This is a genomic window from Mesorhizobium sp. B2-4-6 (assembly GCF_006442775.1).
Lineage (GTDB): Bacteria > Pseudomonadota > Alphaproteobacteria > Rhizobiales > Rhizobiaceae > Mesorhizobium.
Genome location: NZ_VFVI01000008.1, coordinates 1 through 111913, shown reverse-complemented (window position 1 = coordinate 111913; position 111913 = coordinate 1). Strand labels below are relative to the sequence as shown.

At 64.4% G+C, this 111913-nt stretch carries 109 protein-coding genes, 1 tRNA gene and 1 pseudogene (1 of these 111 cut by a window edge); 43 read left to right on the top strand and 68 right to left on the bottom strand.

Annotated elements, in window-relative coordinates; translation table 11 throughout:
• The 6 genes from FJ957_RS20235 to FJ957_RS20210 form a co-directional block, all read right to left on the bottom strand.
• Window positions 1-424, bottom strand: the 5' portion of a protein-coding gene (locus FJ957_RS20235) for a 2-dehydropantoate 2-reductase N-terminal domain-containing protein (protein WP_140834453.1). The gene continues 542 nt to the left of window position 1, outside the view; only the first 424 of its 966 coding nucleotides appear in the window; its start codon is at window positions 422-424; the stop codon falls past the left edge of the window.
• 100 nt (window positions 425-524) lie between these two features.
• On the bottom strand, window positions 525-2180 hold the full coding sequence (locus FJ957_RS20230; RefSeq protein WP_140834451.1) for an FAD-binding dehydrogenase: 1656 nt from the start codon (window positions 2178-2180) through the stop codon (window positions 525-527).
• A 78-nt stretch (window positions 2181-2258) separates the two neighbouring features.
• Complete coding sequence (locus FJ957_RS20225; RefSeq protein ID WP_140834449.1) at window positions 2259-3245, bottom strand: Gfo/Idh/MocA family oxidoreductase; 987 nt, start codon at window positions 3243-3245, stop codon at window positions 2259-2261.
• Between the two features lie 269 nt (window positions 3246-3514).
• Complete coding sequence (locus FJ957_RS20220; RefSeq protein WP_140834447.1) at window positions 3515-4090, bottom strand: YceI family protein; 576 nt, start codon at window positions 4088-4090, stop codon at window positions 3515-3517.
• A 66-nt stretch (window positions 4091-4156) separates the two neighbouring features.
• Window positions 4157-4726, bottom strand: coding sequence for a cytochrome b (locus FJ957_RS20215; protein WP_140834446.1), 570 nt, complete (start codon window positions 4724-4726; stop codon window positions 4157-4159).
• 61 nt (window positions 4727-4787) lie between these two features.
• Window positions 4788-5678, bottom strand: a complete 891-nt coding sequence (locus FJ957_RS20210; protein WP_140834444.1) for a LysR family transcriptional regulator — start codon at window positions 5676-5678, stop codon at window positions 4788-4790.
• A gap of 96 nt (window positions 5679-5774) precedes the next feature.
• Here FJ957_RS20210 and FJ957_RS20205 point away from each other — a divergent pair, with 96 nt between their 5' ends.
• Window positions 5775-6770: an aldo/keto reductase gene (locus tag FJ957_RS20205; protein WP_140834442.1), complete on the top strand. Its 996-nt coding sequence runs from the start codon at window positions 5775-5777 to the stop codon at window positions 6768-6770.
• 278 nt (window positions 6771-7048) lie between these two features.
• Here the strand turns inward: FJ957_RS20205 and FJ957_RS20195 are convergent, their stop codons facing one another.
• From FJ957_RS20195 to FJ957_RS20165, 7 genes are all read right to left on the bottom strand, one after another.
• Window positions 7049-7651 carry a nucleotidyltransferase family protein gene (locus FJ957_RS20195; RefSeq protein ID WP_140834440.1) on the bottom strand — a complete coding sequence of 201 codons (603 nt, stop codon included), beginning with the start codon at window positions 7649-7651 and terminating at the stop codon, window positions 7049-7051.
• A 47-nt stretch (window positions 7652-7698) separates the two neighbouring features.
• Entirely contained in the window at window positions 7699-10107 is a 2409-nt protein-coding gene (gene pheT, locus FJ957_RS20190) for a phenylalanine--tRNA ligase subunit beta (protein ID WP_140834439.1), read from the bottom strand.
• The gene (locus FJ957_RS20185) at window positions 10104-10556 is read right to left on the bottom strand and encodes a GFA family protein (protein WP_140834435.1); all 453 of its coding nucleotides are present in this window, start codon (window positions 10554-10556) and stop codon (window positions 10104-10106) included. The genes pheT and FJ957_RS20185 overlap by 4 nt, the downstream gene beginning before the upstream one ends.
• Window positions 10553-11605, bottom strand: a complete 1053-nt coding sequence (gene pheS, locus FJ957_RS20180) for a phenylalanine--tRNA ligase subunit alpha (RefSeq protein WP_246685899.1) — start codon at window positions 11603-11605, stop codon at window positions 10553-10555. The genes FJ957_RS20185 and pheS overlap by 4 nt, the downstream gene beginning before the upstream one ends.
• Window positions 11606-11792: 187 nt before the next feature.
• Window positions 11793-12194 carry a 50S ribosomal protein L20 gene (gene rplT / locus FJ957_RS20175; RefSeq protein WP_042637600.1) on the bottom strand — a complete coding sequence of 134 codons (402 nt, stop codon included), beginning with the start codon at window positions 12192-12194 and terminating at the stop codon, window positions 11793-11795.
• A gap of 37 nt (window positions 12195-12231) precedes the next feature.
• On the bottom strand, window positions 12232-12435 hold the full coding sequence (gene rpmI, locus FJ957_RS20170; protein WP_027166935.1) for a 50S ribosomal protein L35: 204 nt from the start codon (window positions 12433-12435) through the stop codon (window positions 12232-12234).
• Between the two features lie 197 nt (window positions 12436-12632).
• Complete coding sequence (locus FJ957_RS20165) at window positions 12633-13280, bottom strand: isoprenylcysteine carboxylmethyltransferase family protein (protein ID WP_140834430.1); 648 nt, start codon at window positions 13278-13280, stop codon at window positions 12633-12635.
• Between FJ957_RS20165 and FJ957_RS31860 the strand changes: the two genes are divergently transcribed.
• Complete coding sequence (locus FJ957_RS31860; RefSeq protein ID WP_181180639.1) at window positions 13279-13437, top strand: hypothetical protein; 159 nt, start codon at window positions 13279-13281, stop codon at window positions 13435-13437. The genes FJ957_RS20165 and FJ957_RS31860 overlap by 2 nt on opposite strands.
• Window positions 13438-13511: 74 nt before the next feature.
• On the opposite strand, the gene infC is transcribed toward FJ957_RS31860, so the two are convergent.
• Entirely contained in the window at window positions 13512-14048 is a 537-nt protein-coding gene (gene infC, locus FJ957_RS20160; protein WP_095767981.1) for a translation initiation factor IF-3, read from the bottom strand.
• A 214-nt stretch (window positions 14049-14262) separates the two neighbouring features.
• Here infC and FJ957_RS20155 point away from each other — a divergent pair, with 214 nt between their 5' ends.
• The 4 genes from FJ957_RS20155 to FJ957_RS20140 all read left to right on the top strand — a co-directional run bounded on the left by FJ957_RS20155 (window position 14263) and on the right by FJ957_RS20140 (window position 17652).
• Complete coding sequence (locus FJ957_RS20155; RefSeq protein WP_140834428.1) at window positions 14263-15036, top strand: alpha/beta hydrolase; 774 nt, start codon at window positions 14263-14265, stop codon at window positions 15034-15036.
• Window positions 15036-16178 carry a benzoate/H(+) symporter BenE family transporter gene (locus FJ957_RS20150; protein WP_140834426.1) on the top strand — a complete coding sequence of 381 codons (1143 nt, stop codon included), beginning with the start codon at window positions 15036-15038 and terminating at the stop codon, window positions 16176-16178. Before FJ957_RS20155 ends, FJ957_RS20150 begins: the two co-directional genes overlap by 1 nt.
• Window positions 16179-16293: 115 nt before the next feature.
• Window positions 16294-16773 (top strand): DUF2852 domain-containing protein, encoded by a 480-nt coding sequence (locus FJ957_RS20145; protein WP_140834424.1) that lies wholly within the window; start codon window positions 16294-16296, stop codon window positions 16771-16773.
• A gap of 120 nt (window positions 16774-16893) precedes the next feature.
• Window positions 16894-17652, top strand: a complete 759-nt coding sequence (locus FJ957_RS20140; protein WP_140834422.1) for a M48 family metallopeptidase — start codon at window positions 16894-16896, stop codon at window positions 17650-17652.
• A gap of 259 nt (window positions 17653-17911) precedes the next feature.
• Here FJ957_RS20140 and FJ957_RS20135 read toward each other — a convergent pair whose 3' ends face one another.
• Window positions 17912-18127, bottom strand: a complete 216-nt coding sequence (locus FJ957_RS20135) for a hypothetical protein (RefSeq protein WP_140641788.1) — start codon at window positions 18125-18127, stop codon at window positions 17912-17914.
• Between the two features lie 110 nt (window positions 18128-18237).
• On the opposite strand from FJ957_RS20135, the gene FJ957_RS20130 reads away from it, so the two are divergent.
• The 5 genes from FJ957_RS20130 (at window position 18238) to FJ957_RS20110 (ending at window position 23470) form a co-directional block, all read left to right on the top strand.
• Window positions 18238-18897: a phosphoribosylanthranilate isomerase gene (locus tag FJ957_RS20130; protein WP_140834812.1), complete on the top strand. Its 660-nt coding sequence runs from the start codon at window positions 18238-18240 to the stop codon at window positions 18895-18897.
• Window positions 18898-18924: 27 nt separating this feature from the next.
• Window positions 18925-20145, top strand: a complete 1221-nt coding sequence (gene trpB, locus FJ957_RS20125) for a tryptophan synthase subunit beta (protein WP_140641786.1) — start codon at window positions 18925-18927, stop codon at window positions 20143-20145.
• 2 nt (window positions 20146-20147) lie between these two features.
• On the top strand, window positions 20148-20987 hold the full coding sequence (gene trpA, locus FJ957_RS20120) for a tryptophan synthase subunit alpha (RefSeq protein WP_140834420.1): 840 nt from the start codon (window positions 20148-20150) through the stop codon (window positions 20985-20987).
• Between the two features lie 94 nt (window positions 20988-21081).
• Window positions 21082-22008: an acetyl-CoA carboxylase, carboxyltransferase subunit beta gene (gene accD, locus FJ957_RS20115; RefSeq protein WP_140834418.1), complete on the top strand. Its 927-nt coding sequence runs from the start codon at window positions 21082-21084 to the stop codon at window positions 22006-22008.
• Between the two features lie 136 nt (window positions 22009-22144).
• The gene (locus tag FJ957_RS20110) at window positions 22145-23470 is read left to right on the top strand and encodes a folylpolyglutamate synthase/dihydrofolate synthase family protein (protein ID WP_140834416.1); all 1326 of its coding nucleotides are present in this window, start codon (window positions 22145-22147) and stop codon (window positions 23468-23470) included.
• A gap of 22 nt (window positions 23471-23492) precedes the next feature.
• Here FJ957_RS20110 and FJ957_RS20105 read toward each other — a convergent pair whose 3' ends face one another.
• The 3 genes from FJ957_RS20105 to FJ957_RS20095 form a co-directional block, all read right to left on the bottom strand.
• Window positions 23493-23906: a type II toxin-antitoxin system VapC family toxin gene (locus FJ957_RS20105; RefSeq protein ID WP_140834413.1), complete on the bottom strand. Its 414-nt coding sequence runs from the start codon at window positions 23904-23906 to the stop codon at window positions 23493-23495.
• Entirely contained in the window at window positions 23903-24151 is a 249-nt protein-coding gene (locus FJ957_RS20100) for a type II toxin-antitoxin system VapB family antitoxin (protein ID WP_140834411.1), read from the bottom strand. The genes FJ957_RS20105 and FJ957_RS20100 overlap by 4 nt, the downstream gene beginning before the upstream one ends.
• A gap of 135 nt (window positions 24152-24286) precedes the next feature.
• Window positions 24287-24952 carry a GntR family transcriptional regulator gene (locus tag FJ957_RS20095; protein ID WP_140834409.1) on the bottom strand — a complete coding sequence of 222 codons (666 nt, stop codon included), beginning with the start codon at window positions 24950-24952 and terminating at the stop codon, window positions 24287-24289.
• 319 nt (window positions 24953-25271) lie between these two features.
• On the opposite strand from FJ957_RS20095, the gene FJ957_RS20090 reads away from it, so the two are divergent.
• The 4 genes from FJ957_RS20090 to FJ957_RS20075 all read left to right on the top strand — a co-directional run bounded on the left by FJ957_RS20090 (window position 25272) and on the right by FJ957_RS20075 (window position 29437).
• Window positions 25272-26546: an aspartate aminotransferase family protein gene (locus tag FJ957_RS20090; RefSeq protein ID WP_181180638.1), complete on the top strand. Its 1275-nt coding sequence runs from the start codon at window positions 25272-25274 to the stop codon at window positions 26544-26546.
• Window positions 26547-26618: 72 nt separating this feature from the next.
• Window positions 26619-27578, top strand: a complete 960-nt coding sequence (locus FJ957_RS20085) for a TRAP transporter substrate-binding protein (RefSeq protein ID WP_140834405.1) — start codon at window positions 26619-26621, stop codon at window positions 27576-27578.
• 51 nt (window positions 27579-27629) lie between these two features.
• Window positions 27630-28160, top strand: a complete 531-nt coding sequence (locus FJ957_RS20080; protein ID WP_140834403.1) for a TRAP transporter small permease — start codon at window positions 27630-27632, stop codon at window positions 28158-28160.
• A complete protein-coding gene (locus tag FJ957_RS20075) occupies window positions 28157-29437 on the top strand; it encodes a TRAP transporter large permease (RefSeq protein ID WP_140834401.1) in 1281 nt (426 codons plus the stop codon). Before FJ957_RS20080 ends, FJ957_RS20075 begins: the two co-directional genes overlap by 4 nt.
• Window positions 29438-29476: 39 nt before the next feature.
• Here FJ957_RS20075 and FJ957_RS20070 read toward each other — a convergent pair whose 3' ends face one another.
• The 13 genes from FJ957_RS20070 to FJ957_RS20005 form a co-directional block, all read right to left on the bottom strand.
• A complete protein-coding gene (locus FJ957_RS20070; protein ID WP_140834399.1) occupies window positions 29477-29758 on the bottom strand; it encodes a cupin domain-containing protein in 282 nt (93 codons plus the stop codon).
• 233 nt (window positions 29759-29991) lie between these two features.
• Window positions 29992-30315, bottom strand: a complete 324-nt coding sequence (trxA, locus tag FJ957_RS20065; protein WP_140834397.1) for a thioredoxin — start codon at window positions 30313-30315, stop codon at window positions 29992-29994.
• A gap of 74 nt (window positions 30316-30389) precedes the next feature.
• Window positions 30390-33902 (bottom strand): double-strand break repair helicase AddA, encoded by a 3513-nt coding sequence (gene addA, locus FJ957_RS20060; RefSeq protein ID WP_140834383.1) that lies wholly within the window; start codon window positions 33900-33902, stop codon window positions 30390-30392.
• The gene (addB, locus tag FJ957_RS20055; protein WP_140834381.1) at window positions 33899-37018 is read right to left on the bottom strand and encodes a double-strand break repair protein AddB; all 3120 of its coding nucleotides are present in this window, start codon (window positions 37016-37018) and stop codon (window positions 33899-33901) included. The genes addA and addB overlap by 4 nt, the downstream gene beginning before the upstream one ends.
• Window positions 37019-37078: 60 nt before the next feature.
• Window positions 37079-37837: a nucleotidyltransferase family protein gene (locus tag FJ957_RS20050; protein WP_140834378.1), complete on the bottom strand. Its 759-nt coding sequence runs from the start codon at window positions 37835-37837 to the stop codon at window positions 37079-37081.
• Window positions 37834-39345 carry a tRNA (adenosine(37)-N6)-threonylcarbamoyltransferase complex ATPase subunit type 1 TsaE gene (gene tsaE / locus FJ957_RS20045; protein ID WP_140834376.1) on the bottom strand — a complete coding sequence of 504 codons (1512 nt, stop codon included), beginning with the start codon at window positions 39343-39345 and terminating at the stop codon, window positions 37834-37836. The genes FJ957_RS20050 and tsaE overlap by 4 nt, the downstream gene beginning before the upstream one ends.
• Before the next feature lie 9 nt (window positions 39346-39354).
• The gene (locus tag FJ957_RS20040) at window positions 39355-41934 is read right to left on the bottom strand and encodes a PAS domain-containing sensor histidine kinase (protein WP_140834374.1); all 2580 of its coding nucleotides are present in this window, start codon (window positions 41932-41934) and stop codon (window positions 39355-39357) included.
• A 189-nt stretch (window positions 41935-42123) separates the two neighbouring features.
• Window positions 42124-43524 carry an adenosylhomocysteinase gene (gene ahcY, locus FJ957_RS20035; RefSeq protein ID WP_140834372.1) on the bottom strand — a complete coding sequence of 467 codons (1401 nt, stop codon included), beginning with the start codon at window positions 43522-43524 and terminating at the stop codon, window positions 42124-42126.
• A 267-nt stretch (window positions 43525-43791) separates the two neighbouring features.
• A complete protein-coding gene (locus FJ957_RS20030) occupies window positions 43792-44088 on the bottom strand; it encodes an HPr family phosphocarrier protein (RefSeq protein WP_140783044.1) in 297 nt (98 codons plus the stop codon).
• The gene (locus FJ957_RS20025) at window positions 44085-44486 is read right to left on the bottom strand and encodes a PTS sugar transporter subunit IIA (RefSeq protein WP_140674263.1); all 402 of its coding nucleotides are present in this window, start codon (window positions 44484-44486) and stop codon (window positions 44085-44087) included. The genes FJ957_RS20030 and FJ957_RS20025 overlap by 4 nt, the downstream gene beginning before the upstream one ends.
• Window positions 44487-44650: 164 nt before the next feature.
• On the bottom strand, window positions 44651-45112 hold the full coding sequence (locus FJ957_RS20015; RefSeq protein ID WP_140834370.1) for an HPr kinase/phosphorylase: 462 nt from the start codon (window positions 45110-45112) through the stop codon (window positions 44651-44653).
• A 14-nt stretch (window positions 45113-45126) separates the two neighbouring features.
• Window positions 45127-46911: a sensor histidine kinase gene (locus FJ957_RS20010; protein WP_140834368.1), complete on the bottom strand. Its 1785-nt coding sequence runs from the start codon at window positions 46909-46911 to the stop codon at window positions 45127-45129.
• A gap of 147 nt (window positions 46912-47058) precedes the next feature.
• A complete protein-coding gene (locus FJ957_RS20005; RefSeq protein ID WP_006201274.1) occupies window positions 47059-47760 on the bottom strand; it encodes a response regulator transcription factor in 702 nt (233 codons plus the stop codon).
• Between the two features lie 340 nt (window positions 47761-48100).
• On the opposite strand from FJ957_RS20005, the gene FJ957_RS20000 reads away from it, so the two are divergent.
• From FJ957_RS20000 to FJ957_RS19980, 5 genes are all read left to right on the top strand, one after another.
• The gene (locus FJ957_RS20000) at window positions 48101-49711 is read left to right on the top strand and encodes a phosphoenolpyruvate carboxykinase (protein ID WP_140834366.1); all 1611 of its coding nucleotides are present in this window, start codon (window positions 48101-48103) and stop codon (window positions 49709-49711) included.
• 83 nt (window positions 49712-49794) lie between these two features.
• On the top strand, window positions 49795-50232 hold the full coding sequence (gene arfB / locus FJ957_RS19995) for an alternative ribosome rescue aminoacyl-tRNA hydrolase ArfB (protein ID WP_140834364.1): 438 nt from the start codon (window positions 49795-49797) through the stop codon (window positions 50230-50232).
• A gap of 78 nt (window positions 50233-50310) precedes the next feature.
• Window positions 50311-50787 (top strand): peptidoglycan-binding protein LysM, encoded by a 477-nt coding sequence (gene lysM / locus FJ957_RS19990; RefSeq protein WP_140658730.1) that lies wholly within the window; start codon window positions 50311-50313, stop codon window positions 50785-50787.
• Window positions 50788-50994: 207 nt separating this feature from the next.
• Window positions 50995-51612, top strand: a complete 618-nt coding sequence (locus tag FJ957_RS19985; RefSeq protein ID WP_140834362.1) for an alpha-ketoglutarate-dependent dioxygenase AlkB — start codon at window positions 50995-50997, stop codon at window positions 51610-51612.
• A gap of 74 nt (window positions 51613-51686) precedes the next feature.
• Complete coding sequence (locus FJ957_RS19980) at window positions 51687-52901, top strand: glycosyltransferase family 87 protein (protein WP_140834360.1); 1215 nt, start codon at window positions 51687-51689, stop codon at window positions 52899-52901.
• A gap of 113 nt (window positions 52902-53014) precedes the next feature.
• Here FJ957_RS19980 and FJ957_RS19975 read toward each other — a convergent pair whose 3' ends face one another.
• The 12 genes from FJ957_RS19975 to hisB form a co-directional block, all read right to left on the bottom strand.
• Window positions 53015-54613, bottom strand: a complete 1599-nt coding sequence (locus tag FJ957_RS19975) for a hypothetical protein (protein WP_140834357.1) — start codon at window positions 54611-54613, stop codon at window positions 53015-53017.
• 337 nt (window positions 54614-54950) lie between these two features.
• Window positions 54951-56636 carry a hypothetical protein gene (locus tag FJ957_RS19965; RefSeq protein WP_246685898.1) on the bottom strand — a complete coding sequence of 562 codons (1686 nt, stop codon included), beginning with the start codon at window positions 56634-56636 and terminating at the stop codon, window positions 54951-54953.
• 112 nt (window positions 56637-56748) lie between these two features.
• Entirely contained in the window at window positions 56749-56922 is a 174-nt protein-coding gene (locus FJ957_RS31855) for a hypothetical protein (RefSeq protein WP_181180636.1), read from the bottom strand.
• Between the two features lie 73 nt (window positions 56923-56995).
• On the bottom strand, window positions 56996-57955 hold the full coding sequence (gene coaA / locus FJ957_RS19955; protein ID WP_140834350.1) for a type I pantothenate kinase: 960 nt from the start codon (window positions 57953-57955) through the stop codon (window positions 56996-56998).
• A 37-nt stretch (window positions 57956-57992) separates the two neighbouring features.
• Complete coding sequence (locus tag FJ957_RS19950; protein ID WP_140834348.1) at window positions 57993-58316, bottom strand: phosphoribosyl-ATP diphosphatase; 324 nt, start codon at window positions 58314-58316, stop codon at window positions 57993-57995.
• A 9-nt stretch (window positions 58317-58325) separates the two neighbouring features.
• Window positions 58326-59120, bottom strand: coding sequence for an imidazole glycerol phosphate synthase subunit HisF (gene hisF, locus FJ957_RS19945; protein WP_181180635.1), 795 nt, complete (start codon window positions 59118-59120; stop codon window positions 58326-58328).
• Entirely contained in the window at window positions 59117-59956 is an 840-nt protein-coding gene (locus FJ957_RS19940) for an arginase family protein (RefSeq protein ID WP_140708471.1), read from the bottom strand. The genes hisF and FJ957_RS19940 overlap by 4 nt, the downstream gene beginning before the upstream one ends.
• Window positions 59953-60699 (bottom strand): 1-(5-phosphoribosyl)-5-[(5-phosphoribosylamino)methylideneamino]imidazole-4-carboxamide isomerase, encoded by a 747-nt coding sequence (gene hisA, locus FJ957_RS19935; RefSeq protein WP_140834343.1) that lies wholly within the window; start codon window positions 60697-60699, stop codon window positions 59953-59955. Before hisA ends, FJ957_RS19940 begins: the two co-directional genes overlap by 4 nt.
• Window positions 60700-60702: 3 nt before the next feature.
• On the bottom strand, window positions 60703-60993 hold the full coding sequence (locus tag FJ957_RS19930; protein WP_140641712.1) for a DUF1330 domain-containing protein: 291 nt from the start codon (window positions 60991-60993) through the stop codon (window positions 60703-60705).
• Between the two features lie 2 nt (window positions 60994-60995).
• Window positions 60996-61646, bottom strand: coding sequence for an imidazole glycerol phosphate synthase subunit HisH (hisH, locus tag FJ957_RS19925; protein ID WP_140834341.1), 651 nt, complete (start codon window positions 61644-61646; stop codon window positions 60996-60998).
• Window position 61647: 1 nt separating this feature from the next.
• Window positions 61648-62124, bottom strand: a complete 477-nt coding sequence (locus FJ957_RS19920) for a DUF2628 domain-containing protein (RefSeq protein ID WP_140834339.1) — start codon at window positions 62122-62124, stop codon at window positions 61648-61650.
• A gap of 4 nt (window positions 62125-62128) precedes the next feature.
• On the bottom strand, window positions 62129-62725 hold the full coding sequence (hisB, locus tag FJ957_RS19915; RefSeq protein WP_140834337.1) for an imidazoleglycerol-phosphate dehydratase HisB: 597 nt from the start codon (window positions 62723-62725) through the stop codon (window positions 62129-62131).
• A 219-nt stretch (window positions 62726-62944) separates the two neighbouring features.
• Here hisB and hslV point away from each other — a divergent pair, with 219 nt between their 5' ends.
• The 5 genes from hslV (at window position 62945) to FJ957_RS19890 (ending at window position 67207) form a co-directional block, all read left to right on the top strand.
• Complete coding sequence (gene hslV / locus FJ957_RS19910) at window positions 62945-63496, top strand: ATP-dependent protease subunit HslV (protein WP_140834335.1); 552 nt, start codon at window positions 62945-62947, stop codon at window positions 63494-63496.
• A gap of 44 nt (window positions 63497-63540) precedes the next feature.
• Window positions 63541-64068, top strand: a complete 528-nt coding sequence (locus tag FJ957_RS19905; protein ID WP_140834333.1) for a GNAT family N-acetyltransferase — start codon at window positions 63541-63543, stop codon at window positions 64066-64068.
• 4 nt (window positions 64069-64072) lie between these two features.
• Complete coding sequence (locus tag FJ957_RS19900) at window positions 64073-64672, top strand: DUF2585 domain-containing protein (protein ID WP_140834329.1); 600 nt, start codon at window positions 64073-64075, stop codon at window positions 64670-64672.
• Window positions 64673-64677: 5 nt separating this feature from the next.
• Window positions 64678-65988 carry an ATP-dependent protease ATPase subunit HslU gene (gene hslU, locus FJ957_RS19895; RefSeq protein WP_140658744.1) on the top strand — a complete coding sequence of 437 codons (1311 nt, stop codon included), beginning with the start codon at window positions 64678-64680 and terminating at the stop codon, window positions 65986-65988.
• Between the two features lie 259 nt (window positions 65989-66247).
• The gene (locus FJ957_RS19890; RefSeq protein WP_140834327.1) at window positions 66248-67207 is read left to right on the top strand and encodes a DUF1402 family protein; all 960 of its coding nucleotides are present in this window, start codon (window positions 66248-66250) and stop codon (window positions 67205-67207) included.
• Window positions 67208-67213: 6 nt separating this feature from the next.
• On the opposite strand, the gene FJ957_RS19885 is transcribed toward FJ957_RS19890, so the two are convergent.
• From FJ957_RS19885 to FJ957_RS19875, 3 genes are read right to left on the bottom strand one after another with little or no spacing between them, the layout of a single operon-like run.
• Complete coding sequence (locus tag FJ957_RS19885) at window positions 67214-68452, bottom strand: FAD-dependent oxidoreductase (RefSeq protein ID WP_181180634.1); 1239 nt, start codon at window positions 68450-68452, stop codon at window positions 67214-67216.
• Entirely contained in the window at window positions 68449-68763 is a 315-nt protein-coding gene (locus FJ957_RS19880; RefSeq protein ID WP_140834325.1) for a MocE family 2Fe-2S type ferredoxin, read from the bottom strand. The genes FJ957_RS19885 and FJ957_RS19880 overlap by 4 nt, the downstream gene beginning before the upstream one ends.
• A gap of 38 nt (window positions 68764-68801) precedes the next feature.
• Complete coding sequence (locus FJ957_RS19875) at window positions 68802-69908, bottom strand: fatty acid desaturase family protein (RefSeq protein ID WP_140834323.1); 1107 nt, start codon at window positions 69906-69908, stop codon at window positions 68802-68804.
• Window positions 69909-70081: 173 nt separating this feature from the next.
• Here FJ957_RS19875 and FJ957_RS19870 point away from each other — a divergent pair, with 173 nt between their 5' ends.
• The 8 genes and pseudogenes from FJ957_RS19870 to FJ957_RS19835 all read left to right on the top strand — a co-directional run.
• The gene (locus FJ957_RS19870) at window positions 70082-71113 is read left to right on the top strand and encodes a LacI family DNA-binding transcriptional regulator (protein ID WP_140834321.1); all 1032 of its coding nucleotides are present in this window, start codon (window positions 70082-70084) and stop codon (window positions 71111-71113) included.
• A 343-nt stretch (window positions 71114-71456) separates the two neighbouring features.
• On the top strand, window positions 71457-72398 hold the full coding sequence (locus FJ957_RS19865) for a sugar ABC transporter substrate-binding protein (protein ID WP_140834319.1): 942 nt from the start codon (window positions 71457-71459) through the stop codon (window positions 72396-72398).
• 109 nt (window positions 72399-72507) lie between these two features.
• Complete coding sequence (locus FJ957_RS19860; protein ID WP_140834317.1) at window positions 72508-73584, top strand: ABC transporter permease; 1077 nt, start codon at window positions 72508-72510, stop codon at window positions 73582-73584.
• A gap of 2 nt (window positions 73585-73586) precedes the next feature.
• On the top strand, window positions 73587-74357 hold the full coding sequence (locus FJ957_RS19855; RefSeq protein ID WP_140834315.1) for an ATP-binding cassette domain-containing protein: 771 nt from the start codon (window positions 73587-73589) through the stop codon (window positions 74355-74357).
• Window positions 74358-74439: 82 nt separating this feature from the next.
• On the top strand, window positions 74440-75432 hold the full coding sequence (iolG, locus tag FJ957_RS19850; RefSeq protein WP_140834313.1) for an inositol 2-dehydrogenase: 993 nt from the start codon (window positions 74440-74442) through the stop codon (window positions 75430-75432).
• Window positions 75433-75462: 30 nt separating this feature from the next.
• Window positions 75463-76257: an SDR family oxidoreductase gene (locus tag FJ957_RS19845; protein ID WP_140834311.1), complete on the top strand. Its 795-nt coding sequence runs from the start codon at window positions 75463-75465 to the stop codon at window positions 76255-76257.
• A 457-nt stretch (window positions 76258-76714) separates the two neighbouring features.
• Entirely contained in the window at window positions 76715-77806 is a 1092-nt protein-coding gene (locus FJ957_RS19840; protein WP_140834309.1) for a 3-deoxy-7-phosphoheptulonate synthase, read from the top strand.
• 39 nt (window positions 77807-77845) lie between these two features.
• Window positions 77846-78280, top strand: a pseudogene (locus tag FJ957_RS19835) (WYL domain-containing protein); the annotation flags it as partial.
• A 30-nt stretch (window positions 78281-78310) separates the two neighbouring features.
• On the opposite strand, the gene FJ957_RS19830 reads toward FJ957_RS19835, so the two are convergent.
• The 4 genes from FJ957_RS19830 to FJ957_RS19815 all read right to left on the bottom strand — a co-directional run bounded on the left by FJ957_RS19830 (window position 78311) and on the right by FJ957_RS19815 (window position 81292).
• Window positions 78311-79111: a class I SAM-dependent methyltransferase gene (locus FJ957_RS19830; protein WP_140834307.1), complete on the bottom strand. Its 801-nt coding sequence runs from the start codon at window positions 79109-79111 to the stop codon at window positions 78311-78313.
• Window positions 79112-79255: 144 nt separating this feature from the next.
• Window positions 79256-79792 carry a GNAT family N-acetyltransferase gene (locus FJ957_RS19825; RefSeq protein WP_140834305.1) on the bottom strand — a complete coding sequence of 179 codons (537 nt, stop codon included), beginning with the start codon at window positions 79790-79792 and terminating at the stop codon, window positions 79256-79258.
• Window positions 79792-80097 carry a DUF1778 domain-containing protein gene (locus FJ957_RS19820; protein ID WP_140834303.1) on the bottom strand — a complete coding sequence of 102 codons (306 nt, stop codon included), beginning with the start codon at window positions 80095-80097 and terminating at the stop codon, window positions 79792-79794. Before FJ957_RS19820 ends, FJ957_RS19825 begins: the two co-directional genes overlap by 1 nt.
• Before the next feature lie 88 nt (window positions 80098-80185).
• A complete protein-coding gene (locus tag FJ957_RS19815; RefSeq protein WP_181180633.1) occupies window positions 80186-81292 on the bottom strand; it encodes a LacI family DNA-binding transcriptional regulator in 1107 nt (368 codons plus the stop codon).
• 628 nt (window positions 81293-81920) lie between these two features.
• Here FJ957_RS19815 and FJ957_RS19810 point away from each other — a divergent pair.
• The 7 genes from FJ957_RS19810 (at window position 81921) to FJ957_RS19780 (ending at window position 89071) form a co-directional block, all read left to right on the top strand.
• Window positions 81921-82883 carry a sugar-binding protein gene (locus FJ957_RS19810; protein ID WP_140834301.1) on the top strand — a complete coding sequence of 321 codons (963 nt, stop codon included), beginning with the start codon at window positions 81921-81923 and terminating at the stop codon, window positions 82881-82883.
• Between the two features lie 122 nt (window positions 82884-83005).
• The gene (locus FJ957_RS19805) at window positions 83006-84571 is read left to right on the top strand and encodes a sugar ABC transporter ATP-binding protein (protein WP_140834300.1); all 1566 of its coding nucleotides are present in this window, start codon (window positions 83006-83008) and stop codon (window positions 84569-84571) included.
• Complete coding sequence (locus FJ957_RS19800) at window positions 84568-85563, top strand: ABC transporter permease (RefSeq protein WP_140834298.1); 996 nt, start codon at window positions 84568-84570, stop codon at window positions 85561-85563. Before FJ957_RS19805 ends, FJ957_RS19800 begins: the two co-directional genes overlap by 4 nt.
• A 187-nt stretch (window positions 85564-85750) precedes the next feature.
• Window positions 85751-86593 (top strand): transporter substrate-binding domain-containing protein, encoded by an 843-nt coding sequence (locus FJ957_RS19795; protein ID WP_246685897.1) that lies wholly within the window; start codon window positions 85751-85753, stop codon window positions 86591-86593.
• 175 nt (window positions 86594-86768) lie between these two features.
• On the top strand, window positions 86769-87515 hold the full coding sequence (locus FJ957_RS19790; protein ID WP_246685896.1) for an ABC transporter permease subunit: 747 nt from the start codon (window positions 86769-86771) through the stop codon (window positions 87513-87515).
• 9 nt (window positions 87516-87524) lie between these two features.
• Window positions 87525-88256: an ABC transporter permease gene (locus FJ957_RS19785; RefSeq protein WP_246674295.1), complete on the top strand. Its 732-nt coding sequence runs from the start codon at window positions 87525-87527 to the stop codon at window positions 88254-88256.
• Entirely contained in the window at window positions 88256-89071 is an 816-nt protein-coding gene (locus FJ957_RS19780; RefSeq protein WP_140834294.1) for an ATP-binding cassette domain-containing protein, read from the top strand. Before FJ957_RS19785 ends, FJ957_RS19780 begins: the two co-directional genes overlap by 1 nt.
• 162 nt (window positions 89072-89233) lie before the next feature.
• On the opposite strand, the gene phnN is transcribed toward FJ957_RS19780, so the two are convergent.
• The 9 genes from phnN to FJ957_RS19730 form a co-directional block, all read right to left on the bottom strand.
• Window positions 89234-89860, bottom strand: a complete 627-nt coding sequence (phnN, locus tag FJ957_RS19775) for a phosphonate metabolism protein/1,5-bisphosphokinase (PRPP-forming) PhnN (protein WP_181180632.1) — start codon at window positions 89858-89860, stop codon at window positions 89234-89236.
• Complete coding sequence (locus tag FJ957_RS19770; RefSeq protein WP_140834293.1) at window positions 89857-90996, bottom strand: alpha-D-ribose 1-methylphosphonate 5-triphosphate diphosphatase; 1140 nt, start codon at window positions 90994-90996, stop codon at window positions 89857-89859. The genes phnN and FJ957_RS19770 overlap by 4 nt, the downstream gene beginning before the upstream one ends.
• Window positions 90997-91177: 181 nt before the next feature.
• A complete protein-coding gene (locus FJ957_RS19760; protein ID WP_140834289.1) occupies window positions 91178-91885 on the bottom strand; it encodes a DUF1045 domain-containing protein in 708 nt (235 codons plus the stop codon).
• 248 nt (window positions 91886-92133) lie between these two features.
• The gene (iolB, locus tag FJ957_RS19755) at window positions 92134-92946 is read right to left on the bottom strand and encodes a 5-deoxy-glucuronate isomerase (protein WP_140834287.1); all 813 of its coding nucleotides are present in this window, start codon (window positions 92944-92946) and stop codon (window positions 92134-92136) included.
• Window positions 92947-93326: 380 nt separating this feature from the next.
• A complete protein-coding gene (locus FJ957_RS19750; protein ID WP_140834285.1) occupies window positions 93327-93539 on the bottom strand; it encodes a DUF3329 domain-containing protein in 213 nt (70 codons plus the stop codon).
• A gap of 82 nt (window positions 93540-93621) precedes the next feature.
• Window positions 93622-94536 carry a myo-inosose-2 dehydratase gene (iolE, locus tag FJ957_RS19745; RefSeq protein ID WP_140834283.1) on the bottom strand — a complete coding sequence of 305 codons (915 nt, stop codon included), beginning with the start codon at window positions 94534-94536 and terminating at the stop codon, window positions 93622-93624.
• 42 nt (window positions 94537-94578) lie between these two features.
• Window positions 94579-96423 (bottom strand): 3D-(3,5/4)-trihydroxycyclohexane-1,2-dione acylhydrolase (decyclizing), encoded by a 1845-nt coding sequence (gene iolD / locus FJ957_RS19740; RefSeq protein ID WP_140834281.1) that lies wholly within the window; start codon window positions 96421-96423, stop codon window positions 94579-94581.
• 32 nt (window positions 96424-96455) lie between these two features.
• Window positions 96456-98390: a 5-dehydro-2-deoxygluconokinase gene (iolC, locus tag FJ957_RS19735; protein ID WP_140834279.1), complete on the bottom strand. Its 1935-nt coding sequence runs from the start codon at window positions 98388-98390 to the stop codon at window positions 96456-96458.
• 154 nt (window positions 98391-98544) lie between these two features.
• The gene (locus tag FJ957_RS19730; RefSeq protein ID WP_181180631.1) at window positions 98545-99390 is read right to left on the bottom strand and encodes a MurR/RpiR family transcriptional regulator; all 846 of its coding nucleotides are present in this window, start codon (window positions 99388-99390) and stop codon (window positions 98545-98547) included.
• A gap of 248 nt (window positions 99391-99638) precedes the next feature.
• On the opposite strand from FJ957_RS19730, the gene FJ957_RS19725 reads away from it, so the two are divergent.
• Window positions 99639-100748 (top strand): Gfo/Idh/MocA family oxidoreductase, encoded by a 1110-nt coding sequence (locus FJ957_RS19725; RefSeq protein WP_140834275.1) that lies wholly within the window; start codon window positions 99639-99641, stop codon window positions 100746-100748.
• Window positions 100749-100768: 20 nt separating this feature from the next.
• Here the strand turns inward: FJ957_RS19725 and iolG (FJ957_RS19720) are convergent, their stop codons facing one another.
• The 6 genes from iolG (FJ957_RS19720) to iolE (FJ957_RS19695) form a co-directional block, all read right to left on the bottom strand.
• On the bottom strand, window positions 100769-101761 hold the full coding sequence (gene iolG, locus FJ957_RS19720; RefSeq protein WP_140834273.1) for an inositol 2-dehydrogenase: 993 nt from the start codon (window positions 101759-101761) through the stop codon (window positions 100769-100771).
• 21 nt (window positions 101762-101782) lie between these two features.
• Window positions 101783-102601, bottom strand: coding sequence for an ATP-binding cassette domain-containing protein (locus tag FJ957_RS19715; RefSeq protein WP_140834270.1), 819 nt, complete (start codon window positions 102599-102601; stop codon window positions 101783-101785).
• Window positions 102601-103710: an ABC transporter permease gene (locus FJ957_RS19710; protein ID WP_246685895.1), complete on the bottom strand. Its 1110-nt coding sequence runs from the start codon at window positions 103708-103710 to the stop codon at window positions 102601-102603. Before FJ957_RS19710 ends, FJ957_RS19715 begins: the two co-directional genes overlap by 1 nt.
• 195 nt (window positions 103711-103905) lie before the next feature.
• Complete coding sequence (locus FJ957_RS19705; protein WP_140834266.1) at window positions 103906-104886, bottom strand: sugar ABC transporter substrate-binding protein; 981 nt, start codon at window positions 104884-104886, stop codon at window positions 103906-103908.
• Between the two features lie 102 nt (window positions 104887-104988).
• The gene (locus FJ957_RS19700; protein ID WP_140834264.1) at window positions 104989-105831 is read right to left on the bottom strand and encodes a polysaccharide deacetylase family protein; all 843 of its coding nucleotides are present in this window, start codon (window positions 105829-105831) and stop codon (window positions 104989-104991) included.
• Window positions 105821-106750: a myo-inosose-2 dehydratase gene (gene iolE / locus FJ957_RS19695; protein WP_140834262.1), complete on the bottom strand. Its 930-nt coding sequence runs from the start codon at window positions 106748-106750 to the stop codon at window positions 105821-105823. Before iolE (FJ957_RS19695) ends, FJ957_RS19700 begins: the two co-directional genes overlap by 11 nt.
• Window positions 106751-107305: 555 nt before the next feature.
• Here iolE (FJ957_RS19695) and FJ957_RS19685 point away from each other — a divergent pair.
• Complete coding sequence (locus FJ957_RS19685; RefSeq protein ID WP_246685894.1) at window positions 107306-108778, top strand: PLP-dependent aminotransferase family protein; 1473 nt, start codon at window positions 107306-107308, stop codon at window positions 108776-108778.
• 2 nt (window positions 108779-108780) lie between these two features.
• Here the strand turns inward: FJ957_RS19685 and FJ957_RS19680 are convergent.
• The 3 genes from FJ957_RS19680 to FJ957_RS19670 all read right to left on the bottom strand — a co-directional run bounded on the left by FJ957_RS19680 (window position 108781) and on the right by FJ957_RS19670 (window position 110946).
• A tRNA-Arg gene (locus FJ957_RS19680) sits at window positions 108781-108857 on the bottom strand.
• 116 nt (window positions 108858-108973) lie between these two features.
• Window positions 108974-109255: an HNH endonuclease gene (locus FJ957_RS32315; protein ID WP_246685893.1), complete on the bottom strand. Its 282-nt coding sequence runs from the start codon at window positions 109253-109255 to the stop codon at window positions 108974-108976.
• Window positions 109256-110022: 767 nt separating this feature from the next.
• The gene (locus tag FJ957_RS19670) at window positions 110023-110946 is read right to left on the bottom strand and encodes a DUF1003 domain-containing protein (RefSeq protein WP_140834258.1); all 924 of its coding nucleotides are present in this window, start codon (window positions 110944-110946) and stop codon (window positions 110023-110025) included.
• A gap of 375 nt (window positions 110947-111321) precedes the next feature.
• Between FJ957_RS19670 and FJ957_RS19665 the strand changes: the two genes are divergently transcribed.
• Complete coding sequence (locus FJ957_RS19665) at window positions 111322-111771, top strand: universal stress protein (RefSeq protein ID WP_140834256.1); 450 nt, start codon at window positions 111322-111324, stop codon at window positions 111769-111771.
• Window positions 111772-111913: the final 142 nt, after the last annotated feature.

Genomic DNA, 111913 nt, shown 5'->3' with positions numbered 1-111913 from the left:
GCGCGAAGTAGGCCGCGACCTGGCCGGGCGTGTCGTAATCGGCCGGCAGCATGACTGTTGCGCCATAGACATTGGCGAAGAAACGCAACGCCAGCGGCTCGTTGGCAACGCCGTTCTGGAAACAGAACACGGGTTGCGCCGTTACGCCGGCGGCGTTGAGCCGCTGCAGCGCGCCGAGCGTGTCGGGGGTCTTCATCGTCAGGAAGACGACATCGTCCGGCCTGAAGGAAATCTCCGTCGGATCGGCATGGACAGGAAAGCGCGCGGTCCTGGTGCCTTGCGGGGTGGAAAGCGACAGCCCCGAAGCGCGGATGGCGTCGAGCTGCCTGCCGCGGGCGATGCCGAGGACCGCATGCCCCGAAAAGCTCAGCTGGGCCGCGATGGCGCCGCCGACCGCGCCGATGCCATAGACGATGATGCGCATGCTGTTCCCGTTGTGGTTGGAGTTGGGCCTTCGGTTGACAACGATTGAGCGAAAAAGCCTACAGCGTCGTCGCTGGACCGGCGATCACCCGCGCCTCCGTTCACGCAATCGTGGCTGCCGTCGCCCGCCCCGCGCTGCGCCCCGAAAAAATGCAGCCGCCGAGGAAGGTGCCTTCCAGCGCCGCGTAGCCGTGCACGCCGCCGCCGCCGAAGCCGGCCACTTCGCCCACCGCATAGAGACCCGGCACCGGCTCGCCGGCCGCATCAAGAACGCGGCTGTCGAGATCGGTCTGCAGCCCGCCCAGCGTCTTGCGGGTCAGGATGTTGAGGCGCACGGCAATCAGTGGGCCGTTCGCCGGATCGAGCATCTTGTGCGGCCTGACGGTGCGGATCAGCTTGTCGCCCAGATAGGCGCGCGCGCCGCGCAGCGCGGTGATCTGGGCATCCTTGGAGAATGGATTGTCGAGTTGCATGTCGCGGGCGCGGATCTCGCGCTCGACCTGGGCGACCTCCAGCAGCGGCGCGCCGCCGGCCAGCGCGTTCATGCGCGCCACCAGCTTTGCAAGGTCAGCCTCGACGATGAAGTCCTCGCCCTTTTCCATGAACGCCTTCACCGGGCCGGGAATGCCGCTTGTTGCGCGCCCCAGCACCTGCCGCCAGCTTTTCCCCGTGAGGTCGGGGTTTTGTTCGGAACCCGACAGCGCGAACTCTTTCTGGATGATTTTTTTGGTCAGGATGAACCAGGAATAGTCGAAGCCGGTGCCCATGATGTGGCTGAGCGTGGCCAGAGTGTCGAAGCCCGGATAGAGCGGCACCGGCAGGCGCTTGCCGCGCGCGTCGAGCCAGATCGAGGAGGGACCGGGAAGGATGCGGATCGCGTGATCCGTCCAGATCGGCGCCCAGTTCTTGATGCCCTCGACATAGTGCCACATGCGGTCGCGGTTGATGATCGAGCCGCCGGCAGCCTCGGTGATCGCCAGCATGCGCCCGTCGACATGGTCGGGCACGCCGGTGATCATGCGCTTTGGCGGCGCGCCGAGGCGCTCAGGCCAGTTCCTGCGCACCAGCTCGTGGTTGCCGCCGATGCCGCCGGAAGCCACGATCACCGCTTGCGCGCCAAGCTCGAACTCGCCGGCCACGTTGCGTGAGCTCTTGTGGCCGCGTTCGACGCTGCTCGGCTCCAGCACCTCGCCGCGCACGCCGGTGACGGTATCGCCGGAGCGGACGAACTCGTTGACCCGATGGCGGAACCTGAACTCCACCAGCCCGCGCTTTTGCGCCTCGCGCACGCGCAGCACGAAAGGTTCGAGCACGCCGGGCCCGGTGCCCCAGGTGATGTGGAAGCGCGGCACCGAATTGCCGTGGCCGGCCGCATTGCCGCCGCCGCGCTCGGCCCAGCCGACGACGGGGAAGAATTTCAGGCCGCGCTCGATCAACCACGAGCGCTTCTCCCCGGCGGCGAAGCCGACATAGGCCTCAGCCCATTTGCGCGGCCAGAAATCCTCCCGACGGTCGAAGGCGGCCGTGCCCATCCAATCCTCGAGCGCGAGGTCGTGGGAATCGCGGATGCGCATGCGCCGCTGCTCGGGCGAATCGACCAGGAACAAGCCGCCGAACGACCAGAAGGCCTGGCCGCCCAGTGACTGCTCCGGCTCCTGGTCGACGATGATGATCTTCTTGCCGGCGTCGGCCAACTCGGCCGCGGCGACGAGGCCCGCCAGCCCCGCGCCGACAATGATCACGTCCGCGTCAGCCATTTTTCCTCCGTGGCCGGCAAAGCAATTCCAGGAAAAGTGCGAAGCGGTTTCCGTCCGGAATTGCGTCTAACAAAAGATCTAGACGTTCTCCCAGCCGTCCTTTTCTCCGGCCCGGAAGATGGCGTCGATGACTTTCTGGTTGAGCACGGATTCCTCCAGCGTGAAGACGCGGTCCTTGCCACCCTGCGCGGTACGCACGAAGGCCTCGCATTCCAGCCGGTACTGCTGCGTGCCCGGGAAGCGGAACACCTGGGCCTCGGTGTGGTTCTGGTTGTGCAGCTCGATGCGGTGATGCTCGTAGAGCCCGGCATTGAACGGGCCAAAAACCTCGATGAAGCCCTTCTCGCCGTGGAACACCATTACCTGGCGGGCCGCCATCTGCGTCGACAGATAGAAAGACAGCTCGAAATCGCCGAAGTCGGCTCGGATCGAGGAATAGATGTCCGTGCCGAAGGTCTTGTCGCGCTCGATCGTCGCCTGCACGCGGATCGGCTCCTTGCCGGTCGAAAAGCGCGTCGACACCGTCGGATAGACGCCGATGTCGGGCAGCGCGCCGCCGCCGAGATCGAGCTGGTTGCGCATGTTCTTGGGGTCGACATTGTAATAGGAGAACGCACCCTGCACATGGCGCAGCCGTCCGATCGCGCCGCCGGCGATGAGGTCGCGCACCTTGATCCATTGCGGGTGGTAGACGACCATGAAGGCCTCGCAGACTAGCACCTTCTTTTCGTCGCGCAGCTTGATCAGCGGCGGGATCTCCTTGGCGTCGAGCGCCAGAGGTTTCTCGACCAGCACATGCTTGCCCGCCTCGATCGCCTTCGCCGTCCATTCGACATGCTGCGAGGTCGGCAGCGGGATATAGACGCCGTCGACGTCCTTGGAGGCAAGCAGTTCCTCATAGGAGCCGAAAGCGTGGCGGGCGCCGAAACGCTCGCCAAGAGCCTTGGCTTTCGACAGGTCGCGGCTGGCGATCGCCGACAGGACGCCGTTCTCCGACTCCACGATTGCCGGCAAAAGCTGCTCGCGGCCGATCTTTGCCGTCGACAGAACACCCCATCGGAACATTGTGCTTCTCCATGTCGGTTTACAGGTAACGAGGTTTGCCCGAAATCGACGGAAAAGCCAATCGCAGACGCGGGCCACAAAACGCCTTCGTCATCCTCGGGCTTGACCCGAGGATCCATTCCGTAACCCTTGACGTAAAGTGCAGCGGCGCAGAATTCTGTAACCATTGCAACGCTTTAGCGTCACGGAATGGATGCTAGGGTCTGCGCGGGTCGCTTCGCTCCTTGCTTCGCCCCGGGATGACGGACGCGAGGACGCGGGGCTTGGAACTACCCCCTTCTCCCCATCAGCGTCATGTCGAAGTCGACGATGTTGGAATAGAGCGGCGTGCCGACATCCATGCCGTAGCGCGACCTCAGCACCTTGCCGGTGACGTGGAACTTGATCGTCCCGCCCTTCAATCCACCGAGTTCGGCGGTGAATTTTTCCGGAAACGTCTTGCCGCGCGCCGTCAGCCGGCCGGTGACAAGCGCCGTCGTGTCGCCGGTGCGGGTGACGCTGGTCGAGCGAAACTGGATTTCGGGATTGTTGGCCGCGTCGAACACCGCGTCGGAGCGCAAGAAGGCGTCGATGCGGCCCTGCCCGGTGCCGACGCTTTCGGGATAGATGGTGAGGTCGACCTTGGAGCGGCCGACATCGCCATTGTCGATGCGGATCGTGCCCTTGAAGCGGCCGAAGGCGCCGTCGAAACCGCCGCCGCCGGCCTTGCCGATGGTGAAGCGGACCGAGGAGCCCGACGGGCTGATTGTGTAGCTGCCGGCGGCGTCGCTGAGCGCCACCGCGGCAACGGCAGGCACGGCAAGGCAAGCGGCAAAAGCCGCCAATCCGAGGATGCGCGCGTTCATGGGTTTCTTCCTTCCGCAGATACGTTTTTCTGCGTTCTCGCCCCACCAACGAATGATGGAGCGGTTCTATTCCCTACCTGACGAAGGTGTGATCATGCGCGTCAGCACCGTGTCGCGCAGCAGGAAATGATGGCGCAGCGCCGCCGCCACATGCAGCGCCACCAGCGCGATGCCGGCATAGGCGAGATACCAATGGGCGGATGCCCAAAAGCTCTCCGAAGCGTCGGATTCGGCCAGCGGCAGATTGGGCATGACGAACAGGTCGAACGGCATGGTCGGGATCTCCAGCGTCGACACCGAGACCAGCGCCCAGCCGGACAGCGGCAGCGCGATCTGGAAGGCATAGAGCGCGAAATGCGCCAGCGGCGCGGCCTTGCGTTCCAGCGTTCCGACCGGGGCCGGCAAGGCCGGCACCGCATTGCCGAGCCGCCAGGCGATGCGCAGGATGATCAGGCCGAGCAGCAGGAAGCCGAAGGACTTGTGCAACTGGATCAGCTCGAAGGACGTCCGCTGGCTTGTCGTGCGCACCATGACGAAGCCGAGCACGAACTGGCCGATGAAAATGATGCCGATCAGCCAGTGGAGGACGATCGTCGCCCAGCCATAGCGGGTCGCGGTGTTGGTGAGGGCGTGCATGCGAGGCGAACGAAGCTGAGCCGCGCTTTCTTCCGTCCTTCCCACTTTGGGGAGGGGCGGCTCACCCGCTCACCTTGAAGAAATCCACGAACGCCCTCAGCGCCGGCCGCATCTGCCTGCGGCTCGGATAGTAGACGAAAAAGCCCTCGAAGGTCGGGCACCAATCCTCCAGCACGCGGATCAACCTGCCGTCGGCGAGCGGCGCTCGCACATAGGGTTCGAAGACGAAGGCAAGCCCGGCGCCGTCGACCGCCGCCTGGGCGATCAGATGATCTTCGTCCAGGATCAGCGGCCCTTCGACCGCGATCTCGATTTCCTCGCCATCCTTCTCGAATTCCCAGCGGTAGAGGATGCCGCTGGAGAAACGGAAGCGGATGCAGCGGTGACCGGCCAGCTCGCGCGGATGGCGCGGCTTCGGCGTGGCCGCGAAATAGGACGGCGCGGCGATCACCGCGCTGCGGATATTCGGCCCGATGCGCACCGCGATCATGTCGCGCTGCAGGCTTTCGCCGAGCCGCACGCCGGCGTCGAAGCCGCCTTCGACCACATCGGTGAAGCGATCCTCGATGACGATCTCCAGCACGATGTCGGGATAGGCGGTGGCAAACGCGCCGAGCCGCGGCGTCAGCACCAGATGCGCGGCGGTGCGCGGCACACTGAGCCGCAGATTCCCGGCCGGCCGGTCGCGCGCCTCGACCGCCGTCTCCAGCGCCAGATCGATCTCCGACAACGCCGGCCGCAGCCGTTCGAGCAACTGTGCGCCTTCCTCGGTCGGCGCGACGCTGCGCGTGCTGCGGGCCAGAAGCCGCACGCCGAGCCGGGCTTCCAGGCTCGACACGGCATGACTGACCGCCGACGGCGCGATGCCGAGTTCGCGCGCCGCACGGCGGAAGCTGGCGCATTGGGCAACCGTGGCGAGCACCGCGAGCTGGGAGAGGTTGGTTCGGTTCATTGTTCTATTTTATAGAGCAAGCCGTGCGAAAGAGAACCGATTATCGAACGTGGAGCAAGGCGCTATCTCCTTCCCATCGCAACAAGGAGACGCGTGATGAAAACCCGCAAACTCGGAACCGAACTCGAAGTCTTCCCCGTCGGCCTCGGCTGCATGGGCATGAGCTTCGGCTATGGCGGCCAGCCGGAGGCGGAAGCCATCGCCACGCTGCGCCGCGCCGTCGAGATCGGCGTGACCTTCTTCGACACCGCCGAAGTCTATGGTCCCTTCGAGAACGAAATCCTGCTCGGCAAGGCGCTGCAGCCGGTGCGCGACAAGGTCACCATCGCCACCAAATTCGGCTTCAAGATTTCCGAGCACGGCTCGGGCATGGACCGCATGATCGGCGTCGACAGTCGCCCCGAGCACGTCAAGGCGGTGGCGGAAGCCTCGCTCAAGCGGCTCAACACCGACGTGATCGACCTCTATTACCAGCACCGCGTCGATCCCAACGTGCCGATCGAGGACACGGTCGGCGCCATGGCCGAGCTGGTGCGCGAGGGCAAGGTGCGGGCGCTCGGCCTGTCGGAAGTGAGCGGCGCCACGCTGCGCCGGGCGCATGCCGTGCACCCTATCGCCGCCGTGCAGAGCGAGTACTCGCTGTGGAGCCGCGATCCCGAGGACGAGGTGTTCGACGTCTGCCGCGAGCTCGGCATCGGTTTTGTCCCCTATAGCCCACTCGGCCGCGGCCTGCTCACCGGCACGATCGGCAAGCCGGATGCGCTCGGCGCCGGCGACTGGCGCCGCACCCTGCCGCGCTTCCAGGCCGAAGCGATGGCAGCCAACAATGCGGTCATCGCGGTGCTGGAAAAGCTGGCGGCTGAAAAGGGTGTGACATCCGCGCAGCTGGCGCTTGCCTGGGTGCTGCACCAAGGCGATTTCATCGTGCCGATCCCCGGCGCAAGGAAGATACGCCATCTGGAGCAAAACACGGCGGCGGCCGGCATCGAGCTGAGCGCCGCCGAGGCTGCGTCGATCGGTGATGCGCTGTCACCCGACAAGGTGGTCGGCAAGCGCTACACCGAGGAACTGCTGGCGCTGGTGAATGGGTGAGTGCGAGGCGTGTTGAGATAATGGAGGGGCGCTTCGGCGCCGCTTCTACTTGGGACGCTGGCGCGAGGCGCCCCCTCTAGCCTGCCGGACATCTCCCCCACTTTGGGGGAGATTGGCTGTCACCGCCGCTTTCGCCAATTACCGAGGTTGAAGGAAGAGGCACAGCGCCGAAGCTGCTGATCTCCCCCCTTGTGGGGGAGATGGCCGGCAGGCCAGAGGGGGCGCTGTCCCGCCGACAGAGGGCTCTTTGTCCAATTGAGCGCGTCGGGGGACTGCCCCTACCACGGCACCACACTGATCTCCGGCCAGAACTCCTGCGCCCTTCTCCCTTTCATCTCATGCGTCCGCTGATTGTCCAGCACCCTGTTCGGCGTAATCCGAAACGAAAAAATGTCGTCGAGCCCGAACGGCGCCACCAATTCGAGCTCGCCATTGCCATCGAACCGCACCCCGACCGCATGCGTCTTCGAGGCAAAATAGCTCACCGACTCGCTCGCGCTCGTATAACGCGGACACTCCTGCCCGAATTTCTGCGGATACCACAGATGCACCCGCGCCTGGTTGCGCACCTCGACCGGCAGCGACAGTCCCTCGAAATGCTTCGCCGCCCGGCGGATCACCGCATCCTCTGCCTCGTAGGACAAATCGGCGTCGTCGAAATAGAACAGGTCGACATCCTTGATGCCGTAGCCAGGCGGCTTGCCGGTCAGATGGTTCCAGACGCTGTTGTAGAGCACGCCGGAAACCACCAGCCAATCCGGCAGCGCGAGTTGGCGCACCCGCGCCAGCGTCTCGCTGAGCAGCGGGTCGGCCGCAACGATCCTCAGGAACGCCGCGCGCTGTTCTTCAAAAGGCAGGCCGGAATAGCGGAGATGGTGCATCGCCCTTTGGAGGGCGATTCGCCGTGCTCGGGCAATCCCAGAAAGCGTTAAGCCCTCAGCACGCCGCCCGTCTGCTTGTTGACGTTGTCGACGATGCGCTTGGCCAGTGCCTCGAAATCCTCGTCGGTCAGCGTCTTTTCGACCGGCTGGATCGACACTTCGATGGCGATCGACTTCTTGGCCGCCCCCAGCGAGGCGCCTTCGAACACGTCGAACACCGAAACGCCGGTGACCAGCTTCTTGTCGGCGGCTAAAGCTGCCCGGACCAGCGTGCCGGCCTCGACCGTCCGGTCGACGACGAAGGCGAAATCGCGCTTCACCGCCTGGAAGGGCGAAAGCTCCAGCTTCGGCTTGGTGCGCGTCGGCTTGGCCTTCGGCTCCGGCACGGCGTCGACGAAAACCTCGAAGCCGCAGAGCGGGCCGGACACGTCCAGCCCGTCCAGCGTCTTCGGATGGAATTCGCCGAAGGTGCCGAGCACGGTCTTGGGGCCGAGCTTGATCGTGCCCGAGCGCCCGGGATGATACCAGGCGGGACCGCCCGGCTCGATCTGCAGCCGGTCGACCGGCGCGCCGCAGGCCTCGAGCGCCGCGATCGCGTCCGCCTTGGCGTCGAACACGCCGACCGGTCCGGCATTGCCGGCCCAACTGCGGCCCGAGCCATCGAGCTTGGCGGTGCCGCGCCTGACACCAGCGGCGACGCGGCGCTGCTGGTCGGCGCCATCACCCTCATAGGTGCCCGAGACCTCGAACAGCGCCACATCGCCAATGCCCTTGTCGGCATTGCGCTGCGCGGCCGCAATCAGCCCTGGCAGCAGCGACGGCCGCATGTCGGACATGTCTGCGGCGATCGGGTTGGCGAGCTTGAGCGCTGTCTGGCCGCCGCCGAACAGCTCGGCGTGTTTTGCCGGGATGAACGACCAGGTCACGGCCTCCATCATGCCGCGCACGGCCAGCGCGCGCTTGGCGGCGCGGGTGCGCACCTGCAGCGTGGTCAGGATCTTGCCGTTGACCGCGTCATGCGAGGCCAGCGGCTGCGGTGCGATGTTGTCGACGCCGTGGATGCGCATCACCTCTTCGACGAGATCGGCCTTGCCGTCGACATCGGGCCGCCAGGAGGGGACCTTCACCTTGACGACGTCGCCCGAGCCCTGCGGCTCGAAGCCCAGGCGGGTCAGGATGTCGAGGGCTTCTTCCCTCGGCACCTCGATGCCGGTCAACCGCTTCACTTCCGAAAGCGGGAAGGTGACGACCTTCGCCTTATGGCCGGCATAGCCGGCAACCTCAATTTCAGATGGCGTGCCGCCACAGAAATCGAGCACCAGCTTGGTCGCGAGCTCCACGCCCGGCACCATGAATTCGGGATCGACGCCGCGCTCGAAGCGGTAGCGCGCATCGGTGATGATGCCGAGCGCGCGGCCGGTCCGCGCGGTGGTGATCGGATCCCAGAGCGCCGATTCGATCAGCACGTCGGTGGTGTTCTCGTCGCAGCCCGAATGCTCGCCGCCCATGATGCCGGCGATCGATTCCACGCCATTGTCATCGGCGATCACGCACATCTCCGGCGTCAGCGTGTATTCGCGCCCGTCGAGCGCCAGCACCTTCTCGCCGTCCTTCGCCCGGCGCACCACGAGGTTGCCGGCGACCTTGCTCGCATCGAACACATGCAGCGGCCGGCCGCGGTCGAAGGTGACGTAGTTGGTGATGTCGACCAGAGCGCTGATCGGGCGAAGCCCGATGGCGATCAGCCGCTGCTGCAGCCATTTCGGCGACGGGCCGTTCCTGACGCCCTTCACCAGCGTCAGCGCGAAGCCGGGGCAGAGCTCAGGCGCCTCGATCGTGACCTTGACCGGGCACAGGCCATCGCCGGCATGCGGCATGATCCCGCCACCGGTGAGCCGGCCAAGCCCGCTCGCCGCGAGGTCGCGCGCGATGCCGTAGACGCTGGTGGCGTCCGGCCGGTTCGGCGTCAGGTTGATCTCGATCACCGGATCGTCGAGATGCGCGTAGGCCGCGAAGCTGGTGCCGACCGGCGCGTCCTGCGGCAAATCGATGATGCCGTTATGCTCGTCGGAGATTTCCAGCTCGCGCTCCGAGCACATCATGCCGTGGCTTTCGACGCCGCGGATCTTGCCGACCGAGAGTGTCACGTCGATGCCGGGAACATAGGTGCCGGGCGCCGCGAAGGCGCCGATCAGGCCTGCGCGGGCGTTGGGCGCGCCGCACACCACCTGCACCGGCGGCTTGCCGTCGCCGGTGTCGACGGTCAGCACGCGCAGCCGGTCGGCGTCGGGATGCTGCACCGCCGTCAGCACCTTGGCGATGACGAAGGGCTTCAGGCCGGCCTTGTCGTCGACATGCTCGACTTCGAGGCCGATCGCGGTCAGCCGCTCGACGATTTCAGCCAGAGAGGCGTCGGTCTCGAGATGGTCCTTGAGCCAGGAGAGGGTGAATTTCATGGTTCTGTTCCGTTTGGTCCTTGCCCGTCCGACCCTTGTTGGTTGGGGCGGGGCACGCTGGTCTTCAGATGTCTAGGCAGGTCGTCCGGCATGTGCAGGAAGGGCAGCTGCTCACGCACATAGGCATGCAGCGTCGGCTTGAAATAAGCCGGCATGTCCATGGCGCCGAGCATGAAATAGATCTGGCTGTCGAGCCGTTGGTCAACATAGGCGATCGGCGAGCCGCAGATGCCGCAGAACGAGCGCTCCACCGGACCGTTGCGGTAGCTTTTCAGCGATTTGCCCTCGAGCGCGACCTGGTCGGCCACGAAGCCGACAAAAGCCGACACCGGCGCGCCGCTGGCGCGCCGGCAATCGCCGCAATGGCAATAGCTGATGTGGTGCGGCTCGGCCGAAGCCTCGAACCGCACGGCGCCGCAGCGGCAACCCCCGGTGTGGGGTGCGGTCATGTCGACAACCCCCCGAACAGCGTCGGCAGGTCGAGCGGCCTGAAGCCGTAATGCGCCAGCCAGCGCACGTCGGCGTCGAAGAAGGCGCGCAGGTCCGGCATGCCGTATTTCAGCATGGCGATGCGGTCGATGCCCATGCCCCAGGCAAAGCCCTGATATTCGTCGGGATCGAGCCCGCCGGCGCGCAGCACGTTCGGGTGCACCATGCCGCAGCCCAGGATCTCCATCCAGTCGGAGCCTTCCCCGAAGCGCACTTCGCCCGGGCGCGAACGGTCGCACTGGATGTCGACCTCGAGGCTGGGCTCGGTGAACGGGAAGAAGGACGGGCGGAAGCGCATCTTGACCGACGGCACCTCGAAGAAGGCCTTGCAGAACTCCTCCAGCACCCACTTCATGTTGGCGACGTTGGCTGATTTGTCGACCACCAGGCCCTCGACCTGGTGGAACATCGGCGAGTGGGTGGCGTCGGAATCCTGCCGGTAGGTCTTGCCGGGGATGACGATGCGGACCGGCGGCTTCTGCTTCTCCATGGTGCGGATCTGCACGGGCGAGGTGTGGGTGCGCAACAGCTTGCGCTCACCCTTCTCGTCCGGCTGGAAGAAGAAGGTGTCGTGCATCTCGCGCGCCGGATGTCCCTCGGGAAAATTCAGTGCGGTGAAATTGTAATAGTCGGTCTCGATATCCGGGCCTTCGGCGATGGCGAAGCCGAGATCGCCGAAGATCGCCGCGATCTCGTCGATCACCTGGCTGATCGGATGAATGCGGCCGCGCTCGGCCGGCGATTGGCGAACGGGGAGCGTGACGTCGACCTTCTCAGCCGCGAGCCGGGCCGCGATCGCCACATCCTTCAGTTCCGCCTTGCGCTGGGTGAGCGCTTCGGTGACGCGGTTCTTCAGGCCGTTGATCGCCGGCCCCTTCACCTGGCGCTCCTCGGCGCTCATTGCGCCCAGCGTCTTCAGCATTTCGGAGACGGAACCCTTCTTGCCCAGCGCAGAGACGCGCACCGCCTCGATCGCGGCCTCATCCGCCGCCGCCGCGATTTCGGCCATCAGAGAATTTTCGAGTGTATCAAGGCCTGTATTTGCGTCGTTCACGATCAAAGCTCGCTGCGTTGGAAGTCACGCTAAACGTGAAAGTCACGTCTAAAGTGAAAGTTCAGGCATAAGAAAAACCCGCGCCAGCCGTGCCAGCGCGGGTTCCCCAAATCAGAATTGCGTATGCTTGGGAAGCGCTGGCTTAGGCGACAGCGCTCTCAAAAGCATTCGGCGTGGTGTTCTTCAGATATTCGAGCGCGACCTTGGCCTTGGCGACCAGCGCGGCGAAAGCCTGCGGCTCGTGGATGGCCATGTCCGAAAGGACCTTGCGATCGATTTCGATGCCGGCCTTGTTGAGGCCGTCGATGAAACGGCCATAGGTCAGGCCATGCTCGTGGGTCGCGGCGTTGATGCGCTGGATCCACAGCGCGCGGAACGAGCGCTTCCGGTTCTTGCGGTCGCGGTAGGCGTATTGCAGCGACTTCTCCACCGCCTGCTTGGCGATGCGGATGGTGTTCTTGCGGCGGCCGTAGAAACCCTTGGCGGCCTTCAAAACCTTCTTGTGCTTGGCGTGGGCGGTAACGCCTCTCTTTACGCGTGCCATGTCATGATCTCCTTAAAACGTTGTCCAAGCCGAGGGATTAGAGGCCGTTCGGCAGAAAATTCTTGATGACCTTCTTGCCGTCCGGTTCAGCCAGAACCATCGTGCCGCGGGCATCGCGAATGAACTTGTTGGAACGCTTGATCATGCCGTGGCGCTTGCCGGCGGCAGCCGACAGCACCTTGCCGGTGGCAGTAATCTTGAACCGCTTCTTGGCGGCCGATTTGGTCTTCATCTTGGGCATTTTGCTACTCCGTATTGGTGGCGCACCATCGCGCTTCTTGTCTCGCTTCGGGCCGACCAAAGCCCGAAAAGCAAATGAAACCGCCACGGCATGCCCTGCCGGGCGGTTTTCTTGGAACCGCGGTCCTATAGATCAAACAGGGCCGGTGCGCAACACCTCAAGAGCCATGCGACGCGCTGTCCTGGCTGCGCGCCGTTCTAGGGCAGCGTGAACCACACCGGCAGCATCCCCGACTGCTGCATGCCATCGATCAGCTCGAAGGCCGGCAGCGCCACCAGGAACACCAGCCCATCGAGCAGCGTGTTCAAGAGCAGGCGGGGCTTGAAGCTGCCGGTATCGCCTTCCTGGTAGAGCGAAAGGTTCGGGAAGAAGCGCGGCACCTTGGCCAGATAGGCCTTGTAGGGCGCGCCGAGCACTTCCTTGAGATACCGCTCCTCGCGCAGGATGACGATATGGAAGGCGCCGGCGCAGAGCAGCGAGAACAGGATCATGCCGCTGAACGAGCCGATCTGCGCGCCGACGCCGGCGGCGGCCACCGTCGAGAACAGATAGAGCGGGTTGCGGGTGATCGAATAGGGACCGCCGGTGACCACTTCGGCCGATTTGCGCCCGCCGATATAGAGCGTCGACCACAGCCGCCCGACGATGCCGAGGAAGATCAGAAGCACGCCGAACATCTCGATCGACTCGTGCATCGAGGTCTCGGGCGGAAAGCTCGATTGGCCGAACAGCAATGCGCAGAACAGCACCACGATCAGCACCGCCAGCACGATCCGGCGCATGTGCTGATAGCCGCCCAACCCTTCATTCTGGTTGTCGGCCGGGACCTTCACTTCATCGACCATGATCCATCCGATCGTCGATTGGTTCGCGATCGGCAAAAGCCGATCGTCGATTGCTCGCGATCGCGAAGTGATCGTCGAGGTGGCTGGCGATCGGATTGAAAACAGGCGCCCCGCCGATCGCCGGGACGCCGTGCCCGGCAATTCGGGCGGATTTTAGAGCGGGATGCGAAGAGCCCGGCAACTCTCGAAACCGTGATGGACGCGACGCTTTGACGGCCGCGCCTTTCCCGGTCAGCGCGGCGCCAGCACCATCATCATCTGGCGGCCTTCGAGCTTCGGCTCCGCCTCGACCTTGGCGATCGTCGCAACTTCCTCGCGCACCTTGTTCAGAAGCTGCATGCCGAGTTCCATATGGGCCATCTCGCGGCCGCGGAAGCGCAGCGTCAGCTTGACCTTGTCGCCTTCCTCGAAGAAGCGCCGCACGGCCTTCATCTTGGTCTCGTAGTCATGGCTGTCGATGTTCGGGCGCATCTTGATCTCCTTGATCTCGATGACCTTCTGGTTCTTGCGCGCTTCGGCCGCCTTCTTCTGGTTGGCGTATTTCAGCTTGCCGAGATCGAGGATCTTGACGACGGGCGGCACCGCGTTGGGCGATATCTCGACCAGATCGAGCCCGGCCTCTTCGGCCAGCAGCAATGCGTCGTTGATGGAAACATCGCCTCGGTTCTGGCCGTCGGCATCGATAAGCTGGACCCGGGGCACCCGGATGTCTCGGTTGGAGCGCGGCCCGTCCTTGGTGGGCGCCGCTGCTTTGAAAGGTCTGCGAATGGTCGTGGTCTCCTCGGCCGTTTCGTTCTGGGTTCTTTAGACAAAAAACAGGTGGACGCGCCTATGTGGTGAGCGCGGGGCGTGAGTCAATAGCATAGCCCCGCCGGAAAATCACCTGCCGCCTGGCAATTGTCTGCACCAAGCAAAGAAACGCGGCGAGCACTTTTCGTTGAACCACCGCCTGTGCCAAAAGACCGACCGAGAGGACAAGCTCATGGCCGCCAGCGCTCCGGTTTTCATCGATGTGGACGGGTCGGACATCGCCGTCAGGCAGGCGCCTGGCGCTGCGCCCGGCGTGGTCTGGCTCGGCGGCTACAAGTCCGACATGCTGGGCACGAAGGCGGAGACGCTTGCCGCCTGGGCCACGAGCGAAGGCCGTGCCTGTCTGCGCCACGACTATTCCGGCCATGGCGAGTCGGGCGGCGCGTTCGCCGACGGCACGATCTCCAGATGGCTGGCCGAGAGCCTTGCCGTCTTTCGCCGGTTCAGCCAGGGCAAGCAGATCTTGGTCGGCTCCTCGATGGGGGCGTGGATCGCGCTGCGCATGGCGCAGGAGCTGCGCAAGGCGGGCGACACAAGGGTTGCCGGCCTGGTTCTGCTCGCCCCGGCGCCTGATTTCACCATCGAGCTGATCGAGCCGGTGTTGACCGGCGCGCAGCGCCGCGATCTCAAGGAAAAAGGCTTCTTCGCCGAGCCGTCCGACTATTCGGACGAGCCTTATATCTACACGCGCGCGCTGATCGAGGATGGCCGCGCCAACCGGGTGATGACCGGGCCGATAGACACCCATTGCCCGGTGCACATCCTCCAGGGCCTGGCCGATCCGGACGTGCCTTCGGGCCATGCGCTGAAGCTGGCCGCGATGCTGCCCGCCGACGACGTGACGCTGTCGCTGATCCCGGACGGCGACCATCGCCTGTCCCGCCCCGAGGATCTCGATATGCTCAAGCGAGCCGTAGGCGACATGGTCAAGCGAGCTGCGGGATAATGCGCATCTCCATCCCGATATCCGCCTTCGTCGCGGCGATCGTCGGCTTCGGCGGCACGCTGGCCCTCGTCATCGCCGCCGCCAAGGCGGTCGGCGCCACGCAGATCGAGACCGCAAGCGGCGTGACGGCGATCTGCCTGGCCATGGTCGTGGAATGTCTGTGGCTCTCGTGGCGCACCAAAATGCCGGTCATCACCGCCTGGTCGACGCCCGGCCTGGCGCTGATCGCGGCCTCCAGCGGTTTTACCATGCCGCAGGCCGTCGGCGCCTTCATCGTCACCGGCATCCTTTTGGTCGCCACCGGCCTGTTCGGGCCGCTGACCCGGCTGATCGCCAAGATCCCGGCCTCGGTCGCGTCCGGCATGCTGGCCGGCATCCTGGTTAGTTTCGCCGTCAATGCGGTGAAGGCCATTCCAGCCGACCCCTGGCTGATCCTGCCCTTGATCGCCGCCTTCTTCGTCATCCGCCTGTTCAACCCGGCTTTATCGGTGCTGGTGGTGCTGGTCGGCGGCGGCCTCGCCGCTTTCCTCACCGGCCGGGTCGGCAGCCTGCCGGCGCCGGAACTGTCGACATTGACGTTCATTGCGCCGCAATTCACCGTCTCGGCGATCATCGGCCTTGCCCTGCCGCTCTATCTGGTCACCATGGCCTCCCAGAACCTTTCCGGTCTCGCCGTGCTGCGTGCAGCGGGCTACCATCCGGAGCCCGGTCCGCTGATCGGCGTCACCGGTCTGTTTTCGCTGCTCTCGGCGCCCTTTGGCGCCGCTACCACCAATCTTGCGGCGATCTCGGCCGCCATCTGCACCGGCCCCGATGTCCATCCCGACCCGGCCGAGCGCTGGAAGACCGGGCCGTTCTATGCGCTCGCCTATCTGGTCTTCGCGATCTTCGGCGCCTCGCTCGTGGCGATCTTCGCCGTTCTGCCGCAAAGCCTGATCGTGCTGGTCGCGGGGCTCGCCTTGACGGCGCCCTTGGCCAACGCGCTGTCGATCGCGCTGAAGGATGAGGCCGAACGCATGCCGGCCACCGTCACCTTCGCCGTGACGGCTTCGGGGCTCACGCTCTTCGGCGTCGGCGCCGCATTTTGGGGGCTGGTCGCCGGAATGGCAGTGCTTTTCCTCGAGAAACTCAAAAAGCGATAATCATTTCAGATGCTTCGCCGGTTTTGGCCGGACTTGCCTTGAATAGCCTATTTCGCCATCCCATTTCGATTCCACGCAGCCGGTTTGGCTGTCTCCAACGGAAGGATTGGGAGAAATGAATACGACTGCATTGATCCGTCCGGCCTGGACGCCGGCCACCATCGCGCTGATGGTCGTCGGCTTCATGGTGTTCTGGCCGCTCGGCTTCGCCATGCTCGCCTACATCATCTGGGGCGACCGGCTCGATGGCTTCAAGCGCGACGTCAACCGCGCCACGGACGGCATCTTCGCCGGCTGCCGCCGCGGCTCCGACAAGGCGGTCCGCTGGGGCCACGGCTCGGCCCGCACCGGCAACGTCGCCTTCGACGACTGGCGCGAGAAGGAACTCGAGCGCCTCGCCGAGGAGCGCCGCAAGCTGGATGAGATGCTGACCGAGTTCGACGACTACGCCCGCGAACTGCGCCGCGCCAAGGACCAGGACGAGTTTGACCGCTTCATGGCGAATCGCAACAAGTCGACCGCGCCGACCACCACCGGCTCGACCGACAAGACCGCTCCCAAGCGCGGCAAGGGCACGACCCTGCTTGACGACTAAGATCCGGCGACAGGTCTTAGGCTGATAAAACGGCGTCGCGCGAGCGGCGCCGTTTCTTTTTTGTTCTCTTTGTAGCTTCCCTCCACTGGCCGTTTTTTTCGAATCGCGTATCGTCCAGCCATGACCCTCGGCTTCTTTCGCAATCTGACCAAGCCAAAGCCCACGCCTGTCGTGGAGCGCGAACATTGCGTCGCCGGCCGCACGCTGCCGCTCAAGATCGTCGAGAGCGCCCGAGCCCGGCGGCTCACGCTGCGCATCGATTCCGGCGGCCAGGGCCTGCGCGTCACCGTGCCGCCCGGCCTGCGCCGCGGCGAGGTGGAGAAATTCCTCGATCGTCACCAGGACTGGCTGGAACAGCGGCTGGCCAAGGTGCCGACGAGGCCGCAGGTGCGCCCGGGCATCAGGATCCCGATCCGCGGCGTGCCGCACCGTATCGTGCATGAGTCTTCGAGGCGCGGCACCGTCACCGTCGGGCGCGACGAGCGCGGCCCGCTCCTGATCGTCCATGGCGAGCGCATCCACCTGCCGCGCCGCATCGCCGATTACCTCAAGCGCGAGGCCAAGAAGGAGATCGAGAAGCTGGTGGTGAAGCACACCGAGGCGATCGGCAAGCGCGCCAAGGCGATAAGGTATAAGGATACCTCCAGCCGCTGGGGGTCATGCACCTCGGAGGGCAATCTTTCCTTCTCGTGGCGCATCATGATGGCGCCGCCGGCGGTGATAAACTACCTCGTGGCGCATGAGGTGGCGCATCTGAAAGAGATGAACCACGGCCCGAAATTCTGGAAACTGTGCGAAAAACTCTGCCCGGACACCGACCGCTGCAAGGACTGGCTGAAGCGGAATGGTGGGGCGTTGCAGGCGATTGTTTTTGAGTAGGGTGGCCGCTGTTGCGAGGCGTGTGGGATGGAGACGCCGAGTTCCTTCGCGCCCCCCTCTGCCCTGCCGGGCATCTCCCCACAAGCGGGGAGATTGGCAGCTTCGGCGCCCCGCTCTTCCTGCCGCGCTGGTGATTGGCGAAAGCCGGCGTGACGTCTGATCTCCCCACTTGTGGGGGAGATGTCCGGCAGGACAGAGGGGGCGCTGTCCCGCCGACCTCCTGCTATTTTGCGCTTATACCCACGCCGGCGTTGATCCCTCAATCGTCATTCGCCGCATTCAGTTCCTCCGGCCGCAGTCCTTCCTCGGAATGCGGCCAGGGCAGGAAATTCCGATCGAACGCGTCGCCGCTGAAATACTCCAGCGCCCGGTGCGCCTCGGCGCCGTTATAGGCGGCCTTGTCCATCAGATGCGCGATCACCTCGCGCGCCTGCGCGATCTTCTGCTTCAGTTCGGCGACGGTCCGGTCGGCCATGCGTATCGTTCTCCCGCCTGTGGTTCCTATATCAACGTAGTGTTTTCTGCAGAGCCGGCAACAGCATGCTTTTTCTCGACTCTTTGGCCGTTTCGTGCCAATCCCGCGCCATGACGCTCGACATCAAGATCTGCGGATTGAAGACCGACGCCGCGATGACCGCCGCGCTTGCCGGCGGCGCCAGCCATGTCGGCTTTATTTTCTTCGCCAAGAGTCCGCGCTATGTCGAGCCCGCCGAGGCCGGACGCCTGCGCGAAGCGGTGCGCGGCAAGGCCAAGGCGGTCGCCGTCACCGTCGATGCCGACGATGCCTTCCTCGACGAGATCGTCGCCAAGATGCAGCCGGACATGCTGCAACTGCACGGGTCGGAAACGCCCGGGCGCGTAGCGGAGCTCAAGGCCCGCTATGGCCTGCCGGTCATGAAGGTGTTTTCCGTCAGCGAGGCAGCCGACCTCGAGCGGATAAAGCCGTTCGTCGGGATTGCCGATCGTCTCATGTTCGACGCCAAGCCGCCGAAGGGATCGCAGCTTCCGGGCGGCAACGGCGTCGCCTTCGACTGGCGCGTCCTTGCCGGCCTTGACGCCGGGCTCGATTACATGCTTTCCGGTGGGCTCAACGCCGCCAATATCGGCGATGCCCTGAGACAGGCCAATCCGCCCGGAATAGACGTTTCGTCCGGTGTGGAAAGTGCTCCGGGCGTCAAGGATCCGGCGCTGATCGAGCAGTTTTTCCGGGCCGTCAGGGCCGAGCGCGACGACCGCGCCGCCTGAAGCACAATTCACACTAGGAGATCGGCGATGAACAAGCCGGCAATGCCCAATTCCTTCCGCACCGGGCCCGATGAGCAGGGCATGTTCGGCATTTTCGGCGGTCGTTTCGTCGCCGAAACGCTGATGCCGCTGATCCTCGATCTGGAAAGGAACTGGAACGAGGTCAAGAACGATCCAGAGTTCAAGGCCGAATTGCAGAACCTGTCGACCCATTATGCCGGGCGGCCATCAAAGCTCTATTTCGCCGAAGGGCTGACGAAGCATCTCGGCGGCGCCAAGGTCTATTTCAAACGCGAGGATTTGAATCACACCGGCTCGCACAAGATCAACAACTGCCTCGGCCAGATACTGCTCGCCAAGCGCATGGGTAAGAAACGCATCATCGCCGAGACGGGTGCGGGCCAGCACGGCGTGGCTTCGGCAACCGTCGCCGCGCGCTTCGGCTATCCGTGCGTCGTCTACATGGGCGCCACCGACGTAGCCCGCCAGAGCCCGAATGTGTTCCGCATGAAGCTGCTTGGCGCCGAGGTGCGGCCGGTCACCGCCGGCCACGGCACGCTGAAGGACGCCATGAATGAGGCCCTGCGCGACTGGGTCACCAATGTCGAGGACACCTATTACCTGATCGGCACCGCCGCCGGCCCGCATCCCTATCCGGAGCTGGTGCGCGACTTCCAGTCGGTGATCGGCACGGAAGCCCGCGCCCAGATGCTGGAGCAGGAAGGCCGGCTGCCTGATGTCATCATCGCCGCCGTCGGCGGCGGCTCCAACGCCATCGGCCTGTTCCATCCCTTCCTCGACGACAAGGACGTCCGCATCATCGGCATCGAGGCCGGTGGGCGCGGCCTCGACGGCATCGAGCACTGCGCCTCGATGAATGCCGGCAAGCCAGGCGTGCTGCACGGCAACCGCACCTATCTGTTGCAGAACTCGGACGGCCAGATCCTCGACGGCCACTCGATCTCGGCCGGCCTCGACTATCCGGGCGTCGGCCCCGAGCATTCCTGGCTGCGCGATTCCGGCCGCGTCCAGTATGAGCCGATCCTCGACGACGAGGCGCTGGAAGCCTTCCAGCTCACCACCCGCGTCGAAGGCATCATCCCGGCGCTGGAATCGGCGCATGCCATCGCCCACGCGATGAAGATCGTGCCCAAGATGGACAAGGACCAGATCGTCATCGTCAATTTGTCCGGCCGCGGCGACAAGGACGTGCACACGGTGGCGAACATGCTGGGCATGGAGATCTGACAATGACCACCCGCATCGACCGCCGCATGGCCAAGCTCAAAGCCGAAGGCCGCCCGGCTTTGGTCACCTATTTCATGGGCGGCGACCCGGACTACGATACCGCCTTGGCCATCATGAAGGCGCTGCCGGGCGCCGGCAGCGACGTCATCGAACTCGGCATGCCCTTCTCCGATCCGATGGCCGATGGCCCGGCGATCCAGGCGGCGGGTCTTCGAGCGCTAAAGGGCGGGCAGACGCTGGCCAAGACGCTGAAGCTGGCGTCCGAATTCCGCGCCGGCGACGACGAGACGCCGATCGTGCTGATGGGCTACTACAATCCGATCTACATCTATGGCGTCGACCGGTTCCTCACGGATGCCAAGGCGAGCGGCATCGACGGCCTGATCGTCGTCGACCTGCCGCCGGAGATGGATGAGGAGCTTTGCATTCCGGCGCTGAAAGCCGGCGTCAACTTCATCCGCCTGGCGACGCCGACCACCGACGACAAGCGCCTGCCCAAGGTTTTGGAAAACACCTCCGGCTTCGTCTATTATGTCTCGATGACCGGCATCACCGGCTCCGCGCTCGCCGACACCGCCAAGGTCTCGGCCGCTGTCACCCGCATCAAGGGCCACACGGCGCTGCCGGTCTGCGTCGGCTTCGGCGTCAAGACCGCCGAGCAGGCGCGTGTCATAGGCGCCTCGGCCGATGGCGTCGTCGTCGGTACGGCGATCGTCAACGCGATAGCCAATGTGCTTGGACCGAAGGGCGAGAAGACCGCCGATCCGGCCGAGGCCGTCGCCACCTTGGTCAGCGGTCTTGCCCAGGGCGTCCGCTCGGCCCGCCTTGCCGCCGCCGAATAGCCTGACTATTTGTTGCCGAGCAATTCCGGCCGGAAAACCGCCACAGACTTTTCCTGGAATTGCTTGAAGTCCTTTCCAGGACAGGAGCCGAAGCATGAACTGGATCACCAATTACGTCCGCCCGAAGATCAATTCGATGCTCGGCCGGCGCACCGACATGCCGGAAAATCTCTGGATCAAGGATCCCGAGACCGGCGAGATGGTCTTCCACAAGGATCTCGAATCCAACCAGTTCGTCATCCCGGCTTCCGGCCACCACATGAAGATCTCGGCCAAGGAGCGGCTGAAATACTTCTTCGACGACGGCAAATATGAGGTGCTGGAAAACCCCAAGGTCGTCGTCGATCCGCTGAAGTTCCGCGACGAGAAGCGCTACACCGATCGCCTGAAGGAGGCGAAGGCCAAGACCAGCCTCGAGGACGCGATCCTCAACGGCGCCGGCACCATCGACGGCCTGCCGGTCATCGTCACTGTGCAGGATTTCGCCTTCATGGGCGGCTCGCTGGGCATGGCCGCCGGCGAAGCCATCGTGCATGCCTTCGAGGTCGCGCTGCAGCGCAAGCGGCCGCTGATCCTGTTCGCCGCCTCCGGCGGCGCCCGCATGCAGGAAGGCATCCTGTCGCTGATGCAATTGCCGCGCACCACGGTCGGCGTTGACCGGCTGAAGGAAGCCGGCCTGCCCTATGTCGTCGTGCTGACCAACCCGACCACCGGCGGCGTCACCGCCTCCTACGCCATGCTGGGCGACGTCCAGATCGCCGAGCCCGGCGCCCTGATCGGCTTTGCCGGCCCGCGCGTCATCGAGCAGACCATCCGCGAAAAGCTGCCCGACGGTTTTCAGCGCGCCGAGTATCTGATGGAGCACGGCATGGTCGATATGGTCGTCTCGCGCCTTGAGATGCGCCAGACCATTTCCCGGCTCTTGAAGATGCTGCTCAAGATGCCGGAGACCGAGAAGCCGCTGGAACCGGAGATCCTGCCGCCGGCAGTGGTCAATGCCGAGGCGCGGCCGCAAGCCTGACGCGATATCGGCCTGGCGCGACATCGCTCGCCGCGAACCGCGATTTGCGCCGCCCGTTGCGTGCTGTAGCCTCTGATTTGTGCACGGCTCGTTAGAACCGATTCCCGGTTTCGGGACCGTGCGCTAGGATTCCATCATGACAACGCTTTCCGCCGAACGCGAAATCGAACATCTGATGACGCTGCATCCGAAAGGCTTCGACCTTTCGCTGGACCGTGTCACGCGGCTTCTCGAGCGCCTCGGCAATCCGCAGGACCGGCTGCCGCCGGTCATCCACATCGCCGGCACCAACGGCAAGGGTTCCTGCGCTGCCTTCTCGCGCGCGCTGCTGGAGGCGGCCGGCCACCTCGTTCACGTCCACACCTCGCCGCATCTGGTGAACTGGCATGAGCGTTACCGGCTGGCGGATGAAGGAGGCGGCAAGCTCGTCGATGACAATATCTTCGCCGAGGCCATCGCGCGTGTCGCCAAGGCCAATGGCGGCCAGAAGATCACCGTCTTCGAGATCCTCACCGCCGTCACCTTCATCCTGTTTTCGGAGCATCCGGCGGAGGCGGCGATCATCGAGGTCGGCCTCGGCGGCCGCTTCGACGCCACCAATGTCATCGAGCGGCCGGCGGTTTCGGTGGTCATGCCGATCTCGATGGACCACGAAGCCTATCTCGGCGACCGCGTCGAGCTGATCGCCGCCGAAAAGGCCGGCATCATGAAGCGCGGCTGCCCCGTGGTGATCGGCGCCCAGGAAAGCGACACCGCGCTTCAGGTGCTGATCGAGACGGCCGAGCGGCTGGATTGCCCGACCGTGGTCTATGGCCAGGATTTTCTCGCCTTCGAGGAAAACGGCCGCATGGTCTATCAGGACGGAGACGGGTTGATGGACCTGCCCTCGCCGCGCCTGCCGGGGCGCCATCAATACGCCAACGCCGCGGCGGCGATCGCCGCCGTCAAGGCGGCCGGCTTCGAGATCGGCCACCGCGCCGCCGAGCGGGCGATGACCCAAGTCGCCTGGCCGGCACGCATGCAGAAGCTGACCCAGGGCAAGCTCGTCGACCTGGCGCCGAAGGGCGCGGAGATCTGGCTGGACGGCGGCCACAATCCAGGCGCCGGCATCGTCGTCGCCGAGGCTTTGGCCGAGCAGGAGGAAAAGAACCCGAAGCCGCTGGTCCTGATCTCCGGCATGATCAACACCAAGGACCAGGCCGGCTATTTCAGCGCCTTCAAGGGGCTGGCCCGCCATGTCTATACCGTGCCGGTGAACAACAGCGATGCCGGCGTGCCGAATGACGAGCTGGCCTTGCGTGCCGAAGAGGCCGGGCTGTCGGCCGAGCCGGTCAGCTCCGTCGCCAGCGCGCTGATGCTGTTGCGCGACAGTTGGGACGGCCCGGCGCCGCGCATCCTGATCGGCGGTTCGCTCTATTTTGCCGGCGCCGTGCTGGCCGAGAACGGCACGCCGCCGACCTGAAGCGATCGGTCCGAGAGTCGCTTCAGAAATCCCACGGTGAGATAAGGTCAAGGTTGACGGAGCCAAAGTCGGTTAGATTGCGTGTCGCCAGCCGACCGCCGTTGACGCGTGCGATCGCTGCAATCATGCCGTCGGGAGCCGACATGCCACGGCCTTGGCGCCAGGCCGCCCCCATAATCTCGCCATAAGCCAGCGCGGCCTCCTCCGTCAGCCCGAAAATTCGATCGGCAAAACGGTGGCGCCATCGAGAAAGCCCTTGCTCCAGGCGGTCGGCTCGTTCATCGGGTCGGATCTTCTGGATGCCGAATGCGATTTCAGCAATCGCCACGGTGGAAAGAGCCAACTCGGCGTCGTTCCGGACAAGCCAGGCCAGAACGGCTGGATCTGGTGCCTTCTTAAGGGTTTCCGAAATCACGTTGGTGTCGACGAAAATCAAAGGTCAGGTCCCTTATGGACCTGCCGGCCTTTGCGGATGACGTCCTCCAGATCGACATCGGCACCACAGCCGGACACCAGGCGGGTATAGAAAGCGGTCGCGGGTTCGCGTCCTGCTTCACGGATCTCGTAGGACTCAAGCGCACGCTCGACGATGTCGGCTATCGAACGGTTTTCGCGCCGCGCAAGTCGATGAGCAAGGTCCCGTGCCTTGGCGCTGCGTACTGAGAGTTGTGGTTCGGCCATCTGAAGCTCCGTTGAAGGAGAATATATGTAGATTGAACTCTGCCATCAAGATGGCAGGTGATGGCTTGTCACGGACCGACAGCGGCAACGCCGCCGACCTGACGGCGCTCCGTCGTCGCCATATAAGGCGCAATCTCAGCGGCTCGCTGAGGCCATGCTCGATACAAGCTCTTCGGCGTCGGCATCGGCATGGCGGATGGCCAGCTGGAATGCCGTGTCGGCATCGCCGCCGACGATCGCGGCGACCAGCGGTTCGTGCAGGGTCGGTATGTCGTGCAGATTGTTGTAGAACCGGTCCGTCAGCCGCAGGAACATCCGCGTCTGGCCCTCGAGCCTTTCGTAGATATCCATCAGCCGACGGTGCCCGGAGATGCCGATGACCGTCCGGTGGAATTCGAAGTCCAGCTCCATCAGCTTCTTGCGATTGCCGTTCGAGGCCGCCGTCTTCATGGCCGCAACGATGTCGGTCAGCTGCTTGCGGCCGGCCTCGTCTATGCGTTTCGCCGCCAACCGCGCGCCGAGCGCCTCCAGCGAGTCTCGCAGCATCGAGATTTCGTAAACGTCGGGCTTTTCCACGGTGATGACGAAATTGCCTCGTCGCGGCCGATAGACGATCAGTCCTTGCGCCTGCAGATATTTGAGGGCGCCACGGATCGTGCCCTGGCTGACGTTGAAGCGCGCCGCAAGGTCGAGCTCGATGAGCCGAGTGCCGGGCTCGATCTCGCCATCGACGATCGCTGCCCTCAGCGCCTTGCCGATCTCGCTTTCCAAGGACGGGTGGTTGTCGCCCGAGATTCTCATGGGTCTGGAGGTTCCCTGTCCTGTGCTTCCGAGCCGCTTCAAGTCGTTCCTTTTGTCCAGTACGGACCGGCGATGGCCACCCGCCTGCTACGGCGATGGTCACCGGCCGCCGCTGCGCGCTTCCAGGGCGGGCGGCTTCCTCCCGGGCAACCCCACGGCGAGTTCTCTAGCAGATCGAATGGCGGAGGTCATGACTCTTATCATTTATCGATAATCGATATTGACAGCTTTGCCGACTTTCGCGATTGTCGCCGACGTCAGACGGGCGGGGGTAATGTCACCAATCTTTTCGAGAGACTATGCGGCGGAGCTACCGAAGGTGGCTCACGGCAGCGGCGTCTATGTCTACGACACCGACGGAAAGGCCTATCTCGACGGCATGGGCAGCGCCGGCGTCGTCGGCATCGGCCATGGCCGCACCGAGATCTATCGCGCTCTGGCCGACGCCGGCAACAAGGTGACATTCGCCTACACGGCCACCTTCACCCACCCGTGGCAGGAACAGCTCGCAAGTTCGATCCTGTCAGTGGCGCCGAAGGGCATGGAGTCGGTCTATTTCGTGTCCGGCGGCTCGGAAGCCAACGAGACCGCGTTGAAGCTGGCGCGGCAATACCATCTGGAGCGCGGCGACACGCAGCGCCACAAGATCATTTCGCGCTGGCAGAGCTACCACGGCGTCACCATCGCGACCCTGTCGCTGTCCGGACGCACGAGCTGGCGCACCCCATACTCGCCCTATCTGCTGCCGGTGGTGCATATTTCGCCGCCTTACGAATATCGCTGCGCCTATTGCCGCGACAATGGCGGCTGCACGCTGGACTGCGCCGACGAGCTGGAACGGGCCATCAACCTCGAAGGCCCTGAGACGGTCTCCGCCTTCTTCGCCGAAACCATCGTCGGCACCACGGCCTCGGGGCTTGTGCCGCACAAGGATTACTACAAGCGGGTGCGCGAGGTCTGCGACCGCTACGGCGTCCTCTTCGTTGCCGACGAGGTGCTGGCCGGCTACGGCCGCACGGGTGTTCCTTTCGCGATAGCCGACTGGGATGTCGCCCCCGACATGATCACCTGCGGCAAGGCGATCGGCAGCGGCTACGCGCCGCTGGGCGCGGTGCTGGTCAACGACCGCATCACCGACTTCTTCCGCGACAATCGCAAGCGTTTCGTCCACGGCTTCACCTATAGCGGTCATCCGGCGTCCTGCTTCATCGGCCAGCAGGTCTTCGACATCATGTCGAGGGAAGGCCTGTTCGAGCGGCCTGGCCGGATCGGACAATATCTTGCAAGCCGCCTGAGGCAGCTTCAGCAGCGCCATGCCTGTATCGGCGACGTGCGCGGCAGGGGGCTCTATGCCGGGGTGGAATTCGTCGCCGACCGCGCCACGCGCCAGCCTTTCCCGGTGGAAAAGGCGTTCACGTCGCGACTGGTAGCCGGCATGCGCGAGCGCGGCGTGATCGTTGGCGGCGGCGTGCCGGGCGCCAATTTCGGTCAGGGCGGCGATCATATCCAGATCACGCCGCCATATATCGTCACGGAGGAAGAGATCGACATCATCATCGACACGCTCGACGAGGTCATCACCGAGCTCGTTTGAAGGTCATCAACCGGCGCGCCGCGGGAGGCAGGCCGAACTCGAAACCAACCACAAAGAAGAAGGGGAATTGCAATGCTCAAATCGATACTCGCTGCCGCCTGCATTGCGGCGCTGACCACCGTCTCCGCCCAGGCGGGCGTCACCATCAGGATCGGCGGCGCCGGTTCGCCCGACAGCCCTGACACCAAGGCCATGGAGGTGTTCAAGCAGAAGATGGAGGCGGAGCTGGGCAGCGACGTGTCGATCCAGCTTTTCCCGAGCTCGCAACTCGGTACCGTCGACGAAATGGTCGAGCAGGTGAAAGGCGGCGTGCTCGAGTGCATGTATGAAAGCGTCGGCGATCTCGGCTCCTTCCATCCGGCGGCCAATGTCGAAGGCGTTGCCTATCTCTATCGCGACGAGGATCACTTCTTCCGCATCTGGCGCGGCCCGGTCGGCAAGGAGATTCTCGACACCATCGCGAAGGATGCGGGCTTCCGCGTGCTTGGACCGGCCTTCCATGGCTTCCGCCAGTTCCTGCTGACCAAGCCGGCCGAAAGCCTGGCCGACCTCCAGGGCCGCAAGATCCGTGCACCAGGCATTCCGGCCTACATCGCTTCGATCCAGGCGCTTGGAGCCAACCCGGCCACCATTCCCTTCGAGGAAGTCTATACCGCGATCCAGCAAGGGGTGGTCGATGGCGTCGAGCAGCCTCTCGTGGCAATCAAGGATCAGCGCTTCTATGAAGTCGCCAAGCACCTTTTGATCACCAACCACATGGCCGAGACGATGGGCTTCATGTGCGGCGAACCCTGGTACCGAGGCCTCGACAAGCGGGTGCAGGACGCCTTCATCAAGAGTGCGGACGCAAGCGCTGACTGGTACCGCGACTACACCGACTCCTCCCAGGCAAAGGTGCTGGAAGAGCTGGTCGCTCAAGGTGTCGTAGTCCATAAGCCTAACCTCGACGAATTCATCGCCAAGGCGGCAGCGGACTCGAAATACGACGCCGCCTTGCAGCCCTACATCGACAAGATCCGGGCGGTTAAGTAGCAACTGGCGTCCGCCCTTCCCTGGGCGGACAGTTCCAGTCGGAGATTCTCCATGGGCAACCTGCTCGCATCCGTGGGTAACGGGCTGCGCCGCGTGCTCGGCTTCCTTGTCGGCGCGGCGCTGCTCGCGATCGTCGTCCTGGTCTGCATCCAGGTCTTCAGCCGTTATTTCATCGGCGCGCCGACTCCGGGGCTGGCGGAAATCTCGCGCATCCTGTTCATCTGGATGACGTTCCTTGGCGCCGCGCTGCTCGTGAGCCAGCGTCAGCTCATCGTGATCGACCTGCTGCATGACCGGTTGAGCAGAGGCATCTTTACCCGGCTGAAGGTTCTCGTGGACATCGCGACCGCGGTGTTTCTTGTCTTCCTTGCCGTTTATGCACGCCATCTGATGATCGTGGTCGGGCAGAAGATCGCGCCGGCGACAGGCGTCAGCTTCGGCTGGTTCTACGGCGCGTTGCTGGCCTTTTCGGTCCTCGGCCTGATCTTCATCCTGGAGCGACTGCTCGGTGCAAACCGCGCCGGACAGGAAACGGCTTCGGCTGCCGAAAGGCCCGTTGCACAGGAAGGTGTCCAGTCATGATGATGCTGCTGGTGCTGTCGGCCGCGTTCCTGGTGCTCGCCTTGCTGGCCGTCCCGGTTGCCATCGCACTCGGGCTTTCGGCCCTGCTGGTGATCGCCATCTGGGGCATGCCGGGCTTCATTCTCGCGCAGAAAATGGTGAACGGCATCGATTCCTTCCCGCTGCTTGCCGTCCCCTTCTTCATTCTGGCGGCCTCGGTGATGAACAGCGGCGGCATCACCACGCGCGTCGTCGATCTTTTCTCATCGATGCTCGGTCGCATCCGCGGCAGTTCTGGCGTCGTCAATGTGGGGACGAACGTCTTTCTCGCCGGCATCTCCGGATCGTCGGTCGCGGACGCTTCCGCAAGCGGCGCCCTGCTCATTCCGGAAATGCGCAAGGATGGCTACTCCGGCGGCTTCGCCGCGGCGTTGACGGCGGGCGCGGCGGTCATCGGCCCGATCATCCCGCCCAGCATCCCGCTGGTGATCTATGGCGTGATCGCCCAGGTCTCCATCACCAAGCTCTTCGTCGGCGCCTACATCCCCGGCATCCTCATCGCCCTGGCGCTGATCGCCTATGTGACCTCCTATGCCCGCAGGCACCAGCTTCCGGCGCGCGGGCGGCCGTCATGGGGCGTGATCGGCAAACAGTTCAAGGGCAGCGCATGGGCGCTGTCGATGCCGCTGCTGCTGGTCGTCGGCGCCAAGGGCGGCCTGTTCACGGTCACCGAGCTCGGCGCGGTGCTGGTGCTCTATGCCATCTTCATCGGTTGGGTCATCCATCGCGAATTCAGCTGGCGGCAGTTCCCGGAACTGCTGACCGATGCGGGGCTGCAGACCGCCAACATCATGCTTGTCGTCGCGGTCTCGTCCTTCATCGCCTACCTTGTCGTCGTGCATGGCATTCCGGCAGACATTCAAAGCCTGCTCCACAATGCCGACCTGTCGCAGTGGGAGTTCCTGCTGCTGGTCAACGTGGTTTTCCTGGTGGCGGGAATGTTCCTCGATTCCACGCCCGCGACCATCATTCTGGTGCCGATCTTCCTGCCCGCCGCCAAGAGCTTTGGCGTCGATCCAACGCATTTCGGGCTGGTTATCGTGCTGAACCTGATGGTCGGTCTGATCCATCCGCCTTTGGGGCTCAATCTCCTCATCACCCAATCGATCGCCAAGGTGCCGATGCGCGAAGTGATCTGGGCCAGCCTGCCGATCGTCGCGATCGTGCTGGCGGTGCTGCTGATTATCACCTTCGTACCGCAAACGGTGCTCTGGCTGCCCGGCGTGATGGGCCTGTAAGGAACAGCCGCGAGGCGATCCGACGGCAGGTAGGAACGGCTATTTCAGCTCGATCTCGATGAAAGCATACTCGCCGTCATTGGCGTTGATGACGTCGTGCTCGACGCCTTCCCGCCGGAAATAGGGCGCTCCCTTCTTCATTTCGGCAAAGGACTCGCCGTCCTCGGTCACCAGCTTCACCTTGCCGTCCATCAGCGGCACCACGACATAGTCGTGGCCATGGCGGTGCCAGCCGGTGTTGGCGCCGGGCGCGAAGCGGTACTCGGTCACGATGACGCGTTCGTTGTCGACGTGAACTGTGGCCTTGGCTGTTCCGGTCATGGCGCTCTCCTTTTTCTGAAGCAGAGAGTATGACGTGCCTGTGTGCGAGGGCCAGAGCGCGTCGAGCGATGACGCCAAAGAAAAAGCCCGGCGCGATTGGCCGGGCTCATTCCTTTAGCGCGTTTCACCGTTTCACGGAAATGACGAACCGCTCTATCTCTTTGTTTCTACGCAATTCCGGACGGAAAACCGCTCACACTTTTCCTGGAATTGCTCTAGATATCCAGATTGGCTCAGGCGATGGCGCCGTTGATCCAGTGCGACAGCGCCGTCTTCGGCGCGGCGCCCACCTTCATGTCGGCCACTTCGCCGCCCTTGAAGATCATCAGCGTCGGGATCGAGCGCACGCCAAACTGCGCGGCAAGCTCGGGATTCTCGTCGATGTTGAGCTTGGCGACCTTCACCTTCGAGCCGAGCTCGTTGGCAATCTCTTCCAGCGACGGGCCGATCATCTTGCACGGGCCGCACCACTCCGCCCAGAAATCCACCACGACCGGCTCCTTGGCATTGAGCACATCGGCCTGGAAATTGCCCTTGTCGACCTTGACGGTGGCCATGCTGAAATCCTTTCGAAAACGCGGGTTGCACCAAATGTGGTGGTTGTGGCGGCGATGTTCAAGCAGTTCTTGTGTCACGCTCCCGTGAGTCGGGCAAGGGCATCGTCCATGGCCTTGGCCGGCAGCTCGATCAGCCGCGGGGCCTCGGTGAAGAGCAGCGCCGCCGTCACCTCGCGGCCCGGATAGAGCGGCTCAAGCAGCGCGCGGTAGAGCGCAAGCTGCAGCACATAGGCCGGCGGCACTTCCGTCAGGTCTTCGGGCGGCGGCCGGTTGGTCTTGTAGTCGACGATCGACACTTTTTCGGGTGTGACGGCCAGTCGGTCGATCTTGCCGGAGATCGAGCGCAGCCTGCCCATCACCTCGAGGCTGCCCATCACCGCGACTTCCGCACGTGAGGACGGCGAGAACAATGCGCCGAAGCGGCCGTCGGACAGGATCGCAAGTACGGCGTCCAGCGCCCTGTCGCGTTCACCATCCGGCCAACCCGCGCCGGCGCGCGCCAGGTAGCGCTCGGCCGCGCCTTGCCTCTCGACATCTGCGATGCCGGGCAGCATCTGCAGCAATTTGTGCAGCGCCAGCCCGCGCACCACCGCGAAGCCGGGCTCGGCCTCGGCGTCGAGCACCGGCGAGCGCGTGTCAGCCACGGCTTCTTTGGCCTCGTCGATCAAGGTCGAGGCGCCGGAAGGCGAAAGCGGCCGCGGCAGTTCCTCATAGGGCGGCAGCGGCAGGAACAGGGTTTCCGGCAGCTGTGCGGTATGCTCGAACGGTCTTGTCTCGTCCGTGCTGGCCGGCGCCACTGGCGGCAGCTTCGTCATGTGGAACCGGTGCACGGCCACATCGGCCGTGGCCGGATGCCGGCGCTCGGAACTCTCGGGCGCACCGAGCAGCGCGCGGCTGACAATCGAATGCCACGTGCCGGGGCTGGGCTGGCGCTTGCCGTGATAGCCGCAGACGATCAGCCGGTCCTCGGCGCGCGTCATGCCGACATAGAGCAGCCGCCGGTATTCGTCGTCCGCCAGTTCGCGCGCCCGGATCGAAGCCGCCTTCGAGACGCCATTGGCGACATCGCTGGCCGAGCGCCACAGATAGCCCTTGCCCTTCCAGTGCGCGCCCGAGCCCTCGAACGGCATCAGCCGCGGCAGATGCTGGTCGCTGAACGGCGCCGAGCCGCCGTCGACCAGGAAAACCACCGGCGCCTCCAGGCCCTTGGCGGCGTGCACGGTCATGACGCGGACCTCGTCGCGCGTCTGGTCCATCTCGCGCTTGATCTCGGGACCGGCATTTTCCAGCGTCGACAGGAAGGACTCCAACCCCGGCAGGCCGGTGCGTTCCTCGGCCAGGCAGAAACTCAAGAATTCGTCCAGGATGTCGCCGGCTTCGGGCCCCAGCCGCGCCGTCATCTTGCGGCGCAGGCCGTCACGCGCCAGCACCGCGGCATAGAATTCGAACACCGGCTTGAACGCCACTTCGCTCGCCCAGGCGTCGAGCCGGCTAACGACAGCGGTGAGCGCGACATCTTCCGCCACATGATGCCGCAGCGAAGCGATCAGCGACTGGCCTTTCGGCCTCGAGCCAGCGAGCGCCAGCAACGTCTCCTCGGAGACCTCGAAGATCGGACTGCGCAGCACCGCGGCCAAGGAAAGATCGTCTTCCGGCTGGACCAGGAAATGTCCGAGCGCGATCAGGTCCTGAACGGCGATATGGCCGGGCAGGCTCAGCCTGTCGGCGCCGGCGACCGGGATTTGCCGGTTCTTCAGGCTGCGCGACAGCGCATGGACGAAGCGGTCGCGCTTGCGCACCAGGACGAGGATGTCGCCGGCGGCCAGTTTCCTACCCTTGCCTTCGATCACCTCGCCGCTGCGCAGCCAGGTCTGGATGGTCGCGGCCACATGCTCGGCCACGCGCACGGCCGGCGCGCTGGCATGGTTGACCGGCAAGGTCCAGTCGTCCGGCTCCTCGACCATCTCGGCGCCGATCGAAGGCCACACCTCGACATAGCCCGGCGCATCATTGCGGATCGCCTTGTGGCTCAGCGGATCGGGATCCTGGCTGATGCCGCGCCTGACACCCGGTTCGGCGAAGACGCGGTCGACCGCGGCCAGCACGTCGTCGCTCGAACGGAACGACCAGGTGAGTTTGAGATTGGCGAAGGCGGCTTCCGCATCGCGCACGCGGCCGGCGAACAACAGCCGGCTTTCAGCGAAGGAATCCGGCGCCGCGCCCTGGAAGGAGTAGATCGACTGCTTCTCGTCGCCGACGGCAAAGACGGTTCGGCGCACCGCTTCGCGCTGGCCAAGCCCGGCAAAGAACTCTTCCGTCAGTTTCTTCACCACTTCCCACTGGTCGGGACTGGTGTCCTGTGCCTCGTCGAGCAGGATGTGGTCGATGCCCTGGTCGAGCTTGAATTGCACCCACGGTCCGGCATCGGGCCGCGACAGCAGGCTCACGGTGCGGGTGATCAGATCGTTGAAGTCGAGAAAACCCCGCCCGCGCTTCAACTGCTCGTAGCGCGCGATCAGCCAGCCGGCGACGGTGAGCGCCGCCGCTGTCCCTTCCAGCATGCGGAACAGCGCCAGCCGGTCGGTTACCTCGAGGATCGCCTTGGCCGCGGCCAGATAGCGATCGGCCAAGTCCGGCAGCCGGTCGACCAGCGCCTTCCTGAAGATTTTGGGAGGATCGTAAGGGTCGCCGTCCGCACGCAGGAATGCTTTGGCGAGCAGGCGCAGCCGCCGGATCGGATCGGCCTCGGTAAAGGCGGTCTGCGCATAAGGCAGCACATTGTTCAACACCTGCTTGGCGTCGGCGGCTTCGGCGGCCTGCGCGAATTCGGCGAACTGGCCAGTCGAAAAGCCAGGCAGCGGCCACAGCGAAGCGGCTATATCCTCGGCCGTCTGTCCAGGCCTGAAGCCGAATTCGGCGAACAGCGGCCGGAAGTCCCGATCCCTGCCGAGCTTGGCGATGAAATCGCGCAGCTCGCCGCGCTTGCCGACGATTTCGCCAAGCAGCGTGTCGAGCCCGAACTCGCCGCCGCGTTCCAGCACGGTGGCGAAGGCCTCCGCCAGGCCTTCGCCGCCTGCGCCTGCGCCGGAGATCATGTCGCGGCGGGCATCGGCGAACAGCGAGGCCTCCATCTGCGGATCGAGGATCTCGAAATGCGCCGGGATATTGGCTTCGAGCGGGAACTGGTGCAGCACGGATTCGCAGAAGGCGTGGATGGTCTGTATCTTCAGCCCGCCCGGCGTCTCGAGCGCCTCGGCGAACAATCGCCGCGCGCGCCGCATCATATCGCGGTCGGCGCCGCGGCTGTCTAGCGCCGCGATCCTGACCGTCAGCTCCGCATCGGGCAGCGCCGTCCATTCCGACAGGGTCGAGAACACGCGGTTCGACATGTTGGCGGCGGCGGCCCGCGTATAGGTGAGGCACAGGATCTTCGATGGGTCGGTGCCGTTGAGCAGGAGCCGGATGACGCGCTGCGCCAAGACATGCGTCTTGCCCGAGCCGGCATTTGCCGACACCCAGGCGGAATAGGCGGGATCTGAGGCGCGCGCCTGGCTGGCCGCGGTATCGGAGGGGATCGGATACTTCATCCTTCCGCCTCGTCTTCGCTGGCGCCGCCGGCCGACCATTCCAGCACGCGCGCCAGATGGTCGTAGTCGCCGTCGGCTTCGCCCTCACGGAAGGGCAGGGCGCGCGACAGATAGCCGGCGGACGGGTCGGCATAATGGAAAAGCAGCCGCTCCAGCCGCGCCCAGGCTTCCTCGGAGAGGTCGTTGGCGGTGCGGGGCTTGCGGTTGTATTCGAGGATCGATTCCTCGAACACCTCGCCATTCGGCTTCAGCCGCACGAAGGCAAGCTGCGAGGGCTCGCGGATGCCCAGTTCCTTGAAAGCGCCGCGCCTCAGCAGCGCGCCCTCCAACGCAAGCTGCGGCGACAGCAGCGTGTGCGCCTGCGCTTTCGAGGGTGAGGAGCCTGTCTTGTAGTCGAGGATGTCGGCCATGCCGCCGGCAAGCAGGTCGACGCGGTCGGCATAGCCGGAAAGCGTCACGCCGGTGCGGCCGACAACCGTTTTGTCGGCGCGCTCCTCGGCATAGCGCTTCGCCACCGCATCGGCGCGGCCATGCTCCCATTCGATGATGTTTTCGGCGAGCTTTTCGAAGCGCGGCCACCAGATGGCCTCGATGTCCGACGGAAGCTTTGCGTCGGCAAAGCAGGCACGGCCCGCTTCGATGAGGCTTTGCAGCGCGTTTGGTGCCGTGGGGTCTTCGACGCTGCGCGAAAACAAATGCAGGATTTCGTGGAACAATGTGCCGCGTTCGGCGGCGCCCGGATCGCGGATAAGCGGCTCCAGCGGCATCAGGCCGAGGATGCGCCGTGCGTAGACAGCGTAGGGGTCGCGGCGCAACGTCTCGATCTCGGTGACCGAGAAATGCTGCGGGCGCATGCTGAGCGGCGGCTTCGGCTGCGGGCGGGGGGCAAAATCCTTCTTCTCGCCGGCATCGAGCGCTCGCGCCCAGGCAAGCAGCGCGTCGCCGCGCCCACGAAGTCGTGCCGCCGGCTCCTTGCCGATGAAGGTCAGGATGCGCTGCAGCCAGCGCGACGGCACGGCCGGCGCGTCGCCGGAGCGCGCCGACCGCGTCAGCACGATTGCAGCAGCGCCCGTCGCCATCTGGAAATCATGCGCGGCGAGGCCAATGCGCCGTTCCGGCGGTTCGAGGTCGATGCCGGTCTTCATCAGCCGCGACATGAAGCGGTCGCTCTCGGGTTTGCGCGGCCAGACACCTTCATTGAGCCCGCCGATGACCAGCGTGTCGACGTTCTGCAACCGGGCTTCCAGCGCGCCCCAGATGGCGATGTTGCGGTCGGTGCCTTGCGCCGGCTTCACCGTCTCCGGCGCGATCAGCGCTTCCATCACGTCGGGCCATTCCGAAGCGGCGAAGGTGAAAGGCGAGGACGCCGCCACCAGTCCGCGCAACAGCTCGGCGAGTTTCTCGCCGGCGTCGCCGGCATAGAGTTCCGCCAGACCGCCATCGGCCGCGCGGCCCAGATATTCCAGCGCGACGACGCTCGCGCGCGTCAGCGTCGCGATGTCGGCGTCCTTCTCATCGCGCATCGCGGTGAGCGGCAGCAGCGCCTTGGTAAGGCGGCTAAGCATTTCTTGCGCCTGCTCGATGCCGCGTACGGTCAGGCGCGAAAACCAGAAAGGCTGCCTGGTGTCGCCGCTTAGCTCCGCGAGTCGTGTCTCGAAAAGCGCGCCGAGCGAGGCGACATCGGGGCGCCCCGTGCCGCCGCGCAGCGCCACCAGTTCGACGAGCTCGGCCGCCTTGTGCACGGTCCGGCGTTCGAGACCGAGTCCAAGCAGCGGATGCTTGAGCAATGACAGGAGGCTTACCGGATCGCCGGGCCGGAAGGCGGCGCTCAGCGCGAGCCTGAGCAGGCTGGCGGCAGGCGTGTTGACGAGCGGCGCACCGCCGGAATCGTCGGCGACGACACCGAAGCGCAGAAGCTCGGCCGAAACCCGCCGCGCCAGCGCCCGGTCGCCGGTGACGAGCGCCGCGCGCTTGCCTGGGATCTCCACCGCGCGCTTCAACGCGATGGCGATTGCCGCCGCCTCGTCGCGTTCGTTCGCCGCTTCCACCAGCGTCACGCCGGCAAGCGCCTGTTCGATATCGTGCGCCGTGAAGCGCGGCCGCGTCTCGGTCCAGTACTCGGTGGTTTCGGCCGGCCGCAGCGCCTCGCCGACAAGGGCGGCGCGCAACGCAAGCGGCGGTGGCGCGGCGACGATATCCTCGACGTCGCGGCGCGAAATGCCGATGCTTCCGATCAGCTTGGCGAGGCCGTATTGCGGGTGGCCGAGCGTTGCCGGACGGGCGCCCGGCGCCGTGATCGCCGCGAAGGATGCGTCGTCCAGCTCGCGGTCGAGCCCAGGCAGCACGACCGCGCCGTTGGGCAGGCCGGCGATCACGCCAAGCAGTTCGGCGGTGGCGGGGATGGAGCCGGTCGAACCGGCGGCGATCACCGGCCCGGCCGGCGGGCTGCGCTTCAGCCGCGCCGCTTCCAGGCGGATCAGCGCGCTGCGATGCGCCGCCGGATTTGAGCGGTCGCGCTCCTTGAGCAATTCCGGCCAATTGTCGGTGACGATGCCGAGGAAATCGAGCGTCACCTGCCACCAGCCGGCGAGGTTGCCGGTGACCAGCGTCGCGAGCTTCGCCCAGTCCGTGCCTTCGGTCTCGATCTCGTCCATCAGCCGGGCAAGGTCGCGCGCCAGCCAGATGGCGTCGGCGGCCGAGGCCGGCACGACGAATTCCTCGTTGAACCGCTCTCTGACATGCGCCGGCAGGCTTTCCTTCCAGGCGCGCACCAGCGGCGCCAGCAACAACAGCCGCTCCTGCGCGGCGATCGGCGGCGCGAGATCTATCGCCGGCGCCGCTTCTTCGTCGAAGGCGGCCTCGTCCTCGTCGAACTCGCCGAGCGGCCGCACCGTCGGCAGGATGGCCGAGCGTCTGCCGAGCATGTCGACGAAGGCGCCGCGCAGCGCCCGCGCGGCGCGCCGCGTCGGCACATAGATGGTGGCGTCGGCGAGCGCCAGCGGATCGCCGTCGAAGCGGAAGCCGGGGATCAGGCGTCCACCGAGCAACGCTCCAGCCAGCGTCGGCAGGAACGGCGCTCCGGACGGGATGGAAAGGACGCGGCGCGCGCCGCTCATACCGCATTAGATCGCCGTGCGCCCGTTTGGGCGCACAAAGGACGATCTAACCCTTTGCCTCTACGCATCGTGCTTTCCGAAAATCGGAGCCGATTTTCGGGCCGATGCTGCGAGCGCGCCGGCGACGGTTGCCTCGGCGGCTGGAATGGCGTCCGGGGTGCCGACGGTGATCCAGCTTCCGTTCATCTTCATGCCGAACAGGCGGCCGGCGGCGATCGCCTTGTCGAAATAGATGTTGAGCGAATGCGAGCCTGTGGAAGCATCCTTGAAGATACGCGGATGGATGATCGCAGCACCTGCATAGATCAGGCCCGTCGGTTCACCCTTCGAGCGCCTGAGCGCGCCGTCATGCGCGATCAGGAAATCGGTGCCGACGCAGTGCCCGGTCGCTGAGTCGAGATCGGTAAGCATCAGCAGAATATCCATTCTGGCGGCGTCCCATGCAAGGGCAAGGCGCTCGAGGCTGGGTTGGCCGCTGTCGATCCAGAAGGTATCGGCGTTGATGATGTAGAAGGGCTCGCTGCCCAAAAGCGGCAGCGCCTTGACGATGCCGCCAGCCGATTCCAGCAGCGCCTCGCGCTCGTCGGAGATGACGATCTTCGGTGCGCGCCTATGGGCGACATGGGCGACGATCTGCTCGGGCAGGTAGTGGACATTGACGACGGCCTTGGCGACGCCGGCAGCTTCCAAACTGTCCAGTCCCCAGTCGAGCAAGGTCTTGCCAGCGATCTTCACCAGCGGCTTCGGCATCGAATCGGTAATCGGCCGCATGCGCTTGCCGAGCCCGGCCGCCAGCACCATCGCCGTCGTCGGCTTCATGGGACCCGTTCCTCGAGCAGGCCGTGGGCCATGTAGAAATCCTTCAGGCCGGTCAGCGCCGGATGCGCCAGCGACCGCCTCAGATAGTCGCGGATGCGCGGCAGGTGCTTCAGATAGTAAGGCTTGCCGTCGCGCTTTTCGAGCCGCACGAAGATGCCGAGGATCTTCGAATTGCGCTGCGCGGCCATGATCGCATAGGCCTCGGCGAAGCCGGCCTCGTCGAAAGCGCCGGCGGCGCGCCGCGCCGCGACATAGGCCGCGACCGTCCGCCGCTCGATCTCGGGCGAGACGGTGACGCGCGCATCCATGGCCAGGGAGGCGACGTCATAGGCCGCCGGCCCGATCAGCGCGTCCTGCACATCGACGATGCCGAGCCGGTCGAGGCCGGAACGCTCGGCCCGCCAGATGATGTTGGGCGAATGGAAATCGCGCAGCATGAGCGTGTATTCGCTGCCTGCCAGGCGGTCGAGAAGCGCGTTCCATACCTTGTGGTAGCCTGCCCGCAACTCGTCGCTTGCCGGTTCGCCGGTGATCCATGGCACATACCAGTCGACCAAAAGGTCGGCCTCGATCAGCATGGCCTCCCGGTCGAAAGGCGGCACGTCGTGGAATACGCCCGGCGCCGCTTCCATGCGCGTGGGCCAGGTCTTGCCGTGCATCATGGCCAGCAACTCGGCCGCCGCCTCGTAGCGTTGGGCGATGGGCTGGCCGTCGTGACCGAGGAAACCTTCCGAGCCGAGATGCTCGATGAGCAGAAAACCCTGGTCGAGATCCTGGGCATGGATCGCCGGCACGCTGACGCCGGCCGCAAGCAGCGCCCGATCGATGGCGACGAAGGCGGTGACGGATTGCGCCGTATGGGCGATCACCGCATAGGGCTTGCCGTCGCGCACGGACGGCCCGAGCACGAGGCGCGGCGAGTTCATCAGCACGCGCGGCGACTTGCCGGGCAGCGAGACGATCTCATAGGAGCGGGCGGAGGCGTCGCCGACGAAATGGCGGCGGCTGGCTTCGCCCCATCCGGCCGAGACCAGGAAATCGCGCATCGCCAGCGATCGCGCCGCGCGCTCGAAAACCGGTCCTTGGCCCGACAGCCGCGCCACGCGGCCTTCGCCATGTTCGGCAAGCTCGACCCACAGCGCGTTTTGCGGCAACCGGTCTGCGGCCCGTTCCGGCCATTCGATCAGGGCCGCGCCCTGTGTGAGCGCATCGTCGAGGCCGAGCTCGTCGAGCTCGTCCGGCGAGGAGAGGCGGTAGAGGTCGAAATGATGCACCGGAACGCGCGTCTCGTAGCTCTGCACCAGCGTGAAGGTCGGGCTCGGCACTTCGAGGCCGGTATCGTCGGCAAGCGCCCGGATCAGCGCGCGGGCCAGCGTCGACTTGCCGGCGCCGAGATCGCCTTTCAGCGCGATCGCGTCGCCGGCGCGCAACGCCATGGCGAGGTCCTCGCCAAGCCTTGCCGTTGCCGCCTCGTCGGCGAGAAAACGCTCCAGCACCGTTCCTGCCATCGGGCCGCGCTACTCGGCCGCGTCGCGGATGCCCGCCGGCGTATCCGGAATTCCGGAAGGCTTGTCCGGGAAGGTGCAGATGACAGTCGTGCCCTTGTCCTCGCCGGTTTCGATGCGCACGGTTCCGCCATGCAACTCGACGAAGCTCTTGACGATCGAGAGCCCAAGTCCGGCGCCGCGCCGCCGTCCGCCATTGGTGCGCGGCTCGAAGCGGCGGAAGACCGATTCCAGCACGTCCGGAGGCATGCCCGGGCCATCATCGTGCACCGAAAACTCGACGCCGTCAGCCAAGCGGCGGCAGGTCAGCCGGATCGTGCTTGCTTCCGGCGCGTAGTTCGCCGCGTTGCTGAGCAGGTTGTAGAGGATCTGGCGGATGCGGGTCTCGTCGCCATGGAAGCTCGCCGGCGCCTCCGCCGCGTCGATCTCGAGCTTGATCCGGTGCTCGTCCAGCCGGTCGGCGACCAGCTCGGCCGCCGCGGCGATCGTCCGGTCGATGTTCATTTCGGAGATGTCGAGCTGCATGATGCCGGCATCGACGGTGGCCAGGTCGAGGATATCGTTGACGATGGTGAGCAGCACCGACGACGACGAGCCGACATGCTCGACATATTCGCGCTGTTTCGGCGTCAGCGGCCCCGTCGCGGGCAGCGACAGAAGCTCGGTGAAGCCGATGATGTTGGTCAGCGGCGAGCGCAGCTCATAGGACACGTGCTGCACGAACTCGTTCTTCAACTGGTCGGATTTCTCCAGTGCCTCGTTCCTGTCCTTCAGCGCCCGTTCGACATTGACGGTGTCGGTGACGTCGACGAAGGTGATCATCACCTGGCCGTTGGGCAGGTGGATCACCGCGTAGCTCAGCACCGTGCCGTTGACCAGCTCGATCTGGCCGCGGCGATCGCGGCGCTCGTCGTCGAAGCCGGTGACCGCGGCGACGAAGCCGCCCCACGGGCTGTTCGCGGCGCGCTGGTCGCAAAAGTCGCGGATCGCCGAGACATGGACTTTCGGCTTGACCGCTTCCACCGTCAGCCCCCACAGCGCGACGAAGGCCGGATTGGACAGGCGCAGCCGGCCGTCCGGACCGAACACGACCACGCCTTCGGCGAGGTTGTCCAGCGTCTCGCCCTGCACTCGCACGGCGGTCTGGTAGCGGCTTTCGAGGTCCATCTTCTCGGTCAGGTTCTCGAACACCCAGGTGACGCCGCCCTTTGGCTGCGGGTTCGCCACGACGCGGATCGTCTTGCCGTCCGGCAGGTGCCACCAATGCTCCTGCGATTCGACGGCGCGATAGGCGCTGAGCAGGTTTTCCTTCCAGCGCCGCCATTCGGGCTGCTCGGCGATCCTGCCTTCGCTGCGCAGCCTGTCGAGCAGCAACGTGTTGGAGGGAGCGCTGAGCAGGAAGCCCGAGTCGAGACCCCACAGCTTCTGGAAGGCCTGGTTGAAGAAGCGCAGTTTTTCCTCGGTGTCGAAGATCGCTACCGCCGTGTTCAACTGGTCGAGCGTGTCGGCATGGCTGCGCACGGTCCGCTCATATTCGGCGCGGATCGTCTCGGCGGCGCTGGTGTCGCAGGCAAGTCCCGCCGAACCGTCGGCTCCGGCGAAATCGGTGACCGCGAACATGCGGCGGTCGCCCTCGATCACGGTGGAAAGCGTCTGCTCGAAGACCGGGCGCGACTTGTGCTGCTCGGCGATCTGCTCGCGCGCCTGGCCGCCGAGGAATTCCTTCGCGTCGCGCACGGCCGCGGCCGTGCTTTCCGCCTCCACCGCCTCCGCATAGGCGCGGTTGACCCATTGCAATCGCCCGTCCGCGCCGCGTAGCCACGCCGGCATCTTCAACGCGTCGAGCAGGCCGACCATGGTGTCGTAGTCGGCGCTGAGCCGCTGGTTCTCGATCTTCAGCCTGGCCTGGTGGCGCAGCGTCTCCGACAGCGAGACGAAGCGCACCAGCACATGCGCCGCGCTCTTGCGGCCATGCACCTCCAGCGGCACGCCGGCCTGCGTTTCGATGACGAGATCGAAGGCCCTAGCCTGTTCGCGCAGCGCCGCGACCGCGTGCTCCAGGGCGGCCGCCGAGCGCGGCATCAGCCAGCGGCCGAAGGCGAGGAAAGCGGATCTGTCGTCGGGCGCGCCGCTTTCCAGCGGCAGGCTCCCGATGAGCTCGGGTTTCTTGTTGTCCGTGGTCCACACCACCAGACGCTGGTCGCGCAGGTTGAGCAGCGCCTCGGAGCGCTGCAGCGCCGCGTTGACGTCCGCGATGCGGGCCCTGAGCTGCAGATTCTGCGAGGCGGTGCGTGCGCGCTCGCGGATCAGGAAGATGGCCGAAACCAGCGCCGCGCCCATGACGCCGACGAACATGGCGAGCTGCATGACCTCGACGGTGCTGACGGGCGCCGCGGCCTTTCCCGGGATGCCTGTCTCGGCGTGGGCGGCAAAGGCGAGCAACGGGCCGGCAAGCGCCGAGATGGCAAGCAGCGACGCCAGCCGCAAGCCGACGCGAAAACCGCCGCCGCTCACGGCGGGGCCGGCCTCGTTCGAATCCTCATGGCCGCCGGAAACGGCCTTTCCCGCGCGTGGCGGGTAATCCCCCGGCATGTCTTGGTCCTCTTCGCCGCTTGAATGCAAGACCGCCCTGAATGCGTCCCGGCCCAACATGTCCCCGGACCGCGAATCACAACAATAACGCTTGCCGGAATCGGCGTGAAGAATCATTGGCGCAAAAAATAAAGCCGGATGGAAAGTCAACCACCCGGCTTCAATATATGGTAGATAATTTCGCTTTGGTTAATAGCGGTAGTGTTCCGGCTTGTACGGGCCCTGCGGCGTCACGCCGATATAGGCGGCCTGTTCGCCGGACAGCTCGGTGAGCTTGGCGCCGAGCTTGTCGAGATGCAGCCGCGCGACCTTCTCGTCGAGGTGCTTGGGCAGCACATAGACCTGGTTCTCGTACTGGCCGTGCTTGGTGAAAAGCTCGATCTGCGCCAGCACCTGGTTGGTGAACGAGGCCGACATGACGAAGCTTGGATGACCAGTGGCGTTGCCGAGGTTGAGCAGGCGTCCCTCGGACAGAAGGATCATCCGCTTGCCGTCCGGGAAGGTGATCAGGTCGACCTGCGGCTTGACGTTGGTCCATTTCAGGTTGCGCAGCGACGCCACCTGGATCTCGTTGTCGAAGTGGCCGATATTGCCGACGATCACCATGTCCTTCATCGACCGCATATGGTCGAGCGTGACAACGTCCTTGTTGCCGGTGGTGGTGATGACGATGTCGGCGTTGGGGGCCGCGTCTTCCAGCGTCACCACCTCATAGCCGTCCATCGCCGCCTGCAGCGCGCAGATCGGGTCGACCTCGGTGACCTTGACGCGGGCGCCGGCGCCGCGCAGCGAGGCCGACGAGCCCTTGCCGACGTCGCCATAGCCGCAGACCACCGCGACCTTGCCGGCCATCATCGTGTCGGTGCCGCGGCGGATGCCGTCGACCAGCGATTCCTTGCAGCCGTATTTGTTGTCGAATTTCGACTTGGTGACGGAATCGTTGACGTTGATCGCCGGGAAGGGCAGCAGGCCCTTCTTCTGAAGCTGGTAGAGGCGGTTGACGCCGGTGGTGGTCTCCTCGGTGACACCGCGGATCGCTTCCCGCTGCTTGGTGAAGAAACCGGGCGAGGCCTTCAGGCGCTTCTTGATCTGCGCGACGAAGTATTCCTCCTCCTCGCTCTGCGGATTGGACAGCACATCCTCGCCGGCCTCGGCGCGCGCGCCGACCAGAATGTACATGGTGGCGTCGCCGCCATCGTCGAGGATCATGTTGGAGAGGCCGCCATCGGCCCACTGGAAGATCCTGTCGGTGTAATTCCAGTAGTCCTCCAGCGACTCGCCCTTGACCGCGAACACCGGGATGCCGGCCTCGGCGATCGCGGCGGCCGCATGGTCCTGGGTCGAGAAGATGTTGCAGGAGGCCCAGCGGATGTCGGCGCCCAGCGCCTTCAGCGTCTCGATCAGCACCGCCGTCTGGATGGTCATGTGCAGCGAGCCGGTGATGCGCGCGCCCTTCAGCGGCTTCTTGGCGCCGAACTCCTCGCGGCAGGCCATCAGGCCCGGCATTTCGGTTTCGGCGATCTCGATCTCCTTGCGGCCCCAGCCGGCAAGCGAGATGTCGGCGACCACATAGTCCTTGCTACCCGTCATGGCAGTGCTCCGGTGTGATTTTTTCTCAAAGACGCGCCGGCGCCGGAAGGCGCATGGGAGGACGCGGTTGCCGGCCTGACTAGCAGATCGGCCGCCGCACGACAATGGGATATAAAGAAATCTTTATGCGCGCATGTCTCTGCGGGACGGTGCATGTCGCCCAAAAGTGCGCAGCGGTTTTGGGATTACGACATGCATAAGCAGAAATCATGTCGCCCAAAAGTGCGCAACGGTTTTGGGATTACGACATGCACCAAAGCAAAAATTTCAGATTTCCTCGCCGAAACGCGAGGCGACCAGCTGCTCCAGCGCATCCATGGCCGGCACGGCTTCCGGGCCGCTGGCGATGACGCGGATCGAATAGCCCGGGCTCGCCGCCAGCATCATCAGGCCCATGATCGAGGTGCCGCCGACCTTCACGCCGTCCTTCTCGACATGGATGGTGGCGTCGAAGCCGCTGGCGACCTGGACGAACTTGGCCGAAGCGCGCGCGTGCAGGCCGCGCTGATTGATGATCGGGAACTCCCGCACCACCTCGTCTGTGTGCGGCGCCGGTGCGTTCATTTGCTGCTCAGGAGCTGGCTGGCTACGTTGATGTATTTGCGGCCCGCCGCCTGCGCTTCGTCGAGCGCGGCGGCCATGTTGTCGCCCTTGCGGATCGAGGAGAGCTTGATCAGCATCGGCAGGTTCATGCCGGCGATGACCTCGGTGCGGCCGGATTCCATCACCGAGATGGCGAGGTTGGAGGGCGTGCCGCCGAACATGTCGGTGAGCACGATGACGCCGGTTCCGGTGTCGACGCGCGCCACGGCGTCGACGATGTCGGCCCGGCGCTGCTCCATGTCGTCATCGGCGCCGATCGCCACGGTTTCGAAATTGTCTTGCGGCCCGACGACATGCTCTACGGCATGCCGGAACTCGGTAGCGAGTTGACCGTGCGTCACGAGCACGAGTCCGATCATTCTCTGGTGGCTCCCGTCATCGCCGCTTCACAGGCGTATCTTATGTTCGCCAGCCATTCCAGGCGGCGGGAGCGCTATCTTGTCGACGCACGGCCGGTTGACAAGCCCAAAATTGCGGCGGCCCGGGCCATTTTGACGCATCGCAGCAAAAATCCCGGGCCGGATCATGAAAAAGGCTGGATCGACAGCCGCGCCATCAGCATGGAGAGCGCGGCGGTGATATTTTGCCGGGCGACATCGATGCGGGGCAGCCGGCATCCGTCGATCGTTTCCACGGCTTCGTCCTGCAGGCGCGCCATGTCGGCCGGCTCGACCAGCCGCACCATGAGGTCGATCACGGCGGCCGGTTCGAAGGCCAGCGGCTGCGGACCGATGCCGTGCACCTCGGCGAGACCGGCGATGCTCGCCGGCGCGCGGCACACCAGCCGGCCGCCATGGGCCACCGCAAACAACTGGTCGTCGCCCACCAGCCGGGCAAAAAGCCCCCGCGCGCGGCAATGATCGATTAGCGCCAGCGCCAGCGTCGTCTTGCCGGCGCCCGACGGCCCGGTGATCAGCAGGCCGCGCTCGCCGACCAGTATGGCCGTCCCATGGATGTTGCGGGGCTTCGTGGCGGCGTCCGGCATGTTCGGCTCGGCGATCAGCCTTCCGCCGGCAGCGTCACCACGAAACGCGCCCCCTTGATCTCGCCGGGCTTGGTGCCGGGGATGTTCTCGGCCGTCAGCGTGCCGCCATGCGCCTCGACGATCTGGCGGCTGATCGACAGCCCGAGGCCGGAGTTCTGGCCGAATGCCTCGCCGGCCGGCCGGTCGGTATAGAAGCGTTCGAAGATGCGATCGATCTTCTCCGCCCGGATACCCGGGCCGTTGTCGTCGACGGTGATGATGTTGAACTTGCCCGCGCGCGCCAACGAGATCGCTATGTGGCCATGCTCGTCGGGCACGAAGGAACGCGCGTTCTCGATCAGGTTGGTGATGACCTGACCGATCCTGAGGTCATGGCCGACAACGAAATAGCCTTTGGCGCCGGCCGGCAGCTTGGCGACCTTGAGCTCGATCTCGACGGCCTTCTTGTTGCGCGTCGCCTCGCGCGAGACCGCGATGAGATCGGTGGTGAATTTCTTCAGGTCGACGGTCGCGGCATCCTCGCGCGCAAGCTCGGCATCGAGCCGCGAAGCGTCCGAGATGTCGGTGATCAGCCGGTCGAGCCGCCTCACATCGTGCTGGATGATTTCCATCAGCCGGCCACGCGAGTTCTCGTTCTTCGCCAGAGGCAGCGTCTCGACCGCGCTGCGCAGCGAAGTCAGCGGGTTCTTCAATTCATGCGAGACATCCGCCGCGAAACTTTCGATCGCCTCGATTCTCGCATACAGCGCATTCGTCATGTCGCGCACGGCGATGGACAAATTGCCGATCTCGTCCTGGCGATCGGAAAAATCGGGGATTTCCTCGCGGCTCTTGACGCCGCGCCGCACCCTGACAGCGGCTGCGGAAAGCCGGCGCAGCGGATTGGCGATAGTGGAGGCGAGCAGCATCGACAGGATCGCGGTGACGAGCGCCGCCACCCCGAACACGCGCAGGATCGCCTTGCGCTCGGCCGCGACGATCTTGTCGATGTCGCCGCCTTCGGTGGACAGCATCAGCACGCCGAGCACGGCGCGGAAGCGCTGGATCGGCACCGCGACGGAGACGATCTGTTCGCCCTGCTCGCTCACCCGCACGATAGTCGAGGGGCTGCCGGTCAGCGCCTTGACCACTTCGGGGAAGGCCGCGCCATTGCCGCCGGGTTGCTCGTGGTAGACCGGCAGGTCCTTGTTGCGGAAGAAGTCGAAGATGAATTTCTCGACTTGCTCCACGACGCCGGGCTGTTCGTCGTCGACGGGCGGCAGGTCGTAGCGCAGGATCTGGCCGCGCGAATAAAGATGCCGCGAATCGAGCAGCAGGTTGGCGTCGCGATCATAGATGCGGGCGCGGGTGCGCGTTGGCGAGATCAAGCGTCGCAGCACCGGCGCGACGCGCTCGGGATTGATCGGGAAATCGAGGTTGTCGAGCTGGTCCGACCCCGGCCCCAGGCTTTCGCCCGCCTGCAGCTCAAGCAGCTTTTCCGGGTCGATGCTGATCGAATCGGTCTCGACGGTCGCCGAAGCCGCGATCGCGCCGGCGATGATCTCGCCCTGCGTCATGAGGCTTTCGACGCGCGCGTCGATCAGCCCGTCGCGGAAGGTGTTCAGGTAAAGGATGCCGGTGACCAGCACGGCAAGGCCGGCCAGGTTGAGGAACAGGATGCGCCGGGTCAGGCTGGAGAAGATGTGATGGCCGAGAAACCGGCGCATCGGCACGGTGAATTTCGACACGAAGGCGGGCACGATCCGCGACGGGCGCCTTGCCGCGCCCGCCCGTCTGCCTCGCTCTACTTCCACTGCCATCGACTAGCAGGCCCTGCTTAGTTAGTGGGTAGTGAGTGGGCAGTAGGCAGTAGGAGCAATGATTGGCTGACCGCGGCTATGCACGAATGGCCGCTCGCATCATTCAAAACCGACTACGGACTATTCCCTACTGCCTACTGCCTATTCTCATGCTTCGCGGAACCGGTATCCGACTCCGTAAAGGGTTTCGATCATCTCGAAGTCGTCGTCGACGGCCTTGAACTTCTTGCGCAGCCGCTTGATGTGGCTGTCGATGGTGCGGTCGTCGACATAGACCTGCTCATCATAGGCCGAATCCATCAGCGCATCACGGCTTTTTACCACGCCGGGGCGCTGCGCCAGCGAATGCAGGATGAGGAACTCGGTCACCGTCAGCGTCACCGGCTCGCCCTTCCAGGTGCAGGTGTGCCGCTCCTGGTCCATCACCAACTGGCCGCGTTCGAGCGAGCGGGCCTGCTGGCTCGGCGCCTTGGCCGCCGCCTCGCGGGCGCTGGTCCGGCGCAGCACGGCGCGCACGCGCTCGACAAGGAGGCGCTGCGAGAACGGTTTGCGGATGAAGTCGTCGGCGCCCATCTTGAGGCCGAACAATTCGTCGATCTCGTCGTCCTTCGACGTCAGGAAGATGACCGGCAGGTCCGACTTCTGGCGCATGCGGCGCAACAGCTCCATGCCGTCCATGCGCGGCATCTTGATGTCGAGTATGGCGAGGTTCGGCGGACGCGCCGCCAGGCCTTCCAGCGCCGACGCGCCGTCCGTGTAGGTTTCGACCCGATAGCCCTCGGACTCGAGCGCGATCGACACCGAGGTCAGAATATTGCGGTCGTCGTCGACAAGCGCGATTGTTGCCATTTCAAGCGGCTCCCTCATGAGCTGTCCCTTCTGTCGTCGAGAAGGGGCTTTTGCAGGACAAATTGGGTACAAAATGTGGCACGGGCCCTGTCCGAAGTCACCAGCGGCCTGCCGTCACACGCCATCGCACCCTAATTGGGATTGGACGAACCAAGCCTGCCAATCCTTTGGGCAACCTCTGCGATTTTTTGCACATATAAACGATTTAAACAACTTTCAAATTTTTTAAATCGATTAATGATTTGATATCATTCGGCTTTTCTGGTTCTGAACCTGACGGCCCCAGCGCGGGCTCCGGGAAGTCACCCGTCAGATGCGGCCAATCCAGAGAGGAAATTTGATGTCGGAAGCCGGCAAACGCAACCCCGACTGCGCCATCGACGCGATCGGCCTGAAGACAACGGGCATGGTCCGCTATAATTTTGGCGCGGCCGAACTCTACGAGGAAGCGATCCGGCGCGGCGAGGCGAGGTTGACCGCGCAGGGTGCCCTGGTCGCCGAGACCGGCCAGCACACCGGGCGTTCGCCGAAGGACAAATTCGTCGTGCGCGACGAAGCGACCGGCGGCCAAGTCTGGTGGGACAACAACAAGGCGATCTCGCCCGCCCAGTTCGAGGCGCTGCTTTCCGACTTCCGCGCCCATGCGGCGGGCAAGGACCTCTACGTGCAGGACCTCGTCGGCGGCGCCGACGCCGATCTCAAGCTGCCGACCCGGGTCATCACCGAATTCGCCTGGCATTCGCTGTTCATCCGCAATCTTTTGATCCGCCCTGAAGCCGCGGAGCTCGAGCGCTTCGTGCCGCGGATGACGATCATCGACCTGCCCTCCTTCCGCGCCGATCCGGCACGTCACGGCAGCCGCACCGAAACGGTGATCGCGGTCGACCTCACCCGCAAGATCGTGCTGATCGGCGGCACCTCCTATGCCGGCGAGATGAAGAAGTCGGTGTTCACGATGCTGAACTATCTGCTGCCGGCAAAGGGCGTCATGCCGATGCACTGCTCCGCCAATGAAGGTCCGGACGGCGACGCGGCCGTCTTCTTCGGCCTGTCCGGCACCGGCAAGACGACCCTTTCCGCGGATCCGTCGCGCACGCTGATCGGCGACGACGAGCATGGCTGGGGTCCGCACGGCATCTTCAATTTCGAGGGCGGCTGCTACGCCAAGACGATCAGGCTGTCGGCAGAGGCCGAGCCGGAGATCTTCGCCACCACGCAGCGCTTCGGCACGGTGCTGGAGAACGTGGTGCTCGACGCCGGCCGCGTTCCGGATTTCAACGATGGCAGCCTGACCGAGAACACGCGCTGCGCCTATCCGCTGGACTTTATCCCCAATGCCTCGAAGACCGGCCGCGCCGATCATCCGAAGAACATCATCATGCTGACCGCCGACGCCTTCGGCGTCATGCCGCCTATCGCCAGGCTGACGCCAGCGCAGGCGATGTACCACTTCCTGTCGGGCTATACCGCCAAGGTCGCCGGCACGGAAAAGGGCGTCACCGAGCCGGAAGCGACGTTCTCGACCTGCTTCGGCGCCCCGTTCATGCCGCGCCACCCGTCCGAATACGGCAATCTGCTGCGCGAGTTGATCGCCAGCCACGGCGTCGACTGCTGGCTGGTCAACACCGGCTGGACCGGCGGCGCCTATGGCACCGGCCGCCGCATGCCGATCAAGGTGACGCGCGCCTTGCTGGGCGCCGCGCTCGACGGTTCGCTGAAGTCGGCCGAGTTCCGCACCGACGCCAATTTCGGCTTCGAAGTGCCGGTGGCGGTTCCGCGTGTCGAGAGCGCTATCCTCGACCCGCGCTCGACCTGGGCGGACAAGGCCGGTTACGACCGCCAGGCCGCGAAGCTGGTCAACATGTTCGCGAACAATTTCGAGAAGTTCGAACGCCATGTCGACGCCACCATCCTCGGCGCCGCGCCGCGCTTGCAGGAAGCGGCTGAATAGCGGCCGCTTCTCATATCTTTCCTCTAGGGCCCGGCTCGCGCCGGGCCTTTTCTTTTTGCCGTCATCGCGTCATGAGTGCGTGCATGGCAAGCGACGACGACATCATCATCTCGGCCGAAGCGGTCATTCGTGCGGGCGACCTGCATGAGGACTTCATCCGCTCGTCCGGTCCGGGCGGCCAGAACGTCAACAAGGTTGCCACCGCCGTGCAGCTGCGCTTCGATGCGGCGAACGCTTCCGGCCTGTCCGAGCGCGTGCGCGAGCGTGCCATCAAGCTTGCCGGCCAGCGCGCCACCAAGGACGGCGTCATCGTCATCGAGGCCGGCCGTTTCCGCACCCAGGAGCAGAACCGGGCCGATGCGCGGGCGCGGCTGACGGCGTTGATCGCCAAGGCGGCCGAGCCTCCACCGCCGCCGCGCAAGAAGACCAGGCCGTCCAAAGGCGCCGTGGAGCGCCGCCTTAAGAGCAAGGCAGGCCGATCGACGGTGAAAAAGCTGCGCGGCCGTGTCGACAACGATTAAGCACGGTTGAATCGGCTGCTTCCAATTCTGGGTTGCAGATGGCAAGCTCCGATTGCTGCAACAGCGAGGAGACCAGCTATGGGTATTTTCGATTTCGTCAAAGGCGTCGGCAAGAAGCTCGGCATCGGCGGCGACGACGAGGCATCGCCAAACGCGGATACGTTGAAGAAGGAGCTCGATTCCCACAAGCTGGGCACGGACGGCGTCGAGGTTGCCGTCCAGGGCGACACGGCGGTTTTGAAGGGCACGGTCAAGGATCAGTCGGTCTTCGAAAAGGCGGTGATCGCCGTCGGCAACACGCTCGGCGTCTCCAAGGTGCAGGCGGACGAGCTGAAGGTCGCGCCCGAGGCCGGCAAGGCGGCGCCAGCCAAGGAACCGACGCTCTATACCGTCCAGAAGGGCGATAATCTCTGGAAGATCGCCGAGAAATATTACGGCAAGGGGAAGGGCGCGAAGAACAACGTCATCTTCGAGGCCAACAAGCCGATGCTGACGCATCCCGACAAGATCTATCCTGGCCAGGTGCTGCGCATACCGGATATCGACCAGGCCTGAGGGGCATATCGCCGGGATTGAACGAACGGCGGCTTTCGGGTCGCCGTTTTCTTTTGCCGGTGGCATGCTAGGGCCGGATGATTTCAGGTCTGTTCGACCTGAAATCTGAATCCGTCTCTAAATCAAAGAGATAGAGCATGATGTCGCCCGAAAGCCGCTTCACACTTTTCGGCGTCATGCTCCAGGGCGGATAGAACGGATCGACCCATGCTCGTTCTTCCCAAAGGCGTCCGCCATATGCCGGGCTACATCGCCCGGCCGGCGCAGGAAGCGCTGATCGAGGAGATCAGGCGCGTCGTGCAGGCAGCCCCCCTCTACGTGCCGGCCATGCCGCGCACCGGCAAGGAGATGAGCGTGCGCATGACGAATTGCGGCGCGCTCGGCTGGGTCACCGACAAGGAGCGCGGCTATCGCTACCAGCCCACGCATCCGGTGACGGGCGAGCCCTGGCCGCCGATACCTGAAGCCTTGCTGCAACTGTGGCGCGAGGTCTCGGCCTATTCGCATCCGCCCGAGGCATGCCTGGTCAACTTCTATGCGGCGGACGCCAGAATGGGCCTGCATCAGGATCGCGACGAGCAGGATTTCGCCGCGCCCGTGGTGTCGGTCTCGCTGGGCGACGACTGCCTGTTCCGGGTCGGCCAGGACAGGCGCGAAGACGGCACGAAGTCGTTCAGGCTGAAGAGCGGCGACGTCGTCGTGCTTGGCGGCGAGGGACGCCTCGCCTTCCACGGCGTCGACCGCATCTATCCCGCGACATCGGCCCTTTTGAAGAATGGCGGCCGCATCAACCTGACGCTGCGGCGGGTGACGGTGCCGGGCTGACGATTCCTGGCGCCGGGGCAACGCGATCTTAAGGACACGGCGACTAAAAGGTCGGTTGCGAAATCGAGATCGCCATGCAGCCGGACTGGATCAGAACCCGAAGCCTCTTGGACGTGGCCATCGTCACGGTGGTATCGATCGTCGCGCTTTGGATGGCCGAGTTTTACCTGAGCAGCTTGTGGACCCTGAACAGCAAGGGATTTTCCGCGCTGTCGCACAGGCTGCCCTACTGGGATTTCACCAACCTCTGGGCCGGGTCCCGCATGGCGATGGAGGGCCACGTCGCCCTCCTTTTCGACGTGGACGCCTACCGCGCGGCGCTGCGCGGCATGTTCTCGCCCGACCTTCCCAATCAGGAATGGAGCTATCCGCCGAACATCCTGTTGCTCGGCGTTCCGCTTGCCACCTTGCCGATCTTGCCTGCCTATCTGGTCTGGACGGTCGGGACTGTGCTCTGTCTGTGGCTGGCGATCCGGCCGCTGAAGCTCGGAGCGGCCCTGGAACTGGCGATTGTCTTGAGCCCCGCCGTGATCTGGAACTCGGTGTTCGGCCAGAACGGCGCGCTGACCACCGCGCTCTTGATCGGCGGCGTCGCCGTGGCGCCAAGACGTCCGCTGCTGGCCGGAATCCTGTTCGGCCTGCTGACGATCAAACCGCATCTCGGTATTCTCGTGCCTTTCTGCCTGCTCGCCAGCGGCAACTGGAGGGCCATTCTCGCGGCCGTCGGGACCGCGGTCGCGGTCGCCGTCGCCACCGGCCTGTTCTTCGGCTTCGATGTCTGGCGCCTGTTCCTGACCGAAACCCGGCCCTTGATGACGGCGATCATGGAGGCGCCTTATCCGCAACCCTATCAGTACAACGCGATCACGGTGTTCTTCACGGCAAGGGCTGTCGGCCTTGGCGTGATCCCCGCCTATGGGGTGCAGGCGGTCGCCACCATCGCTTCCATTGCAGCGGCGATCTGGCTCTGGTGGCCCGGGCGCCTGGTCTCGCATCAGGAACGCGTGGCGCTTACCGCGATCCTTGCGATCCTTGCCACGCCCTACGGCTACACCTACGACACGATCGGTGTGGCCGTAGCGGTCGCGATGCTCGCCGCGATGGTTTCCAGGCCGCCTCGGCTGATCCTGGCGATTTGCTGGCTCGGGCCTTTCGTCGTGCATTTTTTCACCTGGGGCGGATATTGCGTCGCTGTCCTGATCCCGCTGTTTCTTGCCGTGTGGATGCTGCATTCGATATGGACGAGAGGCCGGAAGGCTGAACTCTCGGGAGAACCGTCCCTAGCCTGAAGCAATTCCGGGATGCGTGGGCAGCGATGGGCTTGGCGACTTTAAGGACTGCTTTGGAAAGACGTGTCTTAACGTCAATTGATCTGGCCAGTGCTGATCTGGCCAGTGCCGCCCTAATTGCGTTCGGCGATATCGCTGCGGATGAACAGGGTTACCACGGCGTTCTGATAGAGCAGACGATAGTCTTGCAAAGCCTTTGCGATCAGAGGGCTGTCACGCAGCGGCGCCGCCGCGTGCGGCTGCATCAGATGGAGCTTTACGGGTACATCCGGTCCTGCGGTTCCGTCATCGGCAACGATATCGGGCCGTTTGGTCGCCAACTCACGGGCGATCGCCTGCGTGTAGTCCGCCCGCAAGGCTTCGAGCCTGAGCCGGGTAGCGGCATCCGGCCCGGACTCAATCAAGACCTGGGCATCATTGACCATCCAGCTGGACGGGTGGCGCCCAACCATGCGAGCGCCGGCCATCCGGACGAGCGGATTGCCGATCTGCAGCGCTGAGCCGATCGATATCAAGGTCGGGTGATCGGCGATCCGGTTGATTGCGGCCGTCGCCGCGTCGAGATCGCCACGCGATTGGACGAATGCCAGGCCTTGCCTTGGCGCGACGGTCGTCACGGCGAAAAGCAGACCGAACCCGACACCCGCCTTTGCCAGCGCAGGCAGCTCGCGCAGTGGCCGCAGCCGGATGAACTGGAGCACAAACGCCGACATGCCGAGCATCAGGAACGGGATCGCCTGATAGGTCCAGCCTTTGCCCATGACGACAAAGGCTGGGACATAGCCAATACCCGCCAGCAGCAGAATCTTCGCATCGCGATGGGGCCGGTCAGGGTAGGCCATGGCCAACGTTGCCCCGGCCATGGCCACGAAAATCTTCACCGGCAAGAGCATCAACACGTCGACGGCCGGCAAGCGCATCGGCAAATAGACCTCGCGCAGCAAAGGCAGGACATCGGTGAAGAACGGCTGCATGAAGACCACAAGCGCGACCAGATAGGTGACGGTCAAAGCAGCGCCGAGGACATTCTCGGTCGTCAGCAGAGGCCGCGCCGAGCGTCGCTGCGCGGCAAGGACCAGCACCGGGGCAGCCAGCGCCAGCACGCTGAAGGGCGGTTTGATCATGACGAAAATCGCGGCGCCAAGCCCGGCGGCGAGCCGCTCGGCCGTGCTGCCGGCGCGGAAATCTACTGTCCGGTCGCGTGCCGCAAGCAGCGCCAACCAAGGCAAAAGGCAGATGACTGCGATCTGTTCGCGCTGGCCGAAATCCGCCGGGGACAGGCTAAGCAGAAGAAACACCAGGACCGGAACTGCCCAGACGAATCGTGTCAGCGTTTGGTCGGCACGTACAAGAATTCGAGCTGAAAGCCAGACCGAACCGATTGCCAGCACTGCCATGCCGAGCCCCACCCAGAGCTCCGCCGAAAGCCCGGTCAACCGCTCGAGAACCAGGAATGGCAAATAGAGCCAGGTGGAAAAGGGCGGATTGGCCTCGGCGACGTCGACATAGAGGCGTTCGCCGCTCAGCACGCGGTCGCCGACGGTCAGCAGCCACGATACGTCGACATTGCCCGGCAAGACGCGCGAGACGACGATCGCATAGAGGGCGATCAACAATGTTGCGGCAGCCGGCAGGCCAAGACGAAATGCAGTTCCGGCCTGACGGAGCCGCAGATCGGCCTGCTCGTCCGAAGCAACCAATGGCGCATCCATGCCGGGAGCCTTTAGCAATACAGCGTTTGTGGCTCAATTTCTAACGGATCGGCAGTTAAGCGCGCTTTAACCGGTAGCCAGGACGTCCTCGACGAGCGTCGATCGGGTCCTGATGCATGTCGCCCAGAAGTGCGCAGCGGTTCTGCGACAACGACATGCATCAAAATCCGTTTCAGCGACGCGCTCCAAAGCTTCCGCAGCGCCACCTCTTCGACCAGATGGTTGGCGTGCTTGCGCAGGATGAGGTCAGCCCGTGCCCGCGTCGCCACGGCGAAATTGCCGAGCCTACCCACTCACACTTGATCCTCGCGACCTGTCCCGAAAGAGCAACTACGGATCACTCTGCCTGGGCAGTTCCTGGGTCGCGCAGCAGCACCTGAAGTTCGTCATTCTCGGCAATCTGCTGGTAGCCTCGCATGAAGTTGACGTAGTCCTGCCACCGGGCAAGCTCCGTATTCCAGTCCCTGTCGATTTTCTCGACGATTATCATGGCAGGCTGTCGGGCTTCGAGTTCGGCGAGCTTGCTCTCGATGTAGCGATCGGCGATCTGCCGGTAGCGGGACGCGGGCTCCTTGTCGCCATTCCGGGTTGCTATGCTCGAAAGATAAAGCGCCTGCTCACCCAGCCAGTCGCTGCAATGACGTGAAATCCATGTCCCGCCGAGCATGCGGGTGAGCGGATGGCCCCCCGAGATGTCGGCGCCGACTAGCGCGACGGTCGGCTGAGGAGCCGCGGCCTTGAGCTTGGCGACGAACTCGGCACCGAGCTTCTGTGTTTGCATGAACGGGATGGCGGCGGTGGCAATGATGGCAGCCAACAGCATCTTGCGCCTCAGGTCCATTGCCGTGCCCGACGACGACTCGTATGGCGCCGGGCCAGCTTGCGCCATCCTCAACGGTAGCGCCGCAAGAATCAGGCTGAAGGCCGGAAACGCGTGATAGGCCCAGCCCTTGGCCTGGTAGATCAGCGGCACGGTTGCAGCCAGCGAAGCAAGCGTGAATACGGTGATCAGCGGCGACAACGGCAATCCTGGGCGAAGAAAGCGCAGCGCCAGCAGCGCGATCAGGTAGATCGGCCCATAGGTCGTCAGCAACGCCTCCATATTCTGTATCCGCATGTAGGTGTCGGCCAGCACCGGGTAGATGACGCTTAGGAATTCCGGATGGAAATGCTGGACGGCAACGACATAGGCGACGCAAACCAGGCCGATCGTCCAGTACTCGACGGTGAAAAGCGTCCGGATCGACCGGCGGTTCCAGGCCGCGTAGAGAGCCGGAACGAGCACGACCAGCGCATAATAGGGCTTCACCAGCACCAGGATGCTGCCGCTCAATCCGGCAAGGAGGGCAACCGGCAGGCTGGGTATTCGATCGTCGATTGGCGCCGCGCGCCAGGCCGTCAGCATGAGCAACGGCAAAAACAGCGCGATCCCGAGATGCTCCCGCTCGCTGAAGGCATTGCCGGGGAGGATGACCAGCAGCGCCAGAAACAGAGGCAGCAGCGAAAACAGGGTGCGGTTCTCGACAAAACCCGCCCGCCTGGCGATCCATGCGGCAAGGCCCAGTCCTGCCAGGCAGATCGCATAGCTGTAGGCATGAACCGCGATTTCAGGCGAGATGCCGATCTTATGCGCGAGCGCCGCGGCCGGCATGAACATCCAAAGCGTGAAAGGCGGATTGACTTCGAAAATGTCGACATAGAGCCGTGATCCGGCAAGCATCCGTTCGCATACGGTGATCACCCAACTCGTGTCGGGTATGATGCCCCATCGCATCTGCCAGGGAACGGCGGCTGCCAGAACCAGCAGGCAAAGAATCGAGGTCCATGCCCACGTGTTGCGCGCTTCGCCGATCGGCGCGTCTGCTGTCGGTCTGTCGAGGACGGCGGTCATCGGCTCTCTCCTTCGGGGCAGAGGGGGCCGTTGGCGCCCATGGGAGCGTCGAAGACAAACTTGCGTAAGACTGCGAAGTTCAGAACCGGCACAAGAATGGAAGCAAGCGCCACCGGCGCCGACGACGGGCATCCAGCAAGATCGGTGAGAATTGCGGCCAGCCCAACGGAGAGAAGGAGTCCGGCACCGGTTGCACAGGCGAAGCGGAAGATTTCGACGCCAAGCGCACTGTCAGGCATGAACGTCACGCAGCGATGCCCGCAATAGGAAAACACTGTTCCGGCGCTGGCGTCGAGCTTGTCGAGTTAGGCTCATCCCACCGCACGAGCAGCGGCAGCACCGCCTCCTCGTTGAAGATCGGAATGACCAGTGAATAGACCGGGGCCTTGCGGCCGGCGGCATTGCCCGCATTGATCACCGGTTGCCTCCCGACACCCGCTGGAGTTTGGCTCGCAAAGCTAGTCGGGATTGCCTAAGGCGCCGTTAAGGGGTCACAATTTCCTTAACGCCACTTCCTCGATCAGGTGGTTGGCGCCCTTGCGCAGGATGAGATCGGCCCGCGCCCTGGTCGGCAGGATGTTCTCGCGCAGGTTCTTCAGGTTGATGTTGGCCCAGAGCCCTTCGGCGATGGCCCGCGCGGCATCCTGCGAAAGCTGCGAATAGCGGTGGAAGAAGGAGTCCGGATTGCGGAAGGCGGTTTCGCGCAGCCGCATGAAGCGCTGGATGTACCATTGATGGATCAGCTTCTCGTCGGCATCGATATAGATGGCGAAATCGAAGAAGTCGGACAGGAACGGCACGATCTTGCCGTCCTTCGGCAGCTTGCCCGGCTGCAGGACGTTGATGCCTTCGAAGATCAATATGTCCGGACGGTCGATGGTGACGAACTCGCCGGGGATCACGTCATAGGTCAGGTGCGAATAGACCGGCGCGATGACGCTGTTTTGCGCCGACTTGATGCCGGACAGGAACCTAAGCAGCGCGCCGACGTCGTAGCTCTCGGGGAACCCTTTGCGCTCCATGAGGTTCTCGCGGCGCAGGATCTCGTTGGGCAACAGGAATCCGTCGGTGGTGATGAGGTCCACCTTCGGGCTCGACGGCCAGCGCGCCAGAAGCTGCTTCAGCACGCGCGCCGTGGTCGACTTGCCGACCGCGACCGAGCCGGCGATGCCGATGATGAAGGGGGTCTTGACGACATCCTGCGCCTTGAAGAAGGCCTGGCGCTGCCTGAACAAAAGCTGGCTTGCCTCGACATGCGCCGAAAGCAGCCGCGACAACGAGAGATAGATGCGCTTGACCTCTTCGAGGTCGACCGGGTCGTTGAGCGAGCGCAGCCGGTCGATCTCTTCCCCGGTCAGCGTCAGCGGCGTGTCTGCGCGGAACTGCGACCATTGCTCGGCGGAGAAGAATCGATAGGGGGAATACTTCTCGGTCGGAGCAAGCTGGTCCATCGGGTTTCCTACCCTCCTCGCCGTCAGCCCCGGGCCATCAACCGCGGGGACGAGACGCCTTTTCGGCGATGCCCGAGCGGCCGGTTCGGCTCTCGAGCTCCTTCAGCACGTCGTCAAGCGGAACGCCCGCTATGCCAAGGACGACCAGCCAATGATATATAAGATCGGCACTTTCCGAAACGAGGGCCTGCCTGTCGCCGCGGATGGCGGCGATCACGGTCTCGACCGCTTCCTCGCCGAGCTTCTGCGCCGCCTTGTCCATGCCTTTGGCGAACAGCTTCGCCGTCCATGAGTCAGCGTCGCCGGAATGGGCGCGCTGATGGATGATCGTTTCCAGCTCGGCGAGCGAAAATTGAGCCATAGCAGTGGTTTAAGTCCGATGTGCCGACGAGTCCAGCCGCATCGGCAGGCCGGCTCTGGCCATGTGCGCCTTGGCCTCGGCGATCGTGAAGGTGCCGAAGTGGAAGATCGAGGCGGCAAGCACCGCGCCCGCATGGCCGTCGCGGATGCCTTCGACCAGGTGATCGAGCGTTCCGACGCCCCCGGAAGCGATCACCGGCGCGCGCACCGCGTCGGCAATCGCGCGGGTGAGCGCAATGTCGTAGCCGGCCTTGGTGCCGTCGCGGTCCATCGAGGTCAAAAGAATCTCGCCGGCGCCGCGATCGACCATCGTCTTGGCGAATTCGACCGCGTCGATGCCGGTCTTCTCGCGTCCGCCATGGGTGAAAATCTCCCAGCGATCGGCTTCGTCGGCCGCCGACACCTTCTTGGCGTCGATCGCAACGACGATGCACTGGTTGCCGAACTTGTCGGCGGCTTCCGCGACGAAATCCGGGTTCTTCACCGCCGCGGTGTTGATCGACACCTTGTCGGCGCCGGCCAGAAGCAGCTTGCGGATGTCGGCCACCTGGCGCACGCCGCCGCCGACGGTGAGCGGCATGAAGCACTGCTCGGCCGTCCTGGCGACCACGTCGAAGATCGTCTCGCGATTGTCGGACGATGCGGTGATGTCGAGGAAGCAGAGCTCGTCGGCGCCTGCGGCATCATAAGCCTTGGCGGCTTCGACCGGGTCGCCGGCATCGATCAGGTCGACGAAATTGACGCCCTTGACCACCCGGCCGCCCTTGACGTCGAGGCAGGGGATGACGCGGGCCTTGAGCATCACTTGCCTTCCAGGGTCGAGAGCAGGTCGACCACCAGCTCGCCGACCAGCGGCGGCACGTCGCCCTTGGGGTCGAAGGCCGGATCGTAGGCGGAAATGGTCAACCCGGCGATGGCGAGCGGACCGGCGAGACCGCACATCGCGGTGCGCACCTGTTCGGGCGCCGGACCGCCGGGCGTGGTGTAGCGGTTGGCCTGCAGCTTCTCGGGGTCGTGCACGTCGAGGTCGACATGCATGTGCACCTGGTTTGCGCCGTCGGCCTTCAGCCTTTGCGCAGCAGCCTTCCAGTCCGGGCACTCGGTCCGGATGACGGGCAGCGCTTTCAGCAGCTCCTTCTCGGCCTCGTCGAGGTCGCGCGCATTGACCAAAACACAACGCGACGGATCGACCGGCTTGAAGCCGGGAATCTGGTTGGCCATCGTCCGCCAGCACAGGCCGAGTGCGACAGCCAGCGCCATGCCGTCGAGGAAGCCGGTGGTGGAGGTCTCAGGCGTGTTGAGGTCGCCATGCTGGTCGGCCCAGATAATGGCGTCAGCGCCGGCACCGGCCACGGCGCCCGCGGCGGTCAGGCAGTTGCCCGCCAGCACGATCGGAAACCGCTTCTTGTCCATCGCGATGCGGACCTGGCCCGAAACGGCATTGCAGACGGCGAATCCGGTGCTGATCTCGCGCTCTTCTTCGTCCTCGACCACCTTGCCGATGTCATGCACCTCGACGTCGTGGCCGGCGAGCTTCAGCGCCTCGGCCAGCCCGCCCGAGATCAGCGCGTCCGGGCCCTGGCCGCAGCCGCCGTGGAAATGGCCGCTGTCATAGGATGCCAGGATGATGGAAATGTTCACGCTCTTGCCTCCGCCCGCTCGCCGCGCAGGATCGCCAGCGCTTCGGCCGGGTCGATACGTCCGTCATATAGGGCGCGGCCGGAGATCGCGCCTTCGAGTTTGTGCGCGTCCGGCATGGTCATGCGCACGATGTCGGCGATCGAGGCGAGGCCGCCGGATGCGATCACCGGAATGGACACCGCCTCGGCGAGGCTGATGGTCGAATCCCAGTTGATGCCGGTCAGCACACCGTCCCGATCGATGTCGGTGTAGATGATGGCGGCGACGCCGGCGCCCTCGAACTTGTTCGCCAGCTCGATGACGCCGAGCTCGGAGGCCTCGGCCCAGCCCTCGACGGCGACCTTGCCGCCCTTGGCGTCGATGCCGACCACTATTTTTCCGGGAAAAGCCTTGCAGGCTTGCTTGACCAGTTCGGGTTCGCGCACCGCCACGGTGCCGAGGATAACGCGCGTCAGGCCGCGATCCAGCCAGTCCTCGATCTGCGGCAAGGTGCGGATGCCGCCACCGAGCTGCACCGGGTTCTTCGTCGCTTTCAGGATAGCGCCGACCGCCGCTGAGTTGACGCTCTGGCCCTTGAAGGCGCCGTTGAGGTCGACGACATGCAGCCACTCGAAGCCCTGCTCCTCGAAGGCTTTCGCCTGCGCGGCGGGATCGTCGTTGTAGATGGTGGCGGTGGCCATGTCGCCGTGCTTCAGGCGCACGCACTTGCCGTCCTTGAGGTCTATCGCCGGAAACAGGATCATCGGTCAGGCGCCCTCGACGATGACGAAATGGCCGGTCGAGGCGGCGAGCCGGAACTTCGAGGCATGCTGATATTCAGGCGAGTGATAGCATTCGATCGCCTTGTCGTAGGTGTCGAACTCGACCAGCACGTGACGGTTGCCGGTCGCTCCTTCCGGGCTCTCGTAGCGGCCGGCCCGGACCGGGAACTTCGCGCCGTATTTCGCGAAGGCGACGGCATTGGCTTCGATATACTGCTTATAGACATCCGGATCGCGGACATCGATCATCGCCATCCAATAGCCCTTCTTGCTCATTTTCAGGGCCTCCACTTCAGGAAATTGGTGATCAAGGCCAGGCCGAGCGCCTGGCTCTTCTCGGGATGGAACTGCGTGCCGGCGATATTGTCGCGCGAAACCGCTGCCGTCACCGCGCCGCCATAGTCCGCCGTCGCCAGTACCTCGTCCGCCTTCCGCGCATCGAGATAGTAGGAATGGACGAAATAGGCGTGCAATCCCTTCGCGCCGGTCTCGATGCCGGAGAACAGTGGGTGCGGGCGGGCAAGCTCGATCGTGTTCCAGCCGATCTGCGGGATTTTCAGCGCCGGATCGGACGGCGTGATCTCCTTGACGTCGCCGGCGATCCAGCCGAGGCCCTTGGTGATGGTCTTTTCGAGGCCGCGTTCCGACATCAGCTGCATGCCGACGCAGATGCCGAGGAAAGGCCGCCCCTTGGCGATTGCCGCCTCCTCCACCGCCTCCCACATGCCTGCCACCGCGTGCAGGCCGGCGGCGCAGTCGGCATAGGCGCCGACACCCGGCAGCACGATGCGGTCGGCGGAATGCACGCGCTCGGCGTCGGCCGTCAGCTCGATCGTCGCCGCAAGGCCAGCCTCGTGCGCGGCGCGCTCGAAGGCCTTGGTGGCCGAGCGCAGATTGCCCGAGCCGTAGTCGATGATGGCTACCCGCATGTCAGGGCCTTCCGGGCGTATGGGTCAATCCCAGCGCCATGCCTGTCTGTGGCGGACGGGCCAGCGACGCGTCCGGCACGATGCGCGGCATTGGCGCCGCCTCCTCGACATCGTCGGCGGTTTCCAGCGCATGGCGCGTCTCGGCGTCGCCGAGATCGCCGGCCTCGACCACGCCCCATTCCCGCCAGCCGCGCCTGCGAAGTGCCGCGATGCGCAGGCCCCGGCCTTCGAACCCGACATAGAGCGAGACCAGCAGCGACAGCATCGATCCGGCCCCTTCGAGCCCGAGTCTCTCGCCGAGCACCGACAGGAGCGCCATGACGATGAAGGTCAGGGCCGCCTCGATCCACAGCCGGTGCCAGGCGAGCCAGAGCGGCGCGGCGAGGAAGCCCAGCCAGGTGAAGCTGTCGCGCACGAAGATCGCGTCCTCGGCTTTGTTGCCACCAGCCGGCGGCTGCATCACGACATAGATCGCCATAGGGCTATCCTTTCAGGGATCCCTTGGTGGATGGCACCGCGTCGGGCTGGCGCGGATCGCGCTCCAGCGCCGCGCGCAGCGCCCGCGCCACCGCCTTGAAGCAGGTTTCGGCGATGTGATGGTTGTTGGCGCCGTAATGGTTGGTCACATGCAGCGTGATGCCGGCATTCTGCGCCAGCGCCTGGAAGAACTCCCGCACCAGTTCGGTGTCGAACGTGCCGATCTTCGGCGACGAGAAGCCGACGTTCCAGACCAGGAATGGCCGGCCGGAGACGTCGATCGCCGCCCTGGTCAGCGTCTCGTCCATGGCGAGGTCGATCGAAGCGTAGCGCATGATGCCGCGCCGCTCGCCCAGCGCCTTGCTCAGCGCCTGGCCGATCGCGATGCCGGTGTCCTCGACGGTGTGGTGGTCGTCGATATGCAGGTCGCCCTTGGCCTTCACCGTCATGTCCATCAGCGAATGCCGCGACAGCTGGTCGAGCATATGGTCGAAGAAGCCGACACCGGTCGAAATGTCGGATTTTCCCTTGCCGTCGACATGGACGGAGACCGAAATCTCGGTTTCCTTGGTCTTGCGGCTGACTTCGGCCGAACGCGTCATCGCTCTGTCCTTGTTGCCCTGTTCGGAGGCGCCAGGGCTTGAAAACGAAAGCCTTCTATCAGCATGATCCGGCGATTGCCAGTTGCCATTCCGGCCGCTATCGGCCTCGGCTGAGGGGCGGTTTGCAATCGTTGGCCCTATGCATACATATGGCCGATCAAAACTCACTCGTACCGCGCCAATCGCCTTTCCAGAGGGATAGCGCGAATCGGAGCTAAAATGTCGAATGAACTCACCATGCACGCCACGACCATCGTCAGTGTGCGCAAGGGCGACAAGGTCGTGATTGCCGGCGACGGCCAGGTCAGCCTTGGCCAGACCATCATGAAGGGCAACGCCCGCAAGGTGCGCCGCATCGGCAAGGGCGGCAGCGTCATTGCCGGCTTTGCCGGCGCCACCGCCGATGCCTTCACCCTGCTCGAGCGCCTCGAGGCCAAGCTCGAGCAATATCCCGACCAGCTGACGCGCGCCTGCGTCGAGCTCGCCAAGGACTGGCGCACCGACCGCTATCTGCGCCGCCTGGAAGCCATGATGCTGGTCGCCGACAAGTCGGTCTCGCTGGCGCTGACCGGCAATGGCGACGTGCTGGAGCCCGAGCATGGCGTCATGGCCATCGGTTCCGGCGGCAACTACGCGCTGGCGGCTGCCCGCGCGCTGATCGACACCGACAAGGATGCCGAGGAGATCGCCCGCAAGGCGATGCAGATCGCGGCCGAGATCTGCGTCTACACCAACAACAATTTTGTTGTCGAAACGCTCGATGCCGCCTGACGACCATGATCCCGAAAAGTGGCCGCCGGTTTTTCGGACAGATCATGGTCGAACCAGCAGATACATATGATTTTCGGCCGGTCACGGAAAAAGACCTGCCAATGATCGCCAGTTGGCTGCGCGAGCCGCATGTTGCCGCCTGGTGGGACGATCCGGCCAAGGAGATCGCCGAGATCCGCGAGCATATGGATTCGGTTTCGGTGGAGCCGCTGATCGTCGAGCTCGACGGCAGGCCGATCGCCTATCTGCAGAGCTATGACCCGCATATGGAGGACGACCATCCCTATGCCGACCAGCCCTTCGGCACGCTTGGCATCGATCTGTCGATCGGTCCGCCGGAACTGGTCGGCGTCGGCCATGGCCCGGCCATCCTGCGCCAGTTCGTCGAGGAGCTTTTCGAGGAAGGTGCGCCGCGCGTCGTCATCGATCCGCATCCCGACAATGGCCGCGCCATCCGCGCCTATGAGAAGGCGGGCTTCAGGCCGATCGGCCGCAGGCATTCGCAATATGGGGACGTCGTGCTGATGGCTGTCGATGCGGCCGAAGACGACGATGAAAATCTGGGGGACTGACCGAATGACCGCGCCCGAAGAGTACAGGACGCTTTCCGCCTATGAGGACAGTTGGCGCATAGGCCTGCTGGTCGTGCTTGCTCTGGTCATCTTCCAGGCAGGCGCCTTGTACGGCATGGGCCATCCGCCGATCTGCACCTGCGGCTACGTCAAGCTCTGGCACGGCGTGGTCGACAGCTCGGAGAATTCCCAGCACATCGCCGACTGGTACACCTTCTCGCATATCATCCACGGCTTCCTGTTCTATGCGCTGGCGAGGTTCCTCTTCCCGCGATCGCCAATTGGGCTGCGGCTCGCTTTCGCGGTCCTCATCGAAGGTGGTTGGGAGCTTCTGGAAAACAGCCCCTTCATCATCGACCGCTACCGCGCCGGCACCATCTCGCTCAACTATTACGGCGACTCCATCATCAACTCGGTGTCCGACACGCTGTTCATGGTGCTGGGATTTGTGATGGCGCGAAAGCTACCTATATGGGTGATCGTGGCCCTGGCGCTTATCTTCGAGCTCGGCACGGGCTACATCATCCGGGACAATCTGACGCTCAACGTGATCATGCTGCTGCATCCGTTCGAGTCCATCAAGCAGTGGCAAAGTGGAATTTGAGTCTTATGAGCACCTTTTCTCCCCGTGAAATCGTTTCGGAACTCGACCGCTTCATCATCGGCCAGAAGGACGCCAAGCGCGCCGTGGCGATCGCCTTGCGCAACCGCTGGCGCCGCCAGCAGCTGGAAGGCCAGATGCGCGAAGAGGTAATGCCGAAGAACATCCTGATGATCGGCCCGACCGGCGTCGGCAAGACCGAGATATCGCGCCGCCTGGCGCGGCTCGCCGGCGCGCCCTTCGTCAAGGTCGAGGCGACCAAGTTCACCGAGGTCGGCTATGTCGGCCGCGATGTCGAACAGATCGTGCGCGACCTCGTCGAGGTTGCCATCGGTCTGGCACGCGAAAAGATGCGCGGAGATGTCAATGCGCGCGCCCAGGTCAATGCCGAGGAGCGCGTGCTGGAAGCTCTCGTCGGCAAGACGGCGAGCCCGGCGACCCGCGATTCGTTCCGCAAGAAGCTGCGCGACGGCGAGCTTGACGACAAGGAGATCGAGATCGAGGTGGCCGACACCGGCACCGGCGGCATGCCCGGCTTCGAGATTCCCGGCATGCCCGGCGCCAATGTCGGCGTGCTCAACATCAACGACATGCTGTCGAAGGCTATGGGCGGCCGCAAGACCAAAACCCGCAAGACCACGGTGCGCGATTCCTACGCGCTGCTGGTCAATGACGAGTCCGACAAGCTGCTCGATCAGGACGAGGTGGTGCGCAGGGCGCTGGAATCGGCCGAGAACGACGGCATCGTCTTCCTCGACGAGATCGACAAGATCGCGGCCAGGAGCGACATTTCGGGCGGCCCGTCGCGCGAAGGCGTGCAGCGCGACCTGCTGCCGCTGGTCGAAGGCACCACGGTCGCGACCAAATATGGGCCGATCAAGACCGACCATATATTGTTCATCGCTTCGGGCGCCTTCCACGTCTCCAAGCCGTCGGACCTGCTGCCCGAGCTGCAGGGCCGCCTGCCGATCCGTGTCGAGCTGCGCGCGCTGGAGAAGGCGGATTTCATCCGCATCCTCACCGAGACGGAGGCAAGCCTCATCAAGCAGTATATCGCGCTGATGAAGACCGAGGGCGTCGAGCTGACATTCACCGACGACGCCATCGATTCGCTCGCCGGCATCGCCGTCGACCTCAACGCCAGCGTCGAGAACATCGGCGCCCGGCGCCTGCAGACGGTAATGGAGCGCGTGCTGGACGAAATCTCCTACGACGCCCCGGACCGCAACGGCACGGCCGTCACCATCGACGCTGCCTATGTCGAGAAGCATGTCGGCGACCTGTCGCGCAACACCGACCTGTCGCGATTCATCCTTTAGCTCGTGATTTCGGGCTTGCCTGCAGCAAACCCGAAACGCTCTTGCAACCCCAAGTGTGGCCAAATGGAAGCATCTGGCCACCATTCTTGGTGGCAGATTGAAGCCTTCTCTCGACTCTGCCGGGCGCTTTACCTAGGTTGCCGCCGTTTCCGAAAGCAATTTCAGGAAAAGTGTCCAGCGGTTTTCCGCCTGAAATTGCGTTCAATCAAAATGGTTGGGGTGGATCGGCGATAGCCGAGCCGCCCCAAGGCGGCGGCGGATGAAGAAATACCTGTTTCTCTGTGTTGGACTTGTGCTGGCGGCGGCGGTGACGATCGCCGATGCCGCGACAATGGTGCCGCCGGGCAACCGCAACAGCGTGCAGCCGGATATTCCGGGCGCCTCCAGCCGGCGCACCCAGGCCACCAGCACGACGTTCCAGGCCAAGTACCGCAAGGTCTACGCGCTGTTGCAGAACGACGCCGAGCTGCGCGGCAAGATCAGGAAGGCGGCGGCGGCCTACGGCATCGACCCCATGCATATCGTCGGCGCCATCGTCGGCGAGCACACCTACAATGTCGACGCCTATGACCGCCTGCAGACCTATTACGTCAAGGCGATCTCCTATCTGTCGAGCAAGCTCTCCTTCGCCTATCACGGCGAGGACGTCTCGGATTTCATCCAGCGGCCCGAATTCAAGAAATGCGCCGGCATGGACGATAGCTACGACCTTTGGGAATGCCGCGAGCAGGTCTGGAACCGCGCCTTCCGCGGCAAGACCGTCGGCGACGAGGATTTCCCCAATGACCGCTTCGGCGCCACCTTCTTCCAGCCTTATTATGCCGGCCAGACGTTCGGGCTCGGCCAGTTGAACCCGCTGACGGCGCTGCAGATGAGCGACCTGGTGCACAAGGTCTCCGGCCTGCCCAGGCTCGACGTCGGCGATCCCAACGCGGTCTACAAGACCATCATGGACCCGGACCTGACGCTGCCCTATGTCGCCGCGACCATCAAGAAGTCGATCGACGCCTATCGCGGCATTGCCGGCTTCGACATCTCGAAAAATCCGGGCCTGACCGCCACGCTCTACAATGTCGGCAACCCCGAGCAGCGCGCCTATGCGCTGAAGGCCGAGAACGACAAGCGCCGCGCTGCCGGCGAACCGGAAAAGCTGCCTGAGGAGAATTATTACGGCTGGCTGGTCAACGACAAGCTGGACGAGCTGAAGGCGCTTTTCTAGAAAACCTCACGCCGCCAGCAGCGACTTCAGCTTGACCGCTTGCGATCCGAGCGCTTCCGGCGCCGGGCTCGCTCTCTTGGCGATCAGCATCTCCGCCAGGCGGATGTCGCGTGCAACCGCATTGCCGGGGCCGATGCCGCTGGCGGCGACCAGCCGGCCGTCCTGCGCCAGATGAAACAGGATGAAGGCTCCGTCATCGAGATCGCGGCGCACGCTCGAACGGCCCTCGTCCGACAGTCCGGCGATTTGCAGGGTGAGCCCGTACTGATCCGACCAGAACCACGGCACCGCGGCATGCGCCTCTTTGGCGCCCAGCATGTTCTTCGCGGCTAAAGCGCCCTGTTCCTGGGCGTTGCGCCAGGCTTCGAGGCGTACGCGCCGGCCGCCATAGACGGCAAGCGGGAACGAGCAGCAATCGCCGGCGGCAAAGATATCCGGGTCGGCGGTGCGCAAATGCTCGTCGACGGCGATGCCGTTGTCGATTGTTAGCCCGGCTTCTGCGGCAAGCGCCGTCACCGGCACGGCGCCGATGCCGATCACCGCGAGATCGGCGATGACCTTCTGTCCGTCGGCCAGCGTGATGCCGACCTCCGCGCCGTCATCGGCGATCGCGGCGATTCCCTGGCCGGTGCGGATCGCAACGCCCTCGGCTTCATGCGCCTTGTGGATGATTTCAGCGATGTCGGCCGGTACGCCGCGCATCAGGATGCGCGGTTGCGCCTCGATGACCGTGACGATGGCGCCAAGCTTGCGCGCCGCTGCGGCAAGCTCGAGGCCGATGAAGCCGCCGCCGATGATGGCGACGCGGTTGCCGGCGCTGAGATGGGCGCGAATGGCTACAGCGTCGTTGAAGGTCCTGAGATAGACGCAGCGGCCGCCAAGCCCCGGCATCGGCAGCTTGCGCGGCACCGATCCGGTCGCCAGCAAAAGCTTTTCATATGGCAGGGAAGAGCCGTCCGACAGCCGCACGACATGCGCGCCGCGGTCGATCGCGACGGCCCGGACGGAATGGATGTGGCGGATCGAGCGCTCGGCGAAAAGCGCGTCGGTGGCGATCGCCTTGATGGCCGGCGCCTCGCCCGTCATCGCTTCCTTCGACAGTGGCGGCCGCTCATAGGGCAGGTGCGGCTCGTCGCCGACCAGCGTGACCGGCCCTTCGAAACCGAGATCGCGGAGCGCAAGCGCTGCGCGACCGCCGCATTCGCCGGCGCCGATAATCACCATTCCTCCGGCCATCATCGTCATCCGATCCGGATAAGGACTTTGCCGGCGTCGACCTTGACCGGATAAGTCTTGAGGTTGACGCAGACCGGCGCGCCTCTTGCATCGCCGGTCTTGTAGTTGAAGCGGCCGTTGTGCTTGGGGCATTCGATGATGTCGTCCATCACCAGCCCGTCGGCCAGATGCACCTTTTCATGCGTGCACAGGCCGTCGGTCGCGAAATATTCGTCGTCCGGGCTGCGGTAGACGGCAAAGGTGCGGCCGGCATGGTCGAACCGCATCACGTCCTCTTCATCGATGTCTCCGGCCGCGCAGGCCTCGACCCAGTCGCTCATCTCGTCCTCCAGCGAATATCCTTGAATTTCCTTGGGCCTCACTCCGCGGCGGCAGCCATCGGAATATCGTTATGCAGGTCCTCGCGATAGGGCTTCGCCGTCGGCGGCAGCGCGCGCTTGAGGAAATAATCCTCGTTGCGCAACTGGCGCAGGAAGGCCGGGACCATCTCGCGATAACCGGCCAGGATCGAAGGCGTCGGCGCTGGCAGGTCGTACTTGATTATCTCATGCAGCTTCGGCAGCGCGTGATAGGGCACCATCGGGAACATGTGGTGCTCGACGTGATAGTTCATGTTCCAGTAGATGAAGCGGCTGATCGGGTTCATCAGCACCGTGCGGCTGTTCAGGCGGTGGTCGATGACATTGTCGGCGAGGCCGCCATGCTGCAGCAGGCCGGTCATGACGTGATGCCAGGCGCCATAGAGCCGGGGCAGGCCGATCAGCATCAGCGGCAGCCAGGAATGCAGGTAGAGGGCCAAGGCGATGGTCGCGACGTAGATGGCGAGCCATAGGCGGGCTATCCGGATCGCCTTTGGCTGTTCCTGCTCTGGAATGAAGGTTTTTTCAGCGGCGCTGATGACGCCGGCGGCGTTGCGCACCATGTCGGCCACCGCGTGCCAGGCGTCGAGAATGCCGAAGAAGTTGAGCACCACGCGCAGCAGGTCCGGCGGCCGCATGACGGCGATTTCCGGATCGCGGCCGACGATGATGGTGTCGGTGTGGTGGCGCGTGTGGCTCCAGCGCCAGGTCACCGGGTTGCGCATGATCATGAAGCAGGCGAGCTGGTAGACGGCGTCGTTCATCCACTGCGTGCGGAAGGCCGTGCCGTGGCCGCATTCATGCCAGCGGGAATCGGTCGAGGAACCGTAGAGCGTGCCGTAGACGAACAGGAACGGCACGCACCACCAGCTGCCCCAGAACCAGATGCCGCCCGCGCCGCTGAGAAGCATGGCGCCGAGCCAGATGAGCGTGTCGCGGATCGCCGGCTGGTCGGAGCGCTGCATCAGCTCCTTCATCTGCTTACGCGGGATCTCGGTGTGGTACCACGCGGCCGCCGCCAGCCCGCTCTCGACAGCGCGTTTTGCATCGCGGCCGGTCAGGCTGTAGTCGCGTGGCGGCGCCGCCGAAGACGTGATGGCCGTCATTGAGGTTCCTCCAACAGCGCCTGGCGAACGGCTCCGGCAGATCCGGGCTCGTCCATGGCCGGCTTCCACTTCAACATACCGCCAGTCTATGATAGGCTCAACATCAGAAAGATAGTTTCTATCATTTCCTATCACAATGAGATATTCTCAGCCGGATAAGCGATGGAGCATTCATGGCAAAGCGGCCGACCATTACCGATCTCGCGCGCATCTCGGGCGTCAGCGTCGCTACCGTCGACAGGGTGCTGAACAGCCGCCTGCCTGTGCGCGAGGAGACGGCGCGCCGGGTCTACGATGCCGCCACCGAGATCGGCTATCATGCGGCGGGGCTGATCAAGCAGCGCATGCGCCAGGAATTGCCGGAATACCGGCTCGGCTTCCTGCTGCTGAGGGGCAATGACGTCTTCTACGGCGATTTCGCCAGGGAGCTCGAACTGGCGGTCGCGCAATCGCAACGCTTTCGCGGTGTTGCGACAGTCGAGTTCGCCGCCTCGCTGGCGCCCGACGAGATTGCCGCCCAAATGCGTGGGCTAGCGGCGAAGTCGAGAGCCATCGCCGTCGTCGGCCCGGATCATCCGACGCTGACGGCGGTCGTGGAGGCGCTGAAGGCGAGGGGGCAGCCGGTCTTCTCGCTGCTGTCCGATTTTGCCGCCGGTATCCGCGAGGGCTATGTCGGTCTCGACAACCGCAAGGTCGGGCGCAGCGCCGCCTGGATGATCGCCAAGGCCGCCGGGAAGCCAGGCAAGGTCGCGCTCTTCGTCGGCAGCCATCGCTTCCACGGCCATGAGTTGCGCGAAATTGGCTTCCGCTCCTATTTCCGCGAGCACGCGCCGGACTTCACCGTGATGGAGACGCTGGTCAATCTCGAGGCCAATGACGTCACGCATGACGCCATGCTCGATCTTCTGGCGCGCCATCCCGATCTTGCCGGTTGCTACGTCGCCGGCGGCGGCATGGAGGGCGCGGTCTCGGCGCTGAGGGCGACGCGCCCGGTCGAAATGCCGATCGTCATCTGCAACGAGATCAACGCCGTCTCGCGCGCCGCGCTCGCCGACAACATCCTCACCATGGTCATCTCGACGCCGCTCGCCGCACTCTGCCGGGAGATCGTCGGGCTGATGGCCCATGCCATCGAAAGCGGCGCGGCCAATGCGCCGGGACAGACCTTCCTGCCCTTCGACATCTACCTGCCGGAAAATATCTAGCGTCCGCAGTGATGGAATCCATCAGCCTGATGGATTCTTTCACGGCGGTTTGCCGCGATTCCGGCCCATGGGGCGACGATCGTGGTCTTCGCCGCGACGATCGCGATCGAAAAACCGGCTGCCCCGGTCGGAATCACCCTTGACGTTTCCAAACGAAATGGAATAAATATTTCACCAACTAGGCTTTTTGGTTCTTTCGTTCCGAAGCGTCTGTTTCGAACGGAGGACGAGGCGTTCCGTCGAATGGGGCAACGCCGCATGGCCGCAGGGAGAGATTCCCCGGGCAAACCGGGGATTCCGGTTCAAATGGGTGCAGCCGGACACCAAGTGGAGGAGAGATAAAATGAAGAAACTGCTTTTGGGCGTCGCGCTTTCGGCGCTGATGTGTTCATCGGCCTTCGCCGCCAAGATCGGCGTTTCGATGGCCAAATTCGACGACAATTTCCTCACCGTGCTGCGCAACGGCATGATCGCCCAGGCAAAGGGCATGAGCGGCGTCGAGCTGCAGGTCGAGGACGCGCAGAACGATGTCGCCAAGCAGCTCGACCAGATCAAGAACTTCGCCGCCTCGGGCGTCGACGCCATCATCGTCAACCCGGTCGACACCTCGGCCACCCAGGCGATGTCGGACGCTGCTGCCGCCGCCAAGATCCCGCTGGTCTATGTCAACCGCCAGCCGGTCAACGTCGACACGCTGCCCGACAACCAGGCTTTCGTCGCGTCGAACGAAGCCGAATCCGGTACGCTCGAGACCAAGGAAGCCTGCCGCCTGTTCAAGGAAGCCGGCAAGAAGGAAGCCAATGTCTACGTGATCATGGGCGAGCTCTCGAACCAGGCCGCGGTGCAGCGTACCAAGGACATCGAGGAAGTCATCGCCACGCCGGACTGCAGCTTCATCAAGATCATCGACAAGCAGACCTCGAACTGGGATCGTGACCAGGCGCAGAACCTGATGACCAACTGGCTGTCGTCGGGCAAGGCATTCGATGGCGTCATCGCCAACAACGACGAAAGCGCCATCGGCGCCATCCAGGCGATGAAGGCGGCCAACATCGACATGAAGTCGGTGGTCGTCGGCGGCGTCGACGCCACGCAGGATGCTCTCGCCGCGATGCAGGCGGGGGATCTCGACGTGACCGTCTTCCAGGACGCGGCGGGCCAGGGCGCCGGCGCGCTCGACGCGGCGCTGAAGCTCGCCAAGGGCGAGAAGGTGGACCACAAGGTCTACATCCCGTTCCAGCTCGTGACGCCGGCGAACATCGACAAGTTCTTGAAGAAGAACTGAGGCGCCTCGATACGGGCGGCGCGTCTAACCGGAACAGACGCGCCGCTCCGTCTCTCCTCCCGCCCGCGCGGGAGGCAGGACAGGTGCGCTCCGACGGAGGAAAGAAGACGTGTCACAGACATCGCATGGCATTGGCGGGTTGAGCTATGACGCCAAGAAGCGTCCATGGCCGGCCGAGTTCAACGTGTTCCTGGCGCTGGTCATCCTCGTCGTCGCCTTCGAGTTGATCGGCCGTCTGTTCCTCGGCGACAGCTTCCTGTTCAACACCCGCGAGAATGTGTCCGGCATATTCAACGAGCAGCGTCTGCAGATCATCATCCTGCAGGTGTCGATCGTCGGCATCATCGCCATCGGCGTCACCCAGGTCATCATCTGCGGCGGCATCGACCTGTCCTCGGGTTCCGTGGTCGGCGCCACCGCCATGATTGCGATGAGCTTCGCCCAGGTGGCGACCGTCAACGGCAATCCCAACCCGAAGGCGATGTTCATCGACTACGGCTTGACCGATCTGCCGGTGATCGTCCCGGTTCTGGTCGCCATCGGCTGCGGGCTGATCGCAGGCCTGATCAACGGCCTCCTGATCGCCTACACGCGCATCCCGCCTTTCATCGCCACGCTGGGCATGATGGTTACCGCCCGCGGCATCGCCAAATGGTGGTCGAAGGGCCAGCCGATCTCGTTCCCGACCGAAAGCTTCGCGGCCATCGGCAAGGGCCTGATGCCCGTCGTCATCTTCATCTCGCTGGCGATCCTGTTCCAGCTCATCCTGACCTACACGAAATACGGCAAGCACTGCTATGCCATCGGTTCCAATGAGGATGCCGCGCGCATGTCCGGCATCAAGATCGCCAACCACAAGGTGCTGGTCTATGCCATCGCCGGTATCCTGGCCGCGATCGCCGCGGTGGTGCTGTCCTCCAAGAACCTCACCGCCCAGGCCGGCATGGGCGTCATGTACGAGCTCGACGCCATCGCCATGGCGGTCATCGGCGGCGTTTCGCTGTCGGGCGGCCGCGGCTCCATCTTCGGCACGGTGATCGGCTCGCTGATCTTCGGCGTCATCATTTCCGGCTTCACCTTCCTGCGCCTCGACGCCTACTATCAGGAGATGGTCAAGGGGGTGATCATCGTCGGTGCCGTCGTTCTCGATCAATGGCGCCAGCGCCGCCGCGCGATAGGAGCTTGACCATGTCCGACATCGTTCTGAAGACCGAAAACCTCACCAAGCACTATGGCGGCGTGCACGCGCTCCAGGAGGCGAATTTCGAGCTGCACAAGGGCGAGCATGTCGCCATCATGGGCGACAACGGCGCCGGCAAATCGACCTTCGTGCGCCAGATCACCGGCGTCGAGCAGCGCACCGACGGCAAGATCTGGTTCGACGGCAAGGAGGTGAATTTCGCCGGCCCGATCGAAGCGCGGGAGGCGGGCATCGAGACCGTGTTCCAGAACCTTGCGCTGGCCGACGATCTCGACGTGCCGTCGAACCTGTTCCTCGGCCGCGAGAAGGTGCTGTTCAATCTCGGGCCGTTCTCGATCCTCGACCGCAAGGCGATGCGCAAGGCGACCGAGGCGGCGCTGATCCGCACCGCGGTGAAGATCCCGAACCTCTCCAGCACCATCCGCCACATGTCGGGCGGCCAGCGCCAGTGCGTGGCGATCGCCAGGACCGCGACCTTCGCCTCCAAGCTGATCATCATGGACGAGCCGACGGCGGCGCTCGGCGTGCAGGAGACGGCGCAGGTCGAAAACATCATCCGCACGCTGAAGGAAAATGGCGAGCCGCTGATCCTGGTCAGCCACAACATGCGCCAGGTGTTCGACCTGGTCGACCGCATCGTCGTCTTCCGCCGCGGCAAGATCGTCGCCAACCTGCGCAAGCAGGACACCGACGGCAACGACATCGTCGCCTATATCACCGGCGCCAAGACCGGACAGGCGGAGCTGCAGGCCGCCTGACGGGCGCCACGACGGGATCAAACCAATCATCCGCGCCGGAAGGCGCGGATATGCCTACAAACCCACCCTCGAAGGACATTCCATGACACTCCGCTTCGCTCTCCTCGGCGCCGGCCGTATCGGCAAGGTGCATGCCCGCGCCGTCGCCTCCAACCCGCAGGCCAAGCTGGTCGCCGTCGCCGATGCGTTCGAGAAAGCGGCGACGGAGCTCGCTTCCGCCTATGGCGCGGAAGTCCGCACGATCGAGGCGATCGAGAAGGCCAGGGACATCGACGCCGTCATCATCTGCACGCCGACCGACACCCACGCCGATCTGATCGAGCGCTTCGCCAAGGCCGGCAAGGCGATCTTCTGCGAAAAGCCGATCGACCTCTCCGTCGAGCGCGTCGAGAAATGCCTGGCGGTGGTCGAGAAGACCAAGGCCACGCTGATGGTCGGCTTCAACCGCCGCTTCGATCCGCATTTCGCCGCCGTCCGCAAGGCGATCGACGACGGCGCCATCGGCACGGTCGAGATGGTCACCATCACGTCGCGCGATCCCGGCGCCCCGCCGCTCGATTACATCGCCCGCTCGGGTGGCATTTTTCGCGATATGACCATCCATGATTTCGACATGGCGCGCTTCCTGCTCGGCGAGGAGCCGGTTGCGGTGAGCGCCCACGCCTCGGTGCTGGTCGACAGGAAGATCGGCGAAGCAGGCGATTTCGACTCGGTCAGCGTCATCCTCGAAACCGCCTCCGGCAAGCAGGCCGTCATCTCCAACTCGCGCCGTGCCACCTATGGCTACGACCAGCGCATCGAGGTGCATGGCTCCAAGGGCATGGTCGCGGCCGAGAACCAGCGGCCGGTGTCGATCGAGCTCGCCAACGACAAGGGCTACACCCGCCCGCCGCTGCACGACTTCTTCATGACCCGCTATCTCGACGCCTATGCCAATGAGATCGCAGCTTTCATCGCGGCGGCGACGTCGGGCAAGAAAGCAGCGCCGAGCGGAGCAGACGGGCTCGTGGCACTGAAGCTGGCGGACGCGGCGCTGGAGTCGGCGAAGACGGGCAAGACCGTCCGCGTCGATTGAACGGTTGACCTCGATTACAGGAGCAGAGCGATGAACGGTTCAGCCGGTCGCAATTCACAAACGCGCGCCATCGTCACCGGCGGTGCGCAGGGCATCGGCTTCGCGGTTGCGGAAGCCTTGGCCGACGAGGGCTGCCGCGCGCTGGCCCTGATCGGCCGCTCGCAGGAAAAGGGCGACAGAGCGGTCGCGGCGCTGAAGAAGAACGGCATCGACGCCATCTTCATCAGCGCCGATGTCGCCAAGGTCGCCGACTGCAAGCGCGCCGTGGCAACGGCGCTTGCCCATTTCGGCACGTTGAACGCGCTGGTCAACGCCGCCGCGACTTCCGCGCGCGGCTCGCTGGTCGAGACATCGGAAGAGCTTTTCGACCAGATCTTCGACACCAATGTGCGCGGCCCCTTCTTCCTGATGCAGGGCCTCGTCGCGCATCTGCTCGAGCGCAAGGCTCCGGGCTCGATCGTCAACGTGCTGTCGATGTCGGCGCATGCCGGCCAGTCCTTCCTCACGCCCTATTCGACCAGCAAGGGGGCGCTGATGACGCTGACCAAGAATGTCGCGAGCTCCTATCGCAAGAACCGCATCCGCTGCAACGCGGTGCTGCCGGGATGGATGGACACCGAAGGCGAGGCGATCGTGCAGAAGAAGTGGCATGACGCGCCGGACGACTGGCTGGAAAAGGCCGAGGCCGCGCAGCCGATGGGCCAGTTGGTGAAGCCGGCGCAGCTTGCCCGGCTGATCACCTATATGCTGAGCCCCCAGGCCGGCGTCATGACTGGTTCGCTGGTCGACTATGATCAGAATATCGCAGGGGTGATAGGGGAGTAGCGATGGCGAGCCCGGTGGAAACCGTCACTTCGTCATCCACGGGCGGAGCAAGGAGCGAAGCGACGCGCGCAGACCCGAGGATCCATGCCGTTACTTTGAAGCGTCGCAGCGGCGCCAGAATTTTGCTCTGCCCGCACCCCCTCGGCCAAGGTCACGGAATGGATCCCAGGGTCTCCGCGACGGAGCTTCGCTCCTGCTTCGCCCTGGGATGACGAAATCGCGAGATTCGGCCATTCCGAATTGGCTCTCATCACCCGCGTGACAAACACCCCAGCATCGACTATATGAGCCGCATGATCCACCTGACCGCCTCGTTTTGGTACTTTTATTACAGCTCGCTGGCGGCGGGAGGATTGCGCTCGATCTGAAAACTCCAGATCAAAAAATCCGACAAGCCGCCAGACCTGGCGGCTTTTTTGTTTCAGCCGGCAGGTCTCCTAACCAGGAGCAGAAAGCCGTGTTGACCACCACAGACGACCTTCGGGTCACCGAAATCAGAGCCTTGAGCACGCCGGACGAGGTGATGCGCGAAATACCCCGCTCACTCACCGCGACGCGCACCGTCGCCACCGCGCGCAGCGCCATCCATTCCATCCTCTCGGGGGCCGACGATCGACTGCTTGTCATCGTCGGCCCTTGTTCCATCCACGATCCGGTCGCGGCCGTTGACTATGCCAGCCGTCTGGCGGCGCTGCGCGAAGCCCTGGCCGACCGGCTCGAGATCGTCATGCGCGTCTATTTCGAGAAGCCGCGCACCACGGTCGGCTGGAAGGGCCTCATCAACGATCCCGACCTCGACGGCAGCTTCAACATCGAAAAGGGGTTGCGCATGGCGCGCAACGTGCTGTCGGCCGTCAACAATCTCGGCCTGCCGGCGGCGACCGAGTTCCTCGACATGACCATCCCGCAATACATCGCCGATCTCGTAGCCTGGGGCGCCATCGGCGCGCGCACCACCGAAAGCCAGATCCACCGCGAGCTGGCCTCGGGCTTGTCCTGCCCGGTCGGCTTCAAGAACGGCACCGACGGCAATTTGCGCATTGCCGCCGAGGCGGTGAAGTCAGCCGCCCAGCCGCATCATTTCATGGCGGTGACCAAGGGTGGACGCAGCGCCATCGCGGCGACCACCGGCAATGAGGATTGCCATGTCATCCTGCGCGGCGGCATCGCGCCGAACTATGATGCCGCAAGCGTCGACGCGGCCGCCGCCGAACTCGGCCGCATCGGCGTCGCGCCGCGGCTGATGATCGACGTCAGCCACGCCAACAGCGCCAAGAAGCCTGAGAACCAGCCGAAGGTCGCGCATGACGTGGCGGGGCAGGTGGCCGCGGGCGACGAGCGCATCATCGGCGTCATGATCGAGAGCAATCTCGTCGCCGGCCGTCAGGACGTCGTGCCCGGCAAGCCGCTCGTCTATGGCCAGAGCATCACCGATGGCTGCATCGACTGGGCGACCACGGAGACGGTTCTGCACGGCCTCGCCGGCGCGGTCGAATGGCGCCGGTCGGCGAAGCGCGACATGCTCGCCAGCCGTCAGGGCGCTGCTTGAGCGAAAAGGCGAGGGCGGCGATCACACCGCCCTCAACCCGGCGACGACGAGCTCAAGCAGGCCGCGAAACGCGTTGGCGCCAAGATCGCCGGCGCGGTGCCGCCGCCCTTGCGGCAGACGCTGGACGCCAACGCCCTTCATGCCTGGGGTTTTGCGGCACCTTCCGCTCCCGCCGTCGATCTCGCTCTGGTCCGCCGCGCCATCCGCGACGAGGAGAAGCTCGACCTCTCCTATCGCGACGAGGCGGGGCGGGCGACCGGCCGTATCGTCCGCCCGGTCGCGCTGATCTACTATGCCGAGACCGCCAACATCGTCGCCTGGTGCGAACTGCGCCAGGCCATCCGCAATTTCCGCAGCGACCGCGTCGAGGACTGCCGGCCGGCGGGCCTGTGGTTCAAGGGCGAGGGCGACCGGATGCGGCAGGTCTGGGTAGACGGCTGGGAGATCAATGCTTCGGCTGCTGCCGGCAACTGAGGCGCCGCCCCGCCGCGGTCGAGGTGACTTTCAGGGCACGATGCCGCGGCAGGCCCAGGCGACATTGGCGAAGGATCGCGGCCCGTCGGGCCGGCCGGCCTGATAGGCATCGCTCACGGCGGCCTCGACGCGCTTCTGCTCGGCCGCGTCCAATGTGGTCATGTATTTGCCGAGCGGGCCTTCGCCGGCGCCGATCGGCGCCCAGAGGTCGTTGAAATCCGCGTAGTCCATGCGGATCGTCAATTCGGCCTCGGTGACATCGGCCAGCCCCTGCTCGACAAAGGTGCGCTTCATCTCGCCCGGCTGCATCATCGGCTGGAAGCAATAGCGGCTGCGCATCTGGCGCCCGCTTTCACTGAGCGCCGCCATTGTGTCGATCGTCATGCGCATGCCGGTCATGCCGCCGTAGTGATCCCAGACCACGGCCGCGACCACGCCGCCCGGCCGCACGACGCGGCGCATCTCGGCCACCGCTTTGCCGGCCTCCGGCACGAAATGCAGCACCAGCAACGCCAGCGCGCGGTCGAAGGTGTTATCGGCGAATGGCAGCGCCGTGGCGTCGGCCTGACTGATGGTGACGCGCGGATCGCTGTTGCGCTGTCTGGCCGCGTCGACGAAGACGGGCGAAAAGTCGATGGCCTGGATCTCGGCAAGATCGGCCGATTTTGCCAATTCGAAGGTCAGGCTGCCGGTGCCGCAGCCGACATCGAGGATTTTTTCGCCGGCGGCCAGACCCGCGAAGTCGATGAACTTGGGCGCGAGCCTGCGGCTCCAGCGTCCCATGAGTTGCTCATAACCGGATGCGGCATGGACCGTGAAGTTGGATGTCATTGGAGCCTCCCATATGAGCCCAAGCTAAACCTCGGCGGGATTGCTGCCAAGACGCAGAGCGATCGTAATCGAAGCAAGGATAGCGTGGTGCACACAGGTGTTTATGTGGGCGATCTCACGCTCGCCTGGCCTATGGGATCAGGCTCAAACGTTCGAGAATAACGCCTGAGCGGTTTCGATTGGCAGCAGCATGATCCGCTCGCCAAGCAGAGACGCGATGAAGCCATGCCGTTGATAGAAACCCATTGCTGCATCATCGATCGCATGCGCCACCACGGCACGAACTCCGGCGATATCCGAGACAGCGAGACATCGCCTAAGCGCGTCGGAAAACAGGTCGCCTCCGAGTCCCATTCCCTGGAACGTCTGATCAACCGCAAGGCGACCGATCAGCAGCAGGGGCACTTGCTCGGGCATGCCTCGCCGAAGCTTTGCGCTTGGCAGCGCGATCCGTTCTTCCATCGCCGTCGAGATCGCATAATAACCGACGACGCGACTTTTAGTGCCCGCGTCACAGACGACATAGGTTCGGGCGGACAGTCCTTCGGCAACCAAGGCGCGGTTTCGCAGCCAGTCATCGAGAGATGAATGCTTGCCATTGTGAAATTCAGATACGTCGTGGCTAATGGTCAGCCGTTCCGGAGCGCGGACTCGCCATCCTTGCGGCCGGCCAGCGGACATCAGCGCTCCCAGGCCGGCTTACGCGTCATACGCGCGCGAAGCTCCTCCGACGGTTTGCTCGGAGCATCAAGCAGGTTGAGAAATTTCTCATGTGCGTCCGTATCGAGAAAGAAGGCGCGCTGGTCGAGAATCGTCTCCTCGGCCTGCCTGCGGGCACTGTCCAGCATGAACTCCGACAGCTTCTGCCCGCGCAAACTCGCGGCGCGGTTGAGAATAGCCTTCATCCCCGCCGAGGCGCGGATCTGAATCACGTCGTCCTTGCGCGCTTCGTCGCGATTGCTGCCGACATGGCTGGAATGCGCCATCGAAATCCTCCTATGTCAGGATCAGATATCTAGCGACTGTCAATACAATGTCAATACGTACCCGCTTTGAAGTGGTGATCTGGGGTACCTATTCCTTCACGCTGGCCACGCTCTCCCGCTCCACCAGCGGGCATTCGAGCTTGGTGATGGGATAGCGGCCGCGGCCGGGCGTTGGTGGCGTTTCCAACTGCTCGATCGCCCATTGGCCCATCGCCAGATGTGGCAGGATGGAGGTGGTCAGCGGCGGGAAGAGGTGCCGGGCGATCTCCTCGTCGTCATAGCCGACCACCGAAATGTCCTGCGGGATATGCAGGCCCGCTTCCTTCAGCGCTTCGTAGCAGCCGATCGCGGTGCGGTCGTTCTGGCAGAATATGGCGGTCGGTCGCTCCTTGAGCCCGAGAAGCTTGACCGTCGCGGCATAGCCGGCGCTGGCCGACCAGTCGCCCTCGACCATCAACTCGGGATCGAACGGGATGTCGGCGGTGGCTAAAGCGCGGCGATAACCTTTCAGTCGATCCTGCGCGGCTTGCATCCAAGGCTCGCCGGTGATGGTGGCGATGCGGCGATGGCCGTGGGCGATCAGGTGCCTTGTCGCGCTCTGGCCGCCGGCGATCTCGGAGGGAACCACGGCCGGGAAGGCATAGTCGGCGGTGTAGCAGTTGAGCAGGATCACCGGGATGTCGAGGCTGTAGAGGAAATCCGGCGCGGCGATCTCGCGGGTGAAGATGGTCATGTAGATCAGCGCCGAGATGCCGCGCCTCGTCAGTGCTGAAATCGCGCGCGGCTCCATCACCGCGTCGCCCATGGTCTGCGCCACCAGAAGCACATTGCCGGCGTTCCAGGAGGCTTGCCGGGCGCCCTCGATGGCGACCACCGCCTCGGGGCTGGTGGCGAGCTGGTCGACCGCGAAGCCGATGACGCCGTCGAGGCCTTCGAACGGCGTCACGGGCGGCCGCAGCGCTGAAAAGACCGGCGGCGAATAGCCCAGCGCTCGGGCTGCGTCGATCACCCGGTCGCGTGTCTGCTGCGACAGCCTGATGCCCGGCGAATTGTTGAGCACGAACGACACCGTCGCCTGCGAGCAGCCGGCGGCGCGCGCAATGTCGGTCATGGTGACGCGCCCCTTGGGCTTGGCGGCCGGCTTGCGGCGCCTGGAAGCTCCGGGGGGATCGCTCAGTTCCGTCGGTTCGCTCATGGTCGTTTCCCAAACCCAGCCGGCTCTAAAGCAAAGGCCGACGGCAACGGCAAGATGGTCGAGGCCGGTGTGTTTATCGAGATTGCGCCAGACTAATACATATTCGCAAACGCAACAGGCAAATCGCCGGCCGCGCCGCTTCGCGACGAAACCGTCAGACAAGGTCAGCAATGCTGACGATTCCCCTATTTTCCGCCCGGCTTCAAGCGTTGTGGCGCTCGCTCTCCTCACTCCCGGCGCGCCTTTCGACCAGCGTCTCCTCCGCGTCGAAAGCTCGCCTCACGGCCTCATAACTAATACTCTTTACTAATAGCCGTTAGCGTTCTACTGTCAACTCGTCGTAACCGTCCGGGCTTCCGTTCGGTGCCGGCAGGTGCGAGGGATACTCGCTCGAAACCCGGCGGCATCGCCGGCTCGGGGTTGCATCCATTCTCACGAAAATGTCAGACAAATCGGACTATTTACGAATGCCGCATGAGTGTCTAGTGTCTCGACCGCGGGCGGATCGGCACCGTTCTTAAGTCGGCGGACCTTTGCGCCACACCCTCGAGGAGGAGGGTTATCCGCGCCGCAGCCGAGACATCAGCGAAGAGTTCTACAAGGCAAGTTCTACAAGGGAGGTTGAACTATGAAATCCATGATCCGTAACGCATCTGTCGCCGCGGCGGCCCTGCTTGTCGGCCTGTCGGTAAGCGCCAGCGTGCGCGCCGACGACAAGCCGACGCTGGCCTTCGTCGTCAATGGTGCGTCAGACTTCTGGAAGGCGGCGGAAGCCGGCGTGAAGAAAGCGCAGGGCGAACTGCCCGACTACAATCTCGAGCTCAAATATCCGGAACAGTCCTCGGTCGCCATCCAGCAGCGGCTGATGGACGATCTGGTGACGGCAGGCGTCAAGGGCATCATGGTCTCGGCCGTCGATCCCAAGACCTCGACCGACGGGCTGAACAAGATCGCGTCGGAAACGGCGCTGTTCACCACCGATTCGGACGCGCCGCAGACCAAGCGCGTCGCCTATATCGGCTCGTCCAACGTCGACGCCGGCAAGCAGGCGGCCGAGATCGCCAAGAAGGCGATGCCGAACGGCGGCAAGTGCCTCGGCTTCGTCGGCCTGCTCGGCGCCGACAACGCCAAGGAGCGCATCCAGGGCATGAAGGACGGGCTCGCCGGCAGCAAGATCGAGCTGGTCGACGTGCGCGGCGACGACATCGACCAGGCGCGGGCCAAGAAGAATGTCGAGGACGCGCTGGTCGCCAGCCCCGACATCACCTGCATGGTCGGCTTCTACTCCTACAACACGCCGCGCATCTACGAAGCGCTGCGCGATGCCGGCAAGCTCGGCCAGATCACCGTCGTCGGCTTCGACGACGATCCGATCACGCTGGGCGGCGTCAAGGAAGGTACCGTCGCCGCGACCGTGGTGCAGCAGCCGTTCGAATGGGCCTATCAGGGCATGAAGCTGATGGCCGCCTACCTCAAGGGCGACAAGTCGGGCATCCCGGCCGGTAACCTGATCATCATCCCGACCAAGATCATCGGCAAGGATGACGTGGACACCTACGCCGCCAACCTCAAGGCGATGTCGGGCAAGTAAGCCCAAGACAGTTGCGCCGGCTCGAGGGTCCACCTTGAGCCGGCGTTCGTATTGACGGACCTGCCAAGGCCCGTCAGTCTGTGGCCCACCGGCTGCTGCCCCGTGCGGTAAACTATGGCGTGATGACCTCTACCGACACCACTCAACCGATCGCTGCTCCGTTCCTGGGCCTGGAGGCCGTGCGCAAGACCTATCCGGGTGTTGTGGCGCTGGACAGGTTTTCGATGGAGGTTCGGCCCGGCGAGGTCATCGGCCTCGTCGGCGAAAACGGCGCCGGCAAATCGACGCTGATGAAAATCCTCGGGGGCGTGACGCGGCCGGACAGCGGCACCGTTGCCGTCGATGGCGCGGCGCATGACGGATTGACCGTCGAGCAGAGCATCGGCTCCGGTATCGCCTTCGTGCATCAGGAACTCAACCTCTTCGAAAACCTCGACGTCGCCGCCAACATCTTCTTCGGCCGCGAGCCGCTGCGCGCCGGGCCGCTGAAGCTGGTCGACCGTGCGAAACTGCGCGAGATGGTGGCGCCGCTCCTGAAGCGGGTCGGCGCCAATTTCTCGGCCGACGCGCCGGTGGCTTCGCTGTCGCTCGCCCAGCAGCAGATGGTCGAGATCGCCAAGGCGCTGTCGATCAAGGCGCGCCTGGTCATCCTCGACGAGCCGACCTCCAGCCTGCCGATCGCCGAGACCGAAAAGCTGCTCGACGTCATCAAGGGCCTGAAGGCGGAAGGCATCAGCGTCATCTTCATCTCGCACCGGCTGCACGAGATCGAGCGCGTCGCCGACCGTGTCGTGGTGCTGCGCGACGGCACGCTGGCCGGCACGCTGGCGAAGGACCAGATCAATCACGACGAGATGGTCAGGCTGATGATCGGCCGCATGCTGAAGGAGCGCGAGAAGGCCGGCGAAGCCGCCCGCGCGCCGGGCAGCGTGGCCCTGTCGGCGGACGCGATCCGCACCAGCACCTATCCCGACCGGCCTGTCAGCCTGGAATTGAGACACGGCGAGATCCTCGGCCTCGCGGGCCTGGTCGGCTCCGGCCGCACGGAGCTGGCGCGCGTGCTGTTCGGCATCGACGAGCGGTTGGCAGGCAGTGTCGCGCTCGACGGCAAGCCGCTCGATGTAGGCTCGGCGGCGGACGCGGTGGCGAACGGCATCTTCCTGGTGCCGGAGGACCGCAAGCTGACCGGCATATTGCTCGACCTGTCGATCGCCCAGAACATCTCGCTGCCCAATCTGCCTGCGCATGCCAGGCGCTCGCTGGTGTCCGCCAGCGCTGAACTCGCCACGGCCGAAAAGCAGAAGAAAAACCTCGGCATCAAGGCGCCGTCGGTCCTGACCCGCACCGGCACCCTGTCAGGCGGCAACCAGCAGAAGGTGGTTCTGGCCAAATGGTTGGCGATGAACCCGAAGGTGATGATCCTGGACGAGCCGACGCGCGGCATCGACATCGGCGCCAAGGCCGAGATCTACGGGCTGATGCGGGCACTGGCCGATGCCGGTGTGGCCGTGCTGATGATCTCCAGCGACATGGAAGAGGTGATCGGCGTGTCGGACCGTATCGCGGTCATGCATGAGGGGCAGATCTCCGGCATCCTCGACAAGGACGATTTCAGCCAGGAGAACGTGCTCTTGCTGGCGGTCGGCAAGAAGCCGAAATTGCTGCAAGCGGCGGGAGGAGCGCAATGAGCAAGAAAGATCTCGGCCTGCTGATCCTGATCCTGGTGGTCGGCGCGGTGGTGACGGCCATCAACCCGCGCTTCCTGTCGGCGATCAACCTCGCCAACACCTCCAATCTGGTGGCGCTGTTCGGCATCCTGTCGATCGGCCAGGCCTTCGTCATCATCACCGGCGGCATCGAATTGTCGGTCGGCTCGCTGGTCGCCCTGCTCGGCACGCTGTTCATCGACTTCATCGCGGTGCGCGAGGTGAACTGGCCGCTGGCCTTCGTGCTGATCCTCGTGCTTGGCGCCATCATCGGCTTCGTGCATGGCTGGCTGATCACGCGGCTCAAACTGCAGCCCTTCGTGGTGACGCTGTGCGGCCTGCTCATCTACCGCGGCGTGGCGCGCTTCTACACCGCCGACGGCACGGCGGGCTTCGCCTTCGGGCAGAATTTCCCGACGCTCGAATTCCTGACCGCGGGTCGCTCCTATGGCCTGCCCAACTCCTTCATCGCGCTGATCGTCATCGCCATCGTCATGTGGGTGGTGCTGCACCGCTCGGTGTTCGGCCGCTATCTCTACGCCATCGGCAAGAACGAGGAAGCAGCCAAATACTCGGGCATCCGTACCGGTCGGGTGATCATAGCGGCCTATGTCATCTGCGGCGTGCTGACGGCGCTGTCGGCGATCTATTTCGCCATGTACACGCGCTCGATCTCGCCGGCGAGTCACGGCCAGTTCTACGAGCTCTATGCCATCGCCGCGGCGGTGCTCGGCGGCTTCTCGCTGCGTGGCGGCGAAGGCTCGCTGGTCGGCGTCATCCTCGGCACCGTGCTGCTGCAGGAGTTGCAGAACCTCGTCAACCTGCTCGGCATTCCCTCCTCGCTCAATTTCGCCGTGATGGGCGGCGTGATCCTGATCGGCGTGCTGGTCGACCAGCAATGGGGCGTCTTCCGCGCCCGCCGCCGCATGATCGAAGCGACGCGCCAAAACGTTGCGGGCGCGCCGGCGGAGTAGCCTCGCTTCAACATTCACGGTCCTGATTGGATCGATGCTCGCGGGGAAACCCCACCGGGCAGGCCCGGGTTCGCGGGGCGGATTGCAACAACGCGTGAACCGGAAAACTGCCCTTGTCGCAGAATTGGGGCTGGGCTAAGCAATTGGCATCTGAGGATTCCAAGAACAGAATATGGGAGAAATTACCGTGACCTCATCACGTTGGATCGCGCTCGCCGCGCTGGCACTGACCTGCGCGACCCCGGCAATGGCCAAGGACTGGAAGACCGTGACGGTCGCCATGGAGGGCTCCTACGCCCCCTGGAACCAGACGGATGCCAGCGGCAAGATCGTCGGCTTCGAGGTGGACATCCTCAACGACGTCTGCGCCCGCGCGAAGCTGGAATGCAACATCGTGGCGCAGGACTGGGACGGCGTCATTCCCGGCCTGACGGCCGGCAAGTTCGACATCGTCATGGATGGCATGTCGATCACCGAAGAGCGCATGAAGACCATCGACTTCTCGAACCCCTATGCCTCTTCGCCGGTGGCTTTCCTTGCCGACAAGAACGGTCCGCTGGCGCAGCTGTCCAACAGCGGCAAGATGATCGATCTGTCGAAGGACGACGCCGAATCCAAGGCGGCGCTCGACACGCTGCGAAAGGAGCTCACCGGCAAGAATGTCGGCCTGCAGGTTTCGACCACCGAGGCGACGTTTGCCGACAAGTATCTCAAGGACGTCGCCAACGTCCATGAATACAAGACCACCGACGAGCATGACCTCGACCTGATGGCGGGCCGCATCGACGTCGCTTTCGCCGACACCACCTACTTCCTCGGCACGCTGGCCAAGCCGGACGCCAAGGACCTGGAATTCGTCGGCCCGCAATTCAAGGGTGGCCCGATCCTCGGGCCGGGCATCGGCGCCGCTTTCCGCAAGACCGACAAGGACCTGCAGGACATTTACAACAAGGCGCTCAAGGCGGCTCTCGACGACGGCTCGGTGTCGAAATACAGCCTGCAGTGGTTCAAGATCGACATTACCAAGTAATGTCGCAACGGGAGCAGCCAAGGCTGCTTCCGTTTTGCTTTGCATGTCGCCCAAAAGTGCGCAGCGGTTTTGGGAGAACGACATGCATCAAGGCAAGGCCTTAAAGCGCGTCGCCTAACCCGTTTTGACACGCGCTTTAAGGCGGGCAACCCGTCGACGCCCGCAGGAGCCGTACGTGGAGTTTCTCAACGATCTCAAGGACCAGGTGTCGACGGCCTATGAGCTGTTGGCCGCCGGCTGGGGCGTGCAACTGCTCTGGGGCATCGGCTGGACGCTCGCCGTCACCGTCGTCTCGATGCTGATTGGTGCCGTGCTGGGCTCGCTGGTTGCGGCGGCCAAGCTTTCGCATCGCGGCGGATTGAGGTTCATCGGCGAGAGCTACACAACCGTGTTTCGCGGCGAGCCGGAACTGCTGATCATCTATCTGTTCTACTATGGCGGCACGCAGGTCCTGACCGGCGTGGCAAGGTCCACCGGATCGATCGGCTCGACCGACATCTTGAACATGCCGAGCTTCCTCGGCGGCGTTCTCGCGGTCGGCATCATTTCCGGCGCCTATCAGGCGGAGGTTTTTCGCGGGTCGTTCCTGGCGATCCACCGCGGCGAGCTGGAAGCGGCGCGTGCCTATGGCATGTCGGCCTGGCTGCGGTTTCGTCTCGTGATCATGCCGCAAGTCCTGCGCCTCGCCGTGCCTGGGCTGGGCAATGTCTGGCAATTGACCATCAAGGATTCGGCGCTGATCTCGGTCACCGGCGTCGCCGAGCTGATGCTCACCGCGAACAAGGCCGCGCGTTCGACGCATCATTCGCTGCTTTTCTACACGGTCGCCGGCATCCTTTATCTGGTGATGACCTCGATCTCGACGCCGATCTTCGAGAAGGCCGAGCGTTACACCTCCCGCAGCTTCACGCGGCCGAAATAAGAGGTGGCGGTGGATTTCGACTTCTACCTTTCGACCATGTGGAGCGTGCTGAAGGCGCTGCCGCTGACGCTCGAGATCTGGTTCTTCGGCATCGCCTTCGGCCTCATCATCGCCACTGGCCTGACCTGGTTGCGGGCTTCCGGCTACAAGTTCGGCGAATATTTCACCCGCGCCTATGTCTTCGTCTTCCGCGGCTCGCCGCTGCTGGTGCAGCTCTATCTGATCTATTTCGGGCTCTCCCAGTTCGATTTCGTTCGCCACAGCCCGATCCTGTGGCCGATCCTGCGCGATCCGATGTATTGCACGATCGTCGCCATGGCCTTGAACACAGCCGCCTATGAGAGCGAGATTTTCCGCGGCGCGCTGCGGGCGGTGCCTGTCGGCCAGATCGAGGCGGCCAAGGCGTTCGGCATGTCGGCCTTCACCCGCTTCCGCCTCGTCACGCTGCCGATCGCGCTCAGGCTGGCCTTGCCGGCCTATTCGACCGAAATCATCCTCATGACCAAGGCGACGGCGCTCGCGTCCGTGGTCACCATCATGGAGATGATGGGAACGGCGCAAAAGATCCAGCACGACACGTTCCGGCCGATCGAGGTGCTGACCTGCGCCGGGGTGATCTACCTGCTTCTCAACCTGTCGATCGCCCGCCTGTTCGCTTGGGTCGAATACCGGCTTTCACCGCATCTGCGTCCCCCGCCCGAGCAGAGCCAGCAAATCAAATCCGTTCCGGAGGTGTTGTGATGTCGGCAAATGTCGCCACTGCCGCGCAAGCGGCATCGTCCCCGGACGACAAGGCAGCCATCAGCGTCAAGGACCTGCGCAAGTGTTTTGGCGATCACGAGGTGCTCAAGGGCATTTCGCTGGAAGCGCACAAGGGCGATGTGATTTCGATCCTCGGCTCCTCGGGGTCCGGCAAGAGCACGATGCTGCGCTGTATCAATCTCCTGGAGACCCCGGATTCCGGCGAAGTGCGCGTGGATGGCGAGCTCATCCGGATGAAGCGGGGCCGCGACGGCCACCAAATGCCGGCCGACATCCGCCAGGTGGAGCGGATCCGCGCCAACCTCGCCATGGTTTTCCAGAGCTTCAATCTCTGGTCGCACATGACCGTGCTGGAAAACCTCGTCGCCGCGCCGACGCATGTGCTGAAGCGGCCGCGCGCGGAGTGCCTGGAGCAGGCCGAGGCATTGCTGAAGCGCGTCGGCATCTGGGAGCGCCGCAACTACTATCCGCCGCATATGTCGGGCGGCCAGCAGCAGCGCGCTGCGATCGCCCGCGCGCTGGCGATGAATCCCAAGGTGATGCTGTTCGACGAGCCGACATCCGCGCTCGATCCGGAGCTGGTCGGCGAGGTGCTGCGCGTCATGCGCTCGCTCGCGGAAGAAGGACGCACCATGCTGGTCGTCACCCATGAAATGGGCTTCGCCCGCGACGTGTCGAGCAAGGTGATGTTCCTGCACAAGGGCGACGTGGATTCGGTCGGCGCGCCGAAGGAGATGTTCGCCAGGCCGCCGACGCCGCAGTTCAAGCAGTTCATCGCCAACTTCAACAAGTGAGGACGGACCTTGCTCGGCACCAAGATGCGCTGATATTCAGGTCAGGCCGAGCCGAAAGTGGTGGCTTCCGAGAACCGGAGCGGAGCGTACTTAAGTACGTAAGCACCGGAAGCGCAGGGAGCCGCTACTTGTAGGCCGGGCTCACCTGAATATCAGCATATCTTAGATCATGTCCGACAGGTCGGAGAACGCCATCGCCTTGCGCAGCACTTCGGCAAAGCGTTCGCCGGCGACCTCCTTGTCGCCGCCATTGTCGATCGACGTGACGTCCGGTCCTGTCAGCTTGACGCTCGTGCTGCGCGCCAGGCGGGCAAGCACTTCGCCGCGTGATTCGCGGCCGCGCGCCGCCAGCCGTTCCGCCAGTATCTCCGGCGCCGCGGTGATCTCGACCACGGCCAGATTGGCGTAGCGTTCGCGCAGCGCCGGGATGACCGCGCGCGACACGTTGGCAACCGCCACGTGGCCGTTCGCCACGGCCCAGTCGACATCGGCCGGCAGGCCATAGCGAAGGCCGTGCGCGTCCCAGCACAGCGAGAAGGCGCCGTCGGCCTCCGCTTCCGCGAAGGCGGCATCGGCCAGCGTGTCGTGGTCCTCGCTTGCCGTGTCGCTCGGCCTGGTGATGACGCGGCGCACGAATTCCAGCCGCGTCTCGCCGGCGAAGCGCTGCTTGGCGTAGCCGATCATCGTATCCTTGCCGGCGCCGCTCGGGCCGACCACCGCGACGAAGACGCCGTTGCGGATCGGCAGGCTTTCGGCCAGCTCGCGCTCGATGAGGGCCGAGACCATCATGCGACCCGGCGGCCCTGGCGCCACACGGTGCGCACGACCGGCACATGGTCGTCGACCCGCACCCGCACCAGGTCGGCGCGGCGGCCCGGCTCGATGACGCCGCGATCGGCAAGGCCGATGGCTTCGGCCGGGTTCTTCGAAACCATGGCGACCGCCTGCGGCAGCGAGATGCCCTCGACGACATCGCCGAGGAAGAAGGCCGACTGGATCAGGCTGAACGGGATGTAGTCGGACGACAGGATGTCGAGCAGGCGGTCGGCGGCAAGCGTGCGCGCCGAGACATTGCCGGAATGCGAGGCGCCTCGCATGACGTTGGGCGCGCCCATCAGCACGCCGAGGCCGGCCGCCTTCGAGGCCTTGGCCGCCTCTTCCGTCGTCGGGAACTCGGCGACGCGCACGCCCTGCTCGATTGCTTCTTCGACATGGCGGGAGGTCGCGTCGTCGTGGCTCGCCAACACAATGCCGCGCTCCTGGCAGGCGGCCGAGATGAAGACGCGGTTCGGACCGGAATTGCGGGCCGATTCGGCCATCCGCTTCTCGCAGAACTTCTTGAAGTCCTGGTCCGTCAGCTTCAGCTTGCGCTGGTAATAGTAGGCATAGGTCTCGAGGTTGACGAACTGGCGCTGTCCGGGCGCATGGTCCATCAGCGAGGCAAGTTTCACCCGGTCGTCAGTCTCGAAATTGGCGAAAGCCTCGAGGCAGTCCGGCGCCGAGACCTCGCAGCGCAGATGGATGAAATGGTCGGCCCTGAGCCGATCCTGGCGCACGCTGTCCTCGATCGCGTCGGCCAGCTTGCGAACGTCGTCGGACTTCAGGTCGGCATCCTCGTCCATGCCGACGCGCAAGGCGTCGAGCACGGTGGTGATACCTGCGGTCGCCACCTGGGCGTCATGGGCAAGCACGGCGGCAATCGGGTTCCACCGCACTTTCGGGCGCGGCGCGTAATGGCCTTCGAGGTGATCGGTGTGGAGCTCGACGAGACCCGGGATGATGTAGTCGCCGCCCATGTCCTCGCCGGCGCGGGCAGCGCCCGGTTCGACGGCGGCGATCAGGCCGTCGCGCAACAACAGCGAGCCTTCGACGATTTCGTCCGGCAGCACGATGCGGGCATTGGTGAGAACGGTTTCGGCGGTCATCTCAGGCGGTCCTACCTCAAGCGGTCAATCAGAGCAATTCCAGGAAAAGTGCCTTGCGGTTTTCCGCCCGGAATTGCGTAAACAAAAGTCAGAGCAATTCCAGGAAAAGTGCCTTGCGGTTTTCCGCCCGGAACTGCGTAAACAAAGAGATAGGGCAGTTCAGCGTTTCCGCTGAACTGCCCTAGGCGGTCTTGCGGGCCGGGCCGTGGCCAAGCGCATGGTGGGAAAGCACCATGAACGGGGCGCCGGGCTCGCTTTCGACGAACAATGTCAGCGCATCCACCGGCACCGGCTGCCGCAGCACGTCGGCGAACAGTCCGTCGATCGCTGCGCGAAGACGCGGGCTTTCCTGTGGCCCAACGCGCCCCGACAGCGTCATGTGGAAGCGGAACGTGTCGAAGACGTAAGGATAGCCCCATTGGCAGAGGTTGCGGAACTCGTCCGGCTTCAGCGAATCTGGGCTGCGGCGCTCGATCTCGGCCTCGGTCAATGGCGCACGGAAGCAGTCGAAGGCGCGCACGACCTCGCCGGCGAAATCGTTGATCGGGGCGAACGCGGCTTCGGGCACCAGGGCGAAGAAATCGTCGATCTGGCCGACCACTAGGCGCGGGATGACGACTGGCGGAGTGGCTTCGGCGAAACTGTCGAGAGCAGCGCGCAGCGAAGCTTCCGTCTCGTCCGGCGCCAGCCGGAACGGCGCCTTCAGCGTCGCGTGGAACCCGTAGCGCCTGGCGGAGGCGGTATGGAAGGCGACTTCCGCGGCCGACAGATCGCCCACGGCCTCGACCGGTCGCGTCGCCGCGCCAAACGGATCGCGGCCCAGCCAGTTGGCGGCAACGCGCGCCAGCTTCTCGTCCTGTCCCGGAGTGTAGTAGATGGCGTAGCGCATGGGCATTCCTCGTCAAGCGCGCTGCGCGCCCCGAAAGGAATATGCGACGCGCTTCAAGTCATTGTCTTGGCAAGTCGTGGCCCAAAAACGCCGGAGCGTTTGCGGCGACATGCACCGGAACCGCTGCCATAGGTGATTTCCATGACGGATTGACGAAGCTTTCGTGGGTTTTCGAAGGCAAGTCCAGTCGCTAGGTGCTTAGCCGACGATTTTTCCGGACTGGACCAACGACTTCGCCGGCGTGCCGATCAGGCCTTCATCAGCCACTCGTGCTCGGCCGCGTTGTGGAATTTCCACGTCCGCTTCGGTCCGGCCATGACATTGAGGTAATAGAGGTCGTAGCCGTGGCAGGCCGCGCAGGGGTGATAGCCCTTCGGCACCAGCACGACATCGCCGTCCTCGATCGCCATCGCTTCGTCCAGCTCGCGCACGCCGTTGCGGTCGGCATCGGTGTAGATGCGCTGGAAGGCAAAGCCCTGCGGCGGGTTGAGGCGGTGGTAATAGGTCTCCTCGAGATAGGATTCCGCCGGCAGATTGTCCTGGTCGTGCTTGTGCGGCGGATAGCTCGAGGTGTGGCCGCCTGGCGTGATCACCTCGACCACCAGCAGCGAATCCGCCGGCTTGCCCTCGGGCAGGATGTTGGTGACGTAGCGCGTGTTGGTGCCCTTGCCGCGCACTTCCCGGTCGAGATCGTCAGGTCCGATGACGCGCACCGGCAGGCCGCCGCTTAAGCCAGGCGCCGAGCAGACGGCAAGCTCCAGTTCGGTATCGGCCGTCACGGACCAGTCAGCGCCTTCCGGCACATAGACCGACCAAGGCTTGCCTTCGAAGGGCGACATGCGCTCGCCGAGCAGGCCTAGGTCCTTGCCGCCGGCCGACGCCTTGCCTTTGCCGGTGACGAAGACCAGGCAGACCTCGCGGTCGCCGGTCTTGCCGGACGCCGTCTCGCCCGCTTTCAGCCGATGCAGATCGAAACCGACATAGGTCCAGCCGGCGCTTTGCGGCGTGACATGAGCGACGTGGCCGTGGCCCTTGTCGGCCTTGACGAGCAGTTTCGACATTTTTGTCTCCTAATTCCTCGACGCTTCGATTTTCAGGCCTGCTTGCAGGATTTCATCGTTCATTGGACTATCGTGAAAACCGTGAAGATTGGCCGGTTCCTCTCAACTTCGTCATCCTAGGGCGGAGCAGGAGCGAAGCTCCGTCGCGGAGACCCTAGGATCCATTCCGTTCCCTCAGTCGAAGAGTGCAGCGGAGCAGAATTCTGCACCGCAGCGGCTGCCTCGAAGTCACGGAATGGATCCTCGGGTCTGCGCCGCGTCGCTTCGCTCCTTGCTTCGCCCGTGGATGACGAAGCGAAAGATGTTTCAGCCAATCGCTAATGCATCCGATGCGCCATGCGCGCTGTCCGATCCGTGAACCCTCCACCCCATCGACCGCTTCATTCCCTCGGCTCGGCCGGAGGCTTTGCTTCCTCGGCCGGCTTGTAGAGGTAGAAAAACTGCCACACCGCATAACCGGCGAAGCCCAGCGCGATGACGCCCCAGAACGGCGTGCCGGAGGCGAACTCGATCACCGACCAGACCAGGCAGACCGCGACGATGGCGATGCGGCGCCACAGCGGCCGGAAGAAGGGGTGCTCATAGTCTTTCATCGCGCCAATCCAGGATTTGCCCAAGGCGCATCAGATAGACCGAGCGTCCCGACTAATCCATCATTCATGACGAATCCCCCGTTCAGGCCGGAAAACCCTGCGTCTCGACCGTATAGCCGGCGGCCGTCATCACCCGCATCAGCTCCTTGTGGCCGACCTGCGCCATCTTGAGCGGCGGGTTCTTCTTCGGATCCTGCTCGGCTTCCACGACGAACCAACCCTCATAGCCATGATCGGCGAACCGTTGGACGATGGCGCCGAAATCGAGCGAGCCGTCGCCCGGCACGGTGAAGGCGCCGAGCGCCACGGCATCGAGGAAGGACTGTTTTGAGCGGTCGAGCCCGTCGATCAGGCCCATGCGCACGTCCTTCACATGGACATGGTTGATGCGCTTGTGGTGGTTGTCGATGGCGCGCAGCACGTCGCCGCCGGCAAAGGCCAGATGGCCGGCATCGAGCAAAAGCGGAATGCCTTCGCCGGAATGGCGCATGAAGGCGTCGAGCTCCGGCTCGGTCTCGACCACCGCCGCCATGTGATGGTGGTAGGAAAGCGGCATGCCCTGGTCCGCGCACCATTCGCCGAATTCGGTGACGCGGCGGCCATAGGCCTTCATCTCGTCGCCGGTAAGCTTCGGCTTGGTGGCCAAGGGTTTCGAACGATCGCCCTGGATGGAGCGGCCGACCTCGCCATAGACGATGCAGGGCGCGTCGACCGCCTTGAACAGGTCGATCATCGGCTGGATTCGGTCCTTGTTCCTGGCCATGTCCTCATCGACCAGCGTGCCGGAGAACCAGCCGCCGCAAAGCGTGACGTCGGCCTCTCTCAGGATCGACAGCATCACCTTCGGGTCGTTGGGGAAGCGGCGGCCCATCTCCATGCCGGTGAAGCCCGCCGAGCGCGACTGGCGCAGACACTCCTCCAGCGACACGTCATCGCTCAGTTCCACGAGATCGTCATTCCACCACGCGATGGGGGACATGCCCAGTTTGGCTTTCAAGTCTTCGCTCCGATGTCAGTTCATTATGAGGCGGACGCCGGCTCAGCCCTGACGGCCGCCCAAGGCTTCCTCGTATTTCTTGCGCGCGGCGTTGACTTGGGGCCGCGAGGAGACTTCCGGCACGGCGACGTCCCACCAGTGGCCGCCGGCCTCGGTAGACACCAGCGGATCGGTGTCGATGACCAGCACCGTGGTCCTGTCGTTGTCTTTGGCCTTGGCCAGCGCCGTCTCCAGCTCCGCGATCGAGGCCACCTTCTCGGCGAGGGCACCGAGGCTCGCCGCATGGGCGGCAAAGTCGACGTCAGGCATCACCTCGTGGCGCGAGTCCTTCAGGAGATTGTTGAAGTTGGCGCCGCCGGTCGCCATCTGCAGCCGGTTGATGCAGCCATAGCCTCGATTGTCGAGCAGCACGATGGTGAGCTTCAAGCCAAGCATGACAGAGGTGGCGATCTCGGAATTGAGCATCAGATAGGAGCCGTCGCCGACCATGACGACGACCTCCTGGTCAGGCCTTGCCATCTTGACGCCGAGCCCGCCGGCGATCTCGTAGCCCATGGTCGAGAAGCCGTATTCGGCATGATAGGAGCCCGGCGCGCCGGCCTGCCAGAGCTTGTGCAATTCGCCGGGCAGGCCGCCGGCGGCATGCAGCAGCGTTACATCGGAGCCCATCGCCCGCTGCACGGCGCCGATCACCTGCGCGTCGGAAGGATAGGCCGCGTTGGTCGAGGCCGTTACCTTGGCGGCGGCGACCTGCCATTCCGTCTTGCCCTTCAATGCATTGTCGGTCCAGGCGGCAGGCGCCTTCCAGCCTTTCAGTCCGGCGGCAAGCTCGGCAAGCCCCTCGGCGGCGTCGGCGACCAGCGGCGACGCCCAATGCTTGCCGGCGTCGAAAACCTGGGTGTTCAGCCCGATGATGGTGCGGCCGGCACTCTTGAACAGCGCCCAGGAGCCGGTGGTGAAGTCCTGCAGCCTGGTGCCGACGGCAAGCACGACATCGGCTTCCTCGGCCAGACGGTTGGCGGCTGAGGTGCCGGTGACGCCGACGGCGGCCATGTTGAGCGGATGATCGTCGGGGAGCGAAGACTTGCCGCCCTGGGTCTCGCAAACCGGGATGCCGGCGCCCTGCACCAGCTTGGCCAGCTCGCTGGTCGCCTGCGAATAGAGAACGCCGCCGCCGGCGATCACCAAAGGCTTTTTCGCCCCCTTCAACGCCGCGACGGCGGCGGCCAGTTCATTGCGGTCGGGGCGCAGCCGGCGCGGCGTCCAGACGCGCTCGGCAAACAGGCTTTCGGGATAATCAAAGGCCTCGGCCTGCACGTCCTGGCAGAGCGAGAGCGTCACCGGGCCGCATTCGGCCGGATCGGTCAGCACCTGCATGGCGCGGTTCAGCGCCGGAATGATCTGCTCCGGACGCGTGATGCGGTCGAAATAGCGCGATACAGGGCGGAAGCAGTCATTGACGGTTGCCGTACCGTCGGAAAAATCCTCGGCCTGCTGCAGCACCGGGTCGGGCAGGCGGTTGGCGAAGACATCGCCGGGCAAAAACAGGACAGGCAACCGGTTTACATGCGCAAGTGCCGCGGCCGTCACCATGTTGAGCGCACCGGGGCCGATCGAGGTGGTCGCTGCCATGAAGCGGCGGCGGAAATTCGCCTTGCCATAGGCGATCGCCGCATGCGCCATTGCCTGCTCGTTATGGGCGCGGAAGGTCGGCAGCTCGTCGCGCACCTCATAGAGCGCCTCACCGACGCCGGCGACGTTGCCATGGCCGAAGATCGCCCAGACGCCGCCGAAGATCGGCACTTGTCTGCCGTCGATCTCGGTCATTTGCCGGCTGAGAAAGCGGGTCAGCGCCTGCGCCATCGTCAGGCGAATTGTTTTGCTCATCGTGTTTCCTCCGCAATCCTTCAGCGGTCTTCTTATGCGGCCTTGCGGCCGCGCGCGGCAAGCCACGCCTCGGTCAGCTGCTCGAAGCGCGCGGCCATGTCGGCGATTGCCTCGTCATCCGACATCCTGCCGGCCAGCCATTGTTCGGCGGCGTTGATGAAGATGGTGCGACCGACGGCAAACCCTTTGACGATCGGCGCGTTGGCGGTTGCCGCGAAGGCCGCGACCAGCTCGTCCTGAGGCGCTTCGAGCCCGAGCAGCACGACACCGCGGCACCAGGGATCGTTCCTGACGATCACCTGTTCGATCTTCGCCCAGGCGCCCACCGAAGCTTGCGGCTCGAGTTTCCACCAGTCCGGCTTGATGCCCAGCGCGTAGAGCTCCTCCAGCGCGCGCGGAATGGTGGTGTCGTCGAGCTTGCCATGCTTGCCGGCGATGATCTCGACCAGCAATTCGCGGCCGACTTTCCGCGCCGCCTCGAACAGCGCGCGCAGCTTCTGCTGCTGCTCCAGCTTCAGCGCCTCTGGATCGTCCGGGTGATAGAAACACAGGCATTTGATGCAATGGTCGACCGGCCATTCGGTGAGCTGCGAGCCGATATCCTGCGAGAACTCGAAGCGCAGCGGCCGCGATCCGGGCAATTCGACGGGACACCCGAGCCAGGCGAAGGGATGGCGTGCGAATTCGAACATGGCGTCGCGCCCGTATTTCTCGTCGATCAACATGCCGTAGCCGTCGCGGCCGGCGGCGACCTTTGCCGCCGCCTTGACCGTCAGCACCTTGAAGTCGGGAATACGCGAAACATCGGCGCCGACCTTGGCGGCAACGTCTTCCAGCTGCACACGATGGTCGCAGGCCAAAGCCATCAGCGAAGGGATGTCGCGCCGCCGCGTCGTTGCCCAATGGATGTGGTTGATCGCCTCGTCCTTGCGCAGAGCCAGATGCTTGCTGCCCTGCTTCAAAAAGAACTGCAGCTCCTCGAAGGTCGGATATTCCGGCGCGCAGAGCAGGCGCGACACGGCGAAGGCGCCGCAGGCATTGGCCCAGGTCGCGGCCGTCGCAAAACCCTCGCCGCCCAGCCAGCCGCGCAGGAAGCCGGACATGAAGGCGTCGCCGGCGCCCAGCACATTGTAGATCTCGATCGGGAAACCCTTGCCGACGATGCCGTCCTCGAGGTCGTCGCTGATCGGGCCGTCATAGACGATGCAGCCCTTGGCGCCGCGCTTCAGCACGATGGTGGCCGAGGACAGCGCGCGGATCGTCTTCAGCGCGCTCAGGCAATCGTCGGCGCCCGACGCGATCATGATCTCCTCCTCGGTGCCGACGATGAGATCGCAATCCGGCAGCACGGTCTTCAGCTGCGCCGAGACGCGGTCCGACTTGACGTAGCGCTCGAAGCCTTCGGCATGGCCGGCAAGGCCCCAGAGGTTCGGGCGGTAATCGATATCGAACACGACCTTGCCGCCCTTGGCCTTCATCAGGCGGATCGCCTTGCGCTGCGCGGCATCGGAATTGGGCCGCGAGAAATGCGTGCCGGTGACGACCACAGAACGCGCCGAGGCGATGAAAGCCTCGTCGATGTCTTCTTCGGCAAGCGCCATGTCGGCGCAGTCGGAGCGGTAGAAGATCATTGGCGAGACGCCTTCGCTCTCGACCGAAAGCAGCACCAGCGCCGTCAGCCGTTCCTTGTCGGTCTTCAAGCCGTCGACAGACACGCCCTCGCGCCGAAGCTGCTCGCGGATGAAGCGGCCCATCTGCTCGTCGCCGACGCGCGTCAGCAGCGCCGAGCGCAAGCCGAGCCTTGCCGTGCCGACGGAAATATTGGCCGGACAGCCGCCGACCGACTTGGCGAAAGAGGTGATGTCCTCCAGCCGCGAGCCGATCTGCTGGCCATAGAGATCGACCGAGGCGCGGCCGATGGTGATGACGTCGAGCGGCGGGTATTTCCCTTCCACGGCTTCGCCCATTCGAACCTCCCATCGGCCTTGTTGGATAGAGCAGCGTCGTTTTGGACAGCACGCGCCAGCGACGGCGCGGTGTCGTCAATATGAAATATTAATTCCAATCTATAGTCAATATGGAATGAGTGTTCCCATGCCGAAAAGCGCTCGCCGGCGAGGCTCAGCCCTTGCGCCGGCGCCCGGTTTCGCGGCGCTTCTCGCCGACGGCGACGGTCAGCGCCATGGCCAGCGCCATCGTCGCCGAGATCGAGCGGAAACCGCCGAAATCGGCCTCGGCGACCTCGAACCAGACCTTTGCGAACTGCGCCAGCGGCGAAAAGGACGAGTCGGTGATGGCCACGATCGGCACGCCCTGTTCCGCGATCGAGCGTGTCTCGTCGATGGTTGCCGGCGCGTAAGGCGAGAAGCTGATGGCGATGACGGCGTCGCGCGGCGTGGCGAAGCCGATCATCTCGGCATTCAGGCCGGCGGCCGATTCCACCAGCTGGTTGCGGATCTTGAGCTTGCCCAGCGCATAGGCGATGTAGGACGCCACCGGATAGGATCGGCGTTTGGCCAGCACATAGATCGTCTCGGCTTTCGCCAACAGCGCCACCGCCTCTTCGAAATGCGCGTCGTTGAGCGAGCGAGAAATATCGCCCAGCGAGGTGCTGGCGGCGGCGACGAAGCCGTCGAAGACCGCCCGATACCCGCCGCCTTCCTCGGCTTTGGCGCGCAGCGCCGCCAGCCGCTCGTCATAGGAAGAGTTGCGTTCGCGCAGCCGCTCGCGGAAAACCTGCTGGAGGCTGGTGAATCCGTCGAAGCCGAGCTGCTGGGCAAAACGGATCAGCGTCGAGGGCTGAACGCCGGCCGAGGCCGCGATGCTTGCCGCCGTGCCGAAAGCGATGTCGTCGGGGTTGTCGAGCGCATAGGCGGCGATCTGCGCGATGCGCTTGGGCAGGCTTGCGCGCCTGTCCAGGATCGTCGCGCGCAGCGTTTCGAAATCGCGAGGCACCCGTTCGTCCATCGTCGCTCCGCCCACGCCCATAAGGTTTGCCCCTCTCCTGCCTCATCATAACGAGTTCGCGCAAGAACACCATAAAAAATGATTTGGATGTTCCATTCTTTACCAAAATGGACTAATTCATCCACATCAGTATTTCCCCGGAGCGATTCCGCTTTCACGGAACCGCTCCATCTGTTTGTTGACGCAATTCCGGACGGAAAACCGCTCGGCACTTTTCCTGGAATTGCTCTGGCGCGGAGACAATCGACATGGTCGGAGTGGGCCTCATCGGCACGGGCTTCATGGGCAAGTGCCACGCCATCGCCTGGAATGCGGTGGGCACCGTCTTTCCCGATGTCGAGAAGCCGAAACTGGTGCATCTGGGCGAGGTGAATGACGAGCTTGCCCGGCGCAAGGCTGGCGAATTCGGCTTCGCAAAAGGCTCCGGCAACTGGCGCGCCGTGGTCGAGGATCCTGACGTCGAAATCGTTTCGCTGACCACGCCCAACCAGTTCCACCCCGAAATGGCGATCGCCGTCCTCGAAGCCGGCAAGCATCTGTGGTGCGAGAAGCCGATGGCGCCGAGTTTCGCCGAGGCCGAGACCATGGCGGCCGCGGCGAAGAAATCCAGCAAGGTCGCCGTGCTCGGCTACAACTACATCCAGAACCCAGCCATCCGCCACATCGGCGCGCTGCTGGAGGAAAAGATCATAGGCGACGTCAACCTCGTGCGCATCGAAATGGACGAGGACTTCATGGCCGACCCGGAAGCGCTGTTCTTCTGGAAGCACGAGGCTTCGTCCGGTTATGGCGCGCTCGACGATTTCGCCGTCCATCCGCTGTCGCTGATCAAGGCGCTGTTCGGCGGTGTTTCCCGCGTCATGTGCGACATGGTCAAACCCTATGCCGACCGCAAGACCGCTTCCGGCGCCCGCCGCGCGGTCGAGACCTACGACATCGCCAGCGTCTTGATGCATCTGGAAAACGGCGTTGCCGGCACGCTCATGGTCAATCGCTCGGCCTGGGGCCGCAAGGGCCGCATCGCCATCCAGATCTTCGGCTCGAAGGGCTCGATCCTCTACGACCAGGAGCGGATGAACGAATTCCAGCTCTACCTCACCGCCGACCGGCCGACCGAACAGGGCTACCGCACCGTCCTGGTCGCGCCGCACCACAAGCCCTACGATTCCTTCCTGCCGGCGCCTGGCCACGGCCTCGGCTTCAACGACCTCAAGATGATCGAATGCCGCGAGCTCTTGATGCGCATCGCCGGCAAGCCGGCCCGCATCATCGACTTCGACGAGGGGCTGGAGATCGAGCGCACCGTGCATGCCATGGCGCGCTCGTTCCAGGAGCAGCGCTGGGTGGATGTGCGATAGGGCAGACAACTCGACAGGCCTCAGAGCCTTACCGGCTCGAAGCGGCCGGACTTGGCCGAGGCAAGTGCCGCCTCGCACAGGATCATCGCCTTGCGCCCGTCCGCCGCGCCGACCGCCGGCTTTCGTCCCGCCGCGACCGACTGGATGAAATGGTCGAGTTCCGCCTCGTAGGATTGGGCATAGCGCTCGACGAAGAAATAGAGCGGCCGGTCGGCCGCGATCCCGCTCTCGCCGCTGAGGCTGACCGAGGTCGGCGTGCGGTTGCCGGCCTGCAGCATGCCCCTTGAGCCATGCACCTCGATGCGCTGGTCGTAGCCATAGACGGCGCGCACGCTGTTGTTGATGTGGCACTGCCGGCCGGATGCCGTGCGCAGGATGAACATCGCCGTGTCGTAGTCGCCGAGTTTTGCGTAGTAGGGGGCGACCAGCGACGATCCGGTGGCGAAGAGCTCCACCGGCTCCTCGCCGAGCAGGAAACGCGCCATGTCGAAATCGTGGATGGTCATCTCGCGGAACACGCCGCCGCCGCCCGCCAGCGCCTCCTCGGTCTCCGGCTCCGGGTCGCGGCTGGTGATGATCACCTGCTCGACCGCGCCGATCTCCCCGGCGTCGATCCTTTTCTTCACGGCGGCGAAGGACGGATCGAAGCGCCGGTTGAAGCCGATCTGCAGCGGCACGCCGGCCTTCTCGACCGCCGCCAGGCACTGGTCGGTGTGGGCGATGTCGAGGTCGATCGGCTTCTCGCAGAAGATCGCCTTGCCTTTGGCGGCGGCCTCGACGATCAGGTCGGCATGCGTGCGGGTGGCGGAAGCGATCACCACTGCCTTGATCGACGGGTCGTTCATCACCGTCGCGGTGTCGGCGATCTCCGCACCCGTTCCGGCGGCGATGCGCTCGGCCGCGTCGCGTCGCGGGTCGACGACAGTGCGCAGGCGCACCCCCGGATGCCGGGCAAGATTTTTCGCATGCACCGAGCCGATCAGCCCGGCGCCGAACAATGCGGCGTCGATCATTTTTCTACCCTCTGTAATGCCTCAGCGAGCAGCCGCTTCCGCGCCGGATCCCGGTTTGGTGAAGCGCTCCAGTTCCTGCTGCAATTCGCGGATCTCGCGGCCGCCGGCCATCATGTCCAGCACCTCCTTCTCGGTGATGTCGCCCTTGCGGAACGTGCCGAGCGAGCGGCCGCGGTTGAGCATGGTGAAGACATCGCCGATCGGATAGGCATGGTGGATGTTGTGGGTGATGAAGATGACGGCGAGCCCACGCTGGCGCGCCTGCGCCACATAGCGCAGCACGATCGAGGCCTGGTGCACGCCGAGCGCCGAGGTCGGCTCGTCGAGGATCAGCACGCGCGCCCCGTGATAGACGGCGCGGGCGATTGCCACGCATTGCCGCTCGCCGCCGGAAAGCGTGCCCACCGCCTGCTGCGGATCGCGCACATTGATGCCGATCTTGCCGAGCTGGTCATAGACGATCGCATCGGCCGCCTTCATGTCGATACGCCTGGCGGGTCCCCAGCCCTTCACCGGCTCGCGTCCAAGGAAGAAGTTGCGGGTGATGCTCATCAGCGGGATCATCGACAGGTCCTGGAAGACCGTGGCGATGCCGGCGTCCAGCGCCTGCCTTGGCGAAGAAAAAGTCACCGGCTTGCCGTCGACATACATCTGGCCTTCGCTCGGCGTGTGCACGCCTGACAGCGTCTTGATCAGCGTCGACTTGCCGGCGCCGTTGTCGCCAAGCAGGCAGTGCACCTCGCCGGCATGCGCGGCGAAAGACATGTCGCGCAGCGCCGTCACCGAGCCGAAGCGGCGGGTGACGTTGCGCAGTTCGATCAGCGGAACGGGCTCGGCCATCAGCGCGCCTCCGTCGCCTTGCGGCGCACGTAATTGTTGACCAGCACGGCGATCAGCAGCATCGAGCCGAGGAAGACCTGGAACCAGTCGGTGTCGATGCCGGTGTAGAAGATGCCCATCTCCACCGTGCCGAAGATCAGCGCGCCGAACATGGCGCCGATCGCCGAGCCGTAGCCGCCGGTGAGCAGGCAGCCGCCGATCACCGCCGCGATGATCGCCTGGAACTCCTTCTGCGTGCCCCGCAGCGTGTCGGCGGAGCCGGCTTCCAGCACCTGGATGACGGCGAACAGCGTCGCCGACAGCGCCGTGCCGATGAACAGCAGGATCTTCACCCGGTCGACCGGCACGCCGACATTGCGCGCCGCGCGGTCGTCGCCGCCGACGGCGAACACCCAATTGCCGAAGCGCGTCTTGACCAGCAGCCATGTGGCGAAGGCCGTCACCGCCACCCACCACAGGATCGACATGGACAGGCCCTGCACCATGGCCGAGCCGTCGGGGCGCGCGGCGATCACGCCATGCGAGGCGAGCCAGGCGAAGACCGGCGCGCCGAACTTGCCGCCGAACAGCCAGACCACGAAGCTGCCTTCCTGGCCGTCGGTGATATAGGGGATCTGCGTGCGCCCGGTGACGGTGCGCGTGATGGCCAGCGTCAGCCCGCGTAGGATGAACAGGCCTGCCAGCGTTACGATGAAGGAGGGAAGCCTTGTGCGCACCACAAGGATGCCGTTCAAAGCGCCGACGATGATGGCGATGACGAAGGCGATCGCCACCGCCGCGGGGATCGACAGCCCGAACTGGGTGACGCAAAGCCCGATTGTGACGCTGGCAAAGCCGATCATCGAACCCAGCGACAGGTCGAACTCGCCGCCGATCATCAAAAGCGCGACCGCCGCGGCAAGGATGCCGAGCTGCGCCGACACCTGCAGGAAATTGGCGATGCCGGCCATCGAGAACAGGCCGCTGTTGCCGGCGGTGATGCCGAAGGCGAGGAAGACGATGATGGTGCCGGTGATGGCGCCGAGCTCCGGCCGCCGCATCAGGCGCACCAGGCGTCGCGAAACGGGCTTCGGCTCGGGTGGATGAGCCGGGTTCAGTGCATCGGTCACGATCGTCATCCCAATAAGCGTCCAGGGCATCCCAGGAAAAATCCGAAGCGGCAGGTTCGGCGGCTTCGCCTTGGCTTCCGCCCGGATTTCGTGTCTAACAAGTGCCCGCCGGCCAGAGAATGATGCCGAAAAGTGTGAAGCGGTTTTCGGACGACATAATGCTCTGTCTTAGAGCGCCGGCGGACCATTATAGCATCAGCGGATGCCGGCCTTGCTGAGATCGCGCACGGCGGCCGCGTCATCCTTCATGATGAAGGACGGACCGGTGCGCACGGCCGAGGTCGGGAAGGTCTTGTACATCGCCTTGTTGGTCAGGAAGACGACGGGATAGTAGCCCATCATGTATTGCTGGTTGTCGATGCCGAACATCATCGTGCCTTTGCTGACGGCATCGAGGATTTCGGGCGACAGGTCGAAGGTGCCGATCTTGTAGTTGCCGATCGTGCCGGCATCCGAAAACATCTTGAGCAGCGGCGCCGCGACCGTCGGGCCCAGCGTCAGCACGCCGGTGACGTCCGCATGCGCGGTGAGATAGCCCTCGACGCGGCGCGTCACGTCGGTCGGGTCCATCGTGGCCGCGACCACGTCGGAGGAGCCGCCACTCTTCTTCAGCCCGTCATTATAGCCTTCGCAGCGTTTGTCCAGGCTGACATTGCCGACTTCGTGGTTGATGCAGATGCCCTTCTTGACGCCGGCCTTGGCCATGATCTCGCCGGCCTTGACGCCATTGTCGTATTCCGAGCCGCCGCCGACGAAGAGGTCGAGGCCCCAGGGCTCCACCGCTTCCTCGCCGCTGTCGATGACCACCACCGGGATGCCTGCCGCCTTGGCCGCCTCCACCGGCGCCTTCAGCGCGTCCATGTCGGGGATGGAGACGACCAGCCCGTCCGGCTTGGACGCGGTCGCCGCCTCGATCATGCGCGCCATGCGCACCACGTCGAAGGTTTCCGGCGCCTGGTATTCGACCTTGACGCCGAGCTGCTCGGCGGCGGCCTGCATACCGTTCTTCACCACGCTCCAATAGACGTCGTTGGCCTGGCCGTGGGTGACGAAAACGATGCGCACATCGCTTTCCTTCTTCACCTGGGCCGGCGCAGGCAGAATGCCGGCGCCGGCAAAAGCAAGCGAGAGCGCCGCGGCGCCGAGCACATTCCGGATCGAGAATAAGGCACTCATAGTGGTTCTCCTCAGTTGTTGTTGTGTTCCCAAAGTCTTGGCCTCGACCCTCCCTGGTCAGGCCATTTCGTCATGATTGCGGGTCTCTGCTTGCGGGCATGATCATGCCCGGAAATCCCGGAGCGAGCCGCGGCGGATGGACAATCCTTCCACGAAGGCCATGAAGTCCGGGTCTGGAAGCAGCTCGAATTCGTCGATGCGGATCTGCGCCGAGTTCGGTTCGATCTCCTCGATCTCGCCGGGCGCATTGGCGTGCAGGCAAAGGAAATTGAGCCCTTCGCCGATCTCACGGAATAGCGCCTCGTAGCGCGCGCGGGCCGGCTGGTTGCGGTGCCAGGGCGTTTCCAGCACCGCGCTCGCCAGCGTCTCGCCGGCTTGCTCCAGCTGTTTCCCCGGCGCGGCATAGACGCCGTCGTCCAGCTTGCCCAGATTATGGATCGGTCCGTAGACCGAAATGCTTTTCGGAAACAAAGTCGGCAGGCCGTAGTCGATGCCGACCGCCGCGTAGCGGTCGACGAACTCCGGCGAGAACACCGCGCCCATATGCCCGTCGATATGGCTGAGCGACAGCCCGGCAGCCTTGGCCGCATCGATCTGCGCCCGCATCTCGGCCTCCACCGCGTCCGGCTCGCCCTTGGCGCGCAATTCCGGCACGGAGCGGAACAGATAGCCGTCGCTATCGACGATGCCGGACGCCTGGCTCGCCTTGGTCAGCGGCCGCCAGCGGTAGTATTTCTTCTCGGAGGTGAGCGTGATGTGGACGCCGAGATTGAGCGAGGCGTCTTTCGCGCCTTCCTCGGCGATCTCGAGGAACCACGGGCAGGGCACCATCACCGAGCCGCTGTCGACCGCGCCGGCGCGCTTCAGCTTGAGATAGGCGACATTGGCGCCGTGGCACATGCCGACATCGTCGATGTTGATGACGACCTTGCGTTCAGCCGGCATGGCGGACCTCCTGTGCGCGCTCGTGCACGTAGAAGCCCGCGCCTTGCGCCAGCCTCTTCAGGTTGCGGTAGCCCATCGTGGCATAGGTCAGGGGGAGCGCCTTGGCCGGATCCTGCTCGGCCTCCACCACCAGCCAGCCGGAATAGCCTTGGTCGGCGAGGATCTTCAGCAGCGTCGGATAGTCGATCGCGCCGTCGCCCGGCACGGTGAAGATGCCTTCCATCACCGCGCCCATGAAGCTCATGTCGGCGTCGCGCGCCTTCTTCAGCGCCGCCGGGCGCACATCCTTGCAATGCACATGCACGACGCGCTCGACATGCCGGCGCAGCAATTGCTCCGGATCGCCGCCCGAAAAGGCGCAGTGCCCCGTATCGTAAAGCAGCCCGACCGCCTCGCCGCTGCTGTGCATCAGCCTGTCGATCTCCGCGTCGGTCTCGACGATCGTGCCCATGTGATGATGGAAGGCCATGCCGACGCCGAAATCGGAAAAACGCTCGCCAAGCTTGGTGATCTTGGCGCCATAGGCTTTCCATTCCCCGTCCATCAGCTTCGGGCGCTGCGAAATCGGGTCGTGGATCGCGCCATGCCGGCCGCGCGAGGTGTCGGCATAGACCACATGTCTCGCGCCGAGATCCCGAAGCAGCGTCAGATGCGGCCGGATCGCCTCGAATTCCTCGTCCACATCCTTCTCGCAGATGCGCCCGTCATACCAGCCGGAGACCAGCGCCAGCCCGTGATGGTCGAGGATGGGCCGAAGCGTGCGGCTGTCGCGCGGGAACTTGCCGCCAAGCTCTGTGCCGGCATAGCCGGCTTCCGCGGTCTCGCCGAGGCAGGTCTCGAGCGGCGTGTCGCCGCCCAGTTCCGGCACGTCGTCATTGGTCCAGGTGATCGGGTTTATGCCAAGTCGAACTGTCGTCATTGCTCGCTTTCCGCCCCGCAGCCGGGATGGCTGCGGGGTGTCTGGTCTCGGGAGGAGATGGCTGCGATTGCTGGCGACAGGGCGCGAAACCTCGCCGTTTCGTTTGGCGGGATGCCCTCCCAGCACCCTGCCCAACTTGCCTCGTCTTCGACGTCTTACCCCAACGTCAGTGCGGGAAGTCTATCCCGCTCTGTCTCCCCCGCGAGGGCCAGTTTTCCGGAAAATGAAGGAACCAGTTTGTGCTGAAAGGCGGATGTGGCAGGATGGGGGATGGGAGATTTGCAAGCGCTCACGCAGCACCGGCGGCCATCGTCGGCGCGAGGCACCCCCCTCTGGCCTGCCGGACATCTCCCCCGCAAGGGGGGAGATTGGCAGTTTCAGTGCCGGCTCTTCCCTTGCAACGTCGGCGATTGGCGAAGGCGTGGACGACATCTGATCTCCCCCCTTGCGGGGGAGATGGCCGGCAGGCCAGAAGGAGGTGGGCGGGAACTCGACGCTGCAGAGCGAGCTCTTTGGAAGCTTCCGTTGCCAGCAGGCCGCGTAGGCTAACCACCCTTGCGCCCGCACCCCAAGCCCCAGGCCTTCCCCCTCGACATGCTGGCGGTAAACCGCTCGAGCCCCGAGCATCTGTCGCGCCAGCTCTATCACGGCCTCGTCGCCATCATCCGCAGCCGCGCGCTTCCCCCGGGCTCGGAGCTGCCCTCCACCCGCGCTTTGGCCGCCGAGCTCGGCCTTGGCCGCAACACCATCGTTGCCGCTTACGACCAGCTTGTCACCGAAGGCTATCTTGCCAACCGCCAGGGCGCGCGCCCGGTGATCGTCGACCTGCCCGGGGGCCCGCGCGAGTCACCGCGCGAGGAGCCGCCCGTGCCGCTGCGCCAGCCCTCGCTGCGCGGCCAGCAACTGCTCAGCCAGCCCTATCATCACGGCAGGCCGGGGCACGTCGCCTTCCACCCCGGCATGCCGGATGCGCAGAGCTTTCCCTTCGGCGTCTGGGGCCGGCTGGTGGCGCGCCGTGCCAGCCATGGCGGCGAGACGCTGTTCGGCACCTACGACGTCACCGGCCACCCGGCGCTGAAAGACGCGATCGCCGGCTATCTCTTCTCCGCGCGCGGCGTGCGCTGCAGGCCCGAGCAGATCGTCGTCACTACCGGCGCGCAGGCCGCCTTCGACCTTCTCGCCCGCCTGCTGCTCGACCCCGGCGACACGGTGTGGATGGAGGAGCCCGGCTATTATGGCGCCAAGGCCGCCTTCACCGTGGCCGGCGCAAAAATCCTGCCCATCCCGGTCGACCAGGAGCGCGGCTGGTATCTCGACCCGCCGGACCCGTTGCCCCGCCTCATCTATGTGACACCGGCCTGCCAGCATCCGCTCGGCATCACCATGCGCATGGAGGAGCGGCTGCGCCTGCTCGACATCGCCGAGACTGCGAACGCCTGGGTGATCGAGGACGATTTCGACGGCGAATACCGCTTTCAAGGCCGCCCCGTGCCGGCGATCCAGAGCATGGACCGCGCCGGCCGCGTCATCTATGTCGGCACCTTCGCCAAGCTCCTGTTCCCCGCGCTGCGCCTCGGCTTCATGGTGCTGCCGCAAGAGCTCGCCGGCCGCATCGTCAACGCGCTCTCCACCACCGGCCAGTTCGCGCCGCTGCTGCTGCAGGCCGCCTTGGCCGACTTCATCACCGAAGGCCACATGAGCCGCCACCTCAAACGCATGCGCCGCATCTACGCCCAGCGCCGCCAGCTTTTTCGCGACATTGTTGCGGAAAGACTCCGTGATGAGATCACCCTCTCCCCCGCCGAAGCCGGCATCCAGGTGGTGGGCTATCTGAGGGAGGGCATCGACGACATCAAAGTCAGCCAGGCCGCCGCGAAGAGGGCGATCAACGTCTCGCCGCTGTCCAAATATTTCCAGAACACGGCGCCCACCCAAGGACTGGTGCTGGGCTATGCCGCGTGTGACGCGGCGCAGACGAGGGACGGGGTGGAGAGGCTGGCAGCGGCGATACGCGAAACGCTGGGGTGAAATGGCGCACCCGACAAGATTCGAACTTGTGACCTCTGCCTTCGGAGGGCAGCGCTCTATCCAGCTGAGCTACGGGTGCTTCCCGGTGGACCGGAAAACGAACCGGCCTGTGAGCCGGCCAGCCACCGCTTCTTAGCGGAAGCCGCTCCAGGCTTCAACGGGGCAAGTTGAATTAGGCTAAGGGCTACGGAGCGGCTATCCGAGATAACAACTGTTGTTGTGCCAAGTCAGCGCGCCCTTGTCGGGCTGCTGGCTGGCAATCGAGGGAATGGCGACAGACGATCCGTGCAGTTCGTAGTAGTGCCGGCCGTTGTCGAACTCCTCCCGTATCCGGCGGCTCACCTCGAAGCGATGATCGGGGGTGATCGTCACATAGCCCTGATCGAACAAGCTATGGATGTCGCGTCGCATTAGAATGCCATTGTTCGGCGAGTGTTCGCCACCTTCGGCGTAAGGGCGGATGTGGGCGGCTTCCAAAGCCGGCAGCGTTCGCTCCTTCGTGACGGCGCATCGCCTTCCATAAAAGGTCGGTTACCAGGAGCCGGAAGGCTCCTTGACCAAGACGCGGCCTGATCAGAACGGGCTCACCGAATCGGGATAGACTCTCAGCAAGCCCAAGTCGGGGATCGACTGGACTCATCGCGTCCTGAACAGCCTCCCAGAGCGCCGCGCCCTCGCCGGTGTCGGTTCCATAGGACGTGTATGACACGATGTTTTTTGACCACGACGGTGGGGGTGGAAACCATCGATTCTGTTCAAGAAAGAAGGGCTGTGTGAGCACCCGACAGCCGATTTCAATTGGCCCGGTTGCGGCCAGATCGAGCTTTCGGTAGCGCAAGATACGTGACCGCATCTCGGTCAAACTTGTCGCGCCATTGTTTTCTCGGAACGCTTCCCATGCCAGTGATAGTGGCATGATTGTCGAAGAGGCAAAGACGCCGCCACCCACGATCATATTGATCGGTGCGTGGAGTTTAAACAGAAACAGCTCTCCAGGTTGGAGGGAGTGAAACAACCTAGGCGATGGGGACCAGAAGTTGACTTCAGTCAAATCGGGCATGCGGCGGAGTTGGTTGAACCAATCTCCATCCGTGACCGCGACCACAATTTTGACCGGCACCCAATCGCCCCGTGCGAACACCCTGTGTACCGGAAGGCTAGACGGCAAAACTCAGAATTTCCAGGCGTAACTTGTTATAACGCGAATATGCTATGAGGGCGTTGGACGTGGATTAACCCACCTGTCACCCCTCCACCGGCGCCTTCGCCGTCTTGCGCCGCACCGCCCTTGTCGCCCGCTTCTGCTTCTTCGCGCCGGCCAGCTCGTGCATGGCATCCAGCTGCATCTGCTGCATTTCGGCCAGCCGCTGCCATTGGCGCGAAATCAGGTAGTCGAGCTTTTCGTGCAGGTGGCGCACTTCGAGTTCGGCCTTGAGGTTCACCCGGTAGTCGTTGAAGGAGCGCAGCCGGTCTTTGGCTTCCTGGCGCTTCTGGCTCATCATGATCACCGGCGCCTGGATGGCGGCGATGCAGGAGAGCATCAGGTTGAGCAGGATGAACGGGTAGGGGTCGAAGGCGTGCGCCAGGCCGGCGATCAGGTTGATGCCGATCCAGATCAGCAGCACGCCGCCGAACGAGATCAGGAACCACCAGCTGCCGCCGAACTCGGCCATGGTGTCGGAGACGCGGTCGGCGAAGGAGCGGTGCTCCTCGAACTCCTCTTCCGAGTTTTCCGAGATCGTGTCCTGCCTGGCGATCGATTCCACCACCTGGCGGTCGAGCTCGGAGAATTCGCCGTGCTCCTGCTGCAGCAATTCCTCCATGTAGCGCATGCGGTAGCGGCCGAGCTCCTCGCGGCTGATGCGGGCGCCGCGCGGCAGGTCGGGATGGTCGGAGCGGATGCGGTCGGCGAGGCTGGGCCTGAGATCGTCGACGCGCACCAGGTCGCGCTTGCGGAACTTTCTGCCGCTGATCGCCGAGGGTTTTTTCTTCGGCTTGATCCGGCCGGGCACATGCGGCTCGGAATCCGGCACTTCCGGCGCTTCGAGGATCTCGTCGGCGGCGGCTTGCGCATCCTCCGGCACGGTTTCCGCCTCGAGATATTCGCCGGCGATGTCGTTTTCGTTGTCGGCCTGGACTTGCGCGGACGCCTTCGGGTCGCCTGCCATGGTCGGTGCTCCTGTTCGCGGGCTTTGCGGCTACGATACGCCAAGCCGGCGCAGCATATCCATTGCCAGTGTGAATCCCGTGTGACCGAACAAGTTCTTGTGATTAGGTGGGCCCTCGGAGCGCCCGGCGATGCGTGCAATGGCATAGGTCGCCGCTGCCGGCGACAAACTCCGGAGCAGGAAGCCACTGCCAATCCGCGCAGGCTGCGCATGGATAAGCACCCTGGAGCAATCGTCTCCGCCGGCTGGCCTTGATCCAGATCAAGCTGGCCCCTGTGGCTGGCCTGATAGGCTGACTATATCCAGATCAGGCCTGATCGCTCAGGCTCCCGCCAATTGGGGCGCGCATCGCCCCGCAAATGAGGGGTAGCCACCATGTACAAGAAAATCCTGATCGCCACCGACGGCTCGGAACTGGCCCGGAAGGGCGTCGCACACGGGCTGGAGCTGGCCAAGGGCCTCGGCGCCACCGTGGCTTTCGTCACTGTCTCCGAGCAGTTCCCCGCGCTGGCCTGGGGCGGCGCCATGGCCGGCTACGTCGCCGCCGACGAACTGGTCAACTATGAGGAAAGCGCGCGCAAATATGCAAGCGAGCTGCTCGACAAATGCAAGGCCGAGGCCGATGCGAAGGGCGTGGCCTCCAAGGGCATCCATATCGAGAACCGCACGCCCGCCGAAGCGATCCTCGAGGTTGCGGCCAGTGAAGGCAGCGACCTCATCGTCATGGCCTCGCACGGCCGCAGGGGCATCGGCCGCCTGGTTCTGGGCAGCCAGACGGCGGAAGTGGTGTCGCTGACGGAGATCCCGGTGCTGGTGGTTCGATAGGGTCTACGGATAGGGCGGCGAGCCACTTTTGGTTCGTCATTCTAGGGCGGAGCGACGCGAAGCGTCGCGCAGACCCTAGAATCCTGTGTGTTGGTTCTGGTGTATGGTTTGAAGTGGGAAGGAGACCGAATGAATCCTGGTC

What these genes read in the sequence shown, in the direction of transcription:
- FJ957_RS20230 (WP_140834451.1), bottom strand. Translation starts at nt 2,180, where the DNA reads ATGGCTGACGCGGACGTGATCATTGTCGGCGCGGGGCTGGCGGGCCTC.
- FJ957_RS20225 (WP_140834449.1), bottom strand. Translation starts at nt 3,245, where the DNA reads ATGTTCCGATGGGGTGTTCTGTCGACGGCAAAGATCGGCCGCGAGCAG.
- FJ957_RS20220 (WP_140834447.1), bottom strand. Translation starts at nt 4,090, where the DNA reads ATGAACGCGCGCATCCTCGGATTGGCGGCTTTTGCCGCTTGCCTTGCC.
- FJ957_RS20215 (WP_140834446.1), bottom strand. Translation starts at nt 4,726, where the DNA reads ATGCACGCCCTCACCAACACCGCGACCCGCTATGGCTGGGCGACGATC.
- FJ957_RS20210 (WP_140834444.1), bottom strand. Translation starts at nt 5,678, where the DNA reads ATGAACCGAACCAACCTCTCCCAGCTCGCGGTGCTCGCCACGGTTGCC.
- FJ957_RS20205 (WP_140834442.1), top strand. Translation starts at nt 5,775, where the DNA reads ATGAAAACCCGCAAACTCGGAACCGAACTCGAAGTCTTCCCCGTCGGC.
- FJ957_RS20195 (WP_140834440.1), bottom strand. Translation starts at nt 7,651, where the DNA reads ATGCACCATCTCCGCTATTCCGGCCTGCCTTTTGAAGAACAGCGCGCG.
- pheT (WP_140834439.1), bottom strand. Translation starts at nt 10,107, where the DNA reads ATGAAATTCACCCTCTCCTGGCTCAAGGACCATCTCGAGACCGACGCC.
- FJ957_RS20185 (WP_140834435.1), bottom strand. Translation starts at nt 10,556, where the DNA reads ATGACCGCACCCCACACCGGGGGTTGCCGCTGCGGCGCCGTGCGGTTC.
- pheS (WP_246685899.1), bottom strand. Translation starts at nt 11,605, where the DNA reads ATGGCCGAAATCGCGGCGGCGGCGGATGAGGCCGCGATCGAGGCGGTG.
- rplT (WP_042637600.1), bottom strand. Translation starts at nt 12,194, where the DNA reads ATGGCACGCGTAAAGAGAGGCGTTACCGCCCACGCCAAGCACAAGAAG.
- rpmI (WP_027166935.1), bottom strand. Translation starts at nt 12,435, where the DNA reads ATGCCCAAGATGAAGACCAAATCGGCCGCCAAGAAGCGGTTCAAGATT.
- FJ957_RS31860 (WP_181180639.1), top strand. Translation starts at nt 13,279, where the DNA reads ATGATCCATCCGATCGTCGATTGGTTCGCGATCGGCAAAAGCCGATCG.
- FJ957_RS20165 (WP_140834430.1), bottom strand. Translation starts at nt 13,280, where the DNA reads ATGGTCGATGAAGTGAAGGTCCCGGCCGACAACCAGAATGAAGGGTTG.
- FJ957_RS20155 (WP_140834428.1), top strand. Translation starts at nt 14,263, where the DNA reads ATGGCCGCCAGCGCTCCGGTTTTCATCGATGTGGACGGGTCGGACATC.
- FJ957_RS20150 (WP_140834426.1), top strand. Translation starts at nt 15,036, where the DNA reads ATGCGCATCTCCATCCCGATATCCGCCTTCGTCGCGGCGATCGTCGGC.
- FJ957_RS20145 (WP_140834424.1), top strand. Translation starts at nt 16,294, where the DNA reads ATGAATACGACTGCATTGATCCGTCCGGCCTGGACGCCGGCCACCATC.
- FJ957_RS20140 (WP_140834422.1), top strand. Translation starts at nt 16,894, where the DNA reads ATGACCCTCGGCTTCTTTCGCAATCTGACCAAGCCAAAGCCCACGCCT.
- FJ957_RS20135 (WP_140641788.1), bottom strand. Translation starts at nt 18,127, where the DNA reads ATGGCCGACCGGACCGTCGCCGAACTGAAGCAGAAGATCGCGCAGGCG.
- FJ957_RS20130 (WP_140834812.1), top strand. Translation starts at nt 18,238, where the DNA reads ATGACGCTCGACATCAAGATCTGCGGATTGAAGACCGACGCCGCGATG.
- trpB (WP_140641786.1), top strand. Translation starts at nt 18,925, where the DNA reads ATGAACAAGCCGGCAATGCCCAATTCCTTCCGCACCGGGCCCGATGAG.
- trpA (WP_140834420.1), top strand. Translation starts at nt 20,148, where the DNA reads ATGACCACCCGCATCGACCGCCGCATGGCCAAGCTCAAAGCCGAAGGC.
- accD (WP_140834418.1), top strand. Translation starts at nt 21,082, where the DNA reads ATGAACTGGATCACCAATTACGTCCGCCCGAAGATCAATTCGATGCTC.
- FJ957_RS20110 (WP_140834416.1), top strand. Translation starts at nt 22,145, where the DNA reads ATGACAACGCTTTCCGCCGAACGCGAAATCGAACATCTGATGACGCTG.
- FJ957_RS20100 (WP_140834411.1), bottom strand. Translation starts at nt 24,151, where the DNA reads ATGGCCGAACCACAACTCTCAGTACGCAGCGCCAAGGCACGGGACCTT.
- FJ957_RS20095 (WP_140834409.1), bottom strand. Translation starts at nt 24,952, where the DNA reads ATGAGAATCTCGGGCGACAACCACCCGTCCTTGGAAAGCGAGATCGGC.
- FJ957_RS20085 (WP_140834405.1), top strand. Translation starts at nt 26,619, where the DNA reads ATGCTCAAATCGATACTCGCTGCCGCCTGCATTGCGGCGCTGACCACC.
- FJ957_RS20080 (WP_140834403.1), top strand. Translation starts at nt 27,630, where the DNA reads ATGGGCAACCTGCTCGCATCCGTGGGTAACGGGCTGCGCCGCGTGCTC.
- FJ957_RS20075 (WP_140834401.1), top strand. Translation starts at nt 28,157, where the DNA reads ATGATGATGCTGCTGGTGCTGTCGGCCGCGTTCCTGGTGCTCGCCTTG.
- FJ957_RS20070 (WP_140834399.1), bottom strand. Translation starts at nt 29,758, where the DNA reads ATGACCGGAACAGCCAAGGCCACAGTTCACGTCGACAACGAACGCGTC.
- trxA (WP_140834397.1), bottom strand. Translation starts at nt 30,315, where the DNA reads ATGGCCACCGTCAAGGTCGACAAGGGCAATTTCCAGGCCGATGTGCTC.
- addA (WP_140834383.1), bottom strand. Translation starts at nt 33,902, where the DNA reads ATGAAGTATCCGATCCCCTCCGATACCGCGGCCAGCCAGGCGCGCGCC.
- addB (WP_140834381.1), bottom strand. Translation starts at nt 37,018, where the DNA reads ATGAGCGGCGCGCGCCGCGTCCTTTCCATCCCGTCCGGAGCGCCGTTC.
- FJ957_RS20050 (WP_140834378.1), bottom strand. Translation starts at nt 37,837, where the DNA reads ATGAAGCCGACGACGGCGATGGTGCTGGCGGCCGGGCTCGGCAAGCGC.
- tsaE (WP_140834376.1), bottom strand. Translation starts at nt 39,345, where the DNA reads ATGGCAGGAACGGTGCTGGAGCGTTTTCTCGCCGACGAGGCGGCAACG.
- FJ957_RS20040 (WP_140834374.1), bottom strand. Translation starts at nt 41,934, where the DNA reads ATGCCGGGGGATTACCCGCCACGCGCGGGAAAGGCCGTTTCCGGCGGC.
- ahcY (WP_140834372.1), bottom strand. Translation starts at nt 43,524, where the DNA reads ATGACGGGTAGCAAGGACTATGTGGTCGCCGACATCTCGCTTGCCGGC.
- FJ957_RS20030 (WP_140783044.1), bottom strand. Translation starts at nt 44,088, where the DNA reads ATGAACGCACCGGCGCCGCACACAGACGAGGTGGTGCGGGAGTTCCCG.
- FJ957_RS20025 (WP_140674263.1), bottom strand. Translation starts at nt 44,486, where the DNA reads ATGATCGGACTCGTGCTCGTGACGCACGGTCAACTCGCTACCGAGTTC.
- FJ957_RS20015 (WP_140834370.1), bottom strand. Translation starts at nt 45,112, where the DNA reads ATGCCGGACGCCGCCACGAAGCCCCGCAACATCCATGGGACGGCCATA.
- FJ957_RS20010 (WP_140834368.1), bottom strand. Translation starts at nt 46,911, where the DNA reads ATGGCAGTGGAAGTAGAGCGAGGCAGACGGGCGGGCGCGGCAAGGCGC.
- FJ957_RS20005 (WP_006201274.1), bottom strand. Translation starts at nt 47,760, where the DNA reads ATGGCAACAATCGCGCTTGTCGACGACGACCGCAATATTCTGACCTCG.
- FJ957_RS20000 (WP_140834366.1), top strand. Translation starts at nt 48,101, where the DNA reads ATGTCGGAAGCCGGCAAACGCAACCCCGACTGCGCCATCGACGCGATC.
- arfB (WP_140834364.1), top strand. Translation starts at nt 49,795, where the DNA reads ATGGCAAGCGACGACGACATCATCATCTCGGCCGAAGCGGTCATTCGT.
- lysM (WP_140658730.1), top strand. Translation starts at nt 50,311, where the DNA reads ATGGGTATTTTCGATTTCGTCAAAGGCGTCGGCAAGAAGCTCGGCATC.
- FJ957_RS19985 (WP_140834362.1), top strand. Translation starts at nt 50,995, where the DNA reads ATGCTCGTTCTTCCCAAAGGCGTCCGCCATATGCCGGGCTACATCGCC.
- FJ957_RS19980 (WP_140834360.1), top strand. Translation starts at nt 51,687, where the DNA reads ATGCAGCCGGACTGGATCAGAACCCGAAGCCTCTTGGACGTGGCCATC.
- FJ957_RS19975 (WP_140834357.1), bottom strand. Translation starts at nt 54,613, where the DNA reads ATGGATGCGCCATTGGTTGCTTCGGACGAGCAGGCCGATCTGCGGCTC.
- FJ957_RS19965 (WP_246685898.1), bottom strand. Translation starts at nt 56,636, where the DNA reads ATGCCCGTCGTCGGCGCCGGTGGCGCTTGCTTCCATTCTTGTGCCGGT.
- coaA (WP_140834350.1), bottom strand. Translation starts at nt 57,955, where the DNA reads ATGGACCAGCTTGCTCCGACCGAGAAGTATTCCCCCTATCGATTCTTC.
- FJ957_RS19950 (WP_140834348.1), bottom strand. Translation starts at nt 58,316, where the DNA reads ATGGCTCAATTTTCGCTCGCCGAGCTGGAAACGATCATCCATCAGCGC.
- hisA (WP_140834343.1), bottom strand. Translation starts at nt 60,699, where the DNA reads ATGATCCTGTTTCCGGCGATAGACCTCAAGGACGGCAAGTGCGTGCGC.
- FJ957_RS19930 (WP_140641712.1), bottom strand. Translation starts at nt 60,993, where the DNA reads ATGAGCAAGAAGGGCTATTGGATGGCGATGATCGATGTCCGCGATCCG.
- hisH (WP_140834341.1), bottom strand. Translation starts at nt 61,646, where the DNA reads ATGCGGGTAGCCATCATCGACTACGGCTCGGGCAATCTGCGCTCGGCC.
- FJ957_RS19920 (WP_140834339.1), bottom strand. Translation starts at nt 62,124, where the DNA reads ATGGCGATCTATGTCGTGATGCAGCCGCCGGCTGGTGGCAACAAAGCC.
- hisB (WP_140834337.1), bottom strand. Translation starts at nt 62,725, where the DNA reads ATGACGCGTTCGGCCGAAGTCAGCCGCAAGACCAAGGAAACCGAGATT.
- hslV (WP_140834335.1), top strand. Translation starts at nt 62,945, where the DNA reads ATGTCGAATGAACTCACCATGCACGCCACGACCATCGTCAGTGTGCGC.
- FJ957_RS19905 (WP_140834333.1), top strand. Translation starts at nt 63,541, where the DNA reads ATGGTCGAACCAGCAGATACATATGATTTTCGGCCGGTCACGGAAAAA.
- FJ957_RS19900 (WP_140834329.1), top strand. Translation starts at nt 64,073, where the DNA reads ATGACCGCGCCCGAAGAGTACAGGACGCTTTCCGCCTATGAGGACAGT.
- hslU (WP_140658744.1), top strand. Translation starts at nt 64,678, where the DNA reads ATGAGCACCTTTTCTCCCCGTGAAATCGTTTCGGAACTCGACCGCTTC.
- FJ957_RS19890 (WP_140834327.1), top strand. Translation starts at nt 66,248, where the DNA reads ATGAAGAAATACCTGTTTCTCTGTGTTGGACTTGTGCTGGCGGCGGCG.
- FJ957_RS19885 (WP_181180634.1), bottom strand. Translation starts at nt 68,452, where the DNA reads ATGACGATGATGGCCGGAGGAATGGTGATTATCGGCGCCGGCGAATGC.
- FJ957_RS19880 (WP_140834325.1), bottom strand. Translation starts at nt 68,763, where the DNA reads ATGAGCGACTGGGTCGAGGCCTGCGCGGCCGGAGACATCGATGAAGAG.
- FJ957_RS19875 (WP_140834323.1), bottom strand. Translation starts at nt 69,908, where the DNA reads ATGACGGCCATCACGTCTTCGGCGGCGCCGCCACGCGACTACAGCCTG.
- FJ957_RS19870 (WP_140834321.1), top strand. Translation starts at nt 70,082, where the DNA reads ATGGCAAAGCGGCCGACCATTACCGATCTCGCGCGCATCTCGGGCGTC.
- FJ957_RS19865 (WP_140834319.1), top strand. Translation starts at nt 71,457, where the DNA reads ATGAAGAAACTGCTTTTGGGCGTCGCGCTTTCGGCGCTGATGTGTTCA.
- FJ957_RS19855 (WP_140834315.1), top strand. Translation starts at nt 73,587, where the DNA reads ATGTCCGACATCGTTCTGAAGACCGAAAACCTCACCAAGCACTATGGC.
- iolG (WP_140834313.1), top strand. Translation starts at nt 74,440, where the DNA reads ATGACACTCCGCTTCGCTCTCCTCGGCGCCGGCCGTATCGGCAAGGTG.
- FJ957_RS19845 (WP_140834311.1), top strand. Translation starts at nt 75,463, where the DNA reads ATGAACGGTTCAGCCGGTCGCAATTCACAAACGCGCGCCATCGTCACC.
- FJ957_RS19830 (WP_140834307.1), bottom strand. Translation starts at nt 79,111, where the DNA reads ATGACATCCAACTTCACGGTCCATGCCGCATCCGGTTATGAGCAACTC.
- FJ957_RS19825 (WP_140834305.1), bottom strand. Translation starts at nt 79,792, where the DNA reads ATGTCCGCTGGCCGGCCGCAAGGATGGCGAGTCCGCGCTCCGGAACGG.
- FJ957_RS19820 (WP_140834303.1), bottom strand. Translation starts at nt 80,097, where the DNA reads ATGGCGCATTCCAGCCATGTCGGCAGCAATCGCGACGAAGCGCGCAAG.
- FJ957_RS19815 (WP_181180633.1), bottom strand. Translation starts at nt 81,292, where the DNA reads ATGAGCGAACCGACGGAACTGAGCGATCCCCCCGGAGCTTCCAGGCGC.
- FJ957_RS19810 (WP_140834301.1), top strand. Translation starts at nt 81,921, where the DNA reads ATGAAATCCATGATCCGTAACGCATCTGTCGCCGCGGCGGCCCTGCTT.
- FJ957_RS19805 (WP_140834300.1), top strand. Translation starts at nt 83,006, where the DNA reads ATGACCTCTACCGACACCACTCAACCGATCGCTGCTCCGTTCCTGGGC.
- FJ957_RS19800 (WP_140834298.1), top strand. Translation starts at nt 84,568, where the DNA reads ATGAGCAAGAAAGATCTCGGCCTGCTGATCCTGATCCTGGTGGTCGGC.
- FJ957_RS19780 (WP_140834294.1), top strand. Translation starts at nt 88,256, where the DNA reads ATGTCGGCAAATGTCGCCACTGCCGCGCAAGCGGCATCGTCCCCGGAC.
- phnN (WP_181180632.1), bottom strand. Translation starts at nt 89,860, where the DNA reads ATGATGGTCTCGGCCCTCATCGAGCGCGAGCTGGCCGAAAGCCTGCCG.
- FJ957_RS19770 (WP_140834293.1), bottom strand. Translation starts at nt 90,996, where the DNA reads ATGACCGCCGAAACCGTTCTCACCAATGCCCGCATCGTGCTGCCGGAC.
- FJ957_RS19760 (WP_140834289.1), bottom strand. Translation starts at nt 91,885, where the DNA reads ATGCGCTACGCCATCTACTACACTCCGGGACAGGACGAGAAGCTGGCG.
- iolB (WP_140834287.1), bottom strand. Translation starts at nt 92,946, where the DNA reads ATGTCGAAACTGCTCGTCAAGGCCGACAAGGGCCACGGCCACGTCGCT.
- FJ957_RS19750 (WP_140834285.1), bottom strand. Translation starts at nt 93,539, where the DNA reads ATGAAAGACTATGAGCACCCCTTCTTCCGGCCGCTGTGGCGCCGCATC.
- iolD (WP_140834281.1), bottom strand. Translation starts at nt 96,423, where the DNA reads ATGAGCAAAACAATTCGCCTGACGATGGCGCAGGCGCTGACCCGCTTT.
- iolC (WP_140834279.1), bottom strand. Translation starts at nt 98,390, where the DNA reads ATGGGCGAAGCCGTGGAAGGGAAATACCCGCCGCTCGACGTCATCACC.
- FJ957_RS19730 (WP_181180631.1), bottom strand. Translation starts at nt 99,390, where the DNA reads ATGGACGAACGGGTGCCTCGCGATTTCGAAACGCTGCGCGCGACGATC.
- FJ957_RS19725 (WP_140834275.1), top strand. Translation starts at nt 99,639, where the DNA reads ATGGTCGGAGTGGGCCTCATCGGCACGGGCTTCATGGGCAAGTGCCAC.
- iolG (WP_140834273.1), bottom strand. Translation starts at nt 101,761, where the DNA reads ATGATCGACGCCGCATTGTTCGGCGCCGGGCTGATCGGCTCGGTGCAT.
- FJ957_RS19715 (WP_140834270.1), bottom strand. Translation starts at nt 102,601, where the DNA reads ATGGCCGAGCCCGTTCCGCTGATCGAACTGCGCAACGTCACCCGCCGC.
- FJ957_RS19705 (WP_140834266.1), bottom strand. Translation starts at nt 104,886, where the DNA reads ATGAGTGCCTTATTCTCGATCCGGAATGTGCTCGGCGCCGCGGCGCTC.
- FJ957_RS19700 (WP_140834264.1), bottom strand. Translation starts at nt 105,831, where the DNA reads ATGCCGGCTGAACGCAAGGTCGTCATCAACATCGACGATGTCGGCATG.
- iolE (WP_140834262.1), bottom strand. Translation starts at nt 106,750, where the DNA reads ATGACGACAGTTCGACTTGGCATAAACCCGATCACCTGGACCAATGAC.
- FJ957_RS19670 (WP_140834258.1), bottom strand. Translation starts at nt 110,946, where the DNA reads ATGGCAGGCGACCCGAAGGCGTCCGCGCAAGTCCAGGCCGACAACGAA.
- FJ957_RS19665 (WP_140834256.1), top strand. Translation starts at nt 111,322, where the DNA reads ATGTACAAGAAAATCCTGATCGCCACCGACGGCTCGGAACTGGCCCGG.